This window comes from Cloacibacterium sp., assembly GCF_047601505.1.
In the GTDB taxonomy this organism is placed as follows: Bacteria; Bacteroidota; Bacteroidia; order Flavobacteriales; family Weeksellaceae; genus Cloacibacterium.
Map to the genome: position 1 here is coordinate 1843681 of NZ_JASGJD010000001.1, position 115343 is coordinate 1959023.

Annotated in this window: 89 protein-coding genes and 2 tRNA genes (2 of these 91 only partly in view); 65 read left to right on the forward strand and 26 right to left on the reverse strand. The window is 32.3% G+C overall.

Features of this window, described 5'->3' with window-relative positions; genetic code table 11:
* From QM746_RS08565 to xylE, 14 genes are all read left to right on the forward strand, one after another.
* Positions 1-1047 carry the 3' portion of a glycoside hydrolase family 2 TIM barrel-domain containing protein gene (locus QM746_RS08565; protein WP_414983833.1) on the forward strand. It extends 1443 nt beyond the left edge of the window, so 1047 of the gene's 2490 nt are visible here — the last part of the coding sequence; its start codon lies off the left edge, out of view; it ends in the stop codon at positions 1045-1047.
* A gap of 44 nt (positions 1048-1091) precedes the next feature.
* Entirely contained in the window at positions 1092-3491 is a 2400-nt protein-coding gene (locus QM746_RS08570) for a TIM-barrel domain-containing protein (RefSeq protein ID WP_414983834.1), read from the forward strand.
* 56 nt (positions 3492-3547) lie between these two features.
* A complete protein-coding gene (locus QM746_RS08575; RefSeq protein ID WP_414983835.1) occupies positions 3548-5542 on the forward strand; it encodes a glycoside hydrolase family 97 protein in 1995 nt (664 codons plus the stop codon).
* Between the two features lie 50 nt (positions 5543-5592).
* Positions 5593-7758 (forward strand): glycoside hydrolase family 3 C-terminal domain-containing protein, encoded by a 2166-nt coding sequence (locus QM746_RS08580; protein WP_414983836.1) that lies wholly within the window; start codon positions 5593-5595, stop codon positions 7756-7758.
* 6 nt (positions 7759-7764) lie between these two features.
* Positions 7765-9339, forward strand: a complete 1575-nt coding sequence (locus QM746_RS08585; RefSeq protein WP_414983837.1) for a GH39 family glycosyl hydrolase — start codon at positions 7765-7767, stop codon at positions 9337-9339.
* Positions 9340-9355: 16 nt separating this feature from the next.
* Positions 9356-10891 carry an alpha-N-arabinofuranosidase gene (locus tag QM746_RS08590; RefSeq protein ID WP_414983838.1) on the forward strand — a complete coding sequence of 512 codons (1536 nt, stop codon included), beginning with the start codon at positions 9356-9358 and terminating at the stop codon, positions 10889-10891.
* Positions 10892-10907: 16 nt separating this feature from the next.
* Positions 10908-13133, forward strand: coding sequence for a beta-glucosidase family protein (locus QM746_RS08595; RefSeq protein WP_414983839.1), 2226 nt, complete (start codon positions 10908-10910; stop codon positions 13131-13133).
* A gap of 14 nt (positions 13134-13147) precedes the next feature.
* Positions 13148-14647, forward strand: a complete 1500-nt coding sequence (locus tag QM746_RS08600; protein WP_414983840.1) for a cellulase family glycosylhydrolase — start codon at positions 13148-13150, stop codon at positions 14645-14647.
* A gap of 99 nt (positions 14648-14746) precedes the next feature.
* Positions 14747-16690, forward strand: coding sequence for a sialate O-acetylesterase (locus QM746_RS08605; RefSeq protein WP_414983841.1), 1944 nt, complete (start codon positions 14747-14749; stop codon positions 16688-16690).
* Positions 16691-16733: 43 nt separating this feature from the next.
* Positions 16734-19139, forward strand: coding sequence for a glycosyl hydrolase family 95 catalytic domain-containing protein (locus QM746_RS08610; RefSeq protein WP_414983842.1), 2406 nt, complete (start codon positions 16734-16736; stop codon positions 19137-19139).
* Positions 19140-19567: 428 nt separating this feature from the next.
* Positions 19568-20293 (forward strand): NUDIX hydrolase, encoded by a 726-nt coding sequence (locus QM746_RS08615; protein WP_414983843.1) that lies wholly within the window; start codon positions 19568-19570, stop codon positions 20291-20293.
* Positions 20294-20304: 11 nt separating this feature from the next.
* Positions 20305-21789, forward strand: a complete 1485-nt coding sequence (locus QM746_RS08620) for a xylulokinase (RefSeq protein ID WP_414983844.1) — start codon at positions 20305-20307, stop codon at positions 21787-21789.
* Between the two features lie 79 nt (positions 21790-21868).
* A complete protein-coding gene (gene xylA, locus QM746_RS08625) occupies positions 21869-23197 on the forward strand; it encodes a xylose isomerase (protein ID WP_414983845.1) in 1329 nt (442 codons plus the stop codon).
* Positions 23198-23373: 176 nt separating this feature from the next.
* Positions 23374-24930 carry a D-xylose transporter XylE gene (xylE, locus tag QM746_RS08630; RefSeq protein ID WP_414983846.1) on the forward strand — a complete coding sequence of 519 codons (1557 nt, stop codon included), beginning with the start codon at positions 23374-23376 and terminating at the stop codon, positions 24928-24930.
* A gap of 263 nt (positions 24931-25193) precedes the next feature.
* On the opposite strand, the gene QM746_RS08635 is transcribed toward xylE, so the two are convergent.
* Together QM746_RS08635 and QM746_RS08640 are read right to left on the reverse strand one after the other, a co-directional pair.
* Positions 25194-25266: transfer RNA gene (locus QM746_RS08635), tRNA-Met, on the reverse strand.
* A gap of 122 nt (positions 25267-25388) precedes the next feature.
* Positions 25389-25461, reverse strand: a tRNA-Met gene (locus QM746_RS08640).
* Positions 25462-25707: 246 nt separating this feature from the next.
* Here QM746_RS08640 and QM746_RS08645 point away from each other — a divergent pair.
* The 4 genes from QM746_RS08645 (at position 25708) to QM746_RS08660 (ending at position 29823) form a co-directional block, all read left to right on the forward strand.
* The gene (locus QM746_RS08645; protein ID WP_414983847.1) at positions 25708-26067 is read left to right on the forward strand and encodes a BlaI/MecI/CopY family transcriptional regulator; all 360 of its coding nucleotides are present in this window, start codon (positions 25708-25710) and stop codon (positions 26065-26067) included.
* Positions 26068-26094: 27 nt separating this feature from the next.
* A complete protein-coding gene (locus QM746_RS08650; protein ID WP_414983848.1) occupies positions 26095-27924 on the forward strand; it encodes a M56 family metallopeptidase in 1830 nt (609 codons plus the stop codon).
* A gap of 124 nt (positions 27925-28048) precedes the next feature.
* Positions 28049-28975, forward strand: a complete 927-nt coding sequence (locus QM746_RS08655) for a GLPGLI family protein (RefSeq protein WP_414983849.1) — start codon at positions 28049-28051, stop codon at positions 28973-28975.
* On the forward strand, positions 28975-29823 hold the full coding sequence (locus tag QM746_RS08660; RefSeq protein ID WP_414983850.1) for a GLPGLI family protein: 849 nt from the start codon (positions 28975-28977) through the stop codon (positions 29821-29823). The genes QM746_RS08655 and QM746_RS08660 overlap by 1 nt, the downstream gene beginning before the upstream one ends.
* A gap of 77 nt (positions 29824-29900) precedes the next feature.
* On the opposite strand, the gene fsa is transcribed toward QM746_RS08660, so the two are convergent.
* Positions 29901-30554: a fructose-6-phosphate aldolase gene (gene fsa, locus QM746_RS08665; RefSeq protein ID WP_414983851.1), complete on the reverse strand. Its 654-nt coding sequence runs from the start codon at positions 30552-30554 to the stop codon at positions 29901-29903.
* 356 nt (positions 30555-30910) lie between these two features.
* Here fsa and pepE point away from each other — a divergent pair, with 356 nt between their 5' ends.
* Positions 30911-31603 (forward strand): dipeptidase PepE, encoded by a 693-nt coding sequence (gene pepE, locus QM746_RS08670; protein WP_414983852.1) that lies wholly within the window; start codon positions 30911-30913, stop codon positions 31601-31603.
* 282 nt (positions 31604-31885) lie between these two features.
* Here pepE and QM746_RS08675 read toward each other — a convergent pair whose 3' ends face one another.
* Positions 31886-32299, reverse strand: coding sequence for an acyl-CoA thioesterase (locus QM746_RS08675; RefSeq protein ID WP_414983853.1), 414 nt, complete (start codon positions 32297-32299; stop codon positions 31886-31888).
* Between the two features lie 136 nt (positions 32300-32435).
* Between QM746_RS08675 and dnaA the strand changes: the two genes are divergently transcribed.
* From dnaA to QM746_RS08690, 3 genes are all read left to right on the forward strand, one after another.
* The gene (dnaA, locus tag QM746_RS08680) at positions 32436-33887 is read left to right on the forward strand and encodes a chromosomal replication initiator protein DnaA (protein WP_414983854.1); all 1452 of its coding nucleotides are present in this window, start codon (positions 32436-32438) and stop codon (positions 33885-33887) included.
* A gap of 98 nt (positions 33888-33985) precedes the next feature.
* Entirely contained in the window at positions 33986-34438 is a 453-nt protein-coding gene (locus QM746_RS08685; protein ID WP_414983855.1) for a low molecular weight protein-tyrosine-phosphatase, read from the forward strand.
* Positions 34439-34471: 33 nt separating this feature from the next.
* Complete coding sequence (locus QM746_RS08690) at positions 34472-35170, forward strand: SAM-dependent methyltransferase (RefSeq protein ID WP_414983856.1); 699 nt, start codon at positions 34472-34474, stop codon at positions 35168-35170.
* A 2-nt stretch (positions 35171-35172) separates the two neighbouring features.
* On the opposite strand, the gene QM746_RS08695 is transcribed toward QM746_RS08690, so the two are convergent.
* Positions 35173-36030, reverse strand: coding sequence for a DUF4349 domain-containing protein (locus QM746_RS08695; protein ID WP_414983857.1), 858 nt, complete (start codon positions 36028-36030; stop codon positions 35173-35175).
* A 105-nt stretch (positions 36031-36135) separates the two neighbouring features.
* Complete coding sequence (locus QM746_RS08700; RefSeq protein ID WP_414983858.1) at positions 36136-36609, reverse strand: DUF962 domain-containing protein; 474 nt, start codon at positions 36607-36609, stop codon at positions 36136-36138.
* 96 nt (positions 36610-36705) lie between these two features.
* Here QM746_RS08700 and QM746_RS08705 point away from each other — a divergent pair, with 96 nt between their 5' ends.
* Entirely contained in the window at positions 36706-37410 is a 705-nt protein-coding gene (locus QM746_RS08705) for a class I SAM-dependent methyltransferase (RefSeq protein ID WP_414983859.1), read from the forward strand.
* Between the two features lie 3 nt (positions 37411-37413).
* On the opposite strand, the gene QM746_RS08710 is transcribed toward QM746_RS08705, so the two are convergent.
* Together QM746_RS08710 and metG are read right to left on the reverse strand one after the other, a co-directional pair.
* Positions 37414-37848: a hypothetical protein gene (locus QM746_RS08710; RefSeq protein WP_414983860.1), complete on the reverse strand. Its 435-nt coding sequence runs from the start codon at positions 37846-37848 to the stop codon at positions 37414-37416.
* A 284-nt stretch (positions 37849-38132) separates the two neighbouring features.
* Complete coding sequence (gene metG, locus QM746_RS08715) at positions 38133-40166, reverse strand: methionine--tRNA ligase (RefSeq protein ID WP_414983861.1); 2034 nt, start codon at positions 40164-40166, stop codon at positions 38133-38135.
* Positions 40167-40528: 362 nt separating this feature from the next.
* On the opposite strand from metG, the gene QM746_RS08720 reads away from it, so the two are divergent.
* Genes QM746_RS08720 through QM746_RS08735 form a run of 4 tightly spaced genes read left to right on the forward strand, consistent with a single transcriptional unit; the run spans position 40529 to position 47422 of the window.
* On the forward strand, positions 40529-43297 hold the full coding sequence (locus QM746_RS08720) for a SusC/RagA family TonB-linked outer membrane protein (RefSeq protein ID WP_414983862.1): 2769 nt from the start codon (positions 40529-40531) through the stop codon (positions 43295-43297).
* Positions 43298-43309: 12 nt separating this feature from the next.
* Positions 43310-44872: a RagB/SusD family nutrient uptake outer membrane protein gene (locus QM746_RS08725; protein ID WP_414983863.1), complete on the forward strand. Its 1563-nt coding sequence runs from the start codon at positions 43310-43312 to the stop codon at positions 44870-44872.
* Between the two features lie 19 nt (positions 44873-44891).
* Positions 44892-45986, forward strand: a complete 1095-nt coding sequence (locus tag QM746_RS08730; protein WP_414983864.1) for a SusE domain-containing protein — start codon at positions 44892-44894, stop codon at positions 45984-45986.
* A gap of 20 nt (positions 45987-46006) precedes the next feature.
* The gene (locus tag QM746_RS08735) at positions 46007-47422 is read left to right on the forward strand and encodes a SusE domain-containing protein (protein ID WP_414983865.1); all 1416 of its coding nucleotides are present in this window, start codon (positions 46007-46009) and stop codon (positions 47420-47422) included.
* Between the two features lie 97 nt (positions 47423-47519).
* On the opposite strand, the gene QM746_RS08740 is transcribed toward QM746_RS08735, so the two are convergent.
* Genes QM746_RS08740 through QM746_RS08750 form a run of 3 tightly spaced genes read right to left on the reverse strand, consistent with a single transcriptional unit; the run spans position 47520 to position 50803 of the window.
* Positions 47520-48563: a UDP-glucose--hexose-1-phosphate uridylyltransferase gene (locus QM746_RS08740; RefSeq protein ID WP_414983866.1), complete on the reverse strand. Its 1044-nt coding sequence runs from the start codon at positions 48561-48563 to the stop codon at positions 47520-47522.
* A gap of 6 nt (positions 48564-48569) precedes the next feature.
* Complete coding sequence (gene galK, locus QM746_RS08745; protein ID WP_414983867.1) at positions 48570-49733, reverse strand: galactokinase; 1164 nt, start codon at positions 49731-49733, stop codon at positions 48570-48572.
* A gap of 26 nt (positions 49734-49759) precedes the next feature.
* Positions 49760-50803, reverse strand: coding sequence for an aldose epimerase family protein (locus QM746_RS08750; protein WP_414983868.1), 1044 nt, complete (start codon positions 50801-50803; stop codon positions 49760-49762).
* Between the two features lie 110 nt (positions 50804-50913).
* On the opposite strand from QM746_RS08750, the gene QM746_RS08755 reads away from it, so the two are divergent.
* From QM746_RS08755 to guaA, 18 genes are all read left to right on the forward strand, one after another.
* Complete coding sequence (locus QM746_RS08755) at positions 50914-51912, forward strand: GntR family transcriptional regulator (protein ID WP_414983869.1); 999 nt, start codon at positions 50914-50916, stop codon at positions 51910-51912.
* A 180-nt stretch (positions 51913-52092) separates the two neighbouring features.
* Positions 52093-54252 carry a glycoside hydrolase family 97 protein gene (locus QM746_RS08760; RefSeq protein ID WP_414983870.1) on the forward strand — a complete coding sequence of 720 codons (2160 nt, stop codon included), beginning with the start codon at positions 52093-52095 and terminating at the stop codon, positions 54250-54252.
* A 157-nt stretch (positions 54253-54409) separates the two neighbouring features.
* Positions 54410-56260 (forward strand): glycoside hydrolase family 13 protein, encoded by a 1851-nt coding sequence (locus QM746_RS08765; protein WP_414983871.1) that lies wholly within the window; start codon positions 54410-54412, stop codon positions 56258-56260.
* Positions 56261-56276: 16 nt separating this feature from the next.
* On the forward strand, positions 56277-57611 hold the full coding sequence (locus tag QM746_RS08770) for an MFS transporter (protein WP_414983872.1): 1335 nt from the start codon (positions 56277-56279) through the stop codon (positions 57609-57611).
* 458 nt (positions 57612-58069) lie between these two features.
* Positions 58070-59752 carry a dihydroxy-acid dehydratase gene (gene ilvD, locus QM746_RS08775; RefSeq protein ID WP_414983873.1) on the forward strand — a complete coding sequence of 561 codons (1683 nt, stop codon included), beginning with the start codon at positions 58070-58072 and terminating at the stop codon, positions 59750-59752.
* A gap of 28 nt (positions 59753-59780) precedes the next feature.
* Positions 59781-61523 carry a biosynthetic-type acetolactate synthase large subunit gene (ilvB, locus tag QM746_RS08780; protein WP_414983874.1) on the forward strand — a complete coding sequence of 581 codons (1743 nt, stop codon included), beginning with the start codon at positions 59781-59783 and terminating at the stop codon, positions 61521-61523.
* A gap of 8 nt (positions 61524-61531) precedes the next feature.
* A complete protein-coding gene (gene ilvN, locus QM746_RS08785) occupies positions 61532-62122 on the forward strand; it encodes an acetolactate synthase small subunit (RefSeq protein ID WP_374363752.1) in 591 nt (196 codons plus the stop codon).
* Positions 62123-62249: 127 nt separating this feature from the next.
* On the forward strand, positions 62250-63731 hold the full coding sequence (gene ilvC, locus QM746_RS08790) for a ketol-acid reductoisomerase (protein ID WP_414983875.1): 1482 nt from the start codon (positions 62250-62252) through the stop codon (positions 63729-63731).
* Positions 63732-63823: 92 nt separating this feature from the next.
* Positions 63824-65287 carry an ATP-binding cassette domain-containing protein gene (locus QM746_RS08795; RefSeq protein ID WP_414983876.1) on the forward strand — a complete coding sequence of 488 codons (1464 nt, stop codon included), beginning with the start codon at positions 63824-63826 and terminating at the stop codon, positions 65285-65287.
* Between the two features lie 57 nt (positions 65288-65344).
* Entirely contained in the window at positions 65345-66610 is a 1266-nt protein-coding gene (gene ilvA / locus QM746_RS08800; protein WP_414983877.1) for a threonine ammonia-lyase IlvA, read from the forward strand.
* A gap of 197 nt (positions 66611-66807) precedes the next feature.
* On the forward strand, positions 66808-67533 hold the full coding sequence (locus QM746_RS08805) for a pirin family protein (RefSeq protein WP_414983878.1): 726 nt from the start codon (positions 66808-66810) through the stop codon (positions 67531-67533).
* A gap of 18 nt (positions 67534-67551) precedes the next feature.
* Entirely contained in the window at positions 67552-68091 is a 540-nt protein-coding gene (locus tag QM746_RS08810; RefSeq protein WP_414983879.1) for an NADPH-dependent FMN reductase, read from the forward strand.
* A 271-nt stretch (positions 68092-68362) separates the two neighbouring features.
* Positions 68363-69352, forward strand: coding sequence for a phosphoribosylformylglycinamidine cyclo-ligase (gene purM / locus QM746_RS08815; RefSeq protein ID WP_414985139.1), 990 nt, complete (start codon positions 68363-68365; stop codon positions 69350-69352).
* A gap of 62 nt (positions 69353-69414) precedes the next feature.
* Positions 69415-69975, forward strand: coding sequence for a phosphoribosylglycinamide formyltransferase (gene purN / locus QM746_RS08820; RefSeq protein ID WP_414983880.1), 561 nt, complete (start codon positions 69415-69417; stop codon positions 69973-69975).
* A 12-nt stretch (positions 69976-69987) separates the two neighbouring features.
* On the forward strand, positions 69988-70419 hold the full coding sequence (locus tag QM746_RS08825; protein ID WP_414983881.1) for a lipocalin family protein: 432 nt from the start codon (positions 69988-69990) through the stop codon (positions 70417-70419).
* 57 nt (positions 70420-70476) lie between these two features.
* Positions 70477-71991 carry a bifunctional phosphoribosylaminoimidazolecarboxamide formyltransferase/IMP cyclohydrolase gene (gene purH / locus QM746_RS08830; RefSeq protein ID WP_414983882.1) on the forward strand — a complete coding sequence of 505 codons (1515 nt, stop codon included), beginning with the start codon at positions 70477-70479 and terminating at the stop codon, positions 71989-71991.
* A 73-nt stretch (positions 71992-72064) separates the two neighbouring features.
* Complete coding sequence (gene purD, locus QM746_RS08835; RefSeq protein ID WP_414983883.1) at positions 72065-73303, forward strand: phosphoribosylamine--glycine ligase; 1239 nt, start codon at positions 72065-72067, stop codon at positions 73301-73303.
* A 171-nt stretch (positions 73304-73474) separates the two neighbouring features.
* On the forward strand, positions 73475-75004 hold the full coding sequence (guaA, locus tag QM746_RS08840) for a glutamine-hydrolyzing GMP synthase (protein ID WP_414983884.1): 1530 nt from the start codon (positions 73475-73477) through the stop codon (positions 75002-75004).
* Positions 75005-75052: 48 nt separating this feature from the next.
* Here guaA and QM746_RS08845 read toward each other — a convergent pair whose 3' ends face one another.
* Entirely contained in the window at positions 75053-77191 is a 2139-nt protein-coding gene (locus QM746_RS08845; protein ID WP_414983885.1) for an outer membrane beta-barrel family protein, read from the reverse strand.
* A 189-nt stretch (positions 77192-77380) separates the two neighbouring features.
* Here QM746_RS08845 and QM746_RS08850 point away from each other — a divergent pair, with 189 nt between their 5' ends.
* Positions 77381-77893 (forward strand): hypothetical protein, encoded by a 513-nt coding sequence (locus QM746_RS08850; protein WP_414983886.1) that lies wholly within the window; start codon positions 77381-77383, stop codon positions 77891-77893.
* A gap of 53 nt (positions 77894-77946) precedes the next feature.
* Here the strand turns inward: QM746_RS08850 and QM746_RS08855 are convergent, their stop codons facing one another.
* A complete protein-coding gene (locus tag QM746_RS08855) occupies positions 77947-78948 on the reverse strand; it encodes a T9SS type A sorting domain-containing protein (RefSeq protein ID WP_414983887.1) in 1002 nt (333 codons plus the stop codon).
* Positions 78949-79109: 161 nt separating this feature from the next.
* On the opposite strand from QM746_RS08855, the gene QM746_RS08860 reads away from it, so the two are divergent.
* The 3 genes from QM746_RS08860 to QM746_RS08870 all read left to right on the forward strand — a co-directional run bounded on the left by QM746_RS08860 (position 79110) and on the right by QM746_RS08870 (position 82996).
* Complete coding sequence (locus tag QM746_RS08860; protein WP_414983888.1) at positions 79110-80465, forward strand: DEAD/DEAH box helicase; 1356 nt, start codon at positions 79110-79112, stop codon at positions 80463-80465.
* A 183-nt stretch (positions 80466-80648) separates the two neighbouring features.
* Positions 80649-81983, forward strand: coding sequence for a cytochrome ubiquinol oxidase subunit I (locus QM746_RS08865; protein WP_414983889.1), 1335 nt, complete (start codon positions 80649-80651; stop codon positions 81981-81983).
* A 5-nt stretch (positions 81984-81988) separates the two neighbouring features.
* A complete protein-coding gene (locus tag QM746_RS08870) occupies positions 81989-82996 on the forward strand; it encodes a cytochrome d ubiquinol oxidase subunit II (protein WP_414983890.1) in 1008 nt (335 codons plus the stop codon).
* 62 nt (positions 82997-83058) lie between these two features.
* On the opposite strand, the gene QM746_RS08875 is transcribed toward QM746_RS08870, so the two are convergent.
* The 4 genes from QM746_RS08875 to QM746_RS08890 all read right to left on the reverse strand — a co-directional run bounded on the left by QM746_RS08875 (position 83059) and on the right by QM746_RS08890 (position 86913).
* The gene (locus tag QM746_RS08875; RefSeq protein ID WP_414983891.1) at positions 83059-84003 is read right to left on the reverse strand and encodes a tetratricopeptide repeat protein; all 945 of its coding nucleotides are present in this window, start codon (positions 84001-84003) and stop codon (positions 83059-83061) included.
* 91 nt (positions 84004-84094) lie between these two features.
* Positions 84095-84757 (reverse strand): GDSL-type esterase/lipase family protein, encoded by a 663-nt coding sequence (locus QM746_RS08880; protein ID WP_414983892.1) that lies wholly within the window; start codon positions 84755-84757, stop codon positions 84095-84097.
* A 199-nt stretch (positions 84758-84956) separates the two neighbouring features.
* Positions 84957-85523, reverse strand: coding sequence for a hypothetical protein (locus QM746_RS08885; protein WP_414983893.1), 567 nt, complete (start codon positions 85521-85523; stop codon positions 84957-84959).
* Between the two features lie 226 nt (positions 85524-85749).
* Positions 85750-86913 (reverse strand): iron-containing alcohol dehydrogenase, encoded by a 1164-nt coding sequence (locus QM746_RS08890; RefSeq protein ID WP_414983894.1) that lies wholly within the window; start codon positions 86911-86913, stop codon positions 85750-85752.
* A gap of 123 nt (positions 86914-87036) precedes the next feature.
* On the opposite strand from QM746_RS08890, the gene QM746_RS08895 reads away from it, so the two are divergent.
* Positions 87037-89583 (forward strand): phosphoenolpyruvate carboxylase, encoded by a 2547-nt coding sequence (locus QM746_RS08895; RefSeq protein ID WP_414983895.1) that lies wholly within the window; start codon positions 87037-87039, stop codon positions 89581-89583.
* Positions 89584-89624: 41 nt separating this feature from the next.
* Here QM746_RS08895 and QM746_RS08900 read toward each other — a convergent pair whose 3' ends face one another.
* Positions 89625-91232 carry a S8/S53 family peptidase gene (locus QM746_RS08900; RefSeq protein WP_414983896.1) on the reverse strand — a complete coding sequence of 536 codons (1608 nt, stop codon included), beginning with the start codon at positions 91230-91232 and terminating at the stop codon, positions 89625-89627.
* Between the two features lie 127 nt (positions 91233-91359).
* On the opposite strand from QM746_RS08900, the gene QM746_RS08905 reads away from it, so the two are divergent.
* The 4 genes from QM746_RS08905 (at position 91360) to QM746_RS08920 (ending at position 94646) form a co-directional block, all read left to right on the forward strand.
* Complete coding sequence (locus QM746_RS08905; RefSeq protein WP_414983897.1) at positions 91360-92487, forward strand: DegT/DnrJ/EryC1/StrS family aminotransferase; 1128 nt, start codon at positions 91360-91362, stop codon at positions 92485-92487.
* A 42-nt stretch (positions 92488-92529) separates the two neighbouring features.
* Positions 92530-93102 (forward strand): transposase, encoded by a 573-nt coding sequence (locus QM746_RS08910; RefSeq protein WP_414983898.1) that lies wholly within the window; start codon positions 92530-92532, stop codon positions 93100-93102.
* A 73-nt stretch (positions 93103-93175) separates the two neighbouring features.
* Entirely contained in the window at positions 93176-94195 is a 1020-nt protein-coding gene (gene galE / locus QM746_RS08915) for a UDP-glucose 4-epimerase GalE (RefSeq protein WP_414983899.1), read from the forward strand.
* A gap of 13 nt (positions 94196-94208) precedes the next feature.
* Positions 94209-94646, forward strand: a complete 438-nt coding sequence (locus QM746_RS08920) for an adenylyltransferase/cytidyltransferase family protein (protein WP_414983900.1) — start codon at positions 94209-94211, stop codon at positions 94644-94646.
* Positions 94647-94717: 71 nt separating this feature from the next.
* On the opposite strand, the gene QM746_RS08925 is transcribed toward QM746_RS08920, so the two are convergent.
* From QM746_RS08925 to pnuC, 4 genes are all read right to left on the reverse strand, one after another.
* Complete coding sequence (locus tag QM746_RS08925) at positions 94718-97267, reverse strand: TonB-dependent receptor domain-containing protein (protein WP_414983901.1); 2550 nt, start codon at positions 97265-97267, stop codon at positions 94718-94720.
* 154 nt (positions 97268-97421) lie between these two features.
* Positions 97422-98447, reverse strand: a complete 1026-nt coding sequence (mltG, locus tag QM746_RS08930; protein WP_414985140.1) for an endolytic transglycosylase MltG — start codon at positions 98445-98447, stop codon at positions 97422-97424.
* A 66-nt stretch (positions 98448-98513) separates the two neighbouring features.
* Positions 98514-99287: a diaminopimelate epimerase gene (gene dapF, locus QM746_RS08935; protein ID WP_414983902.1), complete on the reverse strand. Its 774-nt coding sequence runs from the start codon at positions 99285-99287 to the stop codon at positions 98514-98516.
* Positions 99288-99365: 78 nt separating this feature from the next.
* The gene (gene pnuC, locus QM746_RS08940; protein WP_414983903.1) at positions 99366-100040 is read right to left on the reverse strand and encodes a nicotinamide riboside transporter PnuC; all 675 of its coding nucleotides are present in this window, start codon (positions 100038-100040) and stop codon (positions 99366-99368) included.
* 174 nt (positions 100041-100214) lie between these two features.
* Here pnuC and QM746_RS08945 point away from each other — a divergent pair, with 174 nt between their 5' ends.
* Together QM746_RS08945 and QM746_RS08950 are read left to right on the forward strand one after the other, a co-directional pair.
* A complete protein-coding gene (locus QM746_RS08945) occupies positions 100215-101777 on the forward strand; it encodes an APC family permease (RefSeq protein WP_414983904.1) in 1563 nt (520 codons plus the stop codon).
* A 61-nt stretch (positions 101778-101838) separates the two neighbouring features.
* Positions 101839-102852, forward strand: a complete 1014-nt coding sequence (locus tag QM746_RS08950; protein WP_414983905.1) for a WD40/YVTN/BNR-like repeat-containing protein — start codon at positions 101839-101841, stop codon at positions 102850-102852.
* A 310-nt stretch (positions 102853-103162) separates the two neighbouring features.
* Here QM746_RS08950 and QM746_RS08955 read toward each other — a convergent pair whose 3' ends face one another.
* Positions 103163-103777 (reverse strand): hypothetical protein, encoded by a 615-nt coding sequence (locus tag QM746_RS08955; RefSeq protein ID WP_414983906.1) that lies wholly within the window; start codon positions 103775-103777, stop codon positions 103163-103165.
* A 135-nt stretch (positions 103778-103912) separates the two neighbouring features.
* On the opposite strand from QM746_RS08955, the gene QM746_RS08960 reads away from it, so the two are divergent.
* Positions 103913-104779, forward strand: a complete 867-nt coding sequence (locus tag QM746_RS08960) for an aldo/keto reductase (protein WP_414983907.1) — start codon at positions 103913-103915, stop codon at positions 104777-104779.
* A 210-nt stretch (positions 104780-104989) separates the two neighbouring features.
* Positions 104990-105340, forward strand: coding sequence for an RNA recognition motif domain-containing protein (locus tag QM746_RS08965; RefSeq protein WP_374364206.1), 351 nt, complete (start codon positions 104990-104992; stop codon positions 105338-105340).
* Between the two features lie 59 nt (positions 105341-105399).
* Here the strand turns inward: QM746_RS08965 and QM746_RS08970 are convergent, their stop codons facing one another.
* Genes QM746_RS08970 through QM746_RS08980 form a run of 3 tightly spaced genes read right to left on the reverse strand, consistent with a single transcriptional unit; the run spans position 105400 to position 108308 of the window.
* Positions 105400-107184 carry a DUF4153 domain-containing protein gene (locus QM746_RS08970; RefSeq protein WP_414983908.1) on the reverse strand — a complete coding sequence of 595 codons (1785 nt, stop codon included), beginning with the start codon at positions 107182-107184 and terminating at the stop codon, positions 105400-105402.
* 60 nt (positions 107185-107244) lie between these two features.
* The gene (locus tag QM746_RS08975) at positions 107245-107688 is read right to left on the reverse strand and encodes a BlaI/MecI/CopY family transcriptional regulator (protein ID WP_414983909.1); all 444 of its coding nucleotides are present in this window, start codon (positions 107686-107688) and stop codon (positions 107245-107247) included.
* Positions 107689-107699: 11 nt separating this feature from the next.
* On the reverse strand, positions 107700-108308 hold the full coding sequence (locus QM746_RS08980; RefSeq protein ID WP_414983910.1) for a phosphatase PAP2 family protein: 609 nt from the start codon (positions 108306-108308) through the stop codon (positions 107700-107702).
* A 170-nt stretch (positions 108309-108478) separates the two neighbouring features.
* Here QM746_RS08980 and pdhA point away from each other — a divergent pair, with 170 nt between their 5' ends.
* From pdhA to QM746_RS09015, 7 genes are all read left to right on the forward strand, one after another.
* Entirely contained in the window at positions 108479-109480 is a 1002-nt protein-coding gene (pdhA, locus tag QM746_RS08985; protein ID WP_374364198.1) for a pyruvate dehydrogenase (acetyl-transferring) E1 component subunit alpha, read from the forward strand.
* Positions 109481-109578: 98 nt separating this feature from the next.
* A complete protein-coding gene (locus tag QM746_RS08990; RefSeq protein ID WP_414983911.1) occupies positions 109579-111168 on the forward strand; it encodes a 2-oxo acid dehydrogenase subunit E2 in 1590 nt (529 codons plus the stop codon).
* Positions 111169-111351: 183 nt separating this feature from the next.
* On the forward strand, positions 111352-112017 hold the full coding sequence (locus QM746_RS08995) for an ABC transporter ATP-binding protein (protein WP_414983912.1): 666 nt from the start codon (positions 111352-111354) through the stop codon (positions 112015-112017).
* A 49-nt stretch (positions 112018-112066) separates the two neighbouring features.
* On the forward strand, positions 112067-112744 hold the full coding sequence (gene radC / locus QM746_RS09000; protein ID WP_414983913.1) for a RadC family protein: 678 nt from the start codon (positions 112067-112069) through the stop codon (positions 112742-112744).
* Positions 112741-113631: a hypothetical protein gene (locus QM746_RS09005; RefSeq protein WP_414983914.1), complete on the forward strand. Its 891-nt coding sequence runs from the start codon at positions 112741-112743 to the stop codon at positions 113629-113631. Before radC ends, QM746_RS09005 begins: the two co-directional genes overlap by 4 nt.
* Positions 113632-113697: 66 nt before the next feature.
* Positions 113698-114843, forward strand: a complete 1146-nt coding sequence (locus tag QM746_RS09010) for a hypothetical protein (RefSeq protein WP_414983915.1) — start codon at positions 113698-113700, stop codon at positions 114841-114843.
* A gap of 33 nt (positions 114844-114876) precedes the next feature.
* Positions 114877-115343: the 5' portion of a hypothetical protein gene (locus QM746_RS09015; protein ID WP_414983916.1), read on the forward strand. 46 nt of this gene lie beyond the right edge of the window; only the first 467 of its 513 coding nucleotides appear in the window; the start codon lies at positions 114877-114879; its stop codon lies off the right edge, out of view.

Sequence of the window (115343 nt, forward strand, 5' to 3'; positions counted from 1 at the left end):
AAAATTTACATTAATCCTTTGGCTGGTTCTGGTAATTTAGACCTAATTGGGTACAACTATGCACATCAAACTTTCGAACACCACAAAACTAATTTTCCTAAAACGCCTTTCATTGCTACAGAAACTACTTCTGCATTAGCAACAAGAGGTTATTATGATAAAGTTTCAGACACTATTATTAATTGGCCAATAAAATGGGATATTAAATTTACTGGTGGAAACCCAGGAAATACCGTTTCGGCTTACGACCACGTTAAAACACCTTGGGGTTCTACTCACGAAGCAACTTGGAAAATCATCAAAAAACACGATTTTTTATCAGGAATGTACATCTGGACTGGTTTCGATTATATTGGCGAACCAACTCCTTACGAATGGCCTTCTATCAGTTCTTATTTCGGAATTGTAGATTTGGCAGGCTTCCCAAAAGATGTTTATTATATGTATCAAAGCGAATGGACAGACAAAACTGTTCTTCATCTTTTCCCTCATTGGAATTGGAAAGTTGGAGATAATGTTGATGTTTGGGCTTATTACAATAATGCTGATGAGGTAGAACTTTTCCTTAATGGCAAATCTCAAGGGATAAAGTCTAAAAAAGGTGATGATTTACACATTATGTGGAGAATTCCTTATCAACCAGGTACACTAAAAGCAGTTTCTAGAAAAAATGGAAAAATTGTTGCCGAAAAAACCATTAAAACAGCAGGAGAACCAGCAACATTACAATTAACACCAGACCGAAGTACCATAAAAGCCGATGGAAATGATTTATCTTTTGTAACGGTAGATATTATGGACGAAAACGGAATTTTTGTGGCTACTGCCAATAACGAAATTCATTTTTCTGTAAAAGGAAATGGTAAAATTGTTGGCGTTACCAGCGGAGACCCAGTAAGTCACGAATCTATGAAAGGAAACAAACATACTGCTCTTAGCGGTAAATGTTTAGTCATTATACAGTCAGCTAAAAATGCAGGCGAAATAGAACTTACCGCCAGTGCAGAAGGGCTTAGAAGTCGTTCTGTAATTATAAATGCTAAGTAAGTTTATTGTTTACGAATAATTAGACGATTTTAAAATCAATAACAATGAAAAAAAGAATATTATTATCCATCTGTTTGTTTATAACAGGTAGTATTTTTTTACCCAATAAATCTCATGCTCAAATTCAAAATGCAGACGTTTTGAATGCGCCAATAGATATTAGTAAAGATTTCAACAATTATCTTAATACTTTCTATTTTGCCGATGAGTTAACAAGTTTTGACCCGGCAACAGGAAAAGGAACGATTAAATACATCCGAAATAATTACCAAACGCGTCAGGCGTTCAACAATATGATGATGAAACCTGCGCCAGTTCCCGCTAACGAATTTCCTACTACAGAGTATGATGCTTCGCCAGAATTACCTTTCCAAATTCAATTTGTTTCAGATAGAACAATTAGAATCAAAACCACTTCTGGTCCGCAATTTCATCCTGAAAAAGAATCTTTAATGTTGATTGATGGCACTGCACCCAATCATCCAGAATTATGGAAATATTCTAAAATTGATGGCGGTTATAAATTTACCAGCAAACAAGGTTCTGTAGAAATTCAAGTAAAACCTTGGCATGTAAAAATCTACGATGCTAAAGGAAAATTACTTACAGGAACACTTCACGATACCGATTTTAAAAATACTTATACGCCTACTTTGCCTTTCTCTTATGTGAGAAGAAATAGCGATTATTCTAGAAGTATGGGAGCTGCTTTCAGCTTAGAACCAGACGAAAAAATCTTCGGTTGTGGCGAATCTTTTACTCAATTCAACAAACGCGGACAAAAAGTAGTGCTTTGGACAGACGATGCCAACGGAATTCAAAATGAAACCATGTATAAGCCAATTCCTTTTTATATGAGTAGCCGTGGTTATGGCGTTTTTATGCACCATTCTACACCTATTACAGTAGATTTTGGTAAATATTATGCCAGTGCAAACGAAATGTATATTGGTGATGACGAAGCAGATTTGTTCTTCTTTATTGGTGAGCCAAAAGAGGTTTTAGACGAATATACCAACCTTACCGGCAAAGCTGCAATGCCTCCGCTTTGGTCTTTTGGTTTTTGGATGAGCAGAATTACGTATTTCACCGAAAAAGAAGGTAGAGAAGTTGCCAAAAATTTAAGAGCCTATAAAATCCCTACAGATGTAATTCATTATGATACAGGTTGGTTTGATATAGATTGGAGAAATAATTATGAATTTGCAAAAACTCGTTTCGAAGACCCTACCAAAATGATGGCTGACCTTAAAAAAGATGGTTTCAATATTTGCTTATGGCAATTGCCTTATTTTACTCCAAAAAATACATTATTTAAAGAAATTGTAGATAAAAATCTTGCTGTAAAAGACCGAAAAGGAAATCTTCCTTATGAAGATGCAGTTTTAGATTTTTCAAATCCTGAAACAGTAACTTGGTATCAAGGGAAACTTAAAAAACTTTTTGACCAAGGTGTGAGTGTTTTCAAAGTAGATTTTGGCGAAGCTGCACCTCCAGATGGAATTTATCACTCTGGTAGAACTGGTTTCTACGAACATAATTTGTATCCTTTACGTTATAACAAAGCAGTTGCAGAGATTACTCAAAAAGAAAAAGGTTACACGCTTATTTGGGCAAGAAGTACTTGGGCAGGAAGCCAAAGATACCCTTTACATTGGGGTGGCGATGCAGAAACTACCAACGGAGCAATGGCTGCTGAATTAAGAGGAGGATTATCTCTAGGTCTTAGTGGTTTCAGTTTTTGGAGTCATGATGTTGGTGGTTTTGCTACAAAATCTCCAGAAAATATTTACAGAAGATGGACGCCATTTGGGATGTTTACTTCGCACGTTAGAAGCCATGGTGAGCCGCCAAGAGAACCTTGGTTATATAGCAAAGAATTTTTAGAAGGTTTCCGAAAAGCAGATAATATGCGCTACGAATTAATGCCTTATATCTACGCTCAGGCAAAAGAAAGTTCTCAAAAAGGTTTACCAATGTTAAGAGCTTTATTTGTAGAATTCCCGAATGACCCAGGTTCTTGGTTGGTAGATAACGAATATTTATTTGGGTCTAGCATGTTGGTAGCGCCACTTTTAGAAGAAGTTACCGAAAGAGATGTTTACTTGCCAGAAGGAACTTGGATAGATTATCAAACCAAAAAAGTATATAAAGGTGGTTGGCACAAAATTAAAGCGGGCGAAGTTCCAATTGTAGTTTTGGTAAAAGATGGTACTGCAATTCCGCATATCGCTTTGGCACAATCTACAAAAGATATGGATTGGAGCAAATTAACGCTTAAAGTTTTCGCCGCAGATACTACCAATACTGCAGATGCAAAAGTTTATTTGCCAGATACTGCCGAAGTACAAAATATTAATGTTTCTAAAAAAGGAAATGCTTTTGAAGTAAAATCTAACCCTTTAAGTGGTAAAACTACCTTTAAAGTAGAATGGGCAAAATAATAATGAAGTAAATGTTTTTGATGAACATTTTAGATAACAAAAATTAACTGTAAAGAATGAAAAATATAGTATTACTAGCATGTTTAGCGGTTTCGGGAATGTTTTTTTCTCAGAATAAAACCTACGAATTATCTTCTCCGAAAGGAAAAAATAAAATTAAATTCGAATTGGTGAATAACGCTCCAAAATATGCAGTCTCTCATGGCAAAACTCAAGTGATTTCTCCATCTGATATGGGTTTTCTGTTAAAAAATAACGAAGATTTAAGTCAGAATTTTGAAATTTTAAAAGTCGAAAATTCTACTTTTGATGAAACTTGGGACCAAGTTTGGGGCGAAAAGAAAAAAATACGAAACCACTACAATCAAATGGTGGTAAAACTTCAACAAAAAAATCAAAACAAAAGAAAATTAGATATTCAATTTCGTGCTTATGATGATGGAGTAGCTTTCAGATATGTATATCCGAATCAAAATGATAAAGACAGCATCTTCATTATGGACGAAAAAACGACATTCAACCTAAAAGAAGACGGGCAAGCTTGGTGGATACCTGCTTACAGAGAAAACAGATACGAATATTTGTACCAAAAATCTCCTGTTAGCAAGCTAGATACCGTGCACACTCCTTTAACTATTGAAAGCAATAGTGGTTTAAAATTAAGTTTCCACGAAGCCAATTTAATCGATTTTGCGAGCATGACTTTGGTGAATACCACAGGAACGCAATTGAAATCTGACCTCGTTCCTTGGGCTGATGGCGTAAAAGTGAGAGTGAAAGACAGTTTTACTTCTTCTTGGCGAACTATTCAGATTGGAGAGAAAGCTGGCGATTTAATAGATTCTTATCTCATTCTTAATTTGAATGAACCTAATAAATTAGGAAATCCAACGTATTTTAAACCTTATAAATATACTGGAATTTGGTGGGGAATGCACATTGGGAAATATACTTTCTGGGAAAGCGAAAAACAAGGTGCTACTACTAAAAATGCTTTCGATTATATCGATTTTACAGCAAAAGAAGGTTTCCATCACATGCTTATTGAAGGTTGGAACAAAGGCTGGACTCCACAATGGTACGAAAACCACATGCACATGTTTAGTTTTACCAAAACAGCAGACAATTTTGATATAGAAAAAGTAGTAGATTATGGTAACAAAAAAGGTGTTGAATTGATTGGTTACCACGAAACTGGTTCTAATTTAATCAATTATTTAAAAGAAATTGATGCAGGTTTTGCACTTTACCAAAAATTAGGAATTCACACCGTTAAAATTGGTCATGTTGGTTCTAAATTGAATATGAAAGAATGGCATCATGGTCAGTTTGGAGTTAATTATTTTAGATATGTGTTACAAAAAGCAGCACAATATAATTTAGCTGTTTTCTATCACGAACCTATAAAAGATACTGGCGAACGCAGAACGTATCCTAATATGTTGGCAAGAGAAGCTGCACGTGGACAAGAATATAACGCTTGGAGCGAAGGCAATCCGCCAAGTCATGTTGTAATTTTACCTTTTACAAGAATGCTTTCAGGACCTATGGATTATACACCAGGAGTTTTGGATGTAGAAATTAAACAAGGTTATCCAGGTAAAAGAATTCACGGAACTACTGCTCAGCAATTGGCAATGTATGTAGTTTTTTATTCTCCAATTCAAATGCTAGCAGATTTACCAGAAAATTATACAGGAAAACCAGAATTGCAATTCTTGAAAGATGTTCCTACAGATTGGGACAATACAATAGTTTTGAATGGCGAAATTGGCGAATACATTACAACAGTAAGAAAAGACAGAAATTCTAACGATTGGTTTCTTGGAAGTATGACCAACGAAAAATCTAGAGATTTATCTGTATCTCTTTCTTTCTTAGATAAAAATGCTCGTTACGAAGCTCAGATTTATGCTGATGCAAAAGGAACTAGCGAAACAGTAAACCCAACTGCTGTTGCTATTTCTAAAAAAATAGTAAAATCTACAGATGTGCTTCAGTTGCATTTAGGAGGTTCTGGAGGTACCGCTATCAGATTCAAAAAATTATAAATTTTGATTTGAAAGTTAAATAGAAGAAATTTTAGTCTTTAGTTATTAAAATGAAAAAGTATTTAATATATCTGTTCTTTTTTGTAATGATTGCACCCATTTATGCTCAGCAAAAGAGTAATAAGGTATACCCATTTCAAAATTCTAAACTTTCTACGGAAAAGCGAATTGATAATCTATTGTCTTTAATGACTTTAGATGAAAAAATTACAGTATTAAGTACTAATCCTTCAGTTCCAAGATTAGGAGTAGTAGGTACAGGTCATGTTGAAGGTCTGCATGGTTTAGCTCTTGGTGGACCAGGAGAATGGGGTGGAAAAGGCAAACAAGCACTTACCACTACTACTTTTCCTCAATCTTATGGGTTAGGAGAAACTTGGGATGTTAATTTAATTCAAAAAGTTGCCAATGTTGAAGGCTATGAAGCGCGATTTGCTTTACAGAAATACAATCGTGGAGGATTGGTAATTAGAGCTCCAAATGCAGATATAGCAAGAGATCCAAGATGGGGAAGAACCGAAGAAAGTTTTGGGGAAGATGCTTTTTTTAATGGAACGATGTCTGTTGCTTTTATAAAAGGTTTACAAGGCAATCATTCTAAATATTGGCAAACAGCATCGCTGATGAAACATTTTCTTGCTAATAGTAATGAAGATGGGAGAACTTATACATCATCTGATTTTGATGAACGCTTGTGGAGAGAATATTATTCTGTTCCTTTTAGAATGGGGATAGAAGAAGGTGGCTCACGTGCTTATATGGCAGCATATAATAAAATTAATGGAATTCCGGCGATGGTTCATCCAATGCTTAAAGAGATTACTCAAAAAGAATGGGGACAAAATGGAATTATCTGTACAGATGGAGGTGCTTTTAAATTATTACTTTCAGACCATAAATTTTATAAAGATCAATATTTAGGAGCTGCAGCAACTGTAAAAGCAGGTGTTAATCAGTTTTTAGATGATTATAAAGAGGCCGTAGAAGGTGCTATAGCAAAAGGATTTTTAACAGAGAAAGATATTGATGATGTTATACGAGGAAATTTTAGAGTAATGATAAAACTAGGAATGTTAGATAATTCTATAGAAAACCCATATTCTAAAATTGGTTTAGAAAATGATGCTGTTGATCCTTGGAAAACCGAAGAACATAAAAGAATAGCATTAGAAGCAACTCAAAAATCAATTGTTTTGTTAAAAAATGATTCAGATATATTGCCTTTGCAAAAAGAAAAAATAAAAACTTTTGCAATTATTGGAAATCGAGCAGATCAAGTTCTTTTAGATTGGTACAGCGGTACGCCTCCCTACACCGTTACTCCTTTGCAAGGAATCAAAAATAAATTGGGCGAAAAAGTAGAAATCTTATTTGCTAAAAATAATGCAGATGGTAAAGCTGCCGAAATTGCAAAAAAAGCTGATGCTGTTATCATAATTGTAGGCAATCATCCTGTTTGTGATGCAGGTTGGGCTAATTGCCCAATACCGAGCGAAGGAAAAGAATCTGTGGATAGACAATCTTTAACACTTGAGCAAGAAGATTTGGTTAAAATTGCATTTAAAGCCAATCCTAAAACTGCGGTAGTTTTAATGAGTAGTTTTCCGTATGCGATTAATTGGACTCAAGAACACGTACCTGCAATTGTTCATCTTACAAATAATAGTCAAGAATTAGGAAATGCACTTGCGGATGTATTGTTCGGAGACTACAATCCTGCAGGTAGATTAATACAAACTTGGGTTAGAGAAATTACTGATTTACCAGATTTAATGGATTATAATATCAGAAACGGAAGATCATATCAATATTTCAAAGGAAATCCTTTATATGCTTTTGGACACGGTTTAAGTTATACAAAATTCAATTATAACTCAGTTAAAACCAATTCTGAAACTTTAACTAATAATGGGGAAATACAAGTTTCAGTTTCCATTACAAATTCTGGAGATAAAGATGGAGATGAGGTAGTGCAATTATACGTTAAACATCTCAATTCTAAAGTAACTCGTCCGATAAAAGAACTGAAAGCCTTTCAAAGAGTGTTTTTTAAAGCAGGAGAAACCAAAGATGTTTTACTTACGCTTAAAGCTAAAGATTTACAATTTTGGGATGTAGAAAATCAAAAATTTGAATTGGAAAAAGATACTGTGGAATTACAAATAGGTTCATCTTCTGATGCTATAAAACTTAAAAAATTGCTTAATATAAATTAAAAGAAAATGAAAAGATTTACATCAATATTAGTAGTTTTATTCTGTATTAGCCATATTTCTATATTTGGACAAAGCACATCAAATATTCGTGAAATTACAATTGATTATAATGCTTCTGTTGGTAAATTTAATACCATGTTCAAAGAGAGTGTTGGCGCAGGTAGAGCTAATGAAGGGCTTCGTGCAGATTGGCAGCAGCAATTGGCGATGGTAAAAAAAGAATGCGATTTTAAATATATTAGAATGCATGGTTTGTTAACTGATGATATGGCTGTTTACAAAGAAGATGCTAAAGGAAACCCCGAATATAATTACCAATATATTGATGCTTTGTACGATTTTTTATTGAGTATCAAAGTAAAACCTTTTGTTGAATTAGGTTTTATGCCATCAGCTTTAGCAAGTGGAAATCAAACGATTTTCTGGTGGAGAGGAAATGTAACGCCACCAAAAGATTATAAAAAATGGGAAGATTTAATTCGTAATCTTACCCAACATTTTACAGAAAGATATGGAGTAGAAGAAGTGAAAACTTGGTATTTCGAAGTTTGGAACGAACCTAATCTTTCCCCAGGTTTTTGGACAGGAACTCAGCAAGATTATTTTAAATTATATCAACACACAGCAAAAGCTGTAAAAAGTGTAAATTCAGAATACAAAGTGGGAGGTCCTGCAACGGCAGGAGCAGCTTGGGTGCCAGAAACGATAGCATTTTGTGCGGAAAATAATGTGCCAATAGATTTTATTTCTACGCATTCTTATGGTGTGAAACAAGGTTTTTTAGATGAATTTGGTACTACAGGAACTATTCTTAACAAAGATGAATTCAGTGTGAGCGAAGATGTAATGAATTCTAGAAAACAAATTTCCGAATCTAAAATTCCTAATCTGGAACTTCACTATACAGAATGGAGTTCGTCTTACACTCCTGCAGACCCGTTTCACGATAGTTATCATTCGGCTTCATATATTCTTCAAAAACTTAAACAAGTTGGCTCAGCTGCCAATTCTATGTCTTATTGGGTTTTTACAGATATTTTTGAAGAAGCTGGACCAAGATTTACGCCTTTTCATGGTGGTTTTGGGTTGCTTAATACTCAAGGAATTAAAAAGCCAGCGTATTTTTCTTATGCTTTTTTAAATAAACTCGGAGAGACAGAACTGAAAAATTCAGACAAAAAATCTTGGGCTACAAAAGCTAAAGATGGTAGTGTGCAAGTTTTGTTTTGGGATTTTACCAATACGCTTCCAGACGATATTAACAATCAACAATACTATATAAAAGATTTGCCATCGAAATTTAAAGAAAAAACAAAAATCGAAATTAATGGTTTAGCAAAAGGCAATTACAATTTGGAAGTTTATAAAGTTGGGTACAAACAGAATGATGTTTTTACAGATTATATAGCCATGAATAAACCCAATCAATTAACAAAAGAACAAGTAAAAACTTTGAAACAGAAAAATAATGGCGAACCATTTTTCAAAGGAAAAATTAGCATAGATGCAAAAGGAAAATTCACCAAAAATTTTGACGTGAACGAAAATGATGTATTCCTTTTGGTAATTTCTAAGCAATAATTCAATATTAAAAATTATGAAAAAATTCTTAATAACAATAATTTTACTAACATTTCAAAATGTCTTTTCACAGAGCAATACCACCGAAATTGAGGTTTTGAAAAGTGATAAAACTACAGAAATTAATAAAAATATTTATGGGCATTTTGCCGAGCATCTCGGCAGATGTATCTATGACGGGATTTATGTAGGAGACAAAAGTCCTATTGCCAATACCAATGGTGTAAGAAACGATATTATAAAAGCTTTACAAGAACTTAAAGTTCCCAATCTTCGTTGGCCGGGAGGTTGTTTTGCAGATACTTATCATTGGAAAGATGGTATTGGAGCTAAAAACGAAAGACCAAGCATTGTAAATCGTTGGTGGGGAGGAACTACTGAAAATAATAGTTTCGGGACTCACGAATTTTTAGATTTATGCGAAATTTTAGGAACAGAACCATATTTGGCAGGGAATGTAGGAAGTGGCACTCCAAGAGAATTAGACGAATGGGTACAATATGTAAACTACAAACCCGGAAGTCCTATGGCGGATTTGAGAGTTAAAAACGGTAGAAAATCTCCTTGGAATGTTTCTATTTGGGGAGTTGGAAACGAAATGTGGGGCTGTGGAGGCAATATGACAGCAGAATATTATGTCAATTTATACAAACAATACGCCACTTTTATGCCTAGTGGAGATTCTAAACTTTTCAGAATTGCTTCTGGCGCAAATGGCGACGATTATCATTGGACAGAAGTTCTCATGAGAGACATCCCAAAATCTCTTATCGAAGGTGTTGCGATGCATTGGTACACGGTTATAGATTGGGCAAAAAAAGGTCATTCTACAAATTTTGACGAATCTGTTTACTTCGAATCTATGAAACAAGCGCTTAGAATGGAAGAATTGGTGACCAAACATTCTGAAATTATGGATAAATACGACCCTGAGAAAAAAGTTGCTTTAATAGTTGATGAATGGGGCGGCTGGTACGAACCAGATGATACTGCAAAATGGGGCGTGCTATATCAACAAAATACCATTAGAGATGCCATGATTGCAGGAGTTACACTCAATATTTTTAATAATCATGCAGACCGAGTGCGTGGTGCTAATTTGGCACAAGTTGTAAATGTTTTGCAATCTGTGATTTTAACAGATAAAGAAAAAATGCTTCTTACGCCTACTTATTATGTCATGAAAATGTATAATGTACACCAAGGCGCACAACTTATTCCTCTTAAAATAGAATCTCCAAAGTATGTTTTAGACAACAACGAATTGCCAGCCGTTTCGGTTTCAGCTTCAAAAGATAAAAACAATTTGGTTCATATTTCTTTGGTTAACATAGATTCTCAGAAACAAAATAAAGTTAAAATAAATGTACAACAATTGGGTCTTAAAAATATTTCTGGACAGATTTTAACATCACCAAAAATTACAGATTATAATTCTTTTGAAAACTCAGACAAAATAAAACCTGCCGTTTTTAAATCATTTACCATTAAAAATAATCAACTGGAAATTACTTTACCGCCTCATTCTGTGGTGGTTTTAGAAGGGAAATAGAAAAATATCAATCATTATGAACAAAGCAATATACTTCGCAGCAGCATTTGCATTTTTAACAAATGTACCTTTAAAAGCACAAAATCAATATAAATCAAACATTTCAAAAATGTATCAAGGAAAAGAAATCAATAATAAGTTCGATAAGGAAATTGCCAGATTATTGGTGCAAATGACTTTAGAAGAAAAAATAGGAATGCTCCACGGTAACAGCATGTTTACAACGGGAGGTGTAGAACGATTGGGAATTCCAGAGCTTAAAATGGCTGATGGACCTTTGGGTGTAAGAGAAGAAATTTCTAGAGACAGTTGGGCTCCTGCAGGTCTTACCAATGATTTTGCTACTTATTATCCAGCTGCTGGAGCTTTAGCAGCCACTTGGAATCCTAATTTGGCTTATACCTTCGGGAATAGCGTAGGACAAGAACTAAGAGCCAGAGACAAAGATATGTTGCTTTCTCCTGCCATCAATATTGTAAGAACTCCACTTGGAGGAAGAACTTATGAATACATGACCGAAGATCCATTTTTGAATAAAAAAATGACCGTTCCTATGGTTGTTGGTCTTCAAGATAATGATGTAATGGCTTGTGTAAAACACTTTGCAGCGAATAATCAAGAAACCAATAGAGATTTTGTAGATGTTCAAATTGATGAACGTACCCTTAGAGAAATTTATCTTCCTGCTTTTGAAGCAGCCGTAAAAGAAGGTAAAGCGTACAGTATTATGGGTGCTTACAATAAATTTAGAGGAGAATATTTGTGTGAAAACGATTATATGCTCAATAAGGTTTTAAGAGACGAATGGGGTTTCAAAGGTGTTGTGGTTTCAGATTGGGCTGCAGTACATACCACTGTAAAATCTTTAAAAAGTGGTTTAGATATAGAAATGGGAACTCCAAAACCATTTAATGAGTTTTTCTTGGCAGATAAATTACTAGCTGCCGTAAAAGCTGGAGAAATTTCAGAAAAAGAAATAGACCTTCATGTAGAAAGAATTTTGCGCACTTTATTCCAAGTAAAAGCAATGGGAGCAAATGATAGAGTGAAGGGAAGTATTGCCACAGAAGCTCATTACCAAGATGCTTATAAAATTGCAGCAGAATCTGTGGTTTTATTGAAAAATGACAACAATGCATTGCCTTTAAACCTAAATGGTATTAAATCTATTGCAGTAATTGGAAATAATGCTACTAAAAAAAATGCGCTTGGAGGTTTTGGTGCAGGGGTTAAAACAAAGAGAGAAGTTACGCCGTTAGAAGGTCTTAAAAACAGACTTCCTTCTTCTGTTAAAATTAATTATGCCGAAGGTTATTTAGAACGTTACGAAGAAAAAAATACGGGCAAATTAGGTGATATTACTTTGAATGGACCTGTAACCATAGATAAATTAGACGATGCTAAAGTGCAAGAAGCGGTAGAAGCAGCTAAAAATTCAGATATAGCCATTGTTTTCGCAGGTTCTAATCGTGATTATGAAACAGAAGCTTCAGACAGAAGAAGTCTTAAATTGCCTTTTGCACAAGAAGAATTAATTAAAAAAGTAGTTGAAGTTAATCCTAAAACTATTTTGGTAATGGTAGCAGGAGCTCCTTTTGATATTAAAGATATTAGTACAAAAACCAATGCTTTAGTTTGGAGTTGGTTCAATGGTTCTGAAGGAGGTAATGCCTTGGCAGACGTAATTTTAGGAAATGTAAATCCTTCTGGTAAATTACCTTGGACAATGCCAGTTGATATTAAAGATTCTCCGGCTCACGCTACCAATAGTTTCCCTGGCGATAAAACAGTAGAATACAAAGAAGGAATTTTGGTAGGTTACCGTTGGTTCGATACCAAAAAAGTAGAACCTCTTTATCCTTTTGGTTATGGTTTGTCTTATACCACTTTTAGTTTTGAAAAACCAACTACAGATAAAAAAGTATATCAAGAAAACGAAATGATTTCTGTGTCTGTATCAATTAAAAATACGGGTAAATTAGATGGTAAAGAAGTGGTGCAAGTATATGCTTCTAAACCAGATTCTAAAGTTTCTCGTGCAGCACAAGAACTGAAAGGTTTCCAAAAAGTATTGGCAAAAGCGGGTAAATCTGAATTGGTAACGATTAAAATTCCGGTAAAAGATTTAGCATTTTATAATGTTGATACTAAAAAATGGGAAGTAGAAAAAGGAAAATATATTTTGCATGTTGGTAATTCTTCTAGAAATAATAATCAGCAAATTTCAATAAATATTCATTAAAACTAAACAATACTATGAAAAATCATTTAATAAAAGTATTAGGATTTTTTACTCTTATCATCGCAATTTTTTCTTGCAGTAGTGATAGAGATTCTACAGAAACCCCAACGGTAGAAAATAAAGCAATTACAGCAAGTGAAACTTCTGTTTCAATTCCAGAAGCAGGAGGAACTTCTACTGTTAAAATTACCATGACGGGAAAAGAATGGGTAGCTGTTTCTAGCCAAGATTGGTGCAAACTTTCTGTTACCAATTCTTCTTCGGAATCTCAAGATGTAACGATTACGGTTCCTGCAAATCCAGATTTAATAGCAAGAGAAGCAACTCTTACTTTTGTGGCTGACGGAAGTTCGCAAAAATCTGTTAAAATTACGGTTTCTCAAGCGGGAAGAACAACTTTATATCCTAGTTACAATACCAATCCTATTGCTGCGGATGCTAGCGGAATGTCTAGCGATGCAATTACTTTAGCTTCAAAAATTAAATTAGGTTGGAATATTGGCAATGCTCTTGAAGCAACAGGTGGAGAAACTGCTTGGGGAAATCCTAAAACAACTAAAGCTCTTATTGATGTAGTAAAAGCAAATGGATTTAATGCGATAAGAATTCCTTGTTCTTGGAATCAATATTTAGAAAATTCTGCCAATGCTCAAATTAAAACCGAATGGTTAAACAGAGTAAAAGAAGTTGTAAAATATTGTGTTGATAATGATATGTACGTTATCCTGAATATCCATTGGGATGGCGGTTGGTTAGAAAACAATTGTACCGAAGCTAAAAAAGTAGAAAATAACGCCAAACAAAAAGCTTTTTGGGAACAAATTGCTACCAATCTTAGAGATTTTGACGAGCATCTTCTTTTTGCAAGTGCCAACGAACCAAATGTAGATGATGCTACACAAATGGCAGTTCTTAATTCTTACCATCAAACTTTTATTGATGCTGTGCGTTCTACTGGTGGTAAAAATGCTTACAGAAATTTAATTATTCAAGGTCCTGCTACAGATATTGAAAAAACCAATAAATTGATGACGACTTTGCCTACAGATAAATTAGCCAACAGATTAATGGTAGAAGTTCATTATTACACTCCATACCAATTCTGTTTGATGGAAAAAGATGCAGATTGGGGCAAAATGTTCTATTATTGGGGAGCTGGTTTTCACTCTACCACAGACACCGCACATAATGCAACTTGGGGCGAAGAAGCAGATGTAGATAAATTCTTCAAATCTATGAAAACTCAATTCGTGGATAAAGGAATTCCTGTAGTTTTAGGAGAATTTGGTGCTATAAGAAGAACTTCTTTAACAGGAGATGATCTTACTTTACACCTTAATTCTAGAGCTCATTATTTGAATTACGTAGTAAAACAAGCCAAAGCAAACGGTATGCTTCCATTTTATTGGGACGCTGGCGGAATGGGAGACAATGGTTCTGCTTTGTTCAATAGAAATAACAATACTGTTTTTGATTCTCAGGCTCTTACAGCTCTTGTAAATGGCTTAAAATAAATACTAAATACTCATAATATGATTAAAAGATGGTTTCTGTAAGTGGTTTTACTATTTTATATGAAATCATCTTTTTTAATTTATTAAATCAATGCTAAAATGAAAAAGCAGTTTACATTTTTATCAATTTTTTTGTTCTTGTTAGGATTTTCTAATGTTAAATTACCACTAATTTTTTCTGATGGAATGGTGTTTCAACGCAACAAAAAAATTCCGGTTTGGGGTTGGGCAGAAGCCAACGAAAAGATAGATTTACATTTCAATAAACAGCATAAAACCGTAATTACAGATGCCAACGGAAAATGGATGGTAAATTTAGACCCCGAAAATGCAGGCGGACCTTTTCAACTTACCGTTTCTGGTAAAAATAAAATCACCATTCAAGATATTTTGGTAGGCGAAGTTTGGATTTGCTCTGGGCAATCTAATATGGAGTTTCAAATGTATAAACTGCCAAATTTCAAAGCATTAAAAGAAAAAATTAATAATTCTGAGATTAGACAATTTGGTGTAGCTCAAGATTTAAGTGGTTCTCCAAAAGAACAATTAAAACAAGGAAAATGGCAATTGGCTAACAAAGAGAATTTAGCAGATTTTACCGCTGTTGGTTACTTTTTTGCCGAAAAATTAAACAAAGAACTTCATGTTCCTATTGGGATTATCAATACTTCTTGGGGCGGAACTTGCGTAGAAACGTGGACGAGTAGAGAAGCTTTCCAAAAAAGTGATGAATTCAAAGAAATGATTGCTCAGGTTCCTGTGGTAGATATGGATGCAATTTTCGAAAAATATAAAAAATCTGTTCTCGATAATATCCAAAAAATACAAGGTTTTGATGTTTCTAAAGCAAATGAAGAGCAATTTCATTTGGAAAATTTTGACGATTCTAAATGGCCAGAGATTAAGGTGCCTTCGCTTTGGGAAAATCAACAAATCGGAAATATTGATGGTGAAGTTTGGATGAGAAAATCCTTCGAAATATCTCCCGAACAAGCCAATAAAGAAGCAGTATTGTATCTTTCTAAAGTAGATGACGAAGATATAACTTACATTAACGGAGTGAAAATTGGAAGCATGAACCTTTGGGATTCTAAGAGAATTTATAAAATTCCTGCGGGAGTTTTGAAACAAGGTAGAAATACCATTGCCGTAAAAGTGATAGATTATACTGGTGGCGGAGGAATTTATGGAGATTCTGGAGATTTAAAAATTGAATTTAAAGATTCTAATATTCCTCTTTCAGGGCTTTGGAAATTTAATGTAGTGAAAGTGAAACTAGAAATTTCACCAAATAGTTATCCTTCGTTGTTGTACAATGCAATGATTCATCCTTTAATTCCTTATGCTTTCAATGGAGTTTTGTGGTATCAAGGCGAAGCCAATGTAACAAGAGCTAATCAATATAAAATTGCATTTCCACAGATGATTAACGATTGGAGAAACCAATGGAAACAAGGCGATTTTCCTTTTTATTTTGTGCAATTGGCAACCTACAATGAAAATAATGGAAATAGCAACTTTGGTAGCAAATGGGCAGAATTAAGAGAAGCTCAATCTGAAGCTTTGAAACTTAAAAACACAGGAATGTCTATTACCACAGATATTGGCGACCCAAAAGATATACATCCTACCAATAAATTAGATGTTGGCTTGAGATTAGCTGCAATTGCTTTAAACAAAACTTATGGTATTAAAACCGTTCCGTATTCAGGACCTGTTTACAAATCTAGTGAAGTGAAAGGTAATACAATAGTTTTAACTTTTGATTTCGTAGGAAAAGGTTTACAGCCCGAAAATCAATTAAAAGGTTTCGAAATTGCTGGCGAAGACAAAGTTTTTTATCCTGCTGTTGCGGTAATTCAAAATAATAAAGTAATAGTAAATAGCGATAAAGTGGCAAAACCTGTTTCCGTAAGATACAATTGGGCAGACGATGCTAGTGCTGGTAATCTTTATAATTTAGATAAATTGCCTGCAGCGCCTTTCAGAACAGATAATTGGGAACTTACAACTGCCAAAGAAAAATATACCATTAGCAAATAAGAAAAGTTGTAATCTTCTGTATTAATATTGAAAAAAGTTTAATATGAATTTTTCAAAAAGAATAATCTTACTATTATTAATTTTTGCAGGCTCGTTTTCAAAGATTTTGGCTCAATCTACTCATGTTTTATCTTACAATCAACCTGCAGAATTTTTTGAAGAAAGTTTGCTTTTGGGAAATGGGAAAATGGGAGCCACGATTTTTGGTGGAGTAGGTTTAGAAAAAATTTATTTGAATGACATTACCCTTTGGTCTGGCGAACCGGTTAATGCGAACATGAATTCTGAAGCTTACAAAAATATTTCTGCAATTAGAGAAGCTTTAAAAAACGAAAATTATCAACTAGCAGAAGAACTCAATAAGAAAATTCAAGGCAAAAATTCCGAATCTTATGCCCCTTTAGGAACGTTAGAAATTCATCATCAAAATTCAGAAAAATTTGAAAAATATTACAGAGAATTAGATGTTTCTACTGCAGTTTCAAAGGTAAATTATACAGTAAATGGAGTAAATTTTACTAGAGAATATTTTGTGTCAGCTCCTGATAAAATTTTGGTCATAAAGTTAACTTCAAGCAAAAAAGGAGCTTTAAATTTTACGTTAAATACCAATAGTTTGTTGAATTTTAAAACTGTAGTTGATGGTAATGTGTTCAAAATGAAAGGACGAGCGCCAATACATGAAAATGCAGGTTACGAAGTTCCTTCAGAATATTTAAAACAAAAGGAAAGAGGTACAAGATTTACTTCTTTGGTCAAAATTAAGAATGCAGACGGTTCTATAATTTCTGAAGCGGATAAAATTGGAGTGAAAAATGCTACAGAAGCAATAATATTTGTGTCTGTTGCCACCAGTTTTAATGGTTTTGATAAAAATCCTGAAACAGAAGGTTTGAATGATGAAAATATTGCAGAAGTTAATCTTAACAATGCTTTTAAAAAATCTTATCAAACTTTGAAAGCTTCTCATATCAAAGATTATCAGAAATTTTATAACAGAGTAAGTCTTAATTTTGGTGAAAGTACAGCTCCGAATTTGCCTACAGACGAGCGTTTGCTGAGGTATGCAGAAGGTAAAGAAGACAAAAATTTAGAAATTCTATATTTCAATTTTGGTAGATATTTGCTCATCAGCAGTTCTAGAACTTTAGGAGTTCCTGCCAATTTACAAGGTCTTTGGAATCATTATCTTTCGCCACCTTGGAGCAGTAATTATACCATGAATATTAACTTGGAAGAAAATTATTGGCTTGCCGAAAATACCAATCTTTCCGAATTGCATTTGCCATTATTGAGTTTCATTAAAAACCTTTCTGTAACAGGAAAAGTAACTGCGAAAACATTTTACGGAGTTGACAAAGGTTGGGCTGCAGCGCATAATTCTGATATTTGGGCAATGACGAATCCTGTTGGTCAATTTGGGAAAGAAGAACCAATGTGGGCTTGTTGGCCAATGGCAGGAGCGTGGCTCAGTACACATATTTGGGAGCATTATAGTTTTACTCAAAACAAAAAATTTTTAGAAAATGAAGGTTATCCTTTGATGAAAGGTGCCGCCGAATTTTGCATGAATTGGTTGGTGAAAGACAAAAAAGGTTTTTATATCACTTCGCCATCTACGTCTCCAGAAAATCAATATATTACACCAAATGGTTTTGTGGGAGCTACAACTTACGGCGGAACAGCAGATTTAGCCATGATAAGAGAATGTTTTGATAAAACCATCAAAGCAGCAAAGATTTTAAATAAAGACGAAGATTTTGTACAGCAGTTAGAATCTTATTTACAGAAATTATATCCTTATCAAATTGGTAAAAAAGGAAATCTACAAGAATGGTATTTTGATTGGGAAGACAAAGACCCAAAACACCGCCATCAGTCTCATTTATTCGGACTTTTTCCTGGTAATCATATCACACCAGATAAAACTCCAGATTTAGCAAAAGCTTCAAAAACAACTTTAGAAATAAAAGGCGACGAAACTACGGGCTGGTCTAAAGGTTGGCGCATCAATCTTTGGGCAAGATTGTGGGAAGGAAATAGAGCCTACAAAATGTACAGAGAATTGCTAAGATATGTAGTTCCTGATAACAAAAAAACTGAAAATCCCAGACGTGGAGGTGGTACTTATCCTAATTTATTAGATGCGCATCCGCCATTTCAAATTGATGGAAATTTTGGTGGAACAGCAGCGGTTGCTGAGATGTTGTTGCAGTCTGATGGAGATGAAATAAGACTTTTACCAGCGTTGCCAGATGCGTGGAGTAGTGGTTCTGTAAAAGGATTGTGTGCAAGAGGTGGTTTTGAAATTTCTATGACTTGGAAAGATAAAAAATTGCAAAAACTAACCATTTTATCCAAAAATGGAGGGGAAACAACTTTAATAAGCGGTGAAAAAAGCAAAAAAATAGCTTTAAAAAAAGGAAAACAGATTGAGATTGTTTGGTAAATCTAATTGATGTTGGAAGGTAGCTACTTTAATAATTTTGTTTTTTTAGAAGTTTTAGGTGATAAAAATGGGTGTTTTTTAACTGTAAAACATGATACTTTTTTAACATTTTGGGATATTATTTTACAAATTTTTGTATTTAAAAAGAAAAAAAAGAATAAATATTTTATGTAAGCAATTTTGCTTATCATTATTTTGGAGATAACCTATTGTTTTATGCATAATTAACAAATAATAGAAGTGTTTAAGAATCAATAGTTTTTATATTTTAATTTTTATTTATTAGATAGCTTATCATAAAATTTATGTAATGCTAATCATTGAAAAATGATAACTAAAGTGTTGATATGCAGTAAGTCATGATAGAAATATTTTTTTATTTCGTTTAGATTTTTATATTTGTTGTATTACTTATTTTTAATAAAGAGATGAATTCTAATTTTATACATACCTATATGTCTGTTGACTGTGTGGTGTTCGGTTTTGATTATGATAACAGACTCAATATTTTGTTGGTAAAGAGACGTTTGAACGACGACTCAGAAGAAAAACAAAGCAAATTACCGGGCAGTTTAATATTTAGTAATGAAGACGTAGATGAATCAGCACAGCGAGTTCTGTTTGAATTAACCGGAATTAAAAAGATGGTGCTGAAACAGTTTAGATGTTTTGCAGACCCCAATAGAGCAAGTAATCCTGATGATATAAAATGGATGAGCAAAGAGTACAAGCCAGATATTGATAGGATTATCACCGTAGCCTATTTGTCTTTGTGTAAAATAGACCATAAAATTAATAGTTTGAAATACGTAACGGGAGATTGGTGCCCCATAGATAAAATTCCTGCTTTGCCTTTTGACCATAATAAAATTATTAATGAGTCTTTAATAGAAATCAGAAAATGGATAGAATCAGACTTTTCAATCGTATTTGAATTGCTGCCAAAAAAATTTACCATCAGACAATTATATCAACTGTATAGCGCATTGAGTGAGAAGAGAATTGATAAGAAAAATTTTCATAAAAAGATTTCATCATTCAATTATATCGTTCCATTAGAAGAAATAGAGTCTAATGTAGCCCATAGAGCAGCAAGATATTACAAATTTGACAGTAAAATATTCAAGAAAAGTAATAATAAATTATTAAAATAAACAGACAATATATGTATTTGCTAGGATATGACATAGGAAGTTCTTCAGTAAAAGTATGTTTGATAGAGGCATCAAGCGGTAAAATAATCGCGTCCGATTATTCGCCAAAGAAGGAGATGAAGATAATTGCAGAAAATGTAGGCTGGGCAGAGCAAAACCCAACAGATTGGTGGATAAATTTAAAATTAGCCCACGAATCAGTATTAAATAAATCAGGAATCAACCCCGAAGACATAAAAGCCATAGGTATTACATGGCAAATGCACGGATTAATCTTGGTAGATAAAGACCAGAATTTGTTGAGACCATCAATAATATGGTGCGACAGCCGAGCCGTACCTTTTGGCGAAAAAGCATTGCAATCGATTGGAGAAAAAAAGTGTCTTTCGTATCTTTTGAACTCACCAGGTAATTTTACCGCATCAAAATTAGCATGGGTAAAAGAAAACGAGCCAGAAATTTTCGAGAAAATTGATAAAATCATGCTTCCCGGCGATTACATAGCCATGAAGCTAAGTGGCGAGACAGGCATAACAATAGAAGGTTTATCCGAAGGGATTTTTTGGGATTTTAAAAACAATTGCATCTCAGAAGACGTATTAAATTATTTTGGCATTCCGAAAAGCTTTTTCCCAGAGATTGTACCGACGTTTGGAATTCAGGCAACCGTTTCAGTAAGTGCAGCCGCAGAATTAGGATTAAAAGAAGGCACTCCAATTTCATATAGAGCAGGCGATCAACCCAATAATGCGCTTTCACTTAATGTTTTCAATCCCGGAGAAATAGCATCAACAGCAGGAACTTCAGGCGTTGTGTATGGCGTTTTAGACCAGTTAGATTATGACGAAAAATCTAGAGTCAACACTTTTGCACACGTTAATCATACGTTAGAACAAACCAGATTAGGCGTTTTATTGTGCATCAACGGAACAGGAATTTTAAATTCTTGGCTTAAAAATAATTTTGCCACCTCACTTTCCTCTTATGGAGATATGAATGAATTGGCATCACTTTCCCCTATAGGTTCAAAAGGCTTGAGTATCATTCCATTTGGAAATGGCGCCGAAAGAGTTTTAGAAAATAAGGAAGTAGATTGTTCCTTAAACGGAATCAATTTTAATATTCACACCAAAGGAGACGTTTTGCGTGCCGCCCAAGAAGGAATCGTCTTTTCTTACGAATACGGAATGAATATTATGAGAAACATGGGCATGAATATTCAAGTGATAAGAGCAGGCAATGCCAATATGTTTTTGAGTTCAATCTTCAGACAAACCTTATCGAGCATAAGCAACGCCGTGATAGAATTATACGATACAGACGGAGCAGCCGGAGCAGCAAGAGCCGCAGGATTGGGAGTGGGCTTTTATGCCAATACCAACGAAGCCTTTTCAGCATTAGAAAAAATAGCCATAATAGAACCAGAAGTTGATAAGAAAGAGCAATATCAAGAAGCCTACAACAGATGGACCAATTATCTCGAGAAGATGCTTTAGTTAAAAAAAGGACAAAGCAATTAATGAGAATTAAACAATAAAAAAATAAACAAAAAAATATAATTAAATCCACAGAATCATGGAAGTTTTAAAAGGAACAAAAGAGTTTTTTCCTAGTGTACAGGAAATAAAATTTGAAGGAAAAGAAAGCACCAATCCTTTAGCATTTAGATATTATGAAGCCAACAGAATCGTAATGGGCAAACCAATGAAAGAATGGTTAAGATTCGCAATGGCATGGTGGCATACCTTGTGTGCAAATGGAAGTGATCCATTCGGAGGAGCTACCATTCATCATCCATGGGATATGGGTTCAGATGCAGTATCAAGAGCTAAATATAAATTAGATGCAGGATTTGAATTTATGAAAAAAGTAGGATTTGAATACTATTGTTTTCATGATGTAGATTTAGTAGATGCAGGAAAAAGTTGGGCAGAATACGAATCAAATTTACAAGGAGCTGTAGAATATGCCAAAGAAAAACAAGCCGAAACAGGAATTAAACTCCTTTGGGGCACTGCCAATGTTTTTACACACGAAAGATACATGAACGGCGCATCTACCAATCCAAATTTTGATGTGTTGGCATGCGCAGGAACTCAGGTTAAAAACGCAATAGATGCTACCATTGCATTAGGAGGAGAAAACTACGTATTCTGGGGAGGAAGAGAAGGTTATATGAGCCTATTAAATACCAATATGAAACGCGAAAAAGAGCATTTGGCTAAGTTTTTAACGATGGCAAGAGATTATGCACGTTCACAAGGATTCAAAGGAACTTTCCTTATCGAACCAAAACCAATGGAACCAACCAAACACCAGTACGATTACGATACAGAAACCGTAATTGGATTTATTAAAAATTATGGATTAGAAAATGATTTTAAAGTAAATATAGAAGTAAACCACGCCACATTAGCAGGACATACTTTCGAACACGAATTACAAGTAGCTGTAGATGCAGGTTTATTAGGAAGCATAGATGCCAACAGAGGAGATAGCCAAAACGGTTGGGATACAGACCAATTCCCGATAGATTATTATGATTTAGCGCAAGCATGGTTGGTAATTCTACAAGGTGGAGGTTTAAAAACAGGTGGAGTAAATTTCGATGCAAAAATCAGAAGAAACTCTACCGATGCAGAAGATTTATTCATTGCACATGTATCAGGAATGGATGTATTCGCGAAAGGGCTATTGGTAGCAGCAGATATTTTAGAAAAATCAGATTACAAAAAACTAAGAACCGAGAGATATGCATCATTTGATGCAGGCAACGGAAAAGCTTTTGAAGAAGGAAAACTAACTTTAGAAGATTTAAGAAAAATCGCCCACGAATCAAGAGAACCAGTAGCGAAAAGTGGTAAGCAAGAACTCTTTGAAGCGATTGTAAACATGTACATATAAGCTTTCTGAAAGCTCAAATAATATGAATCAATTATAATTTATTACCCATTTAATAATTTCACATAATAATTCTAAATCTTTTATTTCGATTAATTTTTTAGAATAACTATTTTGTTTTTAGTGTTTATAGAAATAAGATAATTATGTGAAATTATTTAAAAAAAACAACTAAGGCTATGGAAAAACAAGCTAATAAAGCTTATATATTTGGCATAACGCTTATTGCAACATTAGGCGGATTGCTTTTTGGATACGATACGGCAGTAATTTCAGGGACTGTAGAATCACTAAGACACTTTTTTATAGAACCACTTCATTTGTCTCTAAACGAAGCCAATGCCATGGAAGGTTTTGTAGTGAGTAGCGCACTTATAGGATGTGTAATAGGAGCTGCTGTAGCAGGATGGATTAGCCAAAAATTTGGAAGAAAAAAGACTTTATTTGTTGCAGCCTTATTGTTTTTATTTGCAGCAATAGGTTCAGCATGGCCAGAAATGGGATTTCACATGCCAGATTCTAAAGACCACACTTTTGTTTATTTCTTTGTTTTTTACAGAGTTATCGGCGGAATAGGAGTAGGAATAGCATCAATGGTTTCGCCAATGTATATTGCAGAAATTGCGCCACCATCAAAGAGAGGAAGTTTGGTGGCACTTAATCAGTTTGCCATTATTTTTGGGATGTTGGTGGTATATTTTGTGAATTATTTCATCGCAAAACAAGGAGATGCAGAATGGCTTCATCAGACTGGTTGGAGATGGATGTTTGCTTCTTTGGCTATACCTTCAGGGTTATTTTTCATTCTGTTGTTTTTCGCACCAGAAACGCCAAGATGGTTGGTAATGAAAGGCAGAAAAAGCGAAGCTTCATTAATTTTAGAAAAATTAGTAGGAACTTCAGAATCTCAAAAAGAACTTACCGAGATAGAAAAAAGTTTCAGCAACGAAGGAGAAGCTTCTATGAAACCATATTATCGTTTTATGTTAACATGGCTCATTCTTTTTGCTGTTGGAGTTTTAGGTTTATCAATTTCGGGAGTTTCTAGTGCGTTAGAAATTTCAATGATTGTTAGTTTTTTAATTGCATTGTACGTTCCGATAAAATCTTACGGTTTTGGAATCATCATTACCGGAGTTTTACTTTCTGCATTCCAGCAATTTGTAGGGATAAATGTAGTATTGTATTACGCTCCGGAAATTTTCAAAAGCATGGGTTCTGGTACAGATTCCGCATTGTTACAAACCATTGTAGTAGGTTTTGTAAACCTTGCTTTCACGGTATTGGCAATACTTACTGTTGACCGTTTTGGAAGAAAACCTTTATTAATTATTGGTGCATTGGTAATGGCTGTTTCTATGATGATTTTAGGAACATCTTTTTCACAAAATCTATCAGGAACGTTAAAACTTATTTGTATGCTAGCTTACACGGCTGGTTTTGCAATGTCTTGGGGACCAGTTTGCTGGGTAATGTTGGCAGAGGTTTTTCCAAATTCTGTGCGTTCTGTGGTAATGTCTGTAGCTGTAGCAGCACAATGGGTTTCTAATTTCCTTATTTCGTGGACTTTCCCAATCATGGATAAAAATGAAACTTTAGTAAGTAACTTCAATCACGGATTTGCGTATTGGGTTTATGGAATTTTAGCATTTATAGCTGCCATTTTTGTATGGAAGAAAGTTCCCGAAACAAAGGGAAAATCCTTAGAAGACATGGAAAAAATCTGGAAAAAGTAAATTTAAAAATTGAAAATCTTTTTCAGAATATCAAATAGAATAAATTTCTATTAAAATTATTGAATTGTTTCCTTTATATAAAGGTTTTTAGATGATTTTCTGCTTTTGAGTAATCTGAAAGTCAGTTTTTTGACGATTAATTATTCTCAACTATGTTAAAATGAAATTGTAGAAAATCCTTAAACTCTGGTGTTAGCATCAGAGTTTTTTTAATATTATTTATAAAAAAAACGATTCAAATAATTTTGAATCGTTTCGCTTTGTAGCGAGAACAGGACTCGAACCTGTGACCTTCGGGTTATGAGCCCGACGAGCTACCTACTGCTCCATCTCGCGTTATTGTGGTGCAAATATACGATAATATTTTTTAAATACAAATCTATTTGAAAAAGTAGCCTAAAAACATCAATCTATAAATAAAAAAAACGATTCAAATAATTTTGAATCGTTTCGCTTAGTAGCGAGAACAGGACTCGAACCTGTGACCTTCGGGTTATGAGCCCGACGAGCTACCTACTGCTCCATCTCGCGTTATTGTGGTGCAAAGGTACGGCGATATTTTTACTTTGCAAATCTTTTGGTAATATTTATTTTAATTTGTCTTTAGAATATTGAATTTTAGTAAAATAAAATTTTAACAATATTTTAACTAAAGTTTTAGTGATAGATTAAAATTTTCACTAAATTTGTATCACTAAATAATTAGTTATGATTTCTTTTTTATTAACTTTGATGTTAGAAGTTATTAATTATCTAATTTCAATAATGATTTAAAATATGGCGGCAAAAAACCTTACAAAGGCAGAAGAGCAAGTAATGCAATATCTATGGGAGATAGAAAGTGGTTTCTTAAAAGATGTTTTGGAACTTTTCCCAGAACCGAAACCTCATACCAACACTGTTTCTACCATTTTGAAAATTCTAATGGAAAAAGAATTTGTTGGTTTCAAAGTTCATGGCAGGCAACATGAGTATTTTCCTCTTATTTCTAAAGAAACATATAGTGGAAAATCTATGAAAAGTTTGGTTAAAAATTATTTCGAAGGTTCTTACAGAAATGCAGTTTCTTTTTTAATCGAAAAAAACGAAATGAGTGTGGAAGACTTAGAAATGCTTTTGAAAGAACTTAAAAAGTAACAAAAACTCCATCACAAAAAAACTACTATGGAAACAATATTTATTTATTTTGGTAAAATGATTGTTTGCTCGGCTGTAATGTCTGCTTACTATCTTATTTTCCTTAGAGATAAAACTTTTCACCATTATAATAGGTTTTATTTGCTATTTACGGTAATTGTAAGTCTGTTTTTGCCACTTTTGAAGGTAGAATATTTTACTATAGAAACTGACAGCAGAATTTTACTTTTATTGAATCAATTTCAAGGGAAAACCGCTTCTGCTGAAAAATCTTTCGATTTTTGGAGTTTGGGAATTTCTATTTTGGCAATAGTTTCATTTTTTCTATTGGTTAAAATTTTACTAGGATTGTTTAAAATTAAACAGTTGAAAGGAGAATTTCCGAAGGAAACAGTAGAAGGAATTACTTTTTACAATACCAATCTTCACGATGCACCTTTTTCATTTTTTAGAAACCTTTTTTGGAAAAATTCTATTCTAATAAATTCTGATTTAGGAAAACAAATCCTGAAACACGAAATGGTTCATATTGAACAAAAACATAGTATTGATAAGCTTTTTATACAAATTATTCAATCTGTATTTTGGTTCAATCCTATATTTTATTTCATAAAAAAAGAAATCAACCTTATCCACGAATATTTAGCAGATCACAAAGCTGTTAAACATAGCGATACTCGGGCATTTGCGCAGATGCTGTTGGCTAGTAATTTTTCCGGAAACATTTTACCAGCCACGAGTCCGTTTTTATCTTCTAATCTTAAAAAACGACTAAAAATGCTCACTACACAGAAAACAAAATTCAGTTATGCGCGAAGAATCTTGGCTTTGCCAATACTTTTCGGAGTTTCATTTGCCCTTTTGGTAAATGCAAAAAACAAGGAAATTAAAGAAACCAACAAGGCGATTGCTATCGCAGTAAAAACTTTGAAAAAAGATACTGTAACGAAGAAAATATCAGTTGATAGTTTGGTAAAATTTCATCAAGAAAAAATTAAATCGGCTTCGGAAAAACTTAAAAAAGAAAACGAAAAAATTGCGACTTTAAGCGAACAAACCAGAAAAAAATCTGACGAATTGCAAAAAATTGCCAAAGAAAAAGGCAACGATAGTTATGAATTTGAACTAAAAGCCAAAGAATTGGATAATTTGGGCAAAGAAATAGACAAAATTGCTACTTCAGACGATTATGTAAACAATGTGAAAGTGCTGGAATGGAATGGTAAAGAATTGAATGATGTTTTTAATTCGGATGAATTCAAAAATCAATTCAAATTTGATGAAAAACGACTAAAAGACCTTGAAAAATTAGGAAAAATAAAAGTTTTAACGGATGATAAAACCTTAGGAAATGTTTACATAATGCCACCAATGTCTAGAAATGGGTATAATTATAATCTTGATAATCTAAGATTGGAAAAAGCGAAAGCTAATTTGTCTAAAGCTGAAAAGAAAAAATTAGAAAAACTAATTAAAGAAAGAAAAGAAATTGCAGAAAAGCAGGCAGAATTGGCTAGAAAACAAGCTGAAATTTCGAGACAGCAAGCCGAAATTACAGGCGAAAAAGGCAAAGCTTTCTATTATGCAACAAGTACTTATACTGAAAATCCTAGTAATTCATTTAGCTTTAAATCAATAGATGACAAAGCTTTTAAAAACGGAATAACTATCAAAGGCATTGGGAGTATAAAATCTGATTCGTTAAGTAAAGATGCGAATTATTATATCAATGGAGTTAAAGTAACTCAAGAAGAATTTAAAAAATTAAGTCCAAATGATATTAAATCTGTAAATATTTATAAAAAAGATACAGACGGGAAAAAAGAATCTGAAATTCGTGTCGAAACCAAAAAATAATACATTGTTTTACTTTATTAGATTTTAAGTTGTAATAAAGTATTCTCCTTTAATCCTTCAAGAATTCTTATTTCTTGAAGGATTTTCTTAAAGAATTTGTCTAAATTGCATAAAATATAAAATAATGAAAAAATTAATAGCCTTTTTTGTCTTCGCAGCAATATTCGTTAATGCGCAGAATAACAGATTTATCTACGAATATAAATTTGTATCAGATTCAACAAAAAAAGATGTTGTAGCCTCAGAAATGATGTTTTTGGATATTACTAAAAACAGTTCTAAATACTACAGCAGAGAGGTTTATGTTCAAGATTCCATAATGAGAGCAGATTTGGAGAAACAAATGAAAGCTGGTGTTTCAAACTTCAATATCAAGAGAAATGATGCAAAAGGTAAAGTAAGGTATAAAGTAACCAAAGATTATCAAAAAAATAAAACTTATTTGAATGTTAGAATTGGTTCGGATTCTTATAAAGTTTTGGAAGATAGAGTTTTAGATTGGAAAATTCTTCCAGAAAAAGAAAAAATAGGAAACTGGGAAGCACAAAAAGCAACCACGGAATTTGGTGGCAGAAAATGGACAGCTTGGTTTTGCGAAGAAATTCCTTTAAGTGATGGACCATATAAGTTTAAAGGTTTGCCTGGTTTAATTGTGAAAATCTCAGATGCTGATAACTCTCATGTGATGGAATTGAAAGGAAGTACTAAATTTGCAAGTCCTACGGAAGAGAATATGGAAAGCGCTGTCACTACAAAAAATGGTGCAATAACGAAAACTGTAGTAGTAGGAGATGGTTTCGGAAGTAGCAAAGACGAGATAGAGATAAATAGAGAAAAGTATGTGAAACTTTTTTGGGAAGACAGAGAAGATCCTGCTAAATCTATTAAAATGATGCAAGGTAGAGAAGGTGTGGTAATGAAATTTAAAGACCAAAGTGGTAATGATATGTCTATGTCTGATATGATAAAACGAAGAGAAGATGCCCAAAAAGAAGCCAATAAAAGAAATAATAACCTAATAGAAATAGACCTATTAAATAAATCAAAATAATGAATAAAAATTTCTCTGTTCTTTTGTTTTTGATGATGATAAGCTATTTATCAGCGCAAAATCAAAGATTTATGTACGAATACAAATTTGTTTCAGATTCTACCAATAAAGCAGATATAAAAACAGAATTAATGAATCTTGATACAACGCTAAAAGGTTCAAAATTCTACAGTTATACTTCATATAAAAGTGATTCTTTGATGCGTGTAGATTTAGAAAAACAACTTAAAGCTACAGGTTCTATCAATGTTAAAATGGATCAAAGAAAAGGTTTTGTAAGATATACTGTTGCTAAAAATTATCAAAATGGGAACGTAGATTTTAGAAATAGAATAGGGATGGATGCTTTTAAAGTAACCGAAGACCGAAAAATTGCTTGGAAAATTCTTCCAAATAAACAAAAAATAGGAAATTGGGAAACTCAAAAAGCGACTACAGAATTTGGAGGCAGAAAATGGACAGCTTGGTTTTGTAATGATATTCCCATTCAGGATGGTCCTTATAAATTCTCTGGTTTGCCAGGAATTATTGTTAAGCTAGAAGACCAAACTCAATCTCATGTTTTTAATTTAGTTGGAATTAAAAACCTCGGAACTTTAGAACCAGAAATTTACGCTTTCGAAATTACCAAAGAAATACCTTTGAAAAGTTCAGAATACAAGAAATTACTTTTAGAAAATAGAAGCGACCCAGCAAAAGGATTGAGACAAATTAGCATGGATAATGGCGTTGTGCTTAATATGAACAACAGCGCAGAAACCAATAAATTTATGAAAGAAAGAGAAGAACGTCTGAAAGAACAAGTAAAAAAAGACAATAATATTATAGAAATAGACCTTTTGAAATAAAACAAAAAATCCTGAAAATTTAAATTTTCAGGATTTTTTTTATTCTTCCGACATCTAACTTGCGTCTTCTGACTTTATTACATCATCTTTTTAGAATCTGCAATAAATTGAGCCAAACCGTTATCTGTTAAAGGATGTTTTAGTAAAGATAAAATCGGAGGAAGCGGAGAAGTAATTACATCTGCACCAATTTTAGCACAATTGATAATATGCATAGAATGACGGATAGAAGCTGCTAGAATCTCAGTTTTGTAACCATAGTTATCAAAAATTAATCTAATCTCTTCAATTAAAGCCAATCCATCAGTAGAAATATCATCTAATCTTCCTAAGAAAGGTGAAACGTAACTAGCGCCAGCTTTTGCCGCTAAAAGAGCTTGCCCTGCAGAAAAAATCAAAGTACAGTTGGTTTTAATTCCTTTATCTGTAAAGTATTTTAAAGTCTTAATTCCGTCTTTAATCATCGGGATTTTTACTACAATATTTGGGTGAATTGCAGCCAATTCTTCACCTTCTTTTATCATTTCTTCGTAAGTTGTAGAAAGTACTTCCGCAGAAATGTCGCCATCTACAATCTCGCAAATTGTTTTATAATGATTTTTAATTGCTTCGGCACCAGAAATTCCTTCTTTTGCCATTAGACTTGGGTTAGTAGTAACACCGTCTAAAATTCCTAAATCTTGCGCTTCTCTAATTTGGTCTAGATTAGCTGTATCAATAAAAAATTTCATGTTTTAAATATTTTCTACAAAGATAATAATTTAAGACTCAAGTGAAAAGTAAAAGTGATAGAGAAACAGAATAATAGCAAGTCGTAAAATCGTTGATTTGTATATTTATTAAATCGTGAAATCGTAAAGTTGAATAAACTAAATATACTAGAGTCTTGAATTTTAAATTTTGAATTTTTTTCATTGAAAAAAATAGTTCTACAATAATTTGAGCAAAGGAAAAGTGTTAATCTGAAGCTCAATTTTCGTTAAAAATAACTAATTTTGCAAAGTAATTGGATAATTTACAGTTTTACATTTTAAAGATTTCGCAAGTTTTAGGATTATGCGATTTCAGAACTTATTAACTTCAAAAAATGAACGTTTTATTAGCATCCACCTCTTCGCTTTTCGGTGGGAAATATTTAGAATACATCAAAAACGAAATCTCAGAATTGTTTTCAGGAATAGACGAAATTGTTTTCGTCCCTTTTGCCAGACCTAGTGGTATTTCGCATGAAGAATATACAGAAATGGCAAAAAATTTCTTTGCTCAAATTAATATCAAAGTAAAAGGACTTCATGAATTTGAAGATAAAATTACTGCAATTAATCAGGCAAAAGGATATTTTACAGGTGGTGGAAATACTTTTCTTTTGGTAAAAACACTTCACGAAGAAAATCTAATGAAAGTTCTTGCAGAAAATGTAAAATCTGGCAAACCATATTTGGGAACTTCCGCAGGAAGCAATATTGCAGGACTCAATATGAAAACTACCAATGATATGCCTATTGTATATCCGCCAAGTTTTGATTGTATGGGCTTGGTTCCGTTTAATATTAATCCGCATTATCTTGATGCAAATCCTTTGATTAAGCACAACGGAGAAACCAGAGAAACCCGAATTAAAGAATTTCTTACCCAAAATGATATAAAAGTAGTGGGATTAAGAGAAGGCAATTGGATTAGAAGAATTGGAGATAAAATTACCACAGAAGGAACTCAACTCACCAGAATTTTCGAAAAAGGAAAAGAAACTTATGAATTGGAGAGTGGGAGTGAGTTGTAGATTTGTAGAGTGGGAGAATTGTAGAGAAATAGAGTGAGAGAGTTTTTATGCAATTTGAAACTATTTAATCATGAAAAAATGATTTATTGAATTTTCATTATGTTGTGAAACATTGCTTTCAAAAATGGAAGAAAGCAATGCTTCAATTAAAATTATTCATCGCATAATTTTAATAAATTTTACAACTGAATAAAATTTTCTAGCATCAATTTTTAGTGAAAAATAAAATTTCAATTTTATTTTATGATTTTTATCAGTTGTTTGTGTTTTTAATATACCTTATCATTCTTTTTTCCAATTTTTTTCGATGAGTTCCATTAAAAAATCGGGACATTTAGACACTTTGTTGGTAGTTGCATCCAAAAAGAAAAGGGTAACTGTGGCTTCAGAAATTTTTTGTTTAGATTGATTATAAATTTCGTATTCAAATTCAATTCTTACTCCCGGAATTTTTTTCACATAAGTGTGAATTTCTAAAATTTCATCATAAAATGCTGGCTTCAAATACTTAATTTTGTACTCTGAAACAGGTAGCCAAATGCCACGTTTTTCGATTTCATCGTATGAAATTCCTAGTGTACGAAAGAGTTCTACTCTTGCAACTTCTAGGTACTCTGCATAGTTGCCGTAATAGACATATTTCATTGCGTCTGTTTCTCCGTAACGTACTCTTAGTGAGTGAGTTGTGTGTATCATTTTTAGATTTTGATTATACATACAAATATATTTTTAAAAAAGCAATACCCCAAAAATTTTTTTAAGAAAAAATTATTTTTCATATTTGTCTTTCCGATAAAAATTAAATAATCAGAGAAAATCACGTAGGCAAAAAATGGATCAAAATTTAGGATTGATTTGGGATAGGTGTCTCAAGTTTATGAGAGACAATCTCAGCGCAGCAGAGAATGAAGATGTTAAGAAATTAGAACACTCTTTTGATCTTTTATTCGACAAAGTACAACCACTTTCATTGGTAAACCACAATCTTACATTGCTGGTACCATCAGACTTCTATAAAGAATATATAGAAGAGAATTATCTTGCCTTATTATCATCTGCTCTTAAAAAAAATATCGGAAAAGGAGTTAAGTTGTGGTATTCTGTAATGGAAAACAAACCGCAAGGAAAAGAAAAACCTGCTACTCAAAATTATAAAGGAATTTCTGTACAAGCTCCAAAAGTACAAGAAGTAAGACCTGCATCGTTCTCTGGGAATGTAGTAAATCCTTTTGTGGTTCCTGGGATTAAAAAAGTAAATATAGATTCTAATCTTAACCCGAATCTTAATTTTGATAATTTTGTAGAAGGCGAAAGCAATAAATTTGCTTCTACCGTTGCAAAAACAATTGCAAAAAGACCTGGTGCTACATCATTCAATCCATTGTTTATCCATGGTGGTGTAGGAGTTGGTAAGACCCACTTGGCTCACGCTATTGGTTTAGATGTTAAAACTAATTTTCCAGATAAAGTAGTTCTTTATTTATCTTCAGAGAAATTTATTCAGCAGTTTGTTTCTGCTGCTAAAGCTCAGAATAAAGCAGATTTTGGTAATTTTTACCAAATGGTAGATGTTTTAATTATAGACGATATTCAGTTTTTGTCTGGTAAAGCAGCTACACAAGATATGTTTTTCCATATTTTCGACCATCTTCATCAGACAGGTAAACAAATTATCCTTACTTCGGATAAGGCTCCTGCTGATATTCAAGATATTCAAGAAAGAATAGTTTCTAGATTTAAATGGGGACTTTCGGCAGAGGTGAAATCTCCAGATTTTGATACCAGAAAGAAAATTATTACCGATAAACTTCACAGAGACGGCATTGAATTGAAAGATGATATGGTGGATTTCTTAGCGGGTGAAGTGAAATCTAACGTAAGAGAACTTATTGGTGTTATCAACTCTGTAATTGCTCATTCTATGATTTCTAAATCAGATTTAAGTCTAGATTTATTAAAAGAAACCATCAATAAGATTGCAGCTAATCAAAAGAAAACCATCAATATTCCATACATTCAAGAAGTGGTTTGCGAATATTTTGGCATTAAAAGAGAACAATTGCTTTCTAAAACCCGTAAAAGAGAAATTGCATTGCCAAGACAATTAGCGATGTATTTTGCAAAAGAATATACCAATTCTACTTTTACAAAAATTGGTGAAGAAATGGGAGGTAAAGACCATTCTACGGTAATGTACGCTTGCGAAACCATTAGAGATGTTTCTAAAATAGATAAAGAATTAAAGAAATATCTAAAAGAGATTAAAGAGAAAATATTTGAATAAAATAAAAGAAAACTATTGTTAATTTTGAAAGGGAATTTTTTTAATATTTATATTTAAGAAATTCCTTTTTCGTTTTGAGAAACTAAAAGAGATTGCTTATGAAAATATTAATGGTTTGTTTGGGAAATATATGCAGAAGCCCTTTGGCAGAAGGTATTCTTCGTTCTAAAATTTCTAAAGAACATACGGTGGCAAGTGCTGGTACAATTTCCTTCCACGAAGGAGAACTTCCAGACAAACGTTCTATAAACACAGCTAAAGAACACGGTGTAGATATTTCGAAGCAAAAAGCTCAGTATTTTGAAAAAAAGTTTTTTGATAAATTCGACAAAATCTTTTGTATGGATGTAAAAAACTATCAAGATGTGTTGTCTCTTGCAGAATCTGAAGCGCAAAAAAATAAAGTTTCGATGATTTTAGACGAAGCTGGCAATCACGGTAGAGCAGAAGTTCCAGACCCTTATTATGGAACTCAGCAAGACTTCGAAAATGTTTTCCAAATGCTAAACAATGCTTGTGATATAATTGCAGAAAAGTATCAATTAAGATAAGTTTCGTTTATTTTTGTATTAAATTTATTCAAGATGTTATTTTTAATTCCAGCCTATTTATCCGAAGAATCTCCCATAGATTTTTTTGCTCCTTCAATTAAAGAATATATTCTAAAAACAGATTATTTTTTTGTTGAAAACGAAAAAACAGCAAGAAAAGTCATCAAATTTTTTGCTCCCGAAAAAAAACAAAGTGATTTAAAACTTTTTTTGCTCGATAAATATTCTGAAAGTGCAGATTTGAAAGACGCTCAGAAATTAATGAAATCTGGGCAAGATTTTGGATTGCTTTCCGAAGCAGGTTTGCCTTGCATTGCAGACCCAGGAAATCTGATGGTAAAATGGAGCCACGAAAACAATATAAAAGTAATTCCTATTAACGGACCAAGTTCTATTATTTTAGCCTTAATTTCGAGTGGTTTTAACGGACAAGAATTTACTTTCAATGGTTATTTACCTATTGATAGAGAGCAAAAGAAAAAACAGATTCAGTTTTTAGAAAATCAGGTTCAGAAAACAGGATATTCTCAGATTTTCATGGAAACACCGTACAGAAATAATCAATTATTAGAAGATTTAATTAAATTTCTAAACCCGAATACTAAACTTTGTATTGCTGCCAACATCAATCATCCAACAGAAGAATTTATCAAAACCTTAAAAATTTCGGATTGGAAAAATAAAAAACCGGAACTTCATAAAATTCCGGCGGTGTTTGTTTTGGGAAAATAAAATTATTGTTTTTTTAATTTTCTTTTTCTCCATTTTTTCCAAAAAAAGATAAGGATTGGAAGAATGAATAGGAATGGCCAAAGTGATACGATTTGTAATAGAAAATTAACGAAAATATTCCAACCATTAGCTACAGAATCTACAAATCTATTGCCAAAACCAATTTTAGAAGTAACAGTGTTTCTAGGCTTTTCTTTGAGTAATGTAAGCTCTAAAGTACTGTAATTTACTTGGTCGTCTATATATCGCAATCTGCCTTCGGAAGACTCTATTTCTTCTTCTAAACCGCGTATTTTTTCCTGAATTTCTAATAAATCTTTAGTAGAAGCACTGCGTTTTAACAAATCTCTATATTTTTCTAGATAAACGAGTTTGTTTTTTAACCTTATAGAAACATCTGTGTATTCTTCGGTTACGTCTTCTACTCTGATATTTTTTTGTGTGATAGAACCAATTCCGTCCGAAAAAGAATTCACCAATCTGTCAAAATTTTCATTAGGAATTCTAATTTCCATAGAAAGTGTGGTTTGAGTTTCAGTGTTATAAAATTTTTCGTTTTGAATGTAAGCTTTGTTGTTTTTTACAGAATTTTGAATCTTTTCTTGTGCTGTTTTTATGTCTGATACATCAATGGTTATGTCGCCACTTTTGATGATTTTTTTTAAATTAAAAATTTTATTATTTGATTTTGCTTCAGAATCAGACATTTTCATTTTTGGTGATGAAGCAGCTTCAAAGGCTTTGTCGCTTATTTCTGTTTCTGGAAGAACTTCCATAAGGTCTGCACTAACTTCAGTAATTTCTGCTTTTTTACATGCAAATAATGATAAAATAGCAAGGGAATAAAAAAATGTTTTCATAGATATTAATTTTATTAAAAATTTTATATCAACAATTATGCAAAACTTTTTTTTAATGAAAAATCCTTGAAAAATATTCAAGGATATATGATTAAAATCATTAAGTTAATATTTAATTCCTAATTTTTTTAAAACGAAATGAAGGAGCCAAATTGGACCAATCAATAGAAACTGTAAATCTTTTAGGAAGCTTGGCTTTTTGCCTTCAATTTTATGTCCGACAAATTGAAAAATCCATGTAATTACGAAGATTGAAAGAAAAACAATCCAAGAATTACTATTAAAATGAATGTTAATGGCGTATGCTAAATGTTCCATCAGAAACATTATAAATAACATAATGATAGAAATTCTCCAAGACAAACTAAAATAAAAAATACTTACCAAAACAAGTGCTACAATACTCGCAATACTGATACAGCCGTAATAAGAAGCACAAAAATGTGGCGCAGGAATTAAACTGATAAACCCTACAATGGTAAAGAAAATTAAAGGAACACAAATCCAATGAATTAATTTATTAGTTTGGTTTTGGTGGCTTTCGGCATATTCTGCAAAAAGTTGGTCTATTTTTCTCATTGTTTTAATTTTTTCTAAAAATAACAAATCATTTTTAAATTGAGAATATTTTTCAAAATTTAAAATTATGTGCTTCGTAATAAGTATTTTTGTAGCATGAAAGACTTAATGGGATGCGCAATTTGGGATTATTATTATCAAGAAAATCCTAAAGATTTACAGACTGAAACTTCTATCTCAGAATTGGATGATTTGCCAGTTTCTTACCTTTTTAGAAATTACAAAGAAATGAATGCTTTAGAAAAAAAAGCTTTAGAATTGGCTTCTGGGAAGGTTTTAGATGTTGGTGCAGGTGCAGGTTCGCACAGTCTTTATCTTCAAAATGATAAAAAATTAGAGGTTACAGCTATAGATATTTCCCCGAAATCTATAGAAATTTGTAAAGAAAGAGGTATAAAAAATGCAATTTGTGAAGATTTTCTTCAATATTCTGAAAAAGATTTCAATACTATTTTATTGTTGATGAATGGAACTGGGATTTTCCAGAGTTTAGAACAAATAGATGAATATTTGCAAAAACTGAAAAATTTAATCTCAGAGAACGGACAAATTTTGATAGACAGCACAGATATTCTGTATATGTACGACCAAGACGAAGATGGCGGAGTTTTGGTTCCTGCTGATGGTTATTACGGCGAATTAGATTATTATGTACATTACAAAGGTGAATCTGAAAAACCAATGAAATGGTTGTATTTAGATTTTAATACTTTGAAAAACGCTGCCGTTGCCAATGGTTTTAAGATTCAAAAAGTTAAACAATTAGAAGATTCTTATTTGGCGCAACTTACGTTAAAGTAAGGTTTATTCTGCATTCCAAAGTAGAAAATTGATGATGTCTATTCTTTTTCTTTGGTTTTCATCAAATAAATCTTGAAAAATTTCAAAACGATAAGGAACCGTTAATGCAAATTTATCACGATTGATTTCGTCTGTAATTTTTGAAAGTTCTATATAAGTTTCGTTCGGAATTTGTTTGGTAATTTCTAGAAAAAGTTCGTTGTATTTTTGTTTTTCTTCGTCAGTAATTTTTGCGTCTGATAAAAGATTTCCTCTGTTGAAGAAAACTGCGTTAAAGTCAGGAAATGATTGTGATAAATATGTAGAATAAAGAATTTTGAAAAAATTTTCAGAATTACTTTTTTTTAAAAATATTGGTGCATTAATTTCATCGATTGCATTCAATTTTTCTGAATATAATTGCTCTAATTCTAAAAATTTGCTTGATTGAATTCTCACTCTTTTATTTGAAAATTTCTCTTTAAGTGTCTTGTCAAATTTTTTCAAAAACATAATCTTTAAAGAGTCGTTAAAATTTAAAGATTGCGCTTTAAAATTTCCCAATCCAAAAAATAAAAAGCAGAGTAGAAGTGATTTTAGAAAATTCATATCGTTATATTTATAAACTTTGTCAAAGATTCTTTTGCTTCGTAAAAACTTTGACAAAGTGTGAAATCCAAAAATAAAAAAGATTTCGGAAATATCTCCGAAATCTTTAATTATTTAATTGATTAATTTTTTTATTATCCTATCTCAATTCCGTTTTCCACGGTTTCGTCTGGTGTTACAAAAGATAATTTGCCATCAGCTTTTGTTGTAAGAAGCAACATACCTTGAGATTCAATTCCTCTTATTTTTCTTGGAGCAAGATTTAATAAAATCATCACTTGTTTCCCAATGATTTCTTCTGGCGAAAAACTCTCTGCAATCCCCGAAACTACGGTTCTTACATCAACTCCAGTATCTACTTTTAGTTTTAACAATTTATCTGCTTTTTCTACTTTTTCAGCTTCTAAAATGGTAGCAGTTCTAAGGTCTATTTTTGTAAAATCGTCAAAAGTGATTTCTTCTTTCATAGGATTAGCGTTAGGATTTGTTTTTGCGTTAGATATTTTAGTGTTTTCTAATTTTTGAATTTGAAAATCTATGGTTTCGTCTTCAATTTTTGAGAAAAGAAGAGAAGCTTCGTTGATTTGATGTCCTGTTTTTACTAGAACTTGAACGTTTTCAACTTCTTGCCAAGAAATTTTTTCAGTACCAAACATTTTTAATAATTTTTCCGAAGAAAAAGGCATAAATGGCTCACACAATTGAGCCAAAGCAACTGCAATTTGAGCTCCTACAAAAAGAGAATTTGCCGCTTTTTCAGGATTGTCTTTAATGGTTTTCCAAGGTTCTTCGGTTTGAAGATATTGGTTTCCAAAACGTGCTAAATTCATTAATGCAGACAATGCATTTCTGAATTCGTATTTGGTTAGATATTCATTAATTTCTTTTGCAGTTTTAGAAATTTCAGAAAGTTCTTCTACATTTTCGTTTCCAGCAGGAATTACACCATTGTAATATTTATGAATAAGAACCGCAACTCTATTGATAAAATTACCAAAAATCCCAACCAATTCAGAATTGTTTTTGGTTTGGAAATCTTTCCAAGTAAAGTTATTATCTTTAGTTTCTGGAGCCGAAGAAAGCAGTGCATATCTCAAAACATCTTGTTGACCAGGAAATTCTTCTACATATTCGTGTGCCCAAACTGCCCAATTTCTAGAAGTAGAAATTTTATCGTTTTCAAGATTCAAAAATTCAAAAGCTGGTACATTAGTTGGCATAATATAATCTCCGTGAGCCTTCATCATTGCTGGAAAAATAATGCAGTGAAATACAATATTATCTTTACCAATAAAGTGAATTAAATCCGAATCTTCACTTTGCCAATAATCCTTCCAATTTTTGCCATTTTTTTCTGCCCATTCTTTAGTGAAAGAAATATATCCAATTGGTGCATCAAACCAAACATACAACACTTTTCCTTCTGCATCTGGAAGCGGAACTTGTACGCCCCAGTTTAAATCTCTGGTCATTGCACGAGGTTTCAAGCCATCATTGAGCCAAGATTTTACTTGTCCGTAAACGTTTGGTTTCCAGTCGTCTTTGTGCCCTTCGATAATCCATTTATTTAAAAAAACTTCATATTCATTTAATGGAAGATACCAATTTTTTGTTTCTTTAAGAACAGGGATATTTCCACTTAAAGCAGATTTAGGATTGATGAGCTCTGATGGAGAAAGGGTAGAACCACATTTTTCGCATTGGTCTCCATAGGCGTTTTCGTTGCCGCAATTAGGGCAAGTGCCAACAATATATCGGTCTGCTAAAAATTCGCCAGCTTGTTCGTCATAATATTGCTCTGAAACTTCTTCTGTAAATTTTCCTTTTTCATACATTTTTAGGAAAAAATCTTGTGAAGTTTTTTTATGATTTTCCGAAGAAGTTCTAGAATATTCATCAAAAGAAATTCCCAAATCTGAGAATGATTTTTTGATAATTGTATGGTATTTATCTACAATATCTTGAGGTGTAACTCCTTCTTTTTTAGCTCTAATGGTGATAGGAATACCGTGTTCGTCGCTTCCACAAATAAAGGCAACATCATTTCCTAATCTTCTTTGGAATCTAGCGAAAACATCTGCAGGAACGTAAACTCCGGCTAAGTGTCCGATATGTATTGGTCCGTTTGCATAAGGCAAGGCAGCGGTAATCATTTTTCTCTTCTGCATGGAAATATTTTTTGCAAAGATAAGGTTTTGTTTGCCTTTTTGAAAATTTAACGAAATTGAATACAATTTTGGGGATTTTTTAGACTAATTAACATATCGTTAATATGCATTTTTGCTAAACATTTATTCAAAATGATGTAAAATTCATTATTGTCTCATTGCTGAGAAAATATTTTTTAATTTATTGTTAATCAGTATTTTGTGTTTAAATTTAAATAAAATTGACTGATTGTTGTCATGGATAATTAACAAATATTATTTATTTTTTATAAATATTTAAAAATTTTATAAATTGGCAGAGTAAATTAATTTAAGATTTACAATTGTGTAAAAAAAAATATTAATCCTAAATTTTATTTTTTGTGAGAAACTATAGTACAGTATTAAAAATTGCTCCAGCATTTCTTTTGGCAGGAACAATTTTACTAGAAGCTCAACAGAAAGATTCAATTAAACAAAAAGAAATTGAACAAGTTGTGCTAATTGGTTATGGTAAGCAAAAGAAAACAGATCTTACTGGTTCTATTGCTTCTGTTACAGCCAAAGATTTTAACGGAGGATCTACATCTGCAGATCAATTAATCCAAGGTAAAGCACCTGGTGTAACTGTTACTGGTAATGGTGGTAACCCAGGATCTGGTTCTACGATTCGTATTAGAGGAGGGGCTTCTTTATCTTCTACTAACGATCCATTAATTGTTATTGATGGTATCCCAATGGATTTTAGTGGAATCTCTGGAGCAGCTAATGCTTTAGCATTAATTAACCCAAATGATATCGAATCTTTTGATGTACTAAAAGATGCCTCTGCGGCGGCAATCTATGGTAACAGAGCATCCAACGGTGTTATCTTAATTACGACTAAAAAAGGATCGGCAGGTAAGCTTAAGGTAAACTTCTCTACTGTGAGTTCTGTTTCTACAAAAATGGGTAATATGGATGTTTTGTCGGCTGATGCGTTTAGAAAATATGTGACAGAAAACGCAACGCAACAAAAGTATATCGATATGCTAGGAACTGCTAATACCAATTGGCAAGACCAGATTTATCAAGCCGCTTGGGGAACAGATAATAACGTGTCTATTTCTGGTGGAATCAAGAATTTGCCATATCGTTTATCACTAGGATATACAGAACAAAATGGTATTGTTAAAACTAATGAGTTTAGAAGAACATCTTTTGGATTGAATCTAACACCTAAGTTTTTCGACAATCATTTGAGTGTTACCGCCAACTTAAAAGGAACGATGACAGAAAATAGATTCCCTGCGGGTGTAATCGCTGCGGCTCAGTTTTTTGATCCTACCAAGCCTGTTCATGATTATAGCTCACAAGGTAATCTTGTTAACAATTATTGGGAGTGGTTTTTATATAATCAAAATGGGGAAAGAACTAATAACATTAATGTAAATTCAACCCAAAACCCATTAGCTTCTTTATATGGTAGAAGAGATGTTTCTACCGTGTTCAGAGCTATTGGTAATTTGCAATTAGATTATAAATTCCATTTCTTGCCAGATTTACATTTTAATATGAACGGTGGTTTTGATTATCAAAAAGGGACTGGTGCGGTTACGGAATATCCAGGGTATGCACAAATGTTGGAGACAGGTAATGTAAGTACTAGAAGAGATTATAGACAAGAGAGAGTAAATAGGTTGTTAGAAACCTATTTAAGTTATACCAAAGATATTGATGCTATTGATACGAAAGTAGATTTGATGGCAGGATATTCTTACCAACAATTCAAAAATTTCACACCAATTTCAACTACCTATTATGGAGACCCTACCAAGCCACCAACATCAAGTAATAGATTTGAAGGCAAATTGACATTGTTAAGTTTCTATGGTAGAGGTATTTTTACTATTGCGGATAAATATATTTTAACAGGATCTATCAGAAGAGATGGTACTTCTAGATTTTACAATGGTACAGATGATACAGGTAATATGTGGGGTACTTTCGTAGCAGCTTCTGGTGCTTGGAAAATTAAAAATGAAAATTTTCTTAAAGATGTTAATGTAATTTCAGATTTGAAACTAAGAGGTGGTTGGGGACAGACTGGTCAACAAGAGATTGGTGGTTGGTATAATTCATTTCCTTCATATAATGTTTCTGAGCAAACAGCTCAATATGGTTTTGCGGAACAGTATTATCTGATGTATCGTCCTACTCAGTATAATCCAAATCTGACTTGGGAGACTACGGAAACTGTAAATGCAGGATTGGATTTTGGAATTTTAAATAACAGGATTACAGGTTCATTTGATTGGTTCAAGAAGAAAACCAAAGATTTATTGGCTTATGTAGAAGTTCCAGCGGGAGAATTCAGCAATTTCAATAATAAAAATATTGGTGATATGGATACCAATGGAATAGAATTCTTACTCAATGTAAAAGCAATTAAAAAAGAAAATTTCGCTTGGGATTTTAGTTTTAATGTGGCTCATTATGATCCAAAAATTAAAAAATTTAATGACGTTGCTGATGGATATTATATTCAGGTTGGAGATATTGCTGGAGGGACTAATAACCGTGTTCAGGCTCATATGGTTGGGTATAATCCGTTCAGTTTCTTTGTTTACCAACAGGCTTATGATTCTAATGGAAAAGCTTTGGAGGGAGTATATGTTGATAGAAATGGTGATGGTAAAATAGATGTAAATGATAAATATTTGTATAAATCTACTACACCAGATGCAACATTAGGTTTTTCAACCAATTTCAAATACAAAAATTGGGATTTGTCAACAACGCTTAGAGCAGTTATCGGAAATTATGTATATAATAATTTTGCATCACAATCTAATGCACAGAACATTGCTACCAATGATTATATCCAAAATATCTCTACTGTAGCAGCAAATTATGGTTTCAAAAACGTACAATATTGGAGTGATATTTTTGTAGAAGATGCATCTTTCCTTAGAATGGATAATTTGACATTAGGTTATACATTCAAAGATATTTTTACAAAAGGAAGTAGTCTGAGAGTTTATGGAATGGCTCAGAATGTATTTGTAATAACAGATTATTCAGGTGTTGACCCAGAAATATTTGGAAATATAGATAATGGCTTTTACCAAAGACCAAAAATATATTCTTTAGGTCTTAATTTTAATTTTTAATAAATTACGATAATGAAAAATTTCAAAATAAAAAATATATCATTGGCTATATTATTGTTAGGGGCTTCTTTTACAATACAATCTTGTACAGACGATCTCAAACAAGAGCCAATTACCGAAATAACATCAGCTAGTTTGTATAAAAACTTTGATAATTATAAAAATATTTTGGCAAAATTATATGGTGGTCTTGCTGTAGGTGGGCAATCTTCTGGTGATGGGAATGGTGATGTCGCTGGGATAGATGGCGGTTTTTCTAACTATATGCGTCTATTATTTACGTTAAACGAGATTACTACGGATGAAGCCGTTATAGGATGGAATGATGGTACATTACACGAATTCCATAAAATGACATGGACTCCTGCTAATGAATTCAATAATGCAATGTATTATAGATTATATACAGAAATAGCATATTGTAATGAATTTATTAAAAACACTTCAGATGCAATGTTATCCTCAAATGGAATAACAGGAACAAATGCAGATGAAGCTAAAGCAATGAGAGCAGAAGCTAGATTCCTAAGAGCTCAGGCTTACTTTCATTTGTTAGATATGTATGGTAATGTTCCTTTCGTAGATGAAACCACATTTGGAACAGTGCCAAAACAAATAAATCGTGCAGAGCTGTTCACTTATGTAGAAAATGAATTAATAGCAGCAGAAACAGATCTAAAAGCCCCTAAAACAAATGAATATGGAAGATTAGACAAAGCTGCAGCCTGGACATTATTGGCAAGATTATACCTTAATGCACAAGTTTATACAGGAACACAAAGAAATAGCGATGTTATTACTTATTGTGATAAAGTAATTGCAGCTGGTTATTCATTAAATACAAAATATGAAAACCTATTCTTAACAGATAATAATGTTAATAATCCAGAAAATATATTTTCAGTAGTTTATGATGGGCTACACACACAAACTAACGGTGGTACAACCTATCTTGTACATGCTGCTATTGGTGGATCTATGGATCCTAAAGATTTTGGTGTAAATGGAGGCTGGGGAGGTCTTAGAACAACCAAAGCTTTTGTAAACAAATTTGAAAGTAGTGATTTAAGAGGTCGTTTCTATAAAGATGGACAAACATTAGAAATTAATGATTTAGGAAACTTCAATGATGGTTACGCATTTATCAAATACAAAAATATTAGCAGTACAGGAGCAGATGGATCTCACGAAAATTGGGTCGATACAGATTTGCCAGTATATAGACTAGCAGATGTTTATCTGATGTATGCAGAAGCTGTTGTAAGAGGCGGTGGTGGTAATATGAGCACGGCTTTAGGTTATGTTAATGCTATTAGAACTAGAGCAAACGCTTCCTCTATCTCTACACTTAGTCTAGACTTTATTCTTGACGAAAGATCTAGAGAATTATCATGGGAGATGACAAGAAGATCAGACCTTATTCGTTTTGGAAAATTTACAACCTCAGCATACCTTTGGCCTTGGAAAGGTAATGTGAAAGATGGTACTGCTGTAGGAGAATATAGAAATTTATTTCCAATTCCAAATAATGATTTAGCTGTTAATCCAAATCTTAAGCAAAATCCTGGGTACTAATTAAAAATTTTGTTAAAAAATGAAAAAGTATAATTTTATAAAATTCATCTTAGGAGTTTTTGTATTTCTTGGTTTAACTTCTTGTGATGATAGAGAATTGATTACTATCGATAGTAAATCAGCTCCAATTTTAATTGACTTATCATCAGATAATTTGATTTTAGATTCAAAATTTCCTACAAATCAAGCGTTAACTATTACTTGGAGCGCTGCAACATATAGCGTGCCAGTAGAGGTGAAATATGTAGTAGAAATTAGTTCTACTGAAGATTTTTCTAACCCAGTTAGATTAGGAGCAACTACTCAGTCTCAAAATTATGTAAGCTACAGCACAGTTGAAATTAATGAAGCTGTAAAGAAAATAGGATTAGTTCCTGATGTATCGCAGAATATGTATTTTAGAGTTACTTCTTATTTAGGAGATGATTCTTTATATCAAGTTTCTAATGTGACACATCTAAAAATTACACCTTATTTGGCAAGTCCTACATATGAGTTTACTGATTTATATCTTATTGGTAATGCTGCAATTGGAAATTGGGATAATCAGGCTAGTAATGCATCTCTTGTGCCATTACTTAAGACTTCGGATACAAGCAAATATACTTTCACAGGATTATTTAAATCAGGAACAGATATTGGTTTTAAAATTATCAAAAATAAAGGTGATTGGGGAGTTCAATATGGACTAGGCGCCTCCGCTGGTTTATTAAGTAATGATGGAGGTTCTGGTAATATCACTGTACCTTCTGAAGGATATTATAAATTTACAATAGATATTACAGCTCTTACATACACATTAGAAAAAATTAGTGATCCAGTAGCTACTTATAATAATGTTTCTATGTATGGAACATCTACAGGAAGTAACGATATTCAATTGACGCAATCTTCTTTTGATTCACATTTATGGATTGGTACTAATATTCATTTGAATAGTGGAGTTTTCAAATTTAGAGCAAATAATGCTTGGGATGTAAATTGGGGAACTAATGCTGAATTTTATGGCATAGGTGTTTCTGGTGGCGCAGATATTCCTTTAACTGCTGAATGGGATTATAATATCTATTTCAATGATTTAACAGGTGCTTATACTGTAATTCCTGTAAAGTAATTTTTAAATTTTAAAAATCTATGAAAAATATATTTAAATTATTTCTTGCTTCATTACTTGTAACATTATCTTTTGTTTCTTGTGAAAATGATGCAGATAGAGACTGGTCAATGCCAGAAGCTAGTTTTAAGTTATATGATACTTCATTAGGAAGTAATGTCCTTTATGTTTCTATGAAAGATAACCCTTTTGTTTTAACATGGGATAAATTAGCAGATGCGTCAGGGGAATACAGTGTTGTAGTTTCAGCTACAGACGATTTTTCTAAGAAAGTAGAGCTAGGAAAATCTTCAACTAATACTTTGAAAACAACAATTGGAGCCTTAAATTCTGCCGTTTTACAAGCGGGATTGTCTCCATATAGTCCAGTAAAAGTATATGTAAGAATCGAAAATGGAACTAAGGTTTCAAATGCTATTTCATTTATTGTAACGGCTTATCCTTCTTCAGCTCCTGTAATTACAGTTCCCGCAACTGGAGAAAGTATCATTTTGAATATTGATTTGCCTAATGATATTGCTAAAACTATTACTTGGTCAGATTATAATACATATGGTGTTGATGTTACCTATTTAATAGAGGTATCTAAATCTGGGGATAATAATTTTGTTACTCTAGGAAGTGTTGTAAATGCTAAATTGTTAGAGGTATCTAATAAAGTATTCAATGATGCGGTACTTAAAGCTGGTTTAATTGCTGAAGTTCAGCAAAATTTAGATATTAGAGTAACTGCAACTACAAAATCTACAGGAGGAACTATTGAAAAAGTTTCTAATATTGTTACTTTTAAAGTAACACCTTATGTTGCTTTCAAAAATCTTTTTCTTGTAGGAGATGCTACAGCAGCAGGTTGGAGTACAAACAATAATAATCAAGCAGTTTTCAGAGATCCAGTTAATGTTAATAAATTTTATTTTACTGGTAAATTTGGAACAAGTATGTTTAAATTAATAGAAACATTAGGAGTTGACACTTGGCAACCTCAATGGGGACTGAAATCTGGTTCTGTAGCAAATAGTGATGGAGGAGAACCAAATCCATTTACTATTTCTTCCTCTGGATATTACAGTTTTGAAATTGATATACTAGCTAAAACATATTCTTTAACATCTTACGCAGATTTCATGACAAATTATTCTACAATTGGATTAATTGGAGGATTTAATGGTTGGGGTGGTGATTTAGCACTTAGTCAATCAAGTTTTGATAGTCACCAATGGTCTCTTAAAGGAGTTGCTTTTCCAGCAGGTGAAGTTAAATTTAGAGCAGAAGGTAGTTGGTCTGTAAGTTGGGGCCCAACTGCAGCTTTACAATCTGTTTCTACTCTTTCTGGTGTTGGTGTAAAACAGGATGGTCAAAACATTAATTTAGAAGCTGGTACTTATGATGTTTATTTCAATGATATTGATGGTAGATATCAATTTATTAAAAAATAAATTTTAAATATTCCAATATTTTTGGAGTAATATAAAGTTAAGCCAAAGTTGAATTTTTAACTTTGGCTTTTTCTTTTTTTATTCGTTTAGAGTAAAACTATAACTTATAATGCTCAGTAGAAAGGTTTCTCAATATTTCTGCACTTTGTTCGGCAGTTAAATCTCTTTGCGCTTCAGCTAAAAGTTCATAGCCTACCATAAACTTTTTAACCGTAGCACTTCTTAATAATGGTGGATAAAAGTGCATGTGGAAATGCCATTCATCATGTGGTAAACCATCCGTTGGTGCTTGGTGAATTCCGGCAGAATATGGGAAAGAAGTTTTAAATAAATTATCATATTTTACGGTGATGATATGGATCATCTCTGCATAAGATTTTATTTCTTCTTCTGTTATTTTTACAATATTAGAGAAATGTCTTTTGCTGATAATCATGGTTTCATAAGGCCAAGTTGCCCAAAAAGGAACCAAGAGTACAAAATGTTCGTTTTCAGCAATAATTCTCTCTTTTTTCTGAAGTTCATTATCAACATAGTCTTTTAAAAGACTTTTCCCTGTTTTTTGATAATATTTCAGAAGATTGTCCTGTGTTTTCTTTACTTGTGTTGGCAAGGAAGATTGCGCCCAAATTTGTCCGTGAGGATGCGGATTGCTACAACCCATTACACTTCCTTTGTTTTCGAAAATTTGTACATGGTTGATGTAATCTATAGCACCTAATTCTAGATATTGCTCTTTCCAAACTTTTATAACGTTCTCAATTTCTGGGATTTGCATTTCTGCCAATGTAACGTTGTGTTTTGGAGAGAAGCAAATTACTCTGTTTATTCCTCTTTCTGGGTTTATTTTGAATAAATCTTCTTGCTGTAAATCAAAAGAAACTTCGTCTTTTAATAGCGCAGGGAAATCATTATCAAAAACATAGCAACTCTCGTATTTAGGATTTGTTCCGCCATTAATTCTTTCGTTTCCAGGGCATAGGTAGCAGTTTTCGTCGTATTCTGGTTTTTTTTCATCAGAAATTACTTCGTTTTGTCCTTGCCAAGGTCTTTTTGCACGTTGAGGAGATACCAAAATCCATTCGTCTAAAAGTGGATTATATCTGCGGTGTGGATGGTCTGTTAAAACAAAATTTTCCATAATTTTTTAATCGGTAAAATGAGTTCCTTCTGAAACTGAAACTTGATAGGGAGTTAATTCTATCTCGAATTTTTCTAAATAAGCTTTAGAAAGTTTTTCTATAATTTTTTTTACTTCGCTCTTTTTAAGAAGATTGATGGTGCAGCCTCCAAAACCGCCTCCCATTACTCTTGCGCCAAGTACGCCTTCTTCTTTCAAAACATTATCTACCAAGAAATCTAATTCTTCGCAACTTACTTCGTAATCTTTAGATAATCCGTAATGAGTTGATGTCATTAATTTTCCTACATTTTCAAAATTGTTATCTTTAAGAGATTTTACCAATTCTTGAATTCTGGAAATTTCGCCAACTACAAATCTGCTTCTTCTGTACACTACATCGCCCATTTCGTCTTTCAAATCTTCTACCATTTCCATTGTAGCTTCTCTAAAATTTTGAACTTCTGGATATTTATTTTTAATGATAGAAATCCCAGCTTCGCACTCTTTTCTTCTGTTGTTATATTCGGAAGTTTGAAGGTTGTGTTTTACATTGGTGTTCAATAATAATAAAGTATAATCTCCGAAATCTGCAGGCGCATATTGATAATCTAGAGTATCACAATCTAAGAAAATTACACTGTTTTCTTTTCCGAAAACTGAGGCAAATTGGTCCATAATTCCACAGTTTACACCTGCGAAAGTATGTTCTGCTTTTTGTCCCATTTTAGCAATTTGTCTTTTGTCTAAACCTAAAGCGAAGAAATAATTTAAACCATATAAAAAGCCACATTCTAAAGCTGCAGAAGAAGATAAACCTGCACCAATAGGAACGGTAGAACTGAAAACGATATTAAAACCACTGTCTATTTTGTCTTGTACTTGGTTGAAAACGCCTAAGAAATAGTTTACCCAATTTTGTTCAACAGGTTCTATTTTATCTTTGATGTTGAATTTGTATTCGTCTTTTAAATCAAGAGAGATAATGTGGCAATCTTGAGTGTTGTTTTTAGAAATAGCAAAACAAATGTATTTGTCTATAGCAGCGGGAAGTACAAAACCGTGGTTATAATCTATGTGTTCGCCAATAATATTGATTCTTCCGGGTGATAAAACAACTTTTTGAGGATTTTCTCCGAATGCGTTGTTAAATTGTTCTTTGCAATTAGCAACTAGTTCTTGTGTGCTCATATTATTTAGTTTTTATTTAAATGAAATTATTTTTGATTGATAAATTGAAAAGTGGTATTTTGATGATAAGTTTCTCCTTTTCTTAAGATTGCATTTGGGAAATCTTCGTGGTTTGGAGCATCGGGAAACACTTGTGTCTCGAAACAAATTCCGCTTTCTGTGTGATATTCTACCAAATTTTTATTTTGAAGTTCTTCAGAAGTTTTTCCGCCAACGTAGATTTGTACTGCGGGTTGGTCTGTAAAAACTTTCATGGTTAATCCGTTGGTTTCACTTTCTAAGATTGCAGCAGGTTCGTTGTTGTTTTTTAAGACAAAACAATGGTCAACTCCAGCTACTACATTTTTAGAATTTCTAAAGTCAAAAGCATGATTTTCCATTGCTATAAAATTTCCTGTAGGAATGTTTTCTGAGTCTAATTCTAAGAATTTTTCGGCATTTACTTGAAGTTTTTGGTTCAAAGTGTTGCCAGAAATACCATCTAAATTAAAATAAGCATGATTGGTAAGATTTAGAAGAGTATCTTCTGTAGTGTTAGCTTTGTATTTTATGTTCAGTTCGTTATTTTCTGTTAAAGTATAAGTCACTTCAATGTTTACATCTCCAGGATAATATTCGTTTGCTTTGCTTAGATAAGAAAAAGTGATGGCGTTTTCGTCTTCGTTGTAATTTTCAAAATTCCAAGCAACGTTGCTCAATTGGTATTTTCCGCCGTGTAGATGGTGTTTTCCGTGATTTTGGTCTAATTGAATAATTTTTCCGTTTAATGAGAATTGAGAATTTTTAATTCTTCCTGCAAATCTTCCTACAATTGCATTAAAGTAAGGCGATGCGCCAATTTCAAAAGCTTTGATGTATTCGTCTATGGTGTTGAATCCCAAAACTACATCTGTTTTACCATTTTTGGTGGGTATATACAACGAAAACAAGGTCGCTCCAAAATTAGTAATGTTGGCTTCTATGCCATTATTGTTTCTAAGGGTGTAGATAGAAATCTCGTTGCTATGCTTGTTTACGCTAAATTTTTCTTCTTTAGTTTCTGTGTTTGGTTGTGAATTATTTGTTGCCATGAATGTTAATTTTATGTTTCTCAAATTTAAATAATTTTTGTAATTTTACCATACTAGTACCTACCAGTTTTTTTTATTTTACCACCAGTTCATTTTAATAAATATTTTAGATGAAATTTATAAAAGTCTCTGAAGATAATGCTTTCCCGAAGTATCAACAAATTATTAATTCTGTAGAAAAATCTATAGCCAATCAACTTTTGAAAAAAAATGATAAACTTCCGTCTATTAACAAAATATGTTTAGAGTTCGGGATTTCTAGAGATACGGTCTTGTATGCCTTCGAAGAATTGAAAAAAAAAGGTTTGGTTTATTCTATTTTGGGAAAAGGGTATTATGTAAAAAGTATTGATTGGTCTTTTGAGGAAAGGATTTTTCTACTTTTTGACGAATTGAATGCTTTTAAAGAAAATTTGTACAATTCTTTTATCGAAGCGGTGAATAACAAAGCAAAAGTAGATGTGTTTTTTCATTATTTCAATATAGAAGTTTTTAGAAAATTGATAGAAGAAAACAACGGCAGTTATACAAAATACATTATTATGCCAGGAAATATGAACGGAACCGCGCCAATAATAAAAACTTTGCCCAAAAATGATGTGTATATTTTAGACCAAACTAATTCAGATTTAAAAGAATACGCTTCTGTTTACCAGAATTTTTCTAAAGATATGTTTAGCTGTCTTAGTAAAGCAAAATCTTATCTAGAGCTTTATAACAGGCTGGTTCTTATCTTTCCTGGTAATAAAGAACCAATCGGTATGGTAAAAGGTTTTTTAGATTTTTGCGAAAAATACAAACTCAATCATTCTATAATCAGTGATTTTAATAAAGACGAAATAAAAATAGGAGATGTTTTTATCATTATAGACGATAGACATTTGGTAAATGTAATTTTGCAATCTAAAAAGCAAAAATTCAAAATAAGAAGAGATTTTGGTATTATTTCGTATAACGAAACTCCTCTTAAAAGCGTTGTAGAAAGTGGAATTACAACTATTTCTACAGATTTTTCCGAAATGGGAAGAACGCTTGCCGAGATGGTTCTCAATTCTACCAACAAGAGAATAGAAAATCCTTCAGATTTAATTTTGAGAAATTCTCTTTAATAATCAACTATAACAAAAAAAAGCAAACAAGCTAAAACTTATCAAAGAAGTTTTTATGAGATAAAACATAGAATTTTAACACTTTAACTGTTGCCTAATTGGGCTAGTTTTCTTTACTTTATTTTTTTTAAGAATTTAAATTAATTAATCCTAAATAATTATTATTCAAACAATTAAAGTATGAAACTCGTGAAAACAAGTGCGTTTTTGGCGCTACTTTCTGTAGCTACACTTAATGCGCAAACACTTAAATCTCCCGATGGTAAATTCGAAATGAATTTTAATCTGAAAAACGGGATTCCTTATTACAACTTAAAATACAACGGAAACGTTGTGGTAGAAGATTCTAAACTAGGTCTTAGACTGTTTAAAGACACTTCTATTAAATTTGCTTCCGAAATTGCAAAACCATCAGATGCGGCTAATGATTTGAATTACGGATTCGAGAAAACAGACGAAAAAAGAGATTCTAAAAATGAAACTTGGCAACCCGTTCTTGGTGAAAAGAAAAACTACATCAATCACTACAATGAACTTGCGGTAACCCTCAATCAAACATCTACAGACAGAAGTATTGTTGTTAAATTCAGATTATTTAATGACGGTTTAGGTTTCCGTTACGAATTTCCTCAACAGAAAAATTTAAACTATTTCGTTATTAGAGAAGAAGATTCTGAAATAGATTTTCCTACAGACATGAAATCTTGGTGGATTGTTGCAGACTACGATTCTCAGGAATATCTTTATCAAGAAACTAAAATTTCTGAAATTCCGGCAAGATGGCCAAAAGCTGCTGATGCTAATGCTTCTCAAACGCTTATCAAAAATGCAATTCAGTCTCCTGTAATGTTGAAAAAAGAAGGAAAAAATCCTTTGTACGTTAACGTAGCAGAAGCTGCTGTTTTAGATTATCCTGCTTCTCACTTAGAAGTTGATGCAACTAATTTTAAATTCAAAACACATCTTACAGCAGATAGACAAGGCGCAAAAGGCTACATTCAAACGCCATCTGTAACACCTTGGAGAACAATTATAGTTTCTCCAAAAGCTGAAGAAGTTTTAGATTCTAAAATGATCTTTAATCTTAACGAACCTACAAAATATACTGATACTTCTTACATTCATCCTACAAAATATATGGGTGTTTGGTGGGAAATGATTATTGGAAAATCCACTTGGGCTTATGGTCAACCAGAATCTAATGTTCGTATTGGTGAAACAGATTTTTCTAAATTAACGCCAAACGGTAAACATGCTGCTAACAATACCAAAGTAAAAGAATATATAGATTTTGCAGCGGCTAATGGTTTCCAAGGTTTATTAATAGAAGGTTGGAATGTTGGTTGGGAAGATTGGTTCGGTCATTCTAAAGAATTCGTTTTTGATTTTATTACTCCTTATCCAGATTTTGACATTAAAATGCTGAATGATTATGCTCATTCTAAAGGAATTAAATTAATTATGCACCACGAAACTTCTGGTTCTGCTACTAATTACGAAAGATGGGCAGATAAAGCATTTAAATTGATGAATGAAAATGGTTATGATGCTGTAAAAACTGGTTATGTAGGAGATATTATCCCAAGAGGTGAGCATCATTATTCTCAATGGACAATTAACCATTTTTATAGAATTGCAGAGAAAGCTAATGAATATAAAATCATGGTAAATTCTCACGAATCTGTTCGTCCTACGGGAGAAAGCAGAACGTATCCAAATTATATTTCTGCTGAAGCAGCTCGAGGAACTGAGTATGAAGCTTTCGGAGGTAACAATCCAGACCATCAAACTATTTTACCATTTACAAGATGGATGGGCGGACCAATGGATTATACGCCAGGTATTTTCCAAACTAAATTAGATTATTATTTCCCTGGTGATACACGTTTTGTAAAAACTACTTTGGCTAAGCAATTAGCACTTTATGTAGTGATGTATATGCCTCTACAAATGGCAGCCGATTTGCCAGAAAATTATGCAAAACACATGGATGCTTTCCAATTTATTAAAGATGTTGCTGCAGATTGGGACGAAACAAAAATTCTTTCTGCAGAACCTGGAGATTACATTCATACTGCCAGAAAAGCTAAAGGAACGGATAATTGGTTTGTTGGTGGGATTACGGACGAAAACGCTAGAGATTTCACTGTAGATTTTTCTTTCTTAGATAAAGGCAAAAAATATGAAGCTACGATCTACGAAGATGGTAAAGATGCAGATTATATTAACAATCCTCAGTCTTATCATATTTATAAAAAAACGGTTGATAGCAAAACGAAATTGCCAGTTCACTTAGTAAGAAGTGGAGGTTATGCAATTTCTGTAAAACCGGTAAAATAAAATTTTTAGCTTATTTTCGATTTGGGGTTAAGAGCAAAGCTTAATTTTTCTAATAAATTGGCTTTCACTATAGTTGGAGCAAGAAAATAAGCCTCAATAATAAAACTTTGTCAGGGTTTTCGGATTTTGACAAAGTTTTTCCATAAATTCAAAAACAATGAAAAAAATAACAACTTTATTATTACTTCTATTTTTTTCGGTGTTTTTTTCACAAATTCAAAAAGTAGAACCCGCTTTTTGGTGGAAAGGAATGAAAAATCCTGAGCTCCAAATTTTACTTTATGGGAAAAATATCGCCAATTCACAAATAGAATTGTCAGACAATATTCAGATTAAAAACATTCAAAAGGTAGAAAATCCAAACTATGTTTTCATTACCATCAATACGAATGAAATTAATACTGAAAAGTTTAAAATCAATCAGAAAATTAAAAATAAGATTGTCGCTTCCTACAATTACGAACTTAAAAACAGAAAACAAAATTCGGCAGATAGAGATTCTTACACTTCAAAAGATGTAATGTATCTTATTATGCCAGACCGCTTTGCGAACAGTGATACGTCTAATGATTCTGTTCCTCAACTTACGGAAAAAGCGAACAGAAATGATAGAAACGGAAGACATGGCGGAGATTTAAAAGGAATTATCAATAACCTCGATTATTTGCAAAATCTTGGTGCTACCACACTTTGGCTTACTCCGGTTTGCGAGGACAATGAGCCGAAAACAACTTATCATGGCTATGCACAAACAGATTTGTACAAAATTGATGCGAGATACGGAACAAATGATGATTATCTGGAACTTTCTCGTCAATTGAAAAAAAGAAACATGAAATTGGTGATGGATTATGTTACCAATCATTGGGGAGCATCTCATTGGTTGATAAAAGATTTACCAACAAAAGATTGGATTCATTGGTTCGAAGGAGAGCCGAATGGTTTCAAACGTTCTAATTACAAAACTACTAGTCAGTTTGATACTAATACTTCGGAAATTGATGAAAAGTTAGCTTTAGACGGTTGGTTTGATACGTCAATGCCAGATATTAATCAAAGTAATCCTTTGGTTTTGAAATATTTAACTCAAAATGCAATTTGGTGGATTGAATTTGCCGAATTAGACGGTTTTCGTGTAGATACTTATCCGTATAACAACAAAGAAGCTATGGCAACTTGGGCGAAAGCCATTACAGACGAATATCCAAAATTCAATATAGTAGGAGAGTCTTGGCTGTATTCTGCGGCGCAAATTTCTGCTTGGCAGAAAGATTCTAAAGTAGGAGAAGCGGCTCATTATAATTCTAATTTGCCTTCGGTGATGGATTTTATGTTGTATTCTGAAATTCCAAAAGCTTTGAAAGAAAAAGACGGTTGGGATTCTGGAATGACGCGTCTTTACAATGTTTTTACCAGCGATTTTTTATATCCAGATATTAATAATCTGTTGGTTTTCTTCGAAAATCACGATACCGATAGATTTAATGAAATTTTTAATGGAAATCCTGCAGAATATAAATTAGCATTGAGTTTAATTTCTAGCGTTAGAGGAATTCCGCAGATTTATTATGGCTCAGAAATTGGGATGATGGGAGATAAACCCAAATTAGGTGATGGAGATATTAGAAGAGATTTTCCTGGCGGATGGAAAAATGATTCTCAAAATGCTTTCAATCCTGATACTCAAACCAAAGAGCAAAAAGAATTTTATGGATTTACTCAAAAAATCTTAAATTGGAGAAAAAATAATGAGGTTATTCATACAGGTAAAACCACGCATTATTTACCAGAAAATGGAGTGTATGTTTATTTCAGATTTAATGAAAAAGGTTCTGTAATGGTGGTTCTTAATAATAATGAAAAAGAACAAACTCTTCAGTTAAAAAGATTTGAAGAGAATTTAAAAAGTTATACAAAAGGAAAAGATATTATCTCTGGAAACGAAATTTCGTTGAGTGAAACGCTTACAATTCCTGCAAAATCACCTTTGATTTTGGAGTTAAAATAATTTAAAGAAATATTAAATGGATAATTTACAAAAAAAGCCACATTTAAGTTTTTGGCAAATCTGGAATATGAGTTTCGGATTTTTAGGAGTGCAAATAGGTTATGATTTGCAGAATGCTAATATTAGTAGTATTTTCTTAGCAAATGGTGCGGATCCTCACAATATAAATTGGTTTTGGCTTGCAGCTCCATTAGCTGGTTTTATTGTACAACCAATTGTGGGTTTATCAAGTGATAAAACTTGGACAAAATTGGGACGCCGAATTCCATTTATATTATTAGGTGCTATAATCTCAGCTTTGGCTATGTTTTTTATGCCAAATTCAGAGAATTTTGCGGCATATTTACCTCCATTATTTTTTGGAGCCTCAATGTTTTTATTGATGGATATGTCATTCAATGTTACAATGCAACCATTTAGAGGTCTTGTAAGTGATATGGTATCAGATTCGCAAAGAAATATTGGCTATGGGATTCAAAGTTTTCTTATTTCTTTAGGAGCGGTATTAGGGGGGGTATTACCTTATTTACTTGATTTATTAGGAGTGCCGAATCATCCTTTAAATGGAGGTAAAGTAGCACCAACGGTAATTTGGTCATTTTATATTGGTGGAGCAGTATTGATTATGAGTGTACTTTGGACAGCTTTTAGAACAAAAGAATATCCTCCAGAAGAATATGCCAGATATAATAATATTAGTGAAGATGAAAAGACTAAGAAGGATAGTTTTTTTGATCTTTTAAAAAATACACCTAAAATAATGTTAAGGTTATCTATAACTCAATTTTTTTCATGGTTTGCACTAATTCTTATGTGGACATATACTACACAAGGTATTGCAAATAGTGTTTGGAATTGTTCAATTGATGATTTTAAATCTGAAGCATTTAATGATGCTCGAAATTGGACTGGAGTAATGGGAGCAACAAGAAATATATTTGCTGCACTTTTTGCTTTGGCAATACCGTTTTTAGCAGATAAATTTGGAAGAAGAAATGTATATTCATTTGCCTTAGTTGCTGGTGGTTTAGGATTGTTTTCTATGCTGTTTTGTAATGATAAAATTACTCTTATTCTTACTACTTTAGGGGTTGGTATTGCTTGGGCTGCTATTTTAGCACTACCTTACGCTATACTTTCAAAATCTTTACCGGCAAAACAAACTGGAGCTTACATGGGAATTTTTAATTTTACTATTACTGTTCCTCAAATTATTGCTGCTGCTACAGGAGGATTTTTCTTAAAAAATATGTTTAATGGAAGTCCAATTCATATGCTGGCTTTAGCAGGAGTTTCTATGATAATAGCGGGTATTTGTGCTAAACTATTTATTGCGAGTAAAGAAAATTAATAGAACAGAGAATATCATAATTGAAAATCCGTCAATAAATGACGGATTTTTTATTTAAAATTGAGTGTAATTTTGATTTTTAACAAAAATATAGTGAATTTAATAGTCTTTAATTTACAATTTTATTAATTTAATAATAAAAGCGAAAAAAGTTTGTTTACTTAAGAAAAAGTATATACATTTGTCTCATCAAAAATCAGACATGAAAAACATTATCAACATTATTATCGTCCTTGTTATTGTCATTATTGGTCTACAGTAGTGAGTGGTGGTATGTTGAATTTTGTGAAAAATTATAAAAATTTAAAAACCATCCTCAAAACAAGGGTGGTTTTTTTTATGCTTAAAAGATGAAATATGTAAACCTGAAATGAAACTCTAGAAATTGTTAATTCTATTAGAATTATGTAAATTATTAATTATTGTTAAAGTAAAAATACCCTATAAAAACATTTAAAATGTCTCAAGAATTAAATAAATATTCAAAAACACTTACTCAAGATCCTACGCAACCTGCTACACAAGCACAGTATTATGGGATTGGCTTCACCGAAGAAGATTTCAGCAAAGCTCAAATTGGTATCGCAAGTATGGGTTATGATGGAAATACTTGTAATATGCACCTTAATGGTTTAGCCGAAATTGTAAAAGATGGTGTTAAAAAAGAAAATTTAGTTGGTCTAATGTTTCATACCATTGGAATTAGTGACGGAATGACCAACGGAACAGACGGAATGCGTTATTCACTTGTAAGTAGAGATATTATTGCAGATTCTATCGAAGCCGTCTGTGCAGGACAATATTATGATGGTGTAATTACCGTTCCTGGTTGTGATAAAAATATGCCGGGTTCTCTTATCGCCATGGCTCGTCTCAATCGTCCGTCTATTATGGTTTACGGAGGAAGCATAGAAGCAGGTCATTACAAAGGTGAAGATTTGAATATTGTTTCAGCATTTGAAGCTCTAGGAAATAAAATTGCAGGTAAACTTTCAGATGAAGATTATAAAGGAATTATTCAGCACGCTTGTCCTAGTGCAGGAGCTTGCGGCGGAATGTACACGGCAAATACAATGGCTTCAGCAATTGAAGCTTTAGGGATGAGTTTGCCTTATTCTTCGTCTTATCCTGCATTAAGCAAAGAGAAAAAAGACGAATGTTTCTACGCAGGGCATTATATTAAAATTTTATTAGAAAAAGACATCAAACCTTCTGATATTATGACGCAAAAAGCATTCGAAAATGCTTTAAGAATCATTATTGTTTTAGGAGGAAGTACTAATGCCGTACTTCACTTTTTAGCAATTGCTAAAAGTATCGGCGTTGATTTAACCATTGATGATTTCCAAAAAATGAGCGACGAAACGCCTCTTTTGGCAGACCTTAAACCAAGTGGTAAATATCTGATGCCAGATTTACATAAAGTTGGCGGAGTTCCTGCGGTGATGAAATATCTTTTAGATTTAGGTTTACTTCACGGCGATTGTCTTACAGTTACAGGGAAAACAATTTCAGAAAATTTAGCATTAGTAACTTCAATTATAGATAGAGACCAAGATATTATTAGAGATATTAAAAATCCTATTAAAGAAACTGGGCATATCAGAATTATGTACGGAAATCTTGCTGAAAAAGGTTGCGTAGCAAAGATTACAGGTAAAGAAGGAAGTTTTTTCCGTGGTACAGCAGTGGTTTTTGATGGAGAAAAACAATTTATCAAAGGAATTGAAGATGAAAAAATAAAAGCAGGAAACGTAGTTGTTATTAAAAATGAAGGTCCGAAAGGAGCACCAGGAATGCCAGAAATGTTGAAACCAACTTCGGCTTTGATGGGTTCTGGTTTAGGAAAAGAAGTAGCTTTAATTACAGACGGAAGATTCTCTGGCGGAACTCACGGTTTTGTGGTCGGACACATCACTCCCGAAGCTTTTTTAGGCGGATTAATTGGTTTGGTGAAAGAAGGTGATGTTATCGAAATTGATGCCGAAAAAAATACCATCAATTTAATGGTTTCAGAAGAAGAAATTGCAGAGAGAAAAGCAGCTTTTGTGCAACCAGATTATAAAGTGAAATTTGGAGTATTGTACAAATATGCCAAAACTGTGGAAGATGCTTCTCACGGTTGCGTTACCGATTTATAAAACATAAAAATTTCAAAATAAAATAAAAATGAACACACTGGAATTAAAAGGAAATAAAGAGCCTGATGAGCAGAAGTCTTCGGTAGAAATTTCCGGTTCTCAAGCGGTTTTAGATGCAATGATTTCCGAAGGAGTAGATACTATTTTTGGTTATCCTGGCGGTGCAATTATGCCAATTTATGATGCATTGTACGATTATAACGACAGATTGAAGCATATTTTGGTTCGTCATGAGCAAGGCGCAATACATGCAGCACAAGGTTATGCAAGAAGTTCGGGTAAAACGGGAGTTGTCTTTGCAACGAGTGGTCCTGGAGCTACCAATTTGGTTACAGGTTTAGCAGATGCTATGATAGACAGTAATCCTATTGTTTGTATTACAGGGCAAGTTTTTGCATCACTTTTGGGTACAGATGCTTTTCAGGAGACAGATGTTGTAAATATTACTACGCCAGTTACAAAATGGAATTATCAGGTTACAGATGCTTCAGAAATTCCAGAAGCGATAGCCAAAGCTTTTCATATTGCAAGCACAGGTCGTCCTGGTCCAGTTCTTATAGATATTACTAAAAACGCTCAGTTACAATTATTCGAATATTCTGGGTATCAAAAATGCAATCATATTCGTAGTTATCGTCCAGAACCCGAAATCAGAACAGAATATTTGGAGAAAGCAGCTCAAATAATCAATGAAGCTAAAAAACCATTTGTACTTTTTGGGCAAGGTGTAATTTTGGGTAAAGCGGAAGAAGAATTCAAAAAATTTATTGAAAAAGCAAATATTCCTTCTGCTGCTACAGTAATGGGTTTAAGTGCGCTTCCTTCAGACCACAAATTACATGTAGGGATGCTTGGGATGCACGGAAACTATGCACCAAATGTAATGACGAACGAATGTGATGTTCTCATTGCAGTGGGGATGCGTTTTGATGACCGTGTTACTGGTCGTTTAGATAAATATGCAAAACAAGCTAAGGTTATTCATTTAGATATAGACCCAGCAGAAATTGATAAAAATGTGAAAACTACAGTTCCTGTTTGGGGAAATTGTAAAAAAACATTGCCTTTGCTTACAGAATTGGTGAAAGAAGCAGACCATAGCGATTGGCTTAATAAATTCCGTGAGTTAGAAAAAGAAGAAATTAAGGAAGTTATTCAAGATGAATTAAATCCAAAGGGAGATATCATGACGATGGGAGAAGTTATTAAAACTTTGAACGAACTTACCAATGGTGATGCAATTATTACTACAGATGTTGGCCAGCATCAGATGGTTGCGTGTAGATATGCGAAGTTTAATAATTCAAAATCTAGCGTTACTTCTGGAGGTTTAGGAACAATGGGATTTGGTCTTCCCGCAGCTATTGGAGCTTGGTACGGAGCGCCAGAAAAAACTGTTGTAGCCATCATTGGAGATGGAGGTTTCCAGATGACATTGCAAGAATTAGGAACCATTATGCAGTTTGGTGCAAAAGTGAAAATTTTAATTCTTAATAATGAATTTTTAGGAATGGTTCGTCAGTGGCAGCAATTATTCCATGACAAGAGATATTCTTTCGTTAATATTACCAGTCCGGATTTTGTAGCATTAGCAAAAGCATATTATATAGACGGACAAAAAATTTCTGAAAGAAAAGATTTAAAATCAGCTTTAGAAACCATGATTAATCACGATGGAGCTTACCTTTTGGAGGTAATGGTAGGAAAAGAAAATAACGTTTTCCCAATGGTAACTCAAGGTTCATCAGTTTCTGAAATCAGACTTAAATAATAATCAAAATGGAAAGAAAAGAATACACCATCACTTTATATACAGAAAATTCAATTGGTTTAATTGGAAGAATTTCAGGTATTTTTTCAAGAAGAAAAATCAATATTGAAAGTCTTAACACATCGCCTTCAGAAGCAGAAGGAATTCATCGTTTTACAATTGTGATTACAGAAACAGAAGATGTTTTAAGTAAATTGTGCAGACAATTAGAAAAACAAGTAGATGTTTTGAAAGCTTATTTTAATACAGACGACGAAATTGTTTGGCAAGAACAAGCACTTTACAAAGTTCCTACAAGCGTAGTAGCAGAAAAGGTTTATGTAGAGAGATTGCTGCGTCAGTACGGTGCTTCTACTGTGGTGATTAGAGAAGATTATATCGTTTTTGAAACCGCTGGTCATCGCGAAGAAATAGACAGACTTACAGATGAACTCAATAAATATGGTTTGATAGAATTTGTGCGAGGAGCAAGAATTGCCATCATCAAAAAAAGCGAAGGTTTCCACAAAAAATTATTAGAATTCGATAATAGAGAACCTTCTAGAGCTATTGTAGAAAACGAATATCTAGACCAAAGAGACGACGTTTTTACAATGTAAATTAAAAGTACAAATTACAAAGTACAAAGTACAAACTATAAATTATAAGTAACTAAAATTTAATCAATTCATAAACGAAGTCAATAGTCCTTTTAAATTTTGACTTCTAACTTTTAACTTAAAAAAAATGGGAAATTATTTCAATACACTTTCACTTCGTGAACAATTATTACAATTAGGGCAGGCAGAATTTTTAGACGGAACTGAATTTTCTGATGGTGTAGAAGCGCTAAAAGGTAAAAAAATCGTAATTGTAGGTTGCGGAGCGCAAGGTCTTAATCAAGGTCTTAATCTTAGAGACAGCGGTTTAGATGTGTCTTATGCTTTGCGTAAAGAAGCGATTGAAGAAAAAAGAAGCTCTTGGAAAAACGCTACAGATAATAATTTCAACGTAGGAACTTATGAAGAACTCATTCCAACGGCCGATTTGGTTATTAATTTAACACCAGACAAACAACATACTTCTGTAGTTAATGCAGTGCAACCTTTGATGAAACAAGGTGCTACGTTATCTTATTCTCACGGTTTCAATATTGTAGAAGAAGGAATGCAGATTCGTAAAGATTTAACCGTAATTATGGTAGCGCCTAAATCTCCAGGTTCTGAGGTTAGAGCAGAATATGTAAGAGGTTTTGGTGTGCCAACTCTTATCGCTGTTCACCCAGAAAATGACCCTCAAGGAAAAGGTTGGGCTGAAGCAAAAGCATATTGCGCAGGAACTGGCGGCCACAAAGCAGGAGTTCTTAAATCTTCTTTCGTTGCAGAAGTAAAATCAGATTTAATGGGAGAACAAACCATTCTTTGCGGACTTCTTCAAACTGGTTCTATTCTTTCTTTCGATAAAATGGTAGAAAAAGGAATTGATGCTGGTTATGCTTCAAAATTGGTTCAGTATGGTGTTGAGGTAATTACAGAAGCCTTAAAACACGGTGGTGTAAGCGGAATGTTCGATAGATTGAGCAATCCTGCAAAACTAAAAGCTTTTGAAATTTCAGAAGAATTAAAAGATATTATGCGTCCGCTTTTCCAAAAACACCAAGACGATATTATGTCTGGCGAATTTTCTAAAACAATGATGGAAGATTGGGCTAATGGTGATGCAAACCTTCTAAAATGGAGAGCAGAAACTGGAGAAACAGCTTTCGAAAAAACTCCTGCAGGAGACTTTAAAATTGCAGAACAAGAATATTTTGATAATTATACATTAATGGTTGCGTTTGTAAGAGCAGGTGTAGAATTGGCTTTCGAAACAATGGTAGATGCAGGTATTAAACCAGAATCTGCTTACTACGAATCTCTTCACGAAACTCCACTTATTGCTAACACCATTGCTCGTAAAAAATTATTCGAAATGAACAGAGTAATTTCTGATACAGCAGAATACGGTTGTTATTTGTTCGACCAAGCTTGTAAACCATTGTTAGGAGATTTTATGAAAACTGTGGAAACAGATTTAGTGGGTAAAAACTTCAACGAAGGAAAAGACGGTTCTGTAGATAATGTTACTTTGGTTGAGGTAAACGAAGTGCTAAGAAATCATCCTGTAGAAGTAGTAGGTAAAAAATTGCGTAAAGCAATGACAGCTATGAAATCTATTAAAACGGTTTAAAACTATCAATTGGAACTGGCTTTAACTCGTTTCAAAAATAAAAATATTGTCACTCTGAGCGATGTCGAAGAGGAGTCAAAACTTAAAATTGAATGTTAACCACAATTTTAGAAATCCAAAACTTAAGTTTTCAATACGGTAGCAATATCGTATTGAAAAATTTAAATTGGAAAATAAATAAAGGCGAAAATTGGCAAATTGGAGGTACAAGCGGAACAGGAAAAACCACTTTAGCCAAAATAATATCCGGAGAAATTAAAAATTTTGAAGGAAATATTGAGTTTAATTTTGATGAAAATTCGGAACTCCCAAAGAAAGTTTTGTATGTTTCTAATTGGTATCAATTCACGAATTTGGAAGGCGATAAAAATTTTTATTATCAACAACGTTATAACAAATTTGCAAAAAACGAAACACTTACTGTTTTTGCAGAACTGAAACATTTCGCCAAAAAAGAACATCTCAATTTTCAAAATGTTGAAAAATATCTTCAGATTTTTGGTTTCGAAAATTTTAAAGAACAACAGTTAATAGAACTTTCGAGTGGCGAACATAAAAAACTTCAGTTGGTAAAAGCGCTTTGGCTGAAACCTCAGATTTTGATTATAGACCAGCCTTATACAGGTTTGGATGTGAAATCCAGAGCTAATTTGAATGCCATTTTTGAAGATTTAACCCAAGATGGAATGTCGCTTTTAATTATCAATAATGATGATGATGTACCGAATTGTATCACTCATTTTGCGGAAATTAAAAATGGCGAATTAAAAGAAGTTTCTCATTATTCTGAAATGAGTAAAGGCGAAGAAAGAATTCCAAAAGAGTTGCCTTATTTTCTTCAAAAATCACCAAAAACTGCTTCAAAAGTAATGGTGAAAATGGAGAATGTAAATGTTTCTTATGGTGATAAGCAAGTTCTAAAAAATATCAATTGGCAACTTAATGAAGGAGAAAAATGGTTGTTGCAAGGTCCAAATGGTTCGGGGAAATCTACTTTACTCAGTTTGTTAAACGGAGATCATCCTCAAGCTTATGCTAACGAAATTCATCTTTTTGGTAAGAAAAGAGGTTCTGGCGAAAGCATTTGGGATATTAAAGAAAAAATAGGAATTATTTCTCCAGAATTACATTGGTATTACGATTTGAACGCTAATGTAGGACAAACCATTGCTTCAGGTTTTTTTGATTCGATGAGTTTGTATAAAAAGTTGAGTTTTGACCAACAACAAAAATTAGAACAAATTCTTCATTTTTTTGATTTAAAAGAAGATAAAAATAAAAAAATGAACACGCTTTCTCTTGGTAAACAAAGATTGGCGCTGTTGGCAAGAACAATTGTCAAAAACCCAGAATTATTGGTTCTGGATGAACCTTGTCAGGGTTTAGATGTTCAGCAGACGAAATATTTCAATAGAGTAGTAGATGATTTATGCAAACGCGGACAAACCTTAATTTATGTTGGGCATTTCGAAAGTCAGCTCCCGAAATGTATTTCGCATAAATTGATTTTAGAAAACGGAGAAATTAAAACGATGGAAGTTGCGATGGCGCAATAAAACTAATAAAAATAATTTTGAATTTTATTTAGAATTCAACAAAGAAATGAGAAGATTATGATGAAAGAACAAACATCTTATTTAACCATAGATTCTATAAACACAGCACGAGAAAAAATTTCTACAGCAGCTAAAGTTACTCCTCTTCAGGAGAATTTTCGCCTTGCTAAGATTTTTGATGCAAAAGTTTTTTTGAAAAGAGAAGATTTGCAACCCGTTCGTTCGTACAAATTAAGAGGAGCTTATCATAAGATTAAAAGTCTTTTCGAAGAAGGGAAAACAAATGGAGGAGTAGTTTGTGCAAGTGCAGGAAATCACGCTCAAGGTGTAGCTTTTGCATGCAACGAACTGAAAATAAATGGAGTAATTTTTATGCCAATTACTACGCCAAAACAAAAATTAGAACAAGTAGAAATGTTTGGTGGCGATTTTGTGAAAGTAAAGTTGGTAGGAGATACTTTCGATGCTTCAAAATTGGCAGCAATAGATTATAGCGAAGCCAAAGGAGCGGCTTTTATTCATCCTTTTGATGACCTTCAGATTATAGAAGGGCAAGCAACTCTTGCCATGGAAATTCTAGAACAAACCAACGAAAAAATAGACTATGTTTTTGTTCCGATTGGTGGAGGTGGTTTAATTTCGGGTATTGTTACTGTTTTTTCTATTCTTTCTCCTAATACTAAAATTATTGGTGTAGAACCCAAAGGTGCAGCTTCTATGAAAGCTTCCATCACTGCTGGTCATAATGTGGAATTAACGCATATTGATAAATTTGTAGATGGTGCAGCGGTGCAAAAAGTAGGAGATTTAACCTTTGAAATTTGTAAAGATTATCTTAGCGATTGTATTACTGTTGACGAAGGAAAAATTTGTGTTACCATTTTAGAAATGTACAACAAAGATGCAATAGTGTTAGAACCTGCTGGCGCTTTGGCGATTTCGGCTTTGGAGCAATATCAAGATAAGATTAAAGGTAAAAATGTTGTTTGCATCGTTAGTGGAAGCAATAATGACATTACCAGAATGGAAGAAATTAAAGAAAGAGCTTTGCTTTATAAAGGTGTTAAACATTATTTCTTGGTTAAGTTTCCGCAAAGACCAGGTTCTCTAAAAGAATTTGTTTTGGATGTTTTGGGCGAGAATGATGACATTGCTTTCTTTGAATATACCAAAAAAAACTCCAGAGAAACGGCTCTAGCAACTGTGGGGATAGAACTGGCAGACGCTTCAGATTTTGAAGGACTCCAGCAGAGGATGAAAGAGCGAGGTTATTTTGAAGCTTACCTCAATGATAGTCCTAATATTTTGAATTTGTTAGTATAAAAATATCAACCTTTTAGAAATTTCTGAAAGGTTTTTTATTTGTAAGATTGAAGCTATTTAAAAATTTTTAATTTCAATTTGTCATTACAAAGAACTAATGTATTTCTTACCTTACATCAATGGTATTCATAGGGTTGTAGAATTATCTTTGCATCTGTAAATCAGAAGAATTGTAATTCTTTAAAATAGACAAAAAGATGAAAACAATATTACATACAGCAGACAGCAGAGGTTTCCAAAATCATGGTTGGTTAGTTGCTAATCATAGTTTTAGCTTTGCAAATTATTACAATCCAGAAAGAGTTCACTTTGGTGTTCTAAGAGTTCTAAATGATGATTTTGTAGTAGGAGGAATGGGCTTTGGTACGCATCCGCACTCTAATATGGAAATTGTTACCATTCCGCTAAGTGGAGAATTGCATCACCGAGATTCTATGGGGAATTTTGGTGCAATTAAAAAAGGAGAAATACAAGTGATGAGCGCCGGAACGGGCATTCAACACAGCGAATTTAATGGGAATAAAGACATTCCTGTTACGTTGTTGCAAATTTGGGTTATCCCAAGAGAAAATGATGTAGAACCAAGATACGACCAAATAAAAATCTCTGATAATGCGGTAGATAACGAATTTCAACAAATTGTATCGCCTAATCCAGATGATGCCGGAGTATGGATTCATCAGGATGCTTGGTTTCATTTGGGAAGTTTTTCTCAAAAAAGCAATAGAACATATCAATTGAAAAAAGAAGGAAACGGCGTTTATGTTTTCGTAATTTCGGGGTCTTTAAAAATTGGAGATACCGTTTTAAACCAAAGAGACGCTCTAGAAATTACAGAAACAGACCATTTTGATATGGAAATTGAAGAAAACTCAGAAGTTCTTTTAATAGAAGTTCCGATGAGTTTATCAAGAGTAAAATAATTAATTAAATAAAATATAATGAAAATAGTAGCATTTGCAGGAAGCAGTTCTAAGGAATCTATCAACAAAAAATTAGTAACTTATGTAGCAGAACAATTTCCGAACGTAGAAAAAGAAATTTTAGACCTTAATGATTATGAAATGCCAATTTTTAGCGTAGATAGAGAAAAACACGAAGGAATTCCTACACTTGCTCTAGAATTTGCAGAAAAAATAGATTCTGCAGATTTGTTATTAATTGCTTTGGCAGAACACAACAGTACATACACCGCAGCGTTCAAAAATATTTTTGATTGGATTTCTAGAATAAAAGACAGAAAACACTTTGGAGGTAAAAATGTATTTTTATTAGCAACAGCTCCTGGTCCTGCTGGTGGTAGACACGTAGTAGGTGCTTTTGAAGCCAGAGCTCCTTACAGTGGTGCAGAGATTATTCAAACTTTTGTATTGCCAAAATACAGCGAGAATTTTGATGAAAAACAAGGCATTACGAATGCAGAATTGAAAAAAGAATTTGAAGAAAAATTAGAAAAAATAAAAAAAGAATATTTTTCTTAAATTTTAACTTGCTTTTTATCATTAAAAAATATTAATTTTGCAAAAGTAAAAATAAGAAACTTGAACAAGAATTTGCAACTTTTTGGCTCACTAAATATCCAAATACTTGGTAAGCAAAAATGCGCAGCTAAATAATCAAAGCCGATAATCAGAAAGATTGTCGGCTTTTTTATTGAAGTTTTTTTCTGTGAAAGTTTGGAGTAAATCTATTAAAAGTGAATATCTTGCAGGTGTAAAAGCCTGCAAGGTTTCTTTAAAAAAAATGAAAACAATGAGCAATACTTACAAATCTGCTGGTGTAGATAAAGAAGAAGGTTACAAAACCGTTGACAAAATAAAAGCTGCTGTAGCAGAAACGCACAACAAAAATGTACTCAACGGAATTGGTAGCTTCGGAGCGTTTTACGAAATTGGAGGTTATAAAAATCCTGTTTTGGTAAGCGGAACAGACGGAGTAGGTACCAAACTGAAAATTGCTTTAGATACCAAAAAATACGATTCTATCGGTATAGATTGCTTTGCAATGTGTGCTAATGATATTCTTTGTCATGGTGCAAAACCTTTATTTTTCTTAGATTATTTGGCTTGTGGCAAATTAGATTCTGATGTTGCTGCAGAAATAGTTCTTGGGATGGTAAATGCTTGTAAAGACAACAACTGTGCTCTTATTGGTGGCGAAACCGCAGAAATGCCAGGAATGTACCAACCAGGAGATTACGATGTGGCAGGTTTTTGTGTAGGTATTGTAGAAAAAGACCAAATTATAGACGGTTCTAAAATAAAAAAAGGAAATAAAATTATTGCGCTTCCAAGTTCTGGTTTTCATAGCAATGGTTTCTCTTTGGTGAGAAAAATATTTCCAGATTTCCACGAAGAGTTCGAAGGAAAACCAATTTTCGAAACTTTATTAGTGCCTACTCGTTTGTATTATCAACCGATTCACAAATTAATGGAAGTGGTAGATATTCACGGTATTGCACATATCACAGGTGGTGGTTTGATAGAAAATGTACCGAGAATTATTCCTAACGGATTGTGTGCAAGTATAGATATTTCTAAAGTTCAAATTCCAAGCATTATGCTAGAAATTGAGAAAAGAGGAAATATCGCAAGAACAGAAATGTTCGGAACTTTCAACATGGGAGTTGGGATGGTAGTAGTAGTAGCCGAAGAAAATGTTCAAAAAGTTTTAGAAACGCTTCCAGATGCTTACGAAATAGGTGAGATTACCGAAAATTCTGAGAAAATAAATTTATTGTAAAATGTAAAAAGTATAATGTAAAGGTAAGTTAAGTTGCTTTTTACATTAAACATTGTACAAAAATGAAAAATATAGTCATTCTTGCATCAGGTTCTGGTAGTAATTTACAAAGAATTATCAATTGTATTGATAATGGAGAAATTTCTGGCGCAAAAGTAAGCTTGGTGGTTGCCGATAGAGATTGCTATGCTTTAGAAAGAGCCAAAAATCACAACATACCTTATCAACTCCTCAAAAGAGGAAAAGATTTCTCTGAAAATTTAGAAAAAATACTTCCCGAAAATACAGATTTAATAGTTTTGGCAGGTTTTCTTTCTATTTTGAAAAAAGAGTTTTGTGAAAAATTCAACGGGAAAATCATCAATATTCATCCTTCACTTTTGCCAAAATTTGGTGGAAAAGGAATGTGGGGACATCACGTTCACGAAGCAGTAATTGAGGCTAAAGAAAAAGAAAGTGGCGCAACTGTTCATTTTGTTACTTCAGGAATTGATGAAGGCGAAATTATTCTTCAAGGAAAATTCAATATTGATGAAAATGATACTCCTGAAATCTTAGCAGAAAAAGTTCACAAAATAGAGTATGATATTTTCCCCAAAGCGATAAATAAAGTTTTAAATTAAAAAAAAATAATTATGAAAAAGTTTTTTTTATTGTTTTTATTAGCAATTTTAAGTTGTAGTAGGGATGATATTCAATCTGAAAATATATCTATTATTGGTACTTGGAAGCTTATTAAAAGTGAGAAAAAGGTTTTATCCACAGGTGTGGTTCAAACGAATACGCCAATTGGATGTAGTTTACAAGATACACACGAATTTCAGGTAAATAAAGTAATATCAACACATTATCATCTTGTAAATAATAGTTGTGTTGGTAACGAGGTAGTTACAAGAAACTATACTTTGGATCTAAAAAATAGTAAATTCTGGTATGAAGGAGAAGAAAATTATCCTTATCTCATAAACAAGTTAACAGAGACTGAATTAGTTATTGATGATAAATATGGAGATAGCGATGATGATGGTGTAGCCGATTATTATATTACATTCTATTTTCAAAAATAATAAATATATGTAATTTAAATTTATTTAAGATAAATCTATAAAAAAGTAATAAATAAAATGAAAAAAAGAGCATTAATCAGCGTATCAGACAAAAACGGTCTTACTGAATTTGCACAATTTTTAGAACAAAACAACTACGAACTTATCTCTACTGGTGGTACTTTCAAGCATCTTAAAGAAGCTGGTCTTAATCCAATTCAGATTGACGAAGTTACCAATTTCCCAGAAATGTTAGACGGAAGAGTTAAGACACTTCACCCAAAAGTTCACGGCGGACTTCTTGCGGTTCGTGATAACGAAGAACACATGAAAACCGTTGCAGAACACGAAATAGGACTGATTGATATGGTGATTGTGAATCTTTACCCATTCTTCGAAAACGTAAATAAAAATATTTCTTTAGACGAAAAAGTAGAATTTATCGATATTGGTGGACCTTCAATGCTTCGTTCTGCTGCTAAAAATTTCAAATCTGTTGCAGTAATTACAGATGTTGAAGATTATGCTTTGGTTCAACAAGAAATCTCAGAGAACGGAGATTCAACCATAGAAACCCGCAAAAAATTGGCAGGAAAAGTGTTCAATCTTACTTCGGCTTACGATGCGGCAATTTCCAAAATGTTGCTAGACGAAGAATATCCAACTTACCTTTCTGCTTCTTACAAAAAAGTTTCAGATTTGCGTTACGGCGAAAATCCTCACCAATCTGCAGCTTATTACGTTTCAACTTTTGAAAACGGAGCCATGAAAGATTTTGAAATTCTGGGAGGCAAAGAATTGTCTTTCAATAATTTAAGAGATATGGATTTGTGTTGGAAAGTTGTTAATGAATTTAAAGACGAAATGGCTTGTTGTGCTGTGAAACACTCTACACCTTGTGGCGTTGCCATAGGAACTACAGCTCTTGAAACATATGCCAAAACTTTCGAATGCGACCCAGTTTCTATTTTTGGAGGAATTATAGGGATGAATTATAAAGTAGATGCTGCAACTGCCGAAGAATTGAATAAAACTTTCCTCGAAATTGTAATGGCAATAGATTTTGATGAAGAGGCGCTAGAAATTCTAAGAAAGAAAAAGAATTTAAGAATTATAAAAATTAAAAATCCAGTTTCTGACAAACAAACTTGGGTGAAAATAGATGGCGGAATTTTAATTCAAGATGTGGATAATCAATTTTCAGACGATTTTAAAATAGTTACCGAAACTCAACCTACAGAAGAGCAGAAAAAAGCATTATTATTCTCTCAAAGAGTAGTAAAATATGTAAAATCTAATGCAATTGTGGTTTCAAACGGAGTTCAGGCTTTCGGAATTGGTGGCGGACAAGTCAACAGAATTTGGGCTACAGAACAAGCTATTTCTAGAGCTAAAGAAAAATTTAGCGGAGATTTAGTTCTCGCTTCAGATGCTTTTTTCCCTTTCAGAGATGTGGTAGATTTTTGTGCTAAAGAAGGCATTACGGCAATTGTACAACCTGGTGGTTCTGTAAAAGATGCAGATTCTATTGCTGCAGCTAACGAACACGGCATCCCAATGATGTTTACAGGAATGAGACATTTCTTGCACTAAAAATTATAGAAATTATGTAACAAATCGTTCATACAATTTCTTAAATTTGTAATATATCAAAATAAACATCAAAATGAAAGTATTAATTATAGGTAATGGCGGTAGAGAGTCTGCTGTTGCCAAAAAACTAGCCGAAGATAAAAGAATATCTAAATTATATTTCGCAAAAGGAAATGCGACCACCGAACTTTTAGGTGAAAATCTACCTTTCGATAGCGTTTCAGAATTAAGAGATTTTGCGATTAAAGAACAGATAGATTTCACTTTTGTAGGTCCAGAATTACCTTTGGTAAAAGGAATTGTAGATGAATTCCAAAAACACGACCTTAAAATTTTTGGCCCTACCAAAAGAGCTGCCGATTTAGAAGGAAGCAAAGCTTTTTCTAAAAAATTTATGGTAGAAAATGGAGTGAGAACTGCCAAAGCAGAAATTTTTGATTCTTATGTTTTGGCTAAAGAATATGTTCAAACTCAAAAATATCCACTTGTAGTTAAAGCAAGCGGTTTGGCTGCTGGTAAAGGAGTGGTAATTTGCGAAGATGTAGAACAGGCCGAAGCTACTTTGCGCCAATTTATGATTGATAAAATCTTTGGCGATGCGGGTATAAAAGTAGTAATAGAACAGTTTTTGAAAGGTTTTGAAGCTTCTGTAATAGCTTTTTGGAATGGTAAACAAGCATTTTCTTGTGTTTCTGCGAAAGATTATAAGAAAATTGGAAATGGCGATACTGGTCTTAACACTGGCGGAATGGGAACTGTAGCTCCAAGCCCGGAGTTTACAGCAGAGCATTTTGCAGATTTCGAAAAAAATATCTTAGAACCTACCGTTAAAGGTATTAAAGAAAGCAATCTTAATTTTGTAGGATTTATTTTCTTTGGAGTTTTGGTAGAAAACAACGAATGTTATCTTTTAGAATACAACATGAGACTAGGAGATCCTGAAACACAGGTTATTATGGCGCTTCTAGAGTCTAATCTTTTAGATGTTCTTACAGATTGTTTAGAAGGTAAAGAAATAAATTTAAGTTTTGCCGATAAAAAAGCAGTTTGTTTGGTAATGACTTCTGGTGGCTATCCAGGGAATTACGAAACTGGTTACGAAATTACAGGTATAGACAAGGTAAAAGACAGCGAAGTACTTTTTGCAGGTGCAGAAATAGAACATGGCAAAATTGTTACCACAGGAGGTAGAGTTCTTAACATTGTAGCAACAGGAGATACTTATCAGGAAGCTAGGAAAAAAGTCTATCAGGACGCACTTTCTGTAAGATTCGATTATGCTTATTATAGAGAAGATATCGGTAATTTCTAAAATTTTTAGAAGCTATTCCCGCTTTCCGCTCATACTCCTCGCTCCAACACATTTGCCAAAGCTTGCTGCGGGGTAACCGCTGCAATCGGGGCTGGTTACGTTTAGAAATAAAAATAAAATTTGTAAAAAATTGAGTTTAATTCTCAATTTTCAACTTTCAATTAAATAAATATGAACAACGGTATCATTATTTTAGACTTCGGTTCTCAGTACAACCAGCTCATCGCAAGAAGAGTTCGTGAATTGGGAGTTTATTCTGAAGTTTTACCATTTAATACACCATTAGCAGAAATTTTAGATAAAAAACCAGTGGGGATTATCCTTTCTGGAGGTCCAAGTTCTGTAAATGCAGAAGATGCTCATTTGGTAGAAAAATCTCTTTTCGAAGCGAAGATTCCAGTTCTTGGAATTTGCTACGGAATGCAATTAACCACTCACGTTTTGGGTGGAAAAGTTAAAAAAGGAGTAAAAGGAGAGTACGGAAAAGCCAATCTTCATATTGATAAAACTTCTAAACTTTTTGAAGGCGTTTCTACAGATTCTATCGTTTGGATGAGCCATTTTGACGAAGTAGAAGTAGTGCCAGAAGGTTTTGAAATTAATGCTAAAACAGATGTAATTTCTGCAATTTCTAATGAATCTCAGAATATCTATTGTGTTCAGTTTCATCCAGAAGTTTCTCATTCTGAAGAAGGTGCTAAAATGTTAGAAAATTTCGTTTTCGGGATTTGTAAAGCAGAAAAAAACTGGAAACTAACCAATTATATCGAAAAAACAGTTGCCGAAATTCGCGAAAAAGTAGGAAAAGATAAAGTAATTCTTGGTCTTTCTGGCGGTGTAGATTCTTCTGTTGCAGCGGTTTTAATTCACAAAGCAATTGGAGACCAACTCACTTGTATTTTTGTAGATACCGGACTTCTAAGAAAAGACGAAGGCAAAAAAGTAATGGAAAATTACGGAGAGCATTTTAACATGAATATTAAAATGGTAGATGCATCCGAAAGATTTTTGTCAAAATTAGAAGGAGTTTCAGCCCCAGAACAAAAAAGAAAAACCATCGGTAATGAGTTTGTTTATGTTTTTGATGAAGAATCTCATCAAATTGAAGGTGCAAAATTCTTAGCTCAAGGTACTATTTATCCGGATGTTATTGAGTCTCAATCGGTAAAAGGACCTTCTGCAGTAATAAAATCTCATCACAATGTTGGAGGTTTACCAGAAGAAATGAAAATGGAATTGCTAGAACCTCTTAGAGAATTATTTAAAGATGAAGTAAGAAAAGTAGGCGAAGAATTGGGCATTCCGCATCATTTGGTGTACAGACATCCTTTCCCTGGTCCTGGTCTTGGAATTAGAATTTTGGGTGAAGTAGATGCCGAAAAAGTAAAAATTCTACAAGAAGCAGACGATATTTTTATTGAAGAATTGTATAAAAATGATTTGTACGAAAAAGTTTCTCAGGCTTTTGTAGTACTACTTCCGGTGAAATCTGTTGGTGTAATGGGAGACGAAAGAACTTATGAATACACTGCGGTTGTGCGTTCTGCCAATACTATTGATTTTATGACGGCAACTTGGAGCAAACTTCCTTATGAATTTTTAGAATTGGTTTCTAACAGAATCATCAACGAAGTGAGAGGTATCAATCGTGTAACTTACGATATCTCTAGTAAACCACCTGCAACGATAGAGTGGGAATAAAAAAATAAAAGCTGTTTCAATTCTCTGAAACAGCTTTATTTTTATAGATTATTTGCTTCCGCCACTATCTTTTTCTACGTTCGTTTTAGAATTTTCTTTTACTTTTTGGTTTCCAAAACGCTTCACTATACTTAGCGTAATTCCTCTGTTATCCCAAGTACTAGAGTTTCTGAATTTTCCAATTTCAGAGAACGTTGTGTTGTCATAATTAGGATTCATAAAAATGTTATTAAGCCTTACAGAAGCTTCAAGTTGTAATTTTGAGAAAATCTTGGTAGCAGAAATACTGTGATATACCATTGCTTTATTGGCATAACTATTTCCATTATTCTGATTGTAAATTCCAACCCATGCATTCACATTTATATTTTTGTTGAATAAATTGGTGTAAGAAAAATTGGTAGAACCTCCAATGTTGCTAAAGTAATTCTTAGCATTTGTAATTTTATTTTTTGTATTAAAATCACTATTGTCAGTATAACTATACATCAAGCTAAAATTAACGTTCATTTTATTTTTGAAAAACGTTTGATTGGTATTGAAATTGATGTTATATTTCTTTACGCTACCGTTAAAATTGGTTGGTATGCTTACCGTTTTACCATCAATTTCATAAAAAGAATCCCAATAATCTTGATTGGAAAACCAATAAGAAGTAGAAATAAAATATTTTTTGTAAAAACCAAATTTTAAACCAAGTCTATTGCTAGGATTGGGTTGTAAATCCATATTTCCTTGGCTGTAAGTTTTGTCTGTATTTGGCATTAAAAAAGGATTAAATTCCGCGTAATAAGGCCTCCAAATGTTTCGATTGTAAAAAGTACTCAAATTAAAATTTTCGGTGAAAGAATATTTTAATAAAACATCTGGCAACCAAGTTCCATAAGAATTGTTTTTTTCAATATTTCCAACGTCTTGTTTTACTTTAAAGTCGATGTATTCGTATCTTAAACCTATTCTTGTTTCTAGTTTTTTGAAAAAAGTTTTGCTTACATTAACATAAGCCGAATTTAAATTTTCGATGTATTGAAAGCGGTTACTTTTATTGTTATCTCTTTTCCAAGAATTATTTTCTAGATTAAAATATTCGCTCGGAATGATATTGTTTTTAAAATCTATTTTACCTCCAAATTCCAGATTAATTCCAGATTTTTCGAATGGTTGCGTATAATCTGCTTTTAGATAATATTCTCTGTTTTGGTTTTCTCCTGAAATTTTTGTTCCCGAAATTGTAGGTTCTATAATTTCATTATCATTATTAACTCCGTAATAATTGATGCCCATATTTACATCAAGTATTTTATTTTTTACTTTATCATAATATTTGTAAAACAAATTACTCCCAATATTTTTATTATTTCCGTTGCTATATTGGTTTTGAGTGTACGAATTATTGAAAACATTATCAAGGTAATTCTCGCCATTTGCAACAGAATTGCTATTATAATTGTATTGATAATATTCGAAAATAAGTCCCAAATTATTTTTGCTGTCTAATTCTAATTCAGAAGTGGAAGAGATAGATGGTGATGAGTTTTGGCTATAGTCTTCGGTTTTTATATCCGTTAAAGATTTAGTAGAATAGATGAAGTTTTCTTTATTCCTTTTATTGAGAAAGGTAGAATTGTTGTAACCTCCAGAGAAAGTTTGAGTGAAGTTTTTTTTGTGATAATTGAGATTAAAATTAGAATATTGTGAGTTTTTTCTGCTTTGAGAATTACTTACCGATAAACTTCCTTTTACACCCTCGTTTTCTAGTTTTTTCAGTACAATATTAATTACAGAGCCGGCACTTTCGTATCTTGCTGAAGGATTGGTAATTACTTCAATTTTTAATAAATTATCAGCAGGAATTGTTTTTAGATATTCTTTTAATTCTTTTCCTGTGAAAACAGATTTTCTGTCGTTAATATAAACGGTTACGTTTTCGCCTTCTGCTTTTAGAGTATCATTACTGTCAATGCTTATTAGAGGTGTCATGCCAAGGATTTCCCAAGTAGTGTTTCCTGCAAGTATAGAGCTGTTAGAAACATTAAAAACGGTACGGTCAACTTTGGTTTCCACCGTTGGTTTCTTGCCAACTAGAACAACTTCATTAATGTTTTTTTGTTGGGTGCTGTCTTTTTTCGTTTGTGCATAAGAGATAAAGGAACATAACATTCCAATAGAGATAATTGTTTTTCTCATTATAAATTTGGTTTCTGATTTACTTAGTTTAGTAGTCAAAAATAAAGGTTTGTAACAAGAAGGTTTGTAATTATAGTGTATTTTAATCTTTTTTAACTTAAATGTAAAAATTAGGGTGTTTTTTTTAACAGCTTTTAAGAGATGGTATTGCTATTTTCAATATTTTTGAAAGAATTAAATCACACAATTATGAAAAAAATATTAATAACCAGTTTCCTGTTGGTTTCGATGTTTTCTTTTGCTCAAAATGAATCTTCTAAAGGAGTTTTAGGAGATTACAATGGAGACGGTAAAAAAGAATATGCTTATTCTAAAGTTTCAGATTGCTCCGAAGATTGTTCTGGTAAATGCGAAACAACAGTTTATTTTAGTGATAAAAAACTGAAACCTTTTACAATTAAAAATTCTAAAAACGGAGATTTATACAATCTGAAAGATTTAAACAATGACGGCAAAGACGAAATTGGGTTTTATCCTAATTGGTGTACAAGTTGTTGGCAATCTTTTTATGTTTTTACATTAAGAAAAGATGGTTTTAAATACTTGGTAAAACCAATTCTTACACATTGCATTCAATGGAATGATGATAAGAAACTGCCGATAGAAAAAGTGAAGAATAAAAAAGGTTTCGTGAAAATTACAAGCAGCATAACCGAAAAAGAAGAAATAAAAACCGTTTCTAAAATTGTGAAAATAAAATAAGGCTGCCCTACTTTTAAGACAGCCTTATTTTGATTGATATAAATAAATGGATTCTAATTTTTTATAAATTTCTTAGAAATATTTTCTTTATTGTTTTTAATTTGTAGAAAATATACTCCTTTTGGAAGTTTTTCTACAGATATTTTTTGAGATGATTTTGTTATTTTTCCTGTTAGTAATATTTTCCCGTTAGAATCGAAGATACTGTATTCGCTGTCTAAATCCGAAATAGTTTTATCTAGATCTACTGTAATTGTATTTTTTGCAGGGATAGGATAAATACTAAGTTTTTTAGCGGTATTGTTTTCAGTAGTACTTAAAAAAGAGTCGGCTATTTTATAAGCAACGCTAGGATTAAAATTCCAATTAGATGTATTGTAAATATTTGCTAAATCGGTTGTTTTGTCTCCCGTTAACACAACAGAAGATTTTAAAACGCCATTTCCGCCAACTTGTCCCCATAGAAAAGAATTGCCGGGGGCAGATAAAGCAGAAGGTTGTACACATGCTGTTGGATCATATTGACAATTTGTTAATAATGTAGTCCAAGTACTATTTAATCTAATTGCAGAAATTAAAGTAGGACTTGCTAATGTACCTTGATAGGCTATTATAGATTCTCCAGCTGTAGTTATATTTACATAATAACTTGAAGAATTATAAGTGGCAGTAGTTCCTATTATAGTACCTTTATTTACAGAAGGAGTTGATTTTACATTCATGTGTATTATTGTGCCATAAGGAAGAGCTGTGTTAGCCGTCCATGTTACCACCCCATCTGATACAGCACCAGTACTAGCACCACAAGGATTGGCAGATTGAAAAGCAGGGCTATCTGAGCGCCAACCAAAATCTGTAAAAGAAATTTGTGTTCCGCTACTAATGTTTTTTAATAATACAAATGAAACATTGTCGTCATTACTCGCTGAGTTTAATGAGTTGTCGGTTGCATTAACCATTACAAATGCTATGTCTCCGGCTGTTAATGTAGTTTGAGCGTTAAACGTGTTGAAAGCCAGAGTACATAATGCAAAAAAAGATAATTTTTTAATCATAGTTATAGTATTTAAATTAGTTTTTATTAATAAATAAATTTTTATTAAAAATAATTAAAATTTTATAGGTTTTATTAATTAGTATGTTAAATTATTAATAAGTTACATTAGGTGAAATTTTTAATTTGAGATAATAATTTCAGAAATCGTACTTTTGCAAGATGGAAAAACCAACCTTTATAGATTTTGATTTACCAAAACAACTCAATTCAGCTTTAGAAAAACTAGGAATTTCTGAGCCAACGCCTATTCAGCTTAAATCTTTTTCGCCAATTATGTCTGGAAAAGATGTTATGGGAATTGCACAAACTGGTACCGGAAAAACATTAGCCTATCTTTTGCCTGTTCTTAAAACTTGGAAATTCAATAAAAACGGAAGCCCAACTGTTTTAGTTTTAGTGCCAACTCGTGAATTGGTAGTACAAGTTGCAGAAGTGTTAGAAAAATTAACAGAAGAAACCTCTGCTAGAGTTCTGGGAGTTTATGGTGGTGTAAACATCAATACTCAAAAACTTTTGGTATATGAAGGTGTAGATATTTTGGTGGGAACTCCGGGTAGAGTGATGGATCTAATGAAAGATGCCGTTTTGAATCTTAAAGATTTGAAAAAACTAATCATTGATGAATTTGATGAGATGCTTTCTCTTGGTTTTAGAAGACAATTGGAAGATATTTTTACCATGATGAGCGAGCGCAGACAAAATATACTTTTCTCTGCAACCATGACGGATGAAGTAGATGCGATGTTGGAAGAATATTTTAAAAATCCGCAAGAAATTTCTTTGGCAAGAAGCGGAACTCCATTAGAAAAAATTGCGCAATCTGCCATTCCGGTAAAGAATTTTAATACCAAGTTGAATTTGCTAGTTCATCTTTTAAAAACAGATTCAGAGTATGAAAAAATTCTGATTTTTGCCAATAATAAAAAACACGCCGATTTAATTTTTAATAAGATAGAAGAAGAATTCGCCGGAGAATTTGGTGTAATTCACTCTAATAAATCTCAAAATTTCAGATTAAGAACCATGAAATCTTTCTCTGATAATGAATTGAGAGGAATTATTACTACCGATGTAATGGCGAGAGGTTTGGATATTCCAGATGTGTCTCACGTATTTAATTTTGAAATTCCTGAAGTTCAAGAACAATACATTCACAGAATAGGGAGAACGGGTAGAGCAGATAAAGAAGGTATTGCAATTTCTTTTTACACGCCAAAAGAAGAAGAACGTTTCATTGCTTTAGAAATGTTTATGAACAAAGAAGTGAATAGAATAGAGTTCCCTTCTGAAGTAAAAGAATCTGATGTGAAAATTGCTGCCGAAAAAGAAGTGGTAAAGATGAAAAACCCTGTTCAATACAAAAAAATTGAAGCTGGTTCTGCTTTTCACGAGAAAAAAGATAAAAATAAAAAGATAAATCTTGGTGGCCCAAGCAAACGTAAACCACCAAAAACCAAACCTGCAAATAGAGCGCAAGCCAAAGCAAAATCTATTGCCAAAAGAAAGAAAAAATAACAAATATTCAAAAGCTATTTCAAAATGTATTGAAATAGCTTTTTTGTATGAGAATCTATTCTTTATTTCAATTGAAAATTAGAGTAAAAATCCCGAAAAATCTATAAATTTGCTTGGGTTTTCATAGAATTACTTTTTGAGAATCCAATATTTTCTTACTTACTTTTACCTAATAATAAAAAAATGAATGATTTTATTGCAGCGAGAGGACAGATGGCGCTTTCATTGGGTTTTCATATTATTTTCTCTTGCGTAGGAATGGTGATGCCTTTTTTAATGGCTTTTTCACATTACAAATACCTTACCACCAAAGACGAAATTTATAAAGGTCTTACCAAAGCTTGGAGCAAAGGTGTAGCCATTTTGTTTGCAACAGGTGCTGTTTCTGGTACCATGTTGTCTTTTGAATTGGGATTATTGTTCCCAAAATTTATGAAACATGCAGGTCCTATTTTTGGGATGCCATTTTCTTTAGAAGGTACCGCTTTTTTTATAGAAGCTATTGCATTGGGTTTCTTTTTGTATGGTTGGGACAAATTCAATAAATGGTTTCATTGGTTTTGTGGTTTTTTAGTTGGGATTAGTGGTTTAGCTTCCGGGATTTTGGTGGTAGCAGCTAATGCTTGGATGAACAGCCCTTCTGGTTTTGATTACGAAAACGGAAGATACCTCAATATAGACCCGATAAAAGCAATGTTTAACGAAGCTTGGTTTTCTCAATCTTTGCACATGTCTGTTGCTGCATTTTGCGCTACTGGATTTGCTGTTGCAGGTTTACACGCTTATTTTTTATTGAAAGGTAAAAATAGAGAATTTCACAATAAAGCATTTAGAATTTCAGTAATTTTTGGAATTTTCGGAGCCGTTTTAGCGCCTCTTTCTGGTGATATAGCCGCAAAATCTGTTGCGAAAAGACAACCGATAAAATTGGCAGCTATGGAAGCTCATTTCGAAACCGAAAAAGGTGCATCATTTTTAATTGGAGGAATTCCTGATGAGAAAGAAGAAGTAGTAAAATATGGAGTTAAAATTCCTAAATTATTGAGCTTTTTGGTTGATGGTAATCCAAATTCTGAAGTAAAAGGTTTGAAAGATTTTCCTAAAGAACATTGGCCACCAATTGCTGTTACTCACTTTGCTTTCCAAATTATGATTTTCTTTGGAAGTGTAATGATGGTGATTTCTTTGTTGTATCTTTTTGCTTTATTTTTCAAGAAAAAATGGTTAGATAAACATTGGCTTTTAAAATTATTTATTATTTCTACACCTTTTGGATATATTGCTTTGGAAGCAGGCTGGACGGTGACAGAAGTAGGAAGACAACCGTGGATTATCTACGGAATTATGAAAACGGCGGAAGCAGTAACTCCAATGCCAGGAATTCAATATTCTTTTTATTTGTTTACGCTTATTTTTATCTCTTTGTCGCTTATTATTGTTTTCTTGTTGAGAAGACAAATAAAAATGGTGCCTTATCAATACGATTATACCGACCCTCTGTTTCAATCTAAAAAATAATTAAGATGTTGTACGTAGTAATAGCTTTTCTTTTTCTATCAGTAGTTTTATATGTTTTGTTGGGTGGAGCAGATTTTGGAGCAGGTATTGTAGAACTTTTTACAGGAAAAAAAGCAAGAAACCGAACTCAAAATTTAATGTACGAATCTATTGCGCCGGTTTGGGAAGCCAATCACATGTGGTTAATTATAGCGATAGTTGTGATATTTGTAGGATTTCCAGATATTTATGTTATTCTTACAGTGTATCTTCATATTCCTTTGGTTTTAATGCTTATTGGGATTATTGCCAGAGGTACCGCTTTTACTTTTAGAAATTACGACGCCATAGAAGACGGTTGGCAAAATGTTTACCGAGAAATTTTTTATTATTCTAGTTTAGTTACTCCATTTTTTATAGGATGTATCGCTGCGGCTACTATTTCTGGAAGTATTAATCCTGATGCTAAAGATTTTTTGTCTTTGTATGTTTTCAGTTGGTTTAATCCTTTTGGAATTGCAGTAGGAATTTTTACGATTGTTATTTGTGGTTATCTGGCTTCTATTTATTCTTTAAGAGAAGTAGATTCTAAAAAAGATTTGAAACAAATGCTAAAGAAAACCAGAGATATGATGTTGGCGGTTTTTGTTGCTGGAGGTTTGGTTTTTTTAGTGGCTTATTTTTCTGGGATTCCTTTGTTAGAATGGGTTTTTACCGGATGGATAGGGATTACATCTGTAGTTTTGGCAACAGCTTCTTTAGGTATTTTATTATGGTGTATTAACAATAATTTTTTGTTGCCGGTAAGAACTTTAGGTGCTTTCCAGATCATTATGATAATGGCGGCAGCAACTTACAGACACATTCCAAATATTATAGTTTTAGGAAACGGAAAAACCATTTCTTTAATAGAAAACGCAGCACCAGAAAGCACTTTGACTATTTTAGGATGGGCTTTGCTTATTGGTTGTATATTTATTTTACCGTTTTTGTTTTATCTGATGTTTTCTTTTACTAAAGCAAAAAAAAGTTAATAAAGAGTTAAAAATTACATATAAAGGCCAACGCTACAAAAATTTTTGTAGCGTTGGCTTTATTAATTAGCATTTATATTATTAGCTTTTAAAATTTCGAAAAACTTATCTTCTTTGCCTTGTTTTTTGAGTTCGGCATAATTGAGTTTAATGATGTGTTCAGCATCTGATCTGTATGGTGAGTTTGCTTTAATGTAAAGATTAAAAGCTTTGCATACATAGTCTAAACTTTTTTCATATTCTTTTAAATATTGATAATAAATTTGTCCGATGCCATAATAAGTTTCAGGGTTATTTTCATCTAATTTTCTTAGCAGTTCGAAAGTATCAATTGCTTTTTGGTATTCTTTTTTGTAAGAATAAGCTATAGCTAAATTTTGAATTGGAAAAGCATGGTTGGGGTCTAAAGAAATAGATTTTTTGTATGCTTCAATAGCTTCGTCGTATTTTCCTAATTGTCTGTAGCAAAAGCCTAAATTGTCCCAAGCGAAAGGAAAGTTTTCGTCTTCTTTTACAGATAATAAATAGTATTTTAAAGCTTTTTCGTAATTTTTGTTATTAGATTCGTTAACCCCTTTGGTATAATATTCTCTAGCTTTTTTGTTTTGAGAAAAAGAGTTTTCATTTTCTTTATCATTGCTAGCTAAAACAAATTTAATAGAAGGGCAATTGTTCATTAGATAATCTTCTAAATTTCTTTTTGCTTGTACATATTCGGCAGAATTTTCGTCTAAATTAACATTTATATCACTGCTTTTTGTGGGGTCTATTGCTAATAATTTTTTGCCAAGTATAAATGCGCCAACATATTCTTTGGTGCAATTATTAATTCCATCAATATTTTCTTTTCTTTTTCTATTGATGATTTCATCTTTTACAGAATCAATACATTTACAGGCATTATCTGCAAGTTCTTTTTTCAGGTTGTCAATCTTTTTAGTTGCATCTTCTTGTGAAAAAGAAAAAGATGAAACAAAAGCGAAAATAATAATGATAATTTTTTTCATGGCTACAGATTTAGTTTTTTGTATCTAGGCAAATTTAACTAAAAAAGAGATTAAAAACACTTTTAATCTCTTTTTTAGTTACTTGTTTTATCTATTTAAGATAAGGGTACATTATTTTTGACCAAATTTTATAACCTTCTGGTTTCATGTGGAGCATGTCTTCTAGGTAAAGGTCTGTTCTTACTTTGCCATTTTCGTCGTTCATGGCTTTGGTAATGTCTATGTAATTGGTGTTTTTTTGTTTTTTAAGATATTTCTCAATTTTAAGGTTTAGTTTTTTCATTTCTCCCCAAAATTGTTCTCTGCTTGGCGAAAATTTCACAGAAATGTATGCAATATTAGCTTTAGGATAATGAGCTCTTACGGTGCTATAGAACTTTTTGAATCTCTCGAAAACTACTTCAGCAGAAGGCTTGTCTTGGTTTGAGATATCGTTGTCGCCACAATAGATAACTACTTGTTTTGGTTGGTAAGGATTTAATAAATCTTCGGCGTAGTAATTTAAATTTACAAATCTGGAACCACCAAATCCTCTGTTGATGATGGTTTTATCTGGGAAATAATCTGCAACATCTGTCCATTTGGTAAAGGTAGAGCTTCCAATGAAAAGGATGGCATCTTTAGGAGGAGCAGTTTCGGAGTCTAATTTTTTGAAATGCTGAATGTCATCATAATAATCCGGCTTTTGCTGAGCAGAAAGCACTGTAAACGAAAACGCTAGGAAAAGCGAAAAAATTTTGAAAATGTTTTTCATTATAAAAAGGTTTTAAGGGAGACTTATGGTATTTTGGTCTCCATAATTTCTTCAAATTTAAAGAAAAAAGAGTAGTATTGAAAGGCTTCTAAGGAAATATGTGTGGTGACGTTTATCATTTTATAGTAGGGAAAGCGATAAGTGGCGGATGTTGTGATTGATTCAGTGATAGTTTTTGAAGTTGTGAAAAATATAAGGGTTAATATTTTTTAATTATTGGTATTATAAAAGGATTTTTGTCATTTTTGTATCTGTAAAGTTTGATACTATTACCATTTATTATACCAAAATTAAATTGAAACTTATTTTTGTTGAAGTTTTTAAAATAGATTGAATCATTCTTTATTATATAATTGCCTTTTGTTTTTTCCATTCCAAAACAAATGCTTTCATATATAAATTTATTTGTTTTTTTTAGTTTTAAAGTTGAAGTGCAATTTGCGACACCTTCTGCTTGTGCAAAATATACATTTTCGCCTTCAAGTTTTTCGAAATTTATTATTCCTCTTGGTTTTATGAAAATTAAAGTTAAAATGATAAACATAAATGTTAGCAAGTAGTTTCTACGTTTTTCAGTAAATTTATCTCTTATTGAGATATAGATTTGTCTAATAAGTTCGAGAAGCAAAAGGAAAAATAAAATAAAAAGTATAATAAAGATTGGAATAGTAAAAATGCCGAATTCTCCCTCCCAAAAATAACTCGTATTCATTATTAAAAATAGAATTAGAGTTAAAGTAAATTGCAACGGATAATTTTTTATCATAGCGTTTTATATTAATGATAATAGTTTGAGTTTTTTCAATTTGTAATTATTTAGGCTTTTTCCAAGTCATCATCACTCAAAATTACAAAAGTTTTTGAGTTGGGCAATTGGTTTTAAGAACAAAAAAAATCACAGAAAATTCTGTGATTTTGTTAAAGTTGTATTTTGTGAATTACTTATTAAACTTAGTTACTTTTCGTAAACTTCGTTTGCTTAGCTTTTGTAATTAGTAAGACATTTCTACAATTTTTTTAGCGTCTTCGGGTTTTACTATACCTCTTTCGCCAAGGGCTAACCATTTTCTATCTAAGAAAGTTTTTTCTACCAATTCGGCAGTTCCTTTGTAGTTTTCGGTATAATCTGAAAGTTTAGTTTTAATGCCAAGACTTTGGAAAAATTCTTCCATTTTAGCAATACCTTGGTTTGCTTTTTCTTCTACAGAACCTTCGGTAATGTTCCAAACTCTTTCGGCGTATTGCGCTAATTTTTCTTTTTTAGCCTCGAAATTATAACGGTAATGAGAAGGCGCAATAATTGCCAACGTTCTGGCATGGTCTATCCCAAATTGTGCTGTAAGTTCGTGTCCAATGCCGTGTACCGCCCAATCTGAAACTACACCTTTCTGAATTAAACCATTAAGCGCCATGGTACAACTCCACATAAAATTGGCTGCAGCGTCATAATTAAATTCTTCTGCCATCATTTTAGGTGCTATTTCTTGTAAAGTTTGTAGAATGCTTTCGGCAAATCTGTCTTGAAGTGTTGCTGAAGTTTTTACGGTCATGTATTGCTCTAAAACGTGCGTGTAAGCATCTGTGATGCCGTTTGCAATTTGTTTTTTAGGAATAGAACGAATAACTTCTGGGTCTAAAACTGAGAACACAGGGAAAAGACCAGCGCCACCCATTCCAAGTTTTTGTTTGGTAGCTCTTCTGGAAATTACAGAACCCGAATTCATTTCAGAACCTGTTGCCGGCAATGTAAGTACAGAACCGAAAGGTAATCCTTTTCCTTCTTCTGTTCTTATTCCTTTTTCTAAAATATCCCACGGTTCGCCATCGAATTTAGCTGCCGCAGAAAGGAATTTAGTTCCGTCAATTACAGAACCACCACCTACAGCAAGCATATAAGTAATGTTTTTTTCTTTAATTACTTTTAGGGCTTCTAGCAATACTTCGTATTCTGGATTGGCAGGGATACCGCCAAATTCTTCCCAATCGTAGCCTTCGAGAGCTGCTTTTACTTGGTCGTAAACACCATTAGATTTGATGCTTCCGCCACCGTAAAGAACCAATATTTTTTCTGTTTTCGGGATTTCTCTAGAGATTTTAGCAATTTCGCCTTTTCCGAAAATTATTTTTGTAGGGTTTTTAAATTCAAAGTTTAACATATTCTTAAAATTTTCTGCAAAATTACTAATTTTGATGGCGTCTATATTACTAATAAATAAAAACTTCACATCGAAAATTTCAATAATGATGTGTGAGTGTATATAATTTTATAAATTTGTTCAATGATTAATGAAGCCCGTTTAGAAAAATTTCGTCAGGTTGTAGAAAATAAATTTCAGATTTATAACAGCCTTTTCATGAGTCTTCCGTATGATAAAATGACCAACATTGGTATGCTACTTCCATTTTTATATGAAGAGAGCCGAGATGGTTATGAAGAAGGGAAATCTCCCGAAGAAATAGTGGAAGAGTTTTTTAAGAAACACACAGAGCTTGTTACTGAAGAGCAAAAGCTAGAACTTTTGTTTAAAATTATTCAGTATATCGAAAGACAAGTTGTTCTTTTCGATAGTATAGAAGATGCAGCTTTTTCTCAGCTTCACTCCGAGAGTGATGCCGGTACAGTGATGCAACTTCATGAAAGAGCTGTACAAGAGCATAAATTCTCTAAGGTACAGACTAAGTTAGAAGATTTTGGGATAAAAGTAGTTTTTACGGCGCACCCTACACAGTTTTATCCTAATGCGGTACAAAGAATTTTGCACGATTTGCGTACAGCAATTCTAAAAGATGATATTTCTGAGATAGATTTGTTGCTGCAACAATTGGGTAAAACTCCTTTCGTAAATAAGGAAAGACCTACACCTTTAGACGAGGCTTTGAGTATTATTTTCTACTTGAGACACGTGTATTATGATGCTTTCGGGGAGCTTTACAAAAAGCTGAAAGAATCTTTTGCTGCTAATAATTTTGAAATTCATCAAGATGTGATACAGCTTGGTTTCTGGCCAGGTGGCGATAGAGATGGGAATCCTTTTGTAACAGCTGATGTAACCTTGAAAGTAGCAGAAGAATTAAGAATTTCGATTCTTAAAAACTACTACAATCATTTGAAAAGTTTAAGAAGAAGATTAAGTTTCAGAGGTGTTTCAGAAATTTTAGAAAAACTAAGTAACGAATTGTACTTAAATATTTTTAAAAATGATAAAACCATTTCGGCTTCTCAAATTTTAGAATATTTAGACGAAACGATTCATATTTTAGAAACTCAACATAACGGACTTTTTAAAAATCTGATTGAAGATTACAAAGATAGAGTGAAGATTTTCGGAACTCACTTTGCCACTTTAGATATTAGACAAGATAGCCGAATTCATCAAAAAGTAATTGATGATTTGGTGAATAAATATTCGGATAAAGATGCTTCAACATTGAAGAATTCAGAAAAAGTAGAAATTTTAATGAGCGGTAATATTATTGCCAATCCTAATGATTTTGAAGACGAAATTACCAGCGAAACCATTAAAAGTGTTTTCAATGTAAAAAGAATTCAACAAAGCAACGGAGAAAGAGGTATGCACAGATATATTATTTCAAATTCTGATACTGTAGAAGATGTGATGAATGTATTTGCGCTTTTTAAAGTTTGCGGTTACCAAGACGAAGAAATAAATGTAGATATTGTTCCACTTTTTGAAACGATGGAAGGTCTTGCTGATGCAGAAGAAGTAATGAGAAATCTTTATAATTTTCCAGTTTATGAGAAACATTTGGCGAAGAGAAATAACGTTCAAACCATCATGTTGGGCTTTTCAGATGGTACAAAAGATGGAGGTTATCTAAAAGCTAACTGGGAGATTTACAATACGAAAGAAAAACTGAGCAAAGTATCCGAAGAAAATGATGTGAAAGTAATTTTCTTTGATGGTAGAGGAGGTCCACCAGCAAGAGGAGGCGGTAAAACTCACCAATTCTATGCAAGTCAAGGAAAAACTATTGCGAATAATAAGATTGAATTAACCATACAAGGACAAACCATTACTTCGGTTTTTGGGAATAAAGACCAAGCGAAATATAATTTTGAACAATTATTAACTGCAGGTATTGAAAATGAAGTTTTTAAAAATCATAAAAAAGATATTACGCCAGAAGAAAGAGCTTTGATAGAGGAACTTTCGGGGTATAGTTATGAGAAATATTCGGCTCTAAAACAGCATCCGCTTTTTGTGCCATATTTACAAGAGATTAGTACGCTTCAGTATTACGGGAAAACAAATATTGGAAGTCGACCAAGCAAACGCGGCGCTGGAAACGAACTGAAATTTGAAGACCTTAGAGCTATTCCTTTTGTAGGAAGTTGGAGTCAACTGAAACAAAATGTACCTGGATTTTTCGGCTTCGGAACTGCACTTGCTAAGTTGAAAGAAGAAGGCAGAATAAACGAGGTGAAAGATTTATTTAAAAATTCGGATTTCTTTAAAACTTTGGTTTTAAACTCTATGATGGCTATGAATAAGTCTTATTTTCCGCTAACTTATTACATGAAAAATCATCCTAAATTTGGAGAATTTTGGAAGGTTTTATTTGAAGAATATAATCTTTCTAAAGAAATGATGTTCGAGATTACTGGTTTTGAAATGTTGATGCAAGAAGAACCTGTTACCAGAAAATCTGTAAAAATTAGAGAAAAAATTGTGTTGCCATTGCTCAGCATACAGCAATATGCGCTTATAAAACTTCAAAAGAATGAAGGCAATAAAGAAGCTTTAGAAAAGCTTGTCACAAGGTCTTTATTTGGAAATATTAACGCGAGTAGAAACTCAGCATAAATAAAAAAATCTTCAGAATTTCTGAAGATTTTTTTTTGCTTTTACTCTTTTATAATTTTCTCAACCGAGGAAGATTTTTCTGTTTGAATTTTTAAGTAATAGATTCCTTTACTTAGATTTTCAAGATTTATAGTATTGCTATTGGAAATATTTTTCACTTTTCTTCCTATTTCGTCATAAAGCTCTACAGTCTTAATTTTTTCATCAGTTTTAATATTCAAAATACTTTTCACTGGATTTGGATAGATGTTGATTGTAGTTTTTTTAATATTTTCAACCCCCATTGTGGTATTGATTGCTGTAAGAGCATTGCTGAAATTTAAAATGCCATAGCCTAATCTATCATTTGGATTACTAGAAAGCGATGCTGTTTCTCTTAATTTGTTTTTGATGGTTTCTCTGTTTGTATTGGTAGGAATTGCTTGCAAAACACAAGCAACACCGCCCGCAGATAAAGGAGTAGCATAAGATGTGCCACTACCATAGTAAGAAGAGTTGTTGTAAACATAATATGTATTAGTACCTCTAGCTGCGGCATCTGGTTTTATGTGATTATTAGCATTAGGTCCATACGATGTAGAAGCATACGGATTTCCAGTAGAATCAACACCGCCAATGCTAAACGCTTTTTCGCTGTCTGCAGGAGTGGTAAGGTAATGCCAAGTGCTACTAGCATAGCCTTCGTTACCATTAGCAATCATTACAATAATTCCTTTATCTGATGCAATATTTACTCCTCTTGCAATAAAAGATTTTTGCCCCGCCATATCGCTGTATTGATAATTATATCTAGAATCATCAAATGTAGTGTAGCCTAAAGAAGTAGTAATTATATCCACACCTTGTCTGTCTGCTTCTTCGGCAGCTTCTATCCAATAGAGTTCTTCTTCGGGAATTTCTAAAGCTGCATTTTCGGATGCATAAAGATAAAAATCTGCATCAGGAGCAGAGCCTACAAAAGTTCCGTCTATGTAACCACCAATAATTCCTAGGCAATTGGTACCATGAGAATTGAGTGAAGTATTATAAATGTCTATAGATTTATTCACAAAATTGTATCCACCTTTTATTTGTTTGTTGCTTACTAATCTGGCAAATGCAGAACCACTATTTACCGTTGGGAAACCTGTGTCTATTACCGCAATGCTTATTCCGGCACCATTATAACCACTTACATGTAAAGCTCTAAGGTTAATTTGGTCTATCTGAGCTGTAGAATTACCGTAATTAAAATCAGTTTGAGTATTTAAAAATTTATTGGTTTTAGCAATTTTACTGCTTTTATTAACGATTGAATTTTTAACAAAACTTTCAACATTGCTTACATAATTCAAAGCCTTTAAATCGTTTATTTGAGAAGTTGTAGCATATACTGCAACACCGTTCAGCCATTTGGATTTATCGGTAACGGTATAACCCAAGTTTTGAATATTTTGAATATATGTTGGTTCTATTGGTGCATCTTGTTCCGTAATTGCAATACCAAGATTACTTCTTCTGTTAATAGATTTTTGAGTAAGTTCTGAGGTAGGATTGTTAATAAAAGCCGAAGCATTAGGTTTATCTTTGAAATAAACAAACACCAGTTCCGTCTGCGAAAACAACATTAAACCAATAAATAAGGATAATAATGATAAAGTTTTTTTCATTTCTTTCTGATTTTTAGCGAATTTATATAAAATATTCTGTTTTAAGAAATAATTTTTAAGCCTAAGATATTGGTGGTTATTTTTCTCAGAATCTTTTAAAATCCGTATTTTTACAAAAAAAATTCGCATGAAAAAAATTCAAATGGTCGACTTACAAAGTCAGTATCAAAAAATAAAAAATGAAGTAGATGAAAAGGTTCTTAATGTGATGGGTTCTGCTCAGTTTATTAATGGACCAGAGGTTCAGAATTTTCAAAAAGAATTAGAACAATATCTTGATGTAAAAAATGTAATTCCGTGTGCTAACGGTACAGATGCACTACAAATTGCTTTGATGGCATTGCATCTGGAACCGGGAGATGAGGTTATTACGGCAGATTTCACTTTCGCAGCTACAGTAGAAGTAGTTCATTTGTTAAAATTGAAAGCTGTTTTGGTAGATGTAGATTATGATACATTTAATATTGATGTAGAAAAATTAAAATCTGCGATAACGCCAAAAACCAAAGCGATTATTCCAGTGCATTTGTTTGGGCAATGTGCCAATATGGAAGCTGTTTTGGAAGTAGCTAAAGAACATAATCTGTATGTAATTGAAGACAATTGCCAAGGAATTGGAGCAGATTATACTTTCTCTGATGGAACTACCAAAAAATCTGGAACAATGGGAACTTTAGGAGTTACTTCTTTCTTCCCGTCTAAAAATCTTGGTTGCTATGGCGATGGAGGTGCTATTTTTACAAATGATGATGATTTGGCTTATAAAATTAGAGGAATTGTAAACCACGGGATGTACAAACGTTATTACCACGACGAAGTAGGGGTGAATTCTAGATTAGACAGTGTACAAGCTGCTGTTCTTAGAGTGAAACTTCCGCTTTTAGATTCTTATAATGCAGCAAGAAGAAGTGCTGCAGATTATTATGACAAAGCTTTTGCAAATAATCCTAATATTTTGACACCAAAAAGAGCAGAAAATTCCACACAAGTTTTTCACCAATATACTTTGAGAATTTTGAATGGAAAACGCAACGAATTGCAAGCATTTTTGGCAGAAAAAGAAATTCCTGCAATGATTTATTATCCAGTTGCTCTTAGAAAACAAAAAGCATATTTCCAAGAATCTAATGATGCAGATTTTGTAAATACAGATAAGCTTTTAGACCAAGTAATCTCTTTACCAATGCATACCGAATTAGACGAAGAACAATTGAAACACATTACAGATTCTGTTTTGGAGTTTATGAATAATTAAATACTTTGTCAAAGTTTTAAATCTTTGACAAAGTTTAGCATTATGAAAATAAGAGAAGAAGAAATAGAATCTGGCAAGTATTATCACATTTTTAATCGTGGTATAAATTCAAAAAATGTTTTTTTGAATCAGAATAATTATTCATTTTTTCTTTTGAAAGTCGAAAAATATATATTGCCCTATTTTGATATTATTTCTTATTGCTTAATGCCTAATCATTTTCATTTCATATTAAGAGCAAAAATAAAATTAGATATACAAAAAATAGAATTTAAAGAAAAAGGTTTACATTCTGAAGATGCTATTTTTAGTAAATCCATTGCTAAATTAATAAGCAGTTATACGCAATCTTTTAATAAAGTTTACCAAAGAAGTGGAGCGTTATTTGAATCTCCATTTAAAAGAATAAATATTGATTCAGAAGAATATTTGAGAAATTTAATTTTATATATCCATCAAAATCCAGATAATTTTGAACGGTATAAATTTTCTTCTTATAAATCTATAATTTCACAAGCTGAGACTAAAATTGAAAGACAAATAGTTTTAGATGTTTTTGGTGGTAAAGATAATTTTATACTTACGCATAGAAATATTAAATCAGATATTTTGTAAATTTGATAATAAACTTTGACAAAGATTTCTTTGCTTCGCAAAAACTTTGTCAAAGTAATAAAATAAAAAAACAATGGCAATACTTGTAACAGGCGGTTTAGGATACATTGGTTCTCACACGGTGGTAGAACTTCTTAATAACAATTTTGAAGTGGTAATTATTGATGATTTATCCAATACCGAAAAATTTATCTTAGAAAACATAGAAGAAGTTTCTGGTAAAAAACCAATTTTCTATCCTTTTGATTTGAAAAGAAAAGAACTTCTAAAACAAGTTTTTGATGCTCATAATATTGAAGGTTGCATCCATTTTGCAGCTTTTAAAGCGGTAGGAGAATCTCAGGTAAAACCTATTGAATATTACGAAAACAATCTGTTTTCTTTAATCAATCTTTTGCAAGAATTTAGAGAAAGAAATATTTCTAATTTTATCTTCAGTTCTAGTTGTACGGTTTACGGACAGGCAGATAAAATGCCAATTGATGAAGAAACAGAATTAAAACTTCCAGAATCTTCTTATGGCAAAACCAAACAAATGGGTGAAGAAATTTTGAGAGATTTTGCTGCTGCTTACAAAAAAAGAGTAACTTTACTAAGATATTTCAATCCAATTGGTGCGCATCCTTCTGCAAAATTAGGAGAATTACCAATCGGAATTCCTAATAATTTGATTCCATTTGTCATGCAAACAGCAGCTGGAATTAGAGAAAAACTTTCTATTTGGGGAGATGATTATCCAACTGTAGATGGAACTGCGGTAAGAGATTATATTTATGTGGTAGACCTAGCAAAGGCTCACGTAAAGGCATTGCAGAAGTTGATAAATTCTACCGAAGAAAAAGTAATAGATATTTATAACTTAGGCACGGGAAAAGGAAGTTCAGTTTTAGAAGTAGTACACGCATTTGAAAAAGCAAATGATGTAAAAGTACCTTACGAAATAAAAGACAGAAGAGCAGGTGATATTACCATTGCTTATGCCAATGCAGACAAAGCAGAGAAAGAACTCGGCTGGAAATCTGAAACTTCTCTAGAAGAAGCGCTAAGAACCGTTTGGCAATGGCAAAAATATTTGGAAACAAGGATTAATTAAACCATATATGATTATGAAAACTCAGAGAATAGGTATTACATTTTCATCTTTTGATTTGCTTCATGCAGGGCATATTAAAATGCTAGAAGAAGCAAAAACAATTTGTGATTATCTGATAGTAGGGTTACAGATAGACCCTTCTTACGACAGGCCAACAAAGAATAAACCTACACAAACCATCGTAGAAAGGTATATTCAGCTCAAAGGTGTAAAAGAAGTTGATGAAATTATTCCGTATTATTCGGAAGAAGATTTGATGGATATTCTTAAATCTTTTGTTATTGATGTAAGAATTATTGGAGACGATTACAAAGACAAAGATTTTACAGGAAAAGCATATTGCGAAGAAAAAGGAATTGAAATTTTTTATAACAAAAGAGACCATCGTTTTTCTACTTCGGATCTTAGAAAAAGAATTTACGAAGCAGAACAAGCAAAAGCTTTATTATAATTAATTAACTATTTCTAAAAAACAAAAATTCCCGAGAAATTTTCTCGGGAATTTTTTGTTGTATGTTGTTTTTACATTGGTGGCATATCATCGCCACCTTGGTCGTTGCTATTAACGTCTTTCTTTTTCTTAGGTTGTTCTATTTTTTCTCCTTGTTTAAATCTGTATGTAAAAGAAAGTGCAAATTGTCTTGGTTGCCATTGCATATAGCTGTCTCTGCTGAAACCATCTCCATAACTTGTAGATCTCATAGTTCTTGTATTGAAGATGTCTTGGATATTAAACGTAATAGTTCCGCTTCCTTTTAAGACTGTTTTGGATGCTCCAAAATTAACAGCGTACATATCTTTTCTGTCTTGGCTGGCGGTTTTCTGTCCACCTCTGTAATTTCCTTGAAATTGAAAATTAAAAGTTTTATCAATTTTGAAGGTTGAAGTTAACCTCGCTCTAGAAGAAAACCCACTTCCTTCAAAAGATAATGGATTGCTTACATATTCAGTATCAGAGAAAATTCCTTTCGTATTATATCCAAAGAAATCTACATTTCCCATGAATCTTAGCCATTTTGTAGCTTCCCAATTAAAATTAATTTCCAAACCATAGCTGTCATTACTTCCTAAATTAATAGGTTTTGTGTGGAATACAGTTTGTGTTTCTCCGTTAGAATTGGTAGGGTCTACTAATTCTGTTTTATTATAAACTACCATTTTTACATCATCTTTTTGATGTCTGTAATATAATGTAGGATTTATGGTTAATTTCTTTTTAGAAATACTGTATCCAAATTCATAAGAATCTACATAAGAAGGATTAAGGTTTATATTTCCATCAAAAATATTTTGATTATCATTATAATTTGGGTTAGGTATCATGAAGAAAGAACGAGGTCTGTCTATTCTTTTAGAATAATTAACCAATAACTGATTGTCTTTTCCTAAATCATAACTTAAGAAAACACTTGGGAATAAATTGTTGTAATTTTTAGTGGTGTTTACTGCAGTTCCCTCTAGGCTAAGGTAATCAATATTAACATTAGAATATTCGTTTCTTAAACCAATTTGATAGCCAAGATTTCCTAGTTTACTTTTGAATTGTGCATAAAAAGCATTAAATACTTCTTTGTATGTTGCATCATAAGTGTATTTTGGTAAAAATCCGAATGCTGTATCATCTGCAAGTTTTTGTCTTACATCATTATTATAATCATTATTGTTTACATCTAATCTGTAGCCTGCTTCAAATTTTGATTTTTCGCCAATAGGCAATTCATAATCTGCTTTACCAATAATTGATTTATTGATGGTTTCTTGGTTAATGATGTTTTCTAAATCAAAACTATTATTAGAAGTTTGTTCAATATCTGTATCGTTAAAAGATCTATTTCTTTGTAAGCTTAATGATAATGCAATGTTTTGACCTTTGTCGTCAAATTTATGGTCTAAACCAAAATCTCCCTGAAAAGCTAGATTGTTATTTTTACCATTTGTTGTTCTTAATCTATCTAAACTTGTAGAATCAAAATATAGATAATTGTAATTTACATTTCCATTACTATTATTATCGAAAGTTCTAACGGTTCCTGATGCGTTAATGGAAGTTCTATCAGAAAAATCATACACAAAACCTGTACTTGCATTATAATTTCTACCTTGACTTTCTGTAATAGATTCTTGGTGTTGCTCTAAAGTTGGGCTATCTGTTGTAGGATTTGTAAAATAAGCGTTTGTTCTATTGGTATTTTTAGACTCTCTATATCCTAAACCTCCATTTAGAAACCATGTAAGATTTCCTTTTCTTAGATTAAGGCTTGCATTAAGATTTGTTTGTGGTAAATATCCTAAAGTTCCTGTTACGCTACCATTAAGACCTAGTTTTTTATCTTTTTTGAGAATAATATTCAATATTCCGGCAGTACCACTTGCTTCAAATTTAGAAGAAGGATTGGTAATTACCTCAATTCTATCTATTTGGTCTGCAGGGATGCTTTGTAGCGCATTAGCTCCATCATCTATTCCTAGTAGAGCAGAAGGTTTACCATTTATTAAAAATTTTACATTAGAACTCCCTCTCATAGAAACAGTTCCGTCTGTATCTACAGAAATGGAAGGTACATTTGCCAGTACATCTTGTAAATTACCTCCTTTGCTTATAATGTCTTGGTTTACATCATAAGTTCTTTTGTCCAATTCTATTTTATAAGGTTTTGTAGCTACAGTAAGCGTTACACCTTCTATATCTTTAGTTTTAGTATTGGTAACTGTAGTTTCGTTTTCTAAAGTGAAATTTTCTAAGCTAGATGCTCCAGGAATATTTTTTGTGATTACCGTTTTCTTGAAATCTATTGCTTCTATGGTAATTTCGTAACTTCCAGGAACTAAACTTAATGAGTAATGTCCTTTGTCATCTGTAAGAGTAGCATCGCTAAATAATGCTGCATTTTCTTTTACTGTTTTGTTTTTAAAAGTTACTGAAGCGTATGGAATGGGATTTTTTTGCGAATCTAAAACTTTCCCAGAAATCTGCTGTTTCTCCTGTCCGAAAGCCATTGCAGCAGCAGTTAACACAATCGTTAAGCCTAAAGTTCTCCTTCTTAATTGTGTAATGTTTTCAATGTTAATCATTATTTTCTTTTTTGCGAAGCAAAATTACGAGTTGCTTCGTGGTTGGATATTTATAATTTAGCGAAATGTTTATACAATTTTCACCTTGTTTCGTTCTATTAGACGAAACTTTTGTTAGATTGTTAAATCTGAAAAACGTTAAAAGATGTTAAATTTATTTAATTTGTCTAGAGTTTAGCCAATCTTGATATTCTTTGGCATTTTTTGCGTGTTCCGCATCGTTGTCTGTAAATTTATGAAAACCCATTCTTTTCGGGTCTGCACACATAAAAATGTAATGGTGTTTTTCTGCATTTAGCACTGCATCTACAGAACTTTTATCAACTATACAAATAGGGCCAGGAGGAATGCCAGCATTTTTGTACGTGTTGTAAGGAGATTGCACAGAAAGATGTTTGTATAAAACTCTTTTTATATCACTTTTGAAATTATCTTCTTTGTTAATTGCATAAATTACCGTTGGGTCGCTTTGAAGTTTCATTTCTTTTTTGAAACGATTGATATACAAACCTGCAATGGTTTTTTGTTCGTCTGCTTTGCCTCCAGATTCTTTGTAAACAATTGATGCTAACGCATAAACCTGATTTTTTGTAAGTCCAGAATTTTTAAGTTTACTTTCTCTTTCGGGAGTCCAAAATTCTTGATAATCTTTTTCAAATTTTTTGAAAAAATCTTCTGGTTTTACTGTCCAATAAAATTCATAAGTATCCGAAAAGAAGTAGTTTTTTAAATCTTCAGCATTTTTTAAACCTTTTTCTTGAGCTATTTTGTTGAAAGCATTTACAAAACTTAAAGAATCTGCTTCTGTTTTTCTAGAAACTCTGCCAATCATTTGATATACTGTACCGAAATCTCCAATTCTAAAAGAGTTTGGCGTTTGGTTTCCAGCTTTAATCATATTTACCAACTGGTTGTTTCCAGCGCCAGATTCAATTTTATATCGTCCTGGTTTTATTTTCTTGTCAAGATTTTTTTGAAGTGCAACTTCTTTAAAACTTTCTTTATTTTTAAGAAAAGGAGAAATAGAATCTAAAACCTGTGCAAAATGAGCTCCTGTAGGTACCAAAATATAACCTTCTTTTTCTACGTTTCCGAGTTTATATTTTTTGAAAAATTTAAAAGCAAAAAAGCCTCCAATTAAAAATAAAACCAATGCTATTATTGCAATGACAGAATAAATCTTGTTTTTCATAAATAATGATAAATAAATGATAATTGATTAATTTTTTAATCTTTTGACTTTCAACTAAATGTTAATTTTTCCTTTAAAAACTTGCTTTGCTGGACCTTCTAGCCAAACGTTATCAAAACCTTTATCGTTTTCTTGGGCATAAACTTTTAGGTTTCCTCCTAATACTTTTACATCCACTTTATTGGTTTTGTTATTTTTCATATAAGTAATTGCGCAAGCGGTAACGCCTGTTCCACAGCTATATGTTTCGTCTTCTACACCACGTTCGTAAGTTCTTACAAAGATTTTGTTGGGTTCTAGCTCTTCTACAAAATTCACATTGATGCCTTCTTTAGCATATCTTTCAGAATTTCTAATGTTGTAACCGTTTTGGTAAACATCATAATTTTCTACATTTTCTACATATTTTACAAAATGAGGAGAACCGGTATTCAATTCGAAGTTTTCATCAATATTTTTAATGGTTTCAATGTCAATCATTTTTAGTTTTACGATACCGTTTTTAATTTCGGCTTCGTGCAAACCATCAATCGCATTAAAAGTGCATTTTTCTTCGAAGACATCTAAGAAATGGGCAAATGCAACAAGGCATCTTCCTCCATTTCCGCACATGGTAGATTCGTTTCCGTCAGAATTGTAGTAAACCATGTTAAAATCTACATGGTCTCCGTTTTCTAGCAAAATAAGTCCGTCGCCACCAATTCCGAAGCGTCTGTCGCAAAGATTTTTAATGATTTCTGTGTCTTTTGGGAAACTAAGGTCACGATTGTCTATCATTACAAAATCGTTTCCTGTACCTTGATATTTATAGAATTCTATTGTTTTCATTTTTGATAAATAATTGCAAAAATAAGTAAAAGGTTTCTAATCTTTTGGTTGAATTTTTAGATTTCTATAATTGAAGAATTAATTAGAGTTTCTGAATGAATTTTTCCATTCAAAATAACCTTTAAAAGCCATAATAGAGAAGATAATATATTGAACAGAAGTAATGCCTAAACCTTTGTAAATCATCATAGGAACACAAATGATGTCGCCAATAATCCAAAAAATCCAGTTTTCTACTTTGCGTTTTGCCATTTGCCACATTCCAACTAAAAAGATAGAAGTTGTAAATACATCTAGCCAATTTGCCCAATCCAAATGTCCGAAACCGAGCGCTTTTTTAATTTCAAAAGTCATTTGAAATTGATTGTCTATGAATGGTTTGTAATAATAAATAACACTTACTAAACCTAAACTTAGAACGAATAAAAAAGTTGAAAACAACCAATCTTTTTTATTAGCCCAAGAAACTTCTACATGAATATTGTCTTCGGAACTTTTAGACCAAAGAATCCAACCATAGATACTCATTATAGTGTAATAAATGTTAATCATACAATCTCCCAAAAGCCCGAAAACAAAAAGAATGTAAACATATAATGCAGTAGAGATAATGCCAGTTGGATATACCCAAATATTTTTTTTGATAGAAAAATAAACACTTAAGATGCCAAAAGTTGAAGCAATAGCTTCTAAAATAATCTGAATGGTGGTGTAGCTTTCGTATGGTTTTAAGAAAAGGTCGTATAGGTTCATGGTTCAAAAATACAGTTTTTGGAGAGAAAAGTCTTTAAAAAGTTGGTTTTTTCTTTAATGGTGGTGGTTTTTTAGGGGGTGTTTCAAAATAATTGAAATAAAATCGATTTATAAGTGTTAATAATTCATAATTTTTTATACTTTTGAAAGCACAAAATTAACAAACGAAAAATTATGTCGAATATTTGGATTAAAAAACCGATGAGTGCCTATGAAGCGGACATTAAGAAGAGCCAGCTGAAGAGAGTACTAGGGAAATGGAGCCTTACAGCTATTGGTATTGGGGCAATTATCGGAGGTGGAATTTTTGTTCTTACAGGAACAGGAGCTTATTATCATGCAGGTCCTGCACTTGCATTGTCATTTGTAATAGCAGGTATTGCGTGTGTTTTTGCCGCGCTTTGTTATTCGGAGTTTGCTTCTATATTACCTGTTGAAGGTTCTGCTTATGCTTATGCTTATGGAACAATTGGAGAAATTTTTGCTTGGATTATTGGATGGGGACTCATTTTAGAATATGCAATGGGGTCTATGACGGTGGCCGTAGCTTGGTCTGGTTATTTTAATAAATTATTGAAAATGTTTGGCTTGCATTTGCCAGATTTTCTCACTTCAGACCCTTTTAGTTATGCTGGTGAAGGTTTTTCTATGAATCTGCCCGCTTTGTTAATTGTATTATTTGTAATTTCTATATTAGTAAAAGGTACAGAAGGTGCTTCCAAAGCTAATAATTTTATAGTAATGCTTAAAGTTTCTGCCGTTATATTTGTAATTATCGCAGGAGCTTTTTTTATTTTACCAGAAAACTGGACTCCTTTTATTCCAGCTCCAGAAATGGTAAAAGATGGAGATGTTTTAAAAGAAGCCTATGGATGGAAAGGTATTATTTCTGGTGCCGCAGCAATCTTTTTTGCTTATGTAGGATTTGATGCGGTTTCTACTCAGGCTGGTGAAGCAATTAACCCTAAAAAAGATGTTCCTTTTGCTATTGTAGCATCTTTGTTAATTTGTACTATTTTGTACATATTGGTTTCTTTGGTTCTTACGGGGATGATGCATTATTCAGATTTTAATCCTCAAGGTGCTTATCCAGATGCAATTAAAGCGCCAGTTGCTTATGCTTTTGAAATCGCTAGTAAGTCTCAAACAGGTATATCTCATGCAATCACGAGTGGTGCAGGTTACATTATTACCATAGCTGCTACAGTAGGTCTTATTTCTGTATTAATGGTTATGATTATGGGGCAATCTAGAATATTCTTAGGAATGTCTAAAGACGGTTTAATTCCTAAAACTTTTTCTATTGTTGACCCTAAAGCTGGTGTTCCTAGAAAAAATCTTTTTATTTTAGGAGGTGTTATATCAGTAGTTGCTGCTTTTACGCCAATTAATAAACTAGCAGATATGACAAGTTTCGGAACTCTTTTTGCCTTTACGATGGTTTGTGTAGCAGTATGGATTTTAAGAAAAAGAGAACCAAATTTGCAAAGAAATTTTAAAGTTCCTGCTTTGCCAGTAATTGCAACTTGTGGAATATTAATTAATACTTATTTAATTATTAATTTAAGTTGGGAAGCTCAGACTTTATCTTTCAGTTGGTTAATTATTGGGATGTTTGTTTACTTCTTATACAGTAAAAGAAACTCTAAACTTCAAAACGGAGGTTTTGGAGAAACCTTCAAGGCAGAACAAGAGCCATTACAAGAAGTTGATATTGATTTAGAAGACAAGGATTAAAAAAAATAATCATATTTTAAATTCCGCACATGTTGCGGAATTTTTTTTTATTTTTGAATTTATGAGAAAAGTAGTTTTATTATTGGTTTTGTGTTTTCAGATTTTTAATGCTCAGAAACTAGATTTTAGTCTTTTATTTAAGGATAAAATTAGCATTAGAGCCATACAAATTGTAGATGGAAAAGTATTTTATGCTGGTACAGATTCTAAATTTGGATTTGTTCACATGCAAGATACCATCTGGAAAAGACAAATTAGGCTGTCTAACGAAAAATTGGAATTTAGAACGTTAGCACATTTCGACCAATTGTTATACACCGTAAATATAGAAAGTCCGGCTTATTTTTATAAAATTGATAAAAGAGATTTGTCTTATGAAATTTTTTATAAAGATACCCTTAGAACGGCTTTTTATGACGCATTTTCTTATGATAAAAAGGGAAGAGGAATTGCTATAAGCGATCCTACAAACAAAGGAAAAGCAACTTTTAGATTATTTACTAAGAAAAATTATAAACAAGACGACGGTATTATCCCTTTGTACAACGAAGGCGAAGCTCATTTTGCAGCGAGCAATACCAATATTGCAACCGTTGGAAATTCCGTTTGGATTGCGACTGGTGGTAAAACTTCCAGAATTTTTAAATTTACTTGGGATAAGCCTTTTCATTGGGATGTTTTCGGGACGCCTTTTGTGAGTGGAGTTTCTTCTTCGGGAATTTATTCCATAGATTTTTACAACGAAAAGTTAGGAATTGCTGTAGGTGGAGATTACACCAAGCAAAAAGAAAATGTAAATAATATTGCCGTAACTTCTGATGGAGGAGAAACTTGGCAAAGTGTAGCATCAGGTAAAAATTCTGGTTATAAAACTTGTGTAAAATACCGTCCTGATTCTGGCGGTAAAGAAATTATAGCAGTAGGAGACGGAGATATTTCTTATTCTGATGATTTCGGGAAGACTTGGAAGGTGATTTCCGAAGAAAAAAACCTTTTTGTTGTAGAATGGGTAGATAAAGATACTCTTGTATTTGCCGGGAAGAATAGAATATTAAAAGCTAAGTTTTCTAATTAATTAACATTGTTCTAGTATTTGATTGCTGTCTCATAAATTATAAGATTTTTGTTTGTTTTGAAAAGAACCAGGCAAGAATATAACTCCACAACTTAAAAATATAAAACCACATCGTAAGAAAATAAAACCACAACGCTAAAATATAACTCCGTAACTCAAGAATATAAAACTGCAACTTAAGAATGTAAAACCGCAACTCTAAAATATAATTCCGCAAAGCAAGAATATAAAACCGTAACGTGAGAATATAAAACCTTCTAGGTAGAATATTAATTTGGGATGAGAGAATGTTGCGTTAGAAGAGTATGTTTTATTCGATTTTATTTATTTTTCCAAATTGAACTTGATTTTCCTCAATTTTTTCATATAAATATTCGTTTCCATTAATTTTAAGTATTCTTACCATGTAGTTTGGGATGTCACCAAGCATCATTTTGGTTTTTTCGGTAGGGATTATTGTGTAATCTCCATTTTTTAACCAATTTATTTTACCACTATAAGTTTGTCCCGAATAAGTTTCGTATTGAATATCTTCTTTTCTTTCAAAATTATATGATTGAAACTCTCCTAAAATCTGCAAAGTAAATTTTCCAGATTTGAATTTTTCAGGATTTAACTTCGGGTCAAAATCGATACATTTTTCTGCATATAATTTTTTTGAGAGATTGCTATTGTAATATATTGCTTCAATTAAATTTTCGCAGCCTTTATTTTTTTCTCCAATAATAATTTGTAAATATCCTTTGAAATATAATGAACTAGGATTGTTTGGAGAAAATTTCAGTGATAAATCTAAATTTTTTATAGCACTTTCATAATCTTGATTTTCAATATCATTCATTGCTGTTTTCATAGTTGATGCCCAATCTTCTTTTTGTTGACAAAAAATATTAATTGAGAAAAATAAGAATAAGAAATATTTCATTTATAAGTAGGTTATTGTAAGGTTTTATCATTCAAATATACAAAAGATTAAAGTATCGAGATGGAAAGTTTTTGTTTTTGAGAATAATTTGTTTAGGATTTGGGAGATAGTTTTAACTTTGATAAAAAATAAGTTATGGATTTTTCTAAAATTATTGTTGGAGTGATGCGATGGGGAATTTGGGGTGCTAATCATTCTGAAAGTGACGTTCAAAAGTTAATTGAAACTTCTTTGGAAGAAGGTTTATCTACTTTTGACCATGCGGATATTTATGGTGGTTATACTACAGAAGAATTGTTTGGAAATGCTTTTTCTGAGATGAAAATTGAACGTGAAAAAATTCAGTTGATTACCAAATGTGGAATTTGTATGCCTTCGGAGAAGAAGAATTTTCCGTTGAAATATTACAATTATTCTAAAGAATATATCCTTAATCAGGTAGATGAAAGTTTGGAAAACCTGAAAACAGATTATATAGATTTGTTGTTGCTTCATCGTCCGTCTCCGCTCATGAATCCTGAGGAAATAGCTGCTGCATTTGGCGTTTTGAGGAGTTCGGGGAAAGTGAGATATTTTGGGGTGAGCAATTTTTCTGTGACTCAGTTTGATTTGCTTTCCAAATGTTTTCCTCAGTTGGTTACCAATCAGGTAGAAATTTCTTTGACGGAGACCAAAGCTTTTTATGATGGTACGATAGACCAAATGATGACGAAGAAATTGCACCCAACTGCCTGGAGTGTAATGGGAACTTATTTTAATGAAGATTCTGAGAAAACAGCAAGAATAAAATCTTTGTTAGCAGATTTAACGGTGAAATATAATGCAGACGAAGCACAACTGTTGTTGGCGTTTTTGCTAAAACATCCTGCCAAAATATTACCCATTATAGGAACTTCTAAAGCCGAAAGTATAAAATCTCTGAAAAAATCTTTAGAAATAAATCTGGAAATAGAAGATTGGTTTGGTCTATTGGCAGCGAGCCAAGGGCATAAAGTGCCATAAAATCTTAATTTAGTTGATATATAGTATGTTAGAAATATGAATTTTGTATGAAATTTTAATACTTCTAATTTTTTATTGATAAGTTATTAAAATAAAAGTGTATCTTGCGGAAGATTTCTTATAAATGCACTTCAATTAATGTTCATTCGTTTTTGACTTTCCTTTATAACACATCAAAATTTTTTTATTAATTTAATTTTTTTTTTAACAATGAACATTTTTGTTTCAAACATCAATTACACAACTAAGGATTATCAATTAAACGAGTTGTTTTCAGAATTTGGAGAAGTGCAATCTTGCAAAATCATCACAGACAGAGAAACCGGTAAATCTAGAGGTTTCGGATTTGTAGAAATGAGTGCAGAAGATGGAGCTCAAGCTATTGAAGGACTAAACGGTAAAGAATTTAACGGAAAAGAAATAAATGTTTCTGAAGCTAAACCAAGAGAAGAAAAACCTCGTAGAAGTTTCGATAACAACCGTGGCGGTGGTTATGGTAACAACAGAGGCGGTGGTTACGGAAACAGAGGCGGAAACGATAGAGGTGGAAGCCGTTGGTAAAAAACAAGAAAGCGACTCAGTGATGAGTCGCTTTTTTTTTGTGTCTTTTTGTGATGTTTTTATTTTTTTTTGAGGAGAATTATAACGTCGTTCGAGATGTAATAAGTGTCTCTTTCTCCTTGGTATTGGTTCTTGCTGATGCCTTCTAACAGAAATTTCAATTCGTAATTGCCAACTTGTTTCACAAAAGAAATTTGGTCTGTGTAAACTTCTCCTTGCTGATTTTTGTGAGTGTTGATAATTTTTTGAACTTCTGGCGACAAATCAATTGCATTTCCATTAAAATATAAAGTGAGATCACCATTGAAACCTTTTAGAGAAAAAGTATTTCCTTCGTAAGAAAAATTTTCGTTGTCGTAATTGTAAATCTTAATAATTTGGTCGTAGCCTTTTATACTATAATTAAAACTATTCGCTCTAATATTTAATTGAGTATATTTTTCGCCATTCTTGATGTCTTTGCTATATTTTACGTTTTTGAAACTTGAATTTATTTTAGAATAAATAAAATACTTTTCAGTTTTGAATATTTTTTCAATCTCAGGAGTTGATTTAGGAGAAATGTAGCTTAATAAAAATTGACTTTCTTTTCTTTCGTATAAAAACTGAAATTTTTGTGCAATTTCTGTAGCTACAGAATCTTGAACTGTTTTTTCAAAATTAATTTTACCGTTTTCTAGTAAATTGTTTTTAACTAAAATTTCTTGTAATTCTATTTTCTGACTGTTTTTTGCCACAGAAAAGGAGTTGAAATAAGGGAAAATTAAAGAAAATAAACCGAAAGCAAAAAGAGAAACTGGGATGAATTTAATATTTGCTTTTTTCCAAAAACTAAAGTATAAAACCACAACGGTAAGCCAAATTGCCAAAAGCAAGACGTAATATCTGTTTTCGGTGAAACCATATTCTAAAATTCTGGTGAAAATTGCCACAAAAAGCAATACCAAAAGCGGAAGCAATGCAAAATAAAAAATCTTAGAAAATCCTTTTACCCAAGATTTTGCTGCAATTTCTTTAAGCGGAAAAACCAATAGCAATGCTAAAATGCCTACCAAACTATATGCTAAAATAAGGTAAGAAACCCAACCTCTTGGCAAATCCCATTTGAAAAGGATTTTTGCGCCATACATGTATAAAATTATGGCATAGATAATAAGCAAAGGAATAAGTACAAATTGCACGAAAAATTTTAAAATATCGGGATAATTTCCGTCTTTTTCTAAAGCTTTTAGTCCATCTTCGTTAAATAGTAAAAAGATAAAACAGCTCCCAAAAATTGCCAGCATTACGAAAGTTCTGGGATATATTTTGTTGTCTAGATCCAAATCAAAAAGATTATCTACAGCTGTAATAGCAAGCATAATCCCGCCAACCAAAACCGCCGTGAAAATCCCTGTAAGAACTACATTAATGAATAAATTTTTGTTGTATTGCCAAAATTGGTTTTCGTTGTTTTTTTCAAAAAAAGCTAAAAAAGAGACCAAAAGATGAGACAGAATAAAACTCAAAACCAAAATTACAACTTCTACTGTACCAAAATCATCATTGTGATGAGGTAGAAAAAATTGAAAATAAAGAGCCAGAAAAACAAGTCCTGAAATGTTGAGAAGGAATTTTTTTCCAATTCTTTCTGAAAAAATATTTAAAGAAAAAAGCAAAGAAATGCCAAGCAAAGAACAAAGTCCAAATCTTGTAAAAATATTTTTACTTTCTTCGGTTAGAGAGTTGTTATCTACCAAAATAGTAAAGGAAATGGCTGCTAAAAGTGCTATTAATAATACAAAAGCATAATTTTGCACCACATTAGTAGCGCTGCTAAGAATTTCTCTTAATTTTGATTTCATGGTATTGTGAGGTGTATGAAATTAGAATTTTTGAATTTTTTTATCTGAAATTTAGCAACGTTATTTTTTCTTTTTCTTTTTTTTCTTTTTGTCTTTGTCTATATTTTTGTCTTTTACTTTGGTTTTATCTTGCTCTAAAAATTGTTCAAATTTTCTAGGTTCTACATTGTCTGAAACAAAAAGTTCTACCATTCCTTCTTGTAATAAATCTGTCAGCAATTCGTCTGCATCGCCTTTGTAGAAGTCTTGGATAAGATTTCTAATTAAGAATAACTTGTAATCTTTTTCTGAAACAGAGGCTTCGTAACGGAAAATTCTTCCTTCAGGATTTGTTTTTAAATAATTTTTTTCGACTAAATTTTTAAGAAAAGTAGAAATGGTGTTTTGATGAGGTTTTGGCTCTGGATACGCTGTCATAATTTCTTTTAGGTAAAAAGAATTAGAATTCCAGATAACTTTCATTAGGTTTTCTTCGCCAGAAGTAAGAGTTTTTAAATGTTCCATGTTTTGTATTTTTAATGGTTATTAATGTCGAAATAAAGGTAAACAAAAGAAATGAATGTCGCAATAATAAATCCCATAATTACTTCTTTTACAGTGTGTCTCTTCAAAATTACTCTAGAAATAGCTACCAAAATAGTTAGGAAAAACCAAACAAAACCATAAATTGGATGTAATGTAAAAAATAGAGCACTTACAAAAATATTGAAACTGGTGTGCATAGAACTTTTAATAAAAAAATTGCTGATAAACATTACCACCAGCAAAACCAGTAAAAAAAGGATGATAAGTATGTAATGAAAATTTTGTTTGGTGTAAAAAAGAGCCGCAATATATATGGAAATAATAATAAAATTAAAAAGGTAAAGACTGTTTCTTTGTTTTCTGTTAGAAACATCCATATTGGTGTAGTTTCCTTTTTTAACATTCCAGAAAATCCATCCAAAAATTGGGATAATTACAATGACAATTGGCAATAAAAAATTGATGATATTGAAGTCTCCATTGCTGTTGTAATAACTATAAAAGGCAAAAAATATTAATAAAGAAAATAGAGGATTCAATACATTAGAAATAATGTTAGAGAATTTAATTAAAAAAGGAGATTGTTTTTCTGGCGTCATTTTTATAAATTGAAATTCAAAAATACGTTTTTTTGATTGATAAAAACATTCGTCATTATTTATTACATAAGTTTCTTCATAAAACAAAGAAATTTACTATTTTTGCACAGTATTTTACAAAAGCTAATGAATACGTTAGCATTTAATCTGAAAAAAAATATAACTAACAGATGAAAGAGTTTTCTAAAGAAGTCTATCTACAGTGGTATGCAGATATGACAATGTGGCGAAGATTTGAAGATAAGTGTCGTTCACTTTACTTAAAGCAAAAAATTAGAGGTTTTTTACATTTATACAATGGTCAAGAAGCTATTCCTGCTGGTTTTACCCATGCAATGGATTTAACTAAAGACTCTATGATTACGGCTTACCGTTGCCACGTACATCCAATGGCGATGGGAGTAGATCCTAAAAGAATCTTAGCAGAACTTTGTGGTAAAGCAACGGGAACTTCACATGGTATGGGAGGTTCTATGCACATTTTCAGCAAAGAACACAGATTTTATGGTGGACATGGTATTGTAGGTGGGCAAATTCCTTTAGGAGCTGGTATTGCTTTCGCTGATAAATATTTTGAAAGAAATGCAGTAAATATTTGTTTCTTCGGAGACGGAGCTGTAAGACAAGGTTCTCTTCACGAGACTTTCAATATGGCAATGAACTGGAAACTTCCTGTAGTATTTGTGGTAGAAAATAACCAATACGCAATGGGAACATCAGTAAAAAGAACTGCAAACCACGAAGATATTTATAAACTAGGTCTTGGTTACGAAATGCCTTGTATGCCTGTAGATGCTATGGATCCAGAAAAAGTAGCAGAAGTTGCTTACGAAGCTATTGAAAGAGCAAGAAGAGGAGATGGACCTACTTTTATTGAAGCTAGAACTTACAGATTTAGAGGTCACTCTATGTCTGATGCAGAACCATATAGAACAAAAGAAGAAGTAGCAGTAAAAAAAGAAGAAGATCCAATTGTTTTAATTAAAAACAGAATTTTAGAAAACAAATGGGCTACAGAAGAAGAATTAGATGCTATTGAATTAAAATCTAGAGAATTTGTAGAAGAATGTGAAGCTTTCGCAGAAGAATCTCCATATCCAACTGCAGATAAAGTTTACGAATATGTATATTCTGAACCAGATTATCCATTCTTAGATAAATTAGAAAACTAAATTTTAAATTAATTTGAAGTTTGAAATTTGAAGTTTAAAATTCATCGAGTTTTAAATCTCTAATATCAAATCTCGAATCTCGAATCAATATAATAATTATGGCTGAAGTAATTACAATGCCGAGACTTTCTGATACAATGACGGAAGGGAAAGTATCAAAATGGCACAAAAAAGTAGGAGATTCCGTAAAAGAAGGCGATGTTTTAGCCGAAATAGAAACAGATAAAGCAGTTCAAGATTTCGAATCAGAATTCAATGGAACTCTATTATATATTGGTGTTGATGAAGGAGGTAATGCTCCTGTAGATAGCATCTTAGCAGTAATTGGTAATGCAGGCGAAGATGTTTCTGCTCTAATTGGTGGTGCTGCGGCTCCAGCTGTAGAAGCTGCTCCTGTAGCTCAAGAAGCAGCTGTAGAAACGGCTACTGCTTCTGTAGAAATTCCAGCAGGCGTTGAAGTAATCACCATGCCAAGACTTTCTGATACCATGACGGAAGGGAAAGTTGCTAAATGGCACAAAAATGTTGGAGATACTGTAAAAGAAGGTGATATTCTTGCAGAAATTGAAACTGATAAAGCAGTTCAAGATTTCGAATCAGAGTTCAATGGAACTTTATTATATGCTGGTGTTGCAGAAGGTAGTTCTACTAATGTAGATGATGTTTTGGCAATTATTGGCCTTGCAGGTACAGATGTTTCTGCTATTGTTGCTGGAGGTGGTAAAGTTGCTGCTCCTGCTGCTACAGATGCTCCTAAAGCTGCTCCTGCCGCTGCTGCAACTCCTGTTGTTGCTAGCACAACTTCTGGTGGTAGAGTTAATATTTCTCCTTTAGCTAAAAAAATGGCTTCAGAAAAAGGAATTGATATTGCTACAGTACAAGGAAGTGGAGATAACGGAAGAATCGTTAAAAAAGATATTGAAAATTATAAACCAAGTGCTGCTGCACAAACTGCTTCTACTGTGGTTTCTGCTCCTGCTGCACAAGTGGCGGTTAATTTTGTAGCTGGCGAAACTACAGAAACTCCAAATTCTCAAATGAGAAATGTAATTGCGAAGAGATTGGCCGAAAGTAAATTCACAGCTCCTCACTATTACTTAATGGTAGAAATTAATATGGACAAAGCTATTGAAGCTAGAAAAGAGCTTAATAGTTTGCCAGATACCAAAGTTTCTTTCAATGATATGGTGATTAAAGCAACTGCTTTAGCACTTAGAAAACATCCTCAAATTAATTCTTCTTGGGCTGGTGACAAAATCATCCACCACGGAAATATTAATGTAGGTGTTGCTGTAGCGGTTCCAGATGGTTTAGTAGTTCCTGTACTTAAAAATACAGACTTTATGACTTACAACCAGATTTCTGCTTCTGTAAAAGATATGGCTTCTAGAGCTAAAACAAAAGCTTTGAAAGCTAACGAAATGGAAGGTTCTACTTTCTCTATTTCTAACTTGGGTATGTTCGGTATTGAAACATTTACTTCAATTATCAATCAACCAAATTCTTGTATCCTTTCTGTAGGTGCAATTATTGAAAAACCGGTGGTTAAAAACGGACAAATTGTAGTAGGAAATACCATGAAATTGTCTCTAGCTTGCGACCATAGAGTAGTAGATGGTGCTACTGGTGCTCAGTTCTTACAAACTTTAAGAACTTACCTAGAAAGTCCATTAACAATGTTACTTTAATACGTTAAAGAATATTTTAAATTTATAAACTTAAATCCTTCCTTTTTGGGAGGATTTTTTTGTGAGACTAATGTTAATCTCTTAAATTTATGATTTACTTAAAAAAGATTATTTTTAGTCACTATTTTCCAGTAAATCATAAAAATAATTCCAAATCTCAAATCAATTTATTATTTTTGAACTATGATTAAAGCGAAAAATATTCATAAATCTTACGGAAGTTTAGAAGTGCTAAAAGGAGTAGATTTAAAAATTAAAACCGGTGAAATTGTTTCTATTGTTGGCGAATCTGGCGCTGGTAAATCTACTTTGCTTCAGATTTTAGGTACTTTAGACTTGCCCTCAAATCTTGATAAATTCAATACTTTGTTAACGATTGGCGACCAGTCTTTCCTTAAAATGAATGATAGAGAAATCTCAAAATTCAGAAACCAAAATATAGGATTTGTTTTTCAGCATCATCAATTATTACCCGAGTTTACAGCGCTCGAAAATGTGCTTTTACCAACAAGAATTTCGAGTAAAAACGAAAAAGAATCTTTGGATAAAGCCTTTCAGTTGTTTGAAGAATTGCATATTGCACACCGAGTAGATCATAAACCTAAAGAACTTTCTGGTGGCGAAGCGCAACGTGTAGCTGTGGCTAGGGCTTTAATTAATTCGCCAAAGATTATCTTTGCAGACGAACCTACAGGGAATTTAGATTCTAAAAATGCAGATTCTCTTCATCAATTATTTTTTGATTTGAGAAGTAAATATAATCAGACATTTGTAATTGTGACGCACAATAAAGAATTGGCAGAAAGTACAGATAGAAAACTGGTGATGAAAGATGGAATGATTCTTTAGAAGTGAAATTTCAAAAATGAAAATTCAGAAAAAATAAACTAATTCCAAAATGAGTATAAAATTTCTTGCAGAAGATGATAGACCAAGAGAAAAATTTCTTTTGAAAGGGAAAACTTCTCTTTCAGACTCAGAGCTTTTGGCAATTATTCTCGGAAGCGGAAACAACGAAGACTCAGCGTTAGAATTGGCAAGAAAAATTTTGGCAAGTGTAGGAAATAATTGGCAAAATCTTAGTAAACTTTCTATAAAAGATTTAATGAAATTTAAAGGAATTGGAGAAGCTAAAGCAATTTCTGTGGCAGCAACTTTGGAAATTGGCAGAAGAAAAGCTTCACAAGAAACGCCCGAAAAAACTAGCATTTCGAGTGCTAAGGATTCATATAATATCTTTTCACAACATCTTTCAGATTTAAGAACCGAAGAGTTTTGGGCAATTTTTTTGAATCAAAAAAATCAAATTGTCTATAAAACACAAATTTCAAAAGGCGGAATTTCTGGAACTTTGGTAGATGTAAGAGTGCTCTTTAGAATTGCTATAGAGCATTTTGCTACTTCTTTAATCGTAGCTCATAATCATCCTTCGGGAAGTTTGAAGCCTAGTCTAGAAGATATTCAAATTACAAAAAGTATTAAGAATGCTGGCGAAATTCTTAATGTGACACTTTTAGACCATTTAATTATTGGAGATAATTCTTTTTTTAGTTTTGCAGAAGAAGGTTTGTTATGATTAGAAAATTAAAATACAAAGAAATAGATTTTGCAAAATATCAAGAATGTATAAAGAATTCCGAACAAAGAAAATATTCTGCAGAAAAACATTTTTTAGATGTTGTTGCCGGTGAAAATTGGGACGTTTTAGTTTTTGGCGATTATGAAGCGGTAATGCCAATTCCTTATGTGAAGAAAATTGGAATTAAATATGTTGTAAATCCTTTTCTTACGCAACAGTTAGGCATTTTTTCAAAAAAAGATGATGTTCATTTGAATGAAAAATTTCTAGAGTTTTTAAATGAAAATTATATTGTAAAATATTATACATTTAACGATACTAATTCATTCAAAACATTTCTTAAAACTCGGAAAAATTTTTTATTAGAACCTGATTCTTACGAAATAGTAAGACAAAGATATTCTCCAAAACGCAAGAGAAAACTTAGACTTAATCCTGGAGTTATAGAATTTTCGGCGATGAGAAATGATTTAAAGTTTGAAGAAGTAGAATCTTTTATTTCTGAAAATATGATAGGGATTAAAAAGTTGAAAAATAAAATTTTTGTTTTAAACAATTTGAAAGATTTTTATCATCAAAATTTAATCCAGTTTTATGGTTTTTTTTTCAAAGGAGAACTAACTAATTTAATTGCGATATACCAAGAAACTTACAGTTCTGTGTTGCTAGGTACATACAATATTAGAGAATTGGTAAAGCAAAACGGAGCTTCAAATTTAATAGATTTTGCCATTCAAGAAAATGTAGAAACTAAAATTTTTGATTTTGAAGGAGGAGATTTAACAAATATGGACGAATATTTTAGAGGTTTTAGAGCCGAAATGAAGCCTTATCCTATCATACAAAACTCAAAAAAGGAATTGGTAAAGAAGATTTTTTTCTAAGAGACATTAAAGCCAAAATTAATTAATAGGTTCTAGTAAATATTCTAAAATTTTAAAAATGAATTCATGAAATCAACAATAAAAATTTTACTGTTTTTTTATGTGAGCATAATGGCTTATTTTTTGTCAACGCATCAATTTTATAATGCAGATATTGAGGCTTATATGGGGATTGTCTATAAAATTTCAAATCCAAATATGAGTATAGAAGAAATTCATGATAAAGTGTATGATGAATTAATAGAGAAAAAGCCAGAAAAGTTTAATTTTAAAATTGAGGAAGATGTAGATGCAATAGGAGATAGCAAGTACTATAAAATACTTTCGGAAAATCCTAAAATATATGATGAAGAATTACAATTATTTACAGTAAAACCATTTTATAATTATGTAAATTCTATATTTTTTAGATTAGGTTTTAGTGCTTCTTCTTCTACATTTATAATAACAATTATTTCTTACGTTTTGATTGTTTTGCTTATTTTTATTTTCCTATCAAAAATAATAAGCAACAACTGGATTGTGTTATTTTTAACAATTCTTATTTCGTTATTTAAGCCTTTGTTAGACGCTTCTAGGCATGCAACGCCAGATGTATTGTCTTGTTTGCTACTCTTGTTAAGTGTTTATTTTTTATTAATGAAAAAGGATTTGTTGTGGACTTCAATTTTTGGTGTTTTGTGTATTTTGACAAGACCAGATTATATTGTTTTTTATTGTTTAACTTCTGTTTTGGCTTATTTTTTTAGAAGCGAGATGAATTTAAAATCAAGAGGAATATTTGTCAGCTTTTTCTCATTTTTAATCTCATTTATTATTCTACAGAGTTTTAATAAAATTTCTTGGTCAGTATTGCTTATGAATCAATTTGTAAAGATTCAATGGTATCCTATTTCTAATCCTAATGCGCTTAACTATATTGATTATTTTAATCTAATTAAGAGAAAATTGCTATTTGAGTTTAATTCGTCATACTTTATTCTTTTATTGATTTTTATTGTTATTATTTATAGTAAAACTTTTTCATGGAAGAATTTACAACAAAGATTGTCTTTGTTTTTTTTGATAATCATCTATTTAACAGTATTTGTAAGGTTTTTTATTTTTCCTTCTTTGGTTAATAGAATGATGGTAGGGTATTATTTACTCATAATTTTTACTCTTATATATTATTTGAATCCTATTTACAAGAAGATTTTTATTAAAAGCTAATTATTACTACCTTTGCAAAACTATTCTAAATTAATGATGGATTTCGAAAATTTAATGCCGTATGCATTTGCTCTTATTATTGCACTTCCGATTATAGTGCTTTTGAGACAATTTGTGTATAATTATATTAGATTGAAAAACAAAGAGTTAAAATTACTCGCAGTAAAATCTAATGGAGATTTAAAACTACAGGCTTACGAAAGGATGACATTATTTTTAGATAGAATAAAGCCTTCAAATCTTGTTGTAAAATTTGATAAAAATTTAGAAGTTCACGAATTTATTTTTCTTTTAGAAAAAAGTATCTCAGAAGAGTTTGAATATAATTCGTCTCAGCAATTGTATATTTCTAAAAATTCTTGGGAAAATATTGTAGCTTCTAAAAATAACATTTTGCAATTGATGAGAAAAACTTACGAAAATCTTAATACTAATGCTAGTTTACAAGATTTTAAAACTGTTTTTTTGATGAATTTTGTAAGTGGTGGAGATTATATTTC

Coding starts and splice junctions, on each gene's coding strand:
- QM746_RS08965 (WP_374364206.1), top strand. CDS start 104,990: ATGAACATTTTTGTTTCAAACATCAATTACACAACTAAGGATTATCAA.
- QM746_RS08875 (WP_414983891.1), bottom strand. CDS start 84,003: ATGAAAAAAATTATCATTATTATTTTCGCTTTTGTTTCATCTTTTTCT.
- QM746_RS08960 (WP_414983907.1), top strand. CDS start 103,913: ATGGATTTTTCTAAAATTATTGTTGGAGTGATGCGATGGGGAATTTGG.
- ilvB (WP_414983874.1), top strand. CDS start 59,781: ATGAACACACTGGAATTAAAAGGAAATAAAGAGCCTGATGAGCAGAAG.
- QM746_RS09005 (WP_414983914.1), top strand. CDS start 112,741: ATGATTAGAAAATTAAAATACAAAGAAATAGATTTTGCAAAATATCAA.
- QM746_RS08925 (WP_414983901.1), bottom strand. CDS start 97,267: ATGATTAACATTGAAAACATTACACAATTAAGAAGGAGAACTTTAGGC.
- QM746_RS08705 (WP_414983859.1), top strand. CDS start 36,706: ATGAAAGACTTAATGGGATGCGCAATTTGGGATTATTATTATCAAGAA.
- QM746_RS08810 (WP_414983879.1), top strand. CDS start 67,552: ATGAAAATAGTAGCATTTGCAGGAAGCAGTTCTAAGGAATCTATCAAC.
- QM746_RS08600 (WP_414983840.1), top strand. CDS start 13,148: ATGAAAAATCATTTAATAAAAGTATTAGGATTTTTTACTCTTATCATC.
- QM746_RS08690 (WP_414983856.1), top strand. CDS start 34,472: ATGTTATTTTTAATTCCAGCCTATTTATCCGAAGAATCTCCCATAGAT.
- QM746_RS08675 (WP_414983853.1), bottom strand. CDS start 32,299: ATGATACACACAACTCACTCACTAAGAGTACGTTACGGAGAAACAGAC.
- QM746_RS08595 (WP_414983839.1), top strand. CDS start 10,908: ATGAACAAAGCAATATACTTCGCAGCAGCATTTGCATTTTTAACAAAT.
- QM746_RS08850 (WP_414983886.1), top strand. CDS start 77,381: ATGAAAAAAATATTAATAACCAGTTTCCTGTTGGTTTCGATGTTTTCT.
- QM746_RS08795 (WP_414983876.1), top strand. CDS start 63,824: ATGTTAACCACAATTTTAGAAATCCAAAACTTAAGTTTTCAATACGGT.
- QM746_RS08575 (WP_414983835.1), top strand. CDS start 3,548: ATGAAAAATATAGTATTACTAGCATGTTTAGCGGTTTCGGGAATGTTT.
- QM746_RS08725 (WP_414983863.1), top strand. CDS start 43,310: ATGAAAAATTTCAAAATAAAAAATATATCATTGGCTATATTATTGTTA.
- QM746_RS08685 (WP_414983855.1), top strand. CDS start 33,986: ATGAAAATATTAATGGTTTGTTTGGGAAATATATGCAGAAGCCCTTTG.
- QM746_RS08590 (WP_414983838.1), top strand. CDS start 9,356: ATGAAAAAATTCTTAATAACAATAATTTTACTAACATTTCAAAATGTC.
- purN (WP_414983880.1), top strand. CDS start 69,415: ATGAAAAATATAGTCATTCTTGCATCAGGTTCTGGTAGTAATTTACAA.
- QM746_RS08645 (WP_414983847.1), top strand. CDS start 25,708: ATGGCGGCAAAAAACCTTACAAAGGCAGAAGAGCAAGTAATGCAATAT.
- QM746_RS08605 (WP_414983841.1), top strand. CDS start 14,747: ATGAAAAAGCAGTTTACATTTTTATCAATTTTTTTGTTCTTGTTAGGA.
- QM746_RS08620 (WP_414983844.1), top strand. CDS start 20,305: ATGTATTTGCTAGGATATGACATAGGAAGTTCTTCAGTAAAAGTATGT.
- QM746_RS08860 (WP_414983888.1), top strand. CDS start 79,110: ATGGAAAAACCAACCTTTATAGATTTTGATTTACCAAAACAACTCAAT.
- QM746_RS08760 (WP_414983870.1), top strand. CDS start 52,093: ATGAAACTCGTGAAAACAAGTGCGTTTTTGGCGCTACTTTCTGTAGCT.
- QM746_RS08730 (WP_414983864.1), top strand. CDS start 44,892: ATGAAAAAGTATAATTTTATAAAATTCATCTTAGGAGTTTTTGTATTT.
- ilvD (WP_414983873.1), top strand. CDS start 58,070: ATGTCTCAAGAATTAAATAAATATTCAAAAACACTTACTCAAGATCCT.
- galE (WP_414983899.1), top strand. CDS start 93,176: ATGGCAATACTTGTAACAGGCGGTTTAGGATACATTGGTTCTCACACG.
- metG (WP_414983861.1), bottom strand. CDS start 40,166: ATGCAGAAGAGAAAAATGATTACCGCTGCCTTGCCTTATGCAAACGGA.
- QM746_RS09010 (WP_414983915.1), top strand. CDS start 113,698: ATGAAATCAACAATAAAAATTTTACTGTTTTTTTATGTGAGCATAATG.
- QM746_RS08770 (WP_414983872.1), top strand. CDS start 56,277: ATGGATAATTTACAAAAAAAGCCACATTTAAGTTTTTGGCAAATCTGG.
- QM746_RS08610 (WP_414983842.1), top strand. CDS start 16,734: ATGAATTTTTCAAAAAGAATAATCTTACTATTATTAATTTTTGCAGGC.
- QM746_RS08660 (WP_414983850.1), top strand. CDS start 28,975: ATGAATAAAAATTTCTCTGTTCTTTTGTTTTTGATGATGATAAGCTAT.
- QM746_RS08585 (WP_414983837.1), top strand. CDS start 7,765: ATGAAAAGATTTACATCAATATTAGTAGTTTTATTCTGTATTAGCCAT.
- QM746_RS08905 (WP_414983897.1), top strand. CDS start 91,360: ATGAAAAAAATTCAAATGGTCGACTTACAAAGTCAGTATCAAAAAATA.
- QM746_RS08765 (WP_414983871.1), top strand. CDS start 54,410: ATGAAAAAAATAACAACTTTATTATTACTTCTATTTTTTTCGGTGTTT.
- dnaA (WP_414983854.1), top strand. CDS start 32,436: ATGGATCAAAATTTAGGATTGATTTGGGATAGGTGTCTCAAGTTTATG.
- QM746_RS08885 (WP_414983893.1), bottom strand. CDS start 85,523: ATGATAAAAAATTATCCGTTGCAATTTACTTTAACTCTAATTCTATTT.
- QM746_RS08865 (WP_414983889.1), top strand. CDS start 80,649: ATGAATGATTTTATTGCAGCGAGAGGACAGATGGCGCTTTCATTGGGT.
- ilvA (WP_414983877.1), top strand. CDS start 65,345: ATGATGAAAGAACAAACATCTTATTTAACCATAGATTCTATAAACACA.
- QM746_RS08900 (WP_414983896.1), bottom strand. CDS start 91,232: ATGAAAAAAACTTTATCATTATTATCCTTATTTATTGGTTTAATGTTG.
- purM (WP_414985139.1), top strand. CDS start 68,363: ATGAGCAATACTTACAAATCTGCTGGTGTAGATAAAGAAGAAGGTTAC.
- radC (WP_414983913.1), top strand. CDS start 112,067: ATGAGTATAAAATTTCTTGCAGAAGATGATAGACCAAGAGAAAAATTT.
- QM746_RS08970 (WP_414983908.1), bottom strand. CDS start 107,184: ATGAAATCAAAATTAAGAGAAATTCTTAGCAGCGCTACTAATGTGGTG.
- pnuC (WP_414983903.1), bottom strand. CDS start 100,040: ATGAACCTATACGACCTTTTCTTAAAACCATACGAAAGCTACACCACC.
- galK (WP_414983867.1), bottom strand. CDS start 49,733: ATGAGCACACAAGAACTAGTTGCTAATTGCAAAGAACAATTTAACAAC.
- QM746_RS08570 (WP_414983834.1), top strand. CDS start 1,092: ATGAAAAAAAGAATATTATTATCCATCTGTTTGTTTATAACAGGTAGT.
- xylA (WP_414983845.1), top strand. CDS start 21,869: ATGGAAGTTTTAAAAGGAACAAAAGAGTTTTTTCCTAGTGTACAGGAA.
- QM746_RS08990 (WP_414983911.1), top strand. CDS start 109,579: ATGGCTGAAGTAATTACAATGCCGAGACTTTCTGATACAATGACGGAA.
- QM746_RS08855 (WP_414983887.1), bottom strand. CDS start 78,948: ATGATTAAAAAATTATCTTTTTTTGCATTATGTACTCTGGCTTTCAAC.
- QM746_RS08975 (WP_414983909.1), bottom strand. CDS start 107,688: ATGGAACATTTAAAAACTCTTACTTCTGGCGAAGAAAACCTAATGAAA.
- QM746_RS08805 (WP_414983878.1), top strand. CDS start 66,808: ATGAAAACAATATTACATACAGCAGACAGCAGAGGTTTCCAAAATCAT.
- QM746_RS08825 (WP_414983881.1), top strand. CDS start 69,988: ATGAAAAAGTTTTTTTTATTGTTTTTATTAGCAATTTTAAGTTGTAGT.
- QM746_RS08695 (WP_414983857.1), bottom strand. CDS start 36,030: ATGAAAACATTTTTTTATTCCCTTGCTATTTTATCATTATTTGCATGT.
- QM746_RS08880 (WP_414983892.1), bottom strand. CDS start 84,757: ATGAAAAACATTTTCAAAATTTTTTCGCTTTTCCTAGCGTTTTCGTTT.
- QM746_RS08650 (WP_414983848.1), top strand. CDS start 26,095: ATGGAAACAATATTTATTTATTTTGGTAAAATGATTGTTTGCTCGGCT.
- pdhA (WP_374364198.1), top strand. CDS start 108,479: ATGAAAGAGTTTTCTAAAGAAGTCTATCTACAGTGGTATGCAGATATG.
- QM746_RS08735 (WP_414983865.1), top strand. CDS start 46,007: ATGAAAAATATATTTAAATTATTTCTTGCTTCATTACTTGTAACATTA.
- ilvC (WP_414983875.1), top strand. CDS start 62,250: ATGGGAAATTATTTCAATACACTTTCACTTCGTGAACAATTATTACAA.
- QM746_RS08700 (WP_414983858.1), bottom strand. CDS start 36,609: ATGAGAAAAATAGACCAACTTTTTGCAGAATATGCCGAAAGCCACCAA.
- QM746_RS08740 (WP_414983866.1), bottom strand. CDS start 48,563: ATGGAAAATTTTGTTTTAACAGACCATCCACACCGCAGATATAATCCA.
- fsa (WP_414983851.1), bottom strand. CDS start 30,554: ATGAAATTTTTTATTGATACAGCTAATCTAGACCAAATTAGAGAAGCG.
- QM746_RS08995 (WP_414983912.1), top strand. CDS start 111,352: ATGATTAAAGCGAAAAATATTCATAAATCTTACGGAAGTTTAGAAGTG.
- QM746_RS08950 (WP_414983905.1), top strand. CDS start 101,839: ATGAGAAAAGTAGTTTTATTATTGGTTTTGTGTTTTCAGATTTTTAAT.
- purD (WP_414983883.1), top strand. CDS start 72,065: ATGAAAGTATTAATTATAGGTAATGGCGGTAGAGAGTCTGCTGTTGCC.
- QM746_RS08615 (WP_414983843.1), top strand. CDS start 19,568: ATGAATTCTAATTTTATACATACCTATATGTCTGTTGACTGTGTGGTG.
- QM746_RS08920 (WP_414983900.1), top strand. CDS start 94,209: ATGAAAACTCAGAGAATAGGTATTACATTTTCATCTTTTGATTTGCTT.
- QM746_RS08955 (WP_414983906.1), bottom strand. CDS start 103,777: ATGAAATATTTCTTATTCTTATTTTTCTCAATTAATATTTTTTGTCAA.
- QM746_RS08870 (WP_414983890.1), top strand. CDS start 81,989: ATGTTGTACGTAGTAATAGCTTTTCTTTTTCTATCAGTAGTTTTATAT.
- guaA (WP_414983884.1), top strand. CDS start 73,475: ATGAACAACGGTATCATTATTTTAGACTTCGGTTCTCAGTACAACCAG.
- QM746_RS08655 (WP_414983849.1), top strand. CDS start 28,049: ATGAAAAAATTAATAGCCTTTTTTGTCTTCGCAGCAATATTCGTTAAT.
- ilvN (WP_374363752.1), top strand. CDS start 61,532: ATGGAAAGAAAAGAATACACCATCACTTTATATACAGAAAATTCAATT.
- QM746_RS08890 (WP_414983894.1), bottom strand. CDS start 86,913: ATGTTAAACTTTGAATTTAAAAACCCTACAAAAATAATTTTCGGAAAA.
- QM746_RS08580 (WP_414983836.1), top strand. CDS start 5,593: ATGAAAAAGTATTTAATATATCTGTTCTTTTTTGTAATGATTGCACCC.
- QM746_RS08755 (WP_414983869.1), top strand. CDS start 50,914: ATGAAATTTATAAAAGTCTCTGAAGATAATGCTTTCCCGAAGTATCAA.
- xylE (WP_414983846.1), top strand. CDS start 23,374: ATGGAAAAACAAGCTAATAAAGCTTATATATTTGGCATAACGCTTATT.
- QM746_RS08980 (WP_414983910.1), bottom strand. CDS start 108,308: ATGACGCCAGAAAAACAATCTCCTTTTTTAATTAAATTCTCTAACATT.
- QM746_RS08910 (WP_414983898.1), top strand. CDS start 92,530: ATGAAAATAAGAGAAGAAGAAATAGAATCTGGCAAGTATTATCACATT.
- dapF (WP_414983902.1), bottom strand. CDS start 99,287: ATGAAAACAATAGAATTCTATAAATATCAAGGTACAGGAAACGATTTT.
- pepE (WP_414983852.1), top strand. CDS start 30,911: ATGAACGTTTTATTAGCATCCACCTCTTCGCTTTTCGGTGGGAAATAT.
- QM746_RS08845 (WP_414983885.1), bottom strand. CDS start 77,191: ATGAGAAAAACAATTATCTCTATTGGAATGTTATGTTCCTTTATCTCT.
- QM746_RS08895 (WP_414983895.1), top strand. CDS start 87,037: ATGATTAATGAAGCCCGTTTAGAAAAATTTCGTCAGGTTGTAGAAAAT.
- QM746_RS08945 (WP_414983904.1), top strand. CDS start 100,215: ATGTCGAATATTTGGATTAAAAAACCGATGAGTGCCTATGAAGCGGAC.
- QM746_RS08750 (WP_414983868.1), bottom strand. CDS start 50,803: ATGGCAACAAATAATTCACAACCAAACACAGAAACTAAAGAAGAAAAA.
- purH (WP_414983882.1), top strand. CDS start 70,477: ATGAAAAAAAGAGCATTAATCAGCGTATCAGACAAAAACGGTCTTACT.